Consider the following 110,771-nt stretch of genomic DNA (forward strand, 5'->3'; position numbering starts at 1 on the left):
CTTCCAGCCCAAGTACGTCTTCGCCGCGATCGACGCCGGCTGCGCCGCCGTGCGGGTGAACCCGGGCAACATCAAGAAGTTCGACGACCAGGTCAAGGAGATCGCGCGGGCCGCCGCGGACCGCGGCACCTCGATCCGGATCGGCGTCAACGCCGGCTCGCTGGACAAGCGGCTGATGGAGAAGTACGGCAAGGCCACCCCCGAGGCGCTCGTGGAGTCCGCGAAGTGGGAGGCGGGCCTCTTCGAGGAGCACGGCTTCCGCGACTTCAAGATCTCGGTCAAGCACAACGACCCGGTCGTCATGGTCCGCGCCTACGAGCTGCTCGCCGCCGAGGGCGACTGGCCGCTCCACCTCGGTGTCACCGAGGCCGGCCCGGCCTTCCAGGGCACCATCAAGTCGGCCACCGCCTTCGGTGCCCTGCTGTCGCAGGGCATCGGCGACACGATCCGCGTCTCCCTCTCCGCCCCGCCGGTGGAGGAGGTCAAGGTCGGCATCCAGATCCTGCAGTCGCTCAACCTGCGCCCGCGCAAGCTCGAGATCGTCTCCTGCCCGTCCTGCGGCCGCGCCCAGGTCGACGTCTACAAGCTCGCCGACGAGGTGACCGCCGGCCTCGAGGGCATGGAGGTCCCGCTGCGCGTCGCGGTCATGGGCTGCGTCGTCAACGGTCCCGGCGAGGCGCGCGAGGCCGATCTCGGCGTCGCCTCCGGCAACGGCAAGGGGCAGATCTTCGTCAAGGGCGAGGTCATCAAGACCGTGCCGGAGTCGCAGATCGTGGAGACCCTCATCGAGGAGGCCATGCGCATCGCGGAGGGCATGGAGAGCATCGACGGCGCCGCCGCCGAGGTCACCGTCGGCTGACGCGTCGGTCGCGTAGGCTGCCGACGTGCTGTCGACGCGTCACGGTGTGCGCCCCCTCGGGGCGGCCGACCTCGGCGCCTTCCTCGAGCTGACCGGCCGCGACCCGGTGGTCAACGTCTTCGCCGACTACCGCGCCCGCACCACCAACCTCGAGCCGCGCTGGCTCGGCGGTGAGATGTGGGGCCGGTACGCCGACGGCCAGCTCGTGGCCGCCTGCCACGTCGGCGCGAACCTGGTGCCGATCGGCGCCTCGCCCGACGACGCCCGGGCCTTCGCCGAGCGAGCGCTGGCCCGCGGCCGGACCGTCTCGACCATCGTCGGCCCCCACGAGCCGGTCCAGGAGTTCTGGAACGGCGTCGCGGACAGCTGGGGCCGCCCGCGCGAGCTGCGCTGGCAGCAGCCCCACCTGGAGATGACCGGTCCGCCGGAGATCGAGCCGGACCCGCGGGTGCGTCGTACGACGCGGCAGGACATGCCCGAGCTCTACCCCGCGTGCGTGGCGATGTACACCGAGGAGGTCGGCGTCTCGCCCGAGCAGGGCGGCGGCGCGGAGCTCTACCGGGCGCGGGTCACCCAGCTGATGAACCGCGGCTGGTCCTTCGCCGCCTTCGAGGGTGACCGGCTGGTCTTCAAGGCCGAGGTCGCCTGCGCCTCGCCGTACGCCGCCCAGATCCAGGGGGTGTGGGTGCCGCCGGACCACCGCGGCCAGGGGCTGGCCGAGAGCGGCATGGCCGCCGTGGTGGAGCTGGTCCGCACCGAGGTCGCCCCGGTGGTCTCGCTCTACGTCAACGAGTGGAACGAGCCGGCCCGCCGCGCCTACCACCGCGTGGGCTTCCGCGAGACGGCCCGCTTCTCCACCGTGATGTTCTGACCGCGGCGTCCTGAGCCGGTCCTGAGCCCGCGCCCCGCCGGGTCTGCCACGCTGGGCGCATGAGCCTGCCCCTGAGCGCCAAGGTCCTCGCCACCGGCTTCACCGTCAGCGGGGTCGTCCACCTGGTCCGCCCCCAGGTCTTCGAGCCGCTGATGCCGGCCTGGGTGCCCGCCCACCGCGAGCTGATCTACGCCAGCGGCGTCGCCGAGCTGGCCTGCGCCGCGGGCATGGCCCTGCCCGCCACGCGCAAGGTCGCGGCGTACGCCAGCGTGGCGGTGCTGCTCGGCGTCTTCCCGGGCAACGTGCAGATGGCGCAGGACGCCATGCGGACCCGCAACACCCGGTTCAAGGCGATCGCGCTGGGCCGGCTGCCGATGCAGCTGCCGATGATCCGCGCCGCGCTGAAGGCGGCCCGCGCCTGACCCGGCGGACGGCTCGGAACCGGTGCGCCGGCGGGGGACCGCCCGCCGTACCCTTGCGCCCATGACCGCCCGGATCCTGCGCATGTCGAGCCTCTTCGTCCGCACGCTGCGCGACGACCCGGCGGACGCGGAGGTCCCCAGCCACAAGCTGCTCGTGCGCGCCGGGTACATCCGCCGCGCCGCCCCCGGCATCTACACCTGGCTGCCGCTGGGCCTGCGGGTGCTGCGCCGGATCGAGGACATCGTCCGCGACGAGATGGACGGGATCGGTGCCCAGGAGGTCAGCTTCCCCGCGCTGCTGCCCCGGGAGCCCTACGAGGCCACCAACCGCTGGACCGAGTACGGCGACGGGCTGTTCCGCCTGCAGGACCGCAAGGGCGGCGACTACCTGCTCGGCCCGACCCACGAGGAGATGTTCACGCTCCTCGTCAAGGACCTGTACTCCTCCTACAAGGACCTCCCGCTCGCGCTGTACCAGATCCAGACGAAGTACCGCGACGAGGCGCGTCCCCGCGCCGGGTTGCTGCGCGGCCGCGAGTTCATCATGAAGGACTCCTACTCCTTCGACGTCGACGACGCCGGCCTGGAGGAGAGCTACCAGCGCCACCGCGACGCCTACATCCGGATCTTCGACCGGCTCGGGTTCGAGTACGCCATCGTCCGGGCCACCTCGGGGGCCATGGGCGGCTCGAGGTCCGAGGAGTTCCTCGCCAAGGCCGCGGTCGGCGAGGACACCTACGTCCGCTGCACCACCTGCGACTACGCCGCGAACGTCGAGGCCGTCCAGGTCCGCGCGCCGCAGCCGGTGCCGTACGACGACGCGCCGGCCGCCCACGCCGAGGCCACCCCCGGCACGCCCACGATCGAGACGCTCGTCGACCACCTCAACGCGGCGTACCCGCGCGCGGACCGGCCCTGGCACGCCGGCGACACGCTCAAGAACGTCCTGGTGACCCTCAAGCACCCCGACGGCACCCGCGAGCCGCTCGCGATCGGCCTGCCCGGCGACCGCGAGGTCGACCAGAAGCGGCTCGAGGGTCAGCTCGAGCCGATCGAGGTCGAGCCGATGGACGAGGCGGAGCTGCGCAAGCACCCCGCGCTGGTCAAGGGCTACATCGGCCCCGGCGTGCTGGGGGAGGACAACGCCTCGGGCATCCGCTACCTCGTCGACCCCCGCGTCGTCGAGGGCACCCGGTGGGTGACCGGCGCCGACGTCGACGGCAGCCACGTCCTCGACCTGGTCGCCGGACGCGACTTCACCCCCGACGGCACCATCGAGGCCGCCGAGGTCCGTGACGGCGACCCGTGCCCCGCCTGCGACGGCGGCGTCCTGGAGACCGCCCGCGGCATCGAGATGGGCCACATCTTCCAGCTCGGCCGCAAGTACGCCGACGCGCTGGGCCTGCAGGTGCTCGACGAGAACGGCAAGCTGGTCACCGTCACGATGGGCTCCTACGGCATCGGCCCCTCGCGCGCCGTCGCGGCCATCGCCGAGGGCACCGCCGACGAGCTGGGCCTGTGCTGGCCGCGCCACGTCGCGCCGGCCGACGTGCACCTGGTGGCCACCGGCAAGGACGAGGCCGTCTTCGCCGCCGCCGAGCGCGTCGCCCACGAGCTGTCCAACCAGGGCATCGACGTGCTCTTCGACGACCGCCCGGGCAAGGTCAGCCCCGGGGTGAAGTTCAAGGACGCCGAGCTGATCGGCGTCCCGACGATCGTCGTGGTCGGCAAGGGCCTCGCCGACGGCGTCATCGAGGTCAAGGACCGACGCACCGGCGAGCGCGAGCAGGTCCCCGCCGACCACGTGGTCGACCACGTGGTGCGCCTCGTCCGTGCCTGAGCCGCGCCGTCCCGGGACTCCGGGCCGAGCCGGCGGGCGCGGCGTCGAGGCGGTGATCTTCGACTGGGGCGGCACGCTGACCCGGTGGCACGACGTGGACTTCCACGCCGAGTCGCTGGCGCTGGCCGCGGCCGTGGTCGCGACCCCGTCGAAGGACGACGACCGCCACCTCCACGCCGAGCGCCTGCACGCCGCCGGCTCCGTCGTCTGGGGCCGCAGCCGCGACCACCAGGAAAGCGCCACGATCGGCGACCTCTTCACCGCGGCGGGCCTCGAGCACGACCCCGAGCTGCTGACGGCCTACTACGAGTTCTGGGAGCCGCACACCGGGACCGACCCCGAGGTGCGCCCGCTGCTCGAGGCCCTTCGCGCCGACGGCGTCAAGGTCGGCGTGCTCTCCAACACGATCTGGCCGCGCTCGTGGCACCGCGGGTTCTTCGAGCGCGACGGCGTGCTGGACCTGCTGGACGGCGACGTCTACACCAGCGAGATCCCGTGGACCAAGCCCTCGCCGCTGGCCTTCCGCGCTGCGATGGACGCCGTGGGCGCGAGCGACCCCGCCCGCTGCGTGTACGTCGGCGACCGGCTCTACGACGACGTCTGGGGAGCCCAGCAGGCCGGCCTCCGGGCGGTGCACGTCCCGCACAGCGTCATCCCGCCCGAGCAGGTCGGCCACGCCGAGGGCAGTCCGGACGCCGTGGTGCAGCGGATCGGCGAGGTCCACGAGGTCGTCAGCCGCTGGTACTGACCGCGCGGGGCGGTCGCTCTCGCCCGCCGGTCTGCAGGTTCGTGCAATGCGAGAACCTGAGGGGTCGCCGGCATCGCGCCCGGGACCTGCGGTGATGCAGAGTTCTGCACGAGGGAGTTCCCCGTCGGTCCCCACCTCGGACGGCTCCCTCAGGACCCACCGTGTCCGGGTCGCGTCAGCGGTCCGCGTGCTCGCGCACTCCGGGGAACATCTCGGGCGTTCCCCGGAAGGCGAGCTCGCGGACCGCTGTGCGCACGAGCACCTCCACCGCCCAGCGCCGCAGCGGTCCCGCGCTGTGCGCGACCAGTGCGGCGTACGTCGCGGCGCAGTCGGTCTCCAGCTGCAGGGCCCGGCGCTCGACCGCCGCGGTGGTGCCGAGGCGCTCGGGGAGCTCGTAGGCCGGCTCCGCCGCCACCGGGTCGGCGCCGCGGTCCAGCAGCTCGCGCTCGAGACGGTCGCGCTGCGCGCGGTGCTGGACGTAGGCGTCCTGCAGCGCGGCGTACAGGCCCGGGGCGCCGGACTGCGACGTCTGCGCGCCGAGCGCGCCCACGACGTAGAGCGCGGCGTGCTCGGCCGCGAGGGTGGTCCGCAGCGCCTCCAGGGTGGTCACGAGGACGCCCCCGGCGAGGAGGGCGAGGCCCCGGCGCCGGTCCGGGGGAGGACCGTGAGCTGCTGGGCGACCGCCGCGGCCATGGAGGCCAGCAGCTGGGCCAGGGGGCCGCTGTCGGCGCGCACCGCGGCGCCGGCCAGCCGCCGCTGGTGGGCGATCTCGCGGCGGCGGGCCAGCGCGAGCGCGGCGGCGGCGTCCGCGGTCGGCGGGGCGGACGGGCCTTCCTGCGTGCCCTCGAGCGCCTCGAGGTGGGCGACGTGCACCGCCTCCAAGCCGGCCAGCACCGGGCGGAGCCTGGGGTGGCGGACCCGCACGGCCGCGACCAGCGACAGCTGGGCCGCCACCTCGCCCACGACCTCCTCGACGAGCGCCTCGTCGGCGTCCGGGTCGGGCGCCGGCGACGCCGCGCCGGGCTGGTCGCCGCCGGGCAGCAGGCCGTCGAGGTCGGCGTCGCAGCCGGCCAGCGCGCCCCCCACGAGGGGCCCGAGGGTGACCGCAGCCACCCCGACGACGGTGCGTCGGGAGGCGGTCGGGAGGGAGGGCACGGCGTGACCCTAACGTCCGTCCTCCCGGGCGTTATGGTGTCCGGACACCGGCACGTGCAGGACAACAGAACAGGGAGGTCGCGCACCCGTGACCACAGGCAAGCAGGACGCCGTCCGGGGTCGGATCGAGGACGAGCTCCGCGACCCCCTGAAGAAGCTGGGGCTCGACGTCGAGGCGGTCGAGATCACCCCGGCCGGGAAGCGGCGCGTGCTCCGCGTCGCGGTCGACAAGGACGGCGGGGTCACCCTCGACGACGTCGCCGAGGCCACCCGCGAGGTGGACCGCGTGCTGGAGGCCTCCGACGTGATGGGCGAGCAGCCCTACACCCTCGAGGTCACCTCCCGGGGCGTCGACCGCCCGCTGACCCTCCCGCGCCACTGGCGCCGCAACGCCGACCGCCTGGTCAAGGTCACCACGACCGACGGCCAGACCCTCACCGGCCGGGTGACCGCGTCCGACGACGACGGCGTCACGCTCGACGTGACCGGCCGCGCGCGGCGGGTGGCGTACACCGAGGTCGCCAAGGCGCTCGTCCAGGTCGAGTTCAACCGCAAGGCCGACCCCGACGAGGGTCCGGACGAGGCCGAGGGCCTCGAGGAGGAGGAGTCCTGATGGACATCGACCTGAGCATCCTGCGGATGCTGGAGCGGGAGAAGGAGATCTCCTTCGACGTCCTCGTCGAGGCGATCGAGCAGGCCCTGCTCACGGCGTACCACAAGACCCCCGGCGCGCAGGAGCGTGCGCGCGTCGAGCTCGACCGCAAGTCCGGCCACGTGACCGTGATGGCGACCGAGGTCGACGACGAGGGCAACCCGGTGGGGGAGTACGACGACACCCCGCAGGGGTTCGGCCGGATCGCCGCCACGACCGCCAAGCAGATCATGCTGCAGCGGCTGCGCGACGCCGAGGACGAGATGCGGTTCGGTGAGTTCTCCGGCAAGGAGGGCGACATCATCTCCGGCGTCATCCAGCAGGGTCGCAACCCCGACGACGTCATGGTCGACCTGGGGAAGGTCGAGGCGCTCCTGCCCGTCAGCGAGCGCGTGCCGGGCGAGGACTACAGCCACGGCACCCGCATCAAGTGCCTGGTCGTCTCGGTCCGCAAGGGGATGCGCGGTCCCCAGATCACGCTGTCGCGCTCGCACCCGAGCCTGGTCAAGAAGCTCTTCGCGCTCGAGGTCCCGGAGATCGCCGACGGCACCGTCGAGATCGCCGCGATCGCCCGCGAGGCCGGCCACCGCAGCAAGATCGCCGTCCACAGCACCGCCTCGGGGGTCAACCCCAAGGGCGCGTGCATCGGCCCGATGGGCCAGCGCGTGCGCAACGTGATGGCCGAGCTCAACGGCGAGAAGATCGACATCGTCGACTGGTCCGACGACCCCGCCACCCTGGTCGCCAACGCGCTCTCCCCGGCCCGCGTCACCTCCGTGGAGGTCGTGGACGCCGCCGCCCGCTCGGCCCGCGTCGTCGTGCCGGACTTCCAGCTCTCCCTCGCCATCGGCAAGGAGGGCCAGAACGCGCGCCTCGCCGCCCGGCTGACCGGATGGCGCATCGACATCCGCTCCGACGAGCCCGACGACGACGCCTGAGAACGGCCCTCGACCCTCCCGGTTCGGTGAAGAGCCGTCGAACCGGTAGGGTTGAGGCCAGTGGCTCGCTCTCCTCAGTCCTCCGCACGCCCGGACGACATCGACCCCTCGGGGCCGGTCCGGACCTGCATCGGATGCCGGAGGCGGACCGCCAAGCGCGAGTTGTTGCGGGTGACCGCCGGCTCGGGCGACGACGGCCGTCCGGCCGTGGTCCCCGATCCGACTGCCACCGTTCCGGGGCGTGGTGCACACCTGCACCCCACCCAGGAGTGCTACGACCTCGCGGTGCGCCGGAAGGCGTTCGGCCGGGCCCTGAGGATCAGCGGCACGCCCGGGCTCCCCAGCACGCCGGTGGCCGAGCACATCGCTCGCACGCACGTCCGACCTGATGACACGACCAGGAACTGGAGCAGCAGCTCATGAGCACTCGATGAGTACTTCCCAATGAGTTTGCACAACCACCAACGGTCCTAGGACGCCGAGCGCGGGTCCGGGGCCAGAAGGAGAAACGTGGCCAAGACCCGAGTTCACGAGCTCGCCAAGCAGTACGGCGTCGAGAGCAAGTTCGTTCTCGAGAAGCTCAAGGAGATGGGGGAGTTCGTCAAGTCGGCGAGCTCCACGGTGGAGCCCCCCGTCGAGATGCGCTTCAAGAAGGAGTTCGGCGAGCAGCTGAAGGCTGCCGGCGGCTCCGCCCAGGCCGACGCGCCCGCCGAGAAGGCGGCCCCGCAGGCCTCCCCGGCCGCACCCGCGGCCCCCGCTCCGGCTGCCCCCGCGCAGTCGGCGCCCACCCCGTCCGCCCCGGCGCCCACGGCTCCGGCAGCGCCGGCTCCCGCGGTGTCGGCTCCGGCTGCCCCGTCGGCTCCGGCTGCCCCGGCTGCGCCGTCCGGCCCCCGGCCGGGTCCGCGACCCGGCCCGGCCGCCAAGCCGGCCCCGGAGCCGGAGAAGGCCCCCGAGCGTCCGCAGGCGCCTGCCAAGCAGGCACCGGCCGCTCCTGCCGCTCCCGCCACGCCGGCCGCACCCGCAGCGTCGGCCGGTGCTCCGGCCACGCCGAAGGCCCCGAGCCCGGCTCCGCGCCCGGTCGGTCGCCCCGGCGCGCCGCGTCCCGGCAACAACCCGTTCAGCTCCAACCAGGGCATGGGCCGGCGTCCGGCTCCGTCCGGTCCGGCTGCCGGCGGCGCTCCCGCCGGTGGCGGCGCCGGTGCGGGCACCGGCGCTGGTGACCAGCGTCCGCCGCGTCCGCCGGCCGGTCGCGACGGCGGTGCTCCGGGTCGTCCGGGCATGCCCCGTCCGAACCCGGCGATGATGCCCAAGTCCCCGGCCGCCTTCGGCGCCGGCCCCGGCGGTCGCGCCGGTGGTCCGGGTCGTCCCGGTGGCGGTCCCGGCCGTCCGGGCGCCCCCGGTCGTCCCGGTGCTCCGGGTCGCGGTGGCCCGGGTGGCGCCGGCGCCGGCGCCCCGGGTCGTCCCGGTGGCTTCGCCGGTCGTCCCGGCGGCGGCAACCGTCCCGGCCAGCGCGGTCAGACCCAGGGTGCGTTCGGTCGCCCCGGCGGTCCCTCGCGTCGCGGTCGCAAGTCCAAGCGGGCGCGTCGTCAGGAGTTCGAGGCCATGCAGGCCCCGACGATCGGCGGCGTGCGCGTCCGCAAGGGCGACGGCGAGACCGTCAAGCTGCCTCGCGGTGCGTCCCTGACCGACTTCGCCGAGCGGATCGGCGTCGACGCCGCCTCGCTGGTGCAGATGCTGTTCAGCCTCGGCGAGATGGTCACCGCGACCGAGTCGGTCAACGACGCCACGCTCGAGCTGCTCGGCGAGGAGCTCAACTACGTCGTGCAGGTCGTCTCGCCCGAGGACGAGGACCGCGAGCTGCTCGAGTCCTTCGACCTCGAGTTCGGTGAGGACGAGGGCGACGAGGCCGACCTGGTCGTGCGACCCCCGGTCGTCACGGTCATGGGTCACGTCGACCACGGAAAGACCAAGCTCCTCGACGCGCTGCGCAACGCCAACGTCGTCGACAAGGAGGCCGGTGGCATCACCCAGCACATCGGTGCCTACCAGGTCGCGGCCGAGGTCGACGGCGAGCAGCGCCGCATCACCCTCATCGACACCCCGGGTCACGAGGCGTTCACCGCCATGCGTGCCCGTGGTGCCCAGGCCACCGACATCGCGATCCTCGTGGTCGCGGCCGACGACGGCGTCATGCCCCAGACGGTCGAGGCGCTCAACCACGCCAAGGCCGCCGGGGTGCCGATCGTGGTGGCGGTCAACAAGATCGACAAGCCGGAGGCGGACCCGACCAAGGTCCGTGGCCAGCTGACCGAGTACGGCCTGGTCCCCGAGGAGTACGGCGGCGACGCGATGTTCGTCGACGTCTCGGCCAAGTCGGGGCTCAACCTCGACAGCCTCCTCGAGGCCGTCGTGCTGACCGCCGACGCGTCGCTGGACCTGCGGGCCAACCCGAAGCAGGACGCCCAGGGCCTCGTGGTCGAGGCGCACCTGGACCGCGGTCGCGGTCCGGTCGCCACGGTCCTGGTCCAGCGCGGAACGCTCCGCGTCGGCGACTCGATCGTCGCCGGTCCGGCCCACGGCCGGGTCCGGGCGATGCTCGACGAGCACGGCAACGAGCTGACCGAGGCCACGCCGGCGCGTCCGGCGATGGTTCTGGGTCTCTCCGCAGTGCCGGGTGCGGGCCAGAACTTCCTGGTCGTCGAGGACGACCGGATGGCCCGTCAGATCGCCGAGAAGCGCGAGGCCCGCGAGCGGGCGGCCATGCAGGCCAAGCGCCGCGTGCGTCGTACGCTCGAGGACTTCATGGCCTCCATGGAGAAGGGCCAGAGCCAGGAGCTCAACCTGATCCTCAAGGGCGACGTGTCCGGTTCGGTCGAGGCGCTCGAGGACTCGCTGTCGCAGATCGACGTCGGCGACGAGGTCACGCTGCGGGTCATCGACCGCGGTGTCGGTGCGATCACCGAGACCAACGTCGACCTGGCCGCAGCCTCCGACGCCATCATCATCGGCTTCAACGTCCGCCCCCAGGGCAAGGCGACCGAGATGGCGGACAAGGAGGGTGTCGAGATCCGCTACTACTCGGTCATCTACCAGGCGATCGAGGAGATCGAGGCGGCGCTCAAGGGCATGCTCAAGCCCGAGTACGAGGAGTCGACCCTGGGCCAGGCGGAGATCCGTGCGATCTTCCGCTCCTCCCGGATCGGCAACATCGCGGGCTGCATGGTCACCTCGGGCGTCATCCGACGCAACGCCAAGGTGCGCGTCATCCGTGACGGCGCCGTGGTGGCCGACAACCTCGACCTCGCGTCGCTCAAGCGGGAGAAGGACGACGCGTCCGAGGTCCGCGAGGGCTTCGAGTGCGGTCTGGTCCTGCGCAACTTCCAGGACATCAAGGAAGGCGACGTCGTCGAGGCGTTCGAGATGCGGGAGATCCCCCGCAGCTGATCACCACCCGGTCGGCGGGTCCCCCCTTCGTGGGTGGGGCCCGCCGACCGGTGCGTCTGGGGCGGGCCGGCACGGGCCGGCCCGCCCGACCCCGCCTGGCCGTCACGGCTCGGGCACGTTCTGAGAGAGTGAGAGACATGAGCAGTCCCCGGGTACGCAAGATCGCCGACCGGATCCAGGTCGTCGTGGCCGAGATGCTCGAGCGGCGGATCAAGGACCCGCGGCTCGGCTTCGTGACCCTCACCGACGTCCGTGTCTCGGGCGACTCCCAGCAGGCGACGATCTTCTACACCGTCCTCGCCGGCACCGGCGAGGGCGCCCAGGACGACGAGACCGCCATGGCCGGCACGGCCGCGGCGCTCGAGTCGGCCAAGGGCCTGATCCGCTCCGAGGTCGGCAAGCAGCTCGGCATGCGGCACGTGCCGAGCCTGACCTTCGTCGCCGACGCGCTGCCGGAGTCCGCCCGCCACCTCGACGAGGTGCTGGCCCGGGCGAAGGCGCTCGACGAGGAGGTCGCCGCCCGCCGCGTGGAGGCCTACGCCGGCGAGCCCGACCCCTACAAGAAGCCCCGCGCCGAGGGTGACGACGAGGACGCCGACGAGGACGCCGGCGAGGACGACGGGGCCGCGGGCGACCCCGCCCGCCCGGCCCAGCCGATCGACCCCGTCGACCCGGACGAGGTGTGACGGCTCCGGCCGCCCGCCCTGCCGTGCGCCCCGGGCTCGTCGTGGTCGACAAGCCCGGCGGGATGACCTCCCACGACGTCGTCTCGCGCGTCCGTCGGCTCGTCGGCACCCGCAAGGTGGGCCACGCCGGCACGCTCGACCCGATGGCCACCGGCGTGCTGGTGCTCGGCGTCGACCGGGCGACCCGCCTGCTGGGTCACCTGATGCTCACCGACAAGGGGTACGACGCCACGGTGCGGCTCGGCGTCGCCACGACGACCGACGACGCCGAGGGCGAGGTGCTCGCGGCGACGCCGGCCGGCCACCTGGACGAGGACGCCGTCCACGCGGTGCTCGCCGAGTTCGTCGGCGAGCTGCAGCAGGTCCCGACCGCCGTGTCGGCGATCAAGGTGGACGGCAAGCGCGCCTACCAGCGTGTCCGCGACGGCGAGCAGGTCGAGCTCCAGGCCCGCGCCGTGACCGTCCACGAGCTCGTCGTGCACGAGGTGCGTCGCGGTGCGCACGGGCCTGGGCATGAGGCTGGGCACGGCGACGCGGTCGAGGTGGTCGACGTCGACATCAGCCTGCGCTGCTCGAGCGGCACCTACGTCCGCGCGATCGCCCGCGACGCCGGCGCCCGGCTCGGCGTCGGCGGGCACCTGACGGCGCTGCGGCGCACCGCCGTCGGCCCCTACGGGCTCGACGTCGCCCGCACGCTGGAGGAGCTTGCCGACGAGGTCGCCGCCGGCCACGGGGGAGTGCTGCCGATCGCCGACGCGGCGCGGGCGGCGTTCCCGGCCCGCGACCTCGACGACAGCGCGGCCGCCGACGTGCGGGTCGGCCGCAGCCTCGACCTCGAGCTCGACGCCACGACCGCGGTCTTCGCCCCGTCGGGGGAGTTCCTCGCGCTCTACGAGCCGCGCGGCGGTCTCGCCCGCCCGGTTGCCGTCTTCGTCTGATCACCGTCTCGATAGGGTTCGCTCCGTGCAGATCTGGCGCTCGCTCGACGAGGTCCCGGGCGGCCTCGGCCGCACCGTGGTCGTGATCGGCAACTTCGACGGCGTCCACCTCGGCCACCGCCGGGTGCTGGCCCGGGCCCAGCAGATCGCCGCCGACCTCGGCGACCTGCCGGTCGTGGCCGTCACCTTCGACCCGCACCCGATGGCGGTCCTGCGGCCCGAGCACGCCCCGACGACGCTGACCACCATGGAGGTGCGCGCCGACCTGCTGGCCGGTGCCGGCGCCGACGGCGTGCTGGCGGTGCCCTTCTCCCGGGAGGTCGCGGGCTGGAGCCCCGAGGAGTTCGTCGAGCGCGTGCTGGTCGACGCCCTCCACGCCGCCGCCGTGGTCGTCGGTGCCAACTTCCGGTTCGGCAGCCGTGCCGCCGGTGACGTGGCCACTCTCGCCGAGCAGGGCCGCACCCACGACTTCACCGCCGAGGGCATCCCGCTCGACGGCGGGCCGATGGTGTGGTCCTCGACGTACGTCCGGACCTGCCTGGCGGCCGGCGACGTCGCCGGCGCCGCCGAGGCGCTGGGCCGCCCCTACGCCGTCCGCGGCGTCGTGGTCCGCGGCGACCAGCGTGGCCGCGAGCTCGGCTACCCGACCGCCAACGTCCCCACCGACGGCATGCAGGCCGCCCCCGCCGACGGCGTGTACGCCGGCTGGCTGCGGCGGCTCGACACCGGCGAGCGGTTCCCGGCCGCGATCTCGGTCGGCACCAACCCGACCTTCGACGGCGTGCGCGAGCGGCGGGTCGAGAGCTACGTGCTCGACCGCACCGACCTCGAGCTGTACGGCGTGGAGGTCGAGGTGTCCTTCGTCGACCGCCTCCGCGGGATGACCGCCTTCGACTCGGTGGAGTCCCTGGTCGCCCAGATGGACGACGACGTCCGCCGGGCCCGCGAGCTGCTCGTCCCGTGAGCACCGAGCACGGCGTCGCCGGCGGACCGCTCCCGGCGACGGAGGCCTGGTTCCTGCAGCACGGGCTGTCCTACTTCGTGCCGGAGGAGCGCCACCAGGCCCGCGAGGCGCTGCGGCCCCGGAGGTTCCTCCCGGCGGCGGTGCTGACGGTCCTGCTCGCCCTCGGCGGCGGGGTGGTGCTCGCGTGGCTCTCCGACGAGCTGACCGCGGCCCCGGCGTTCCTGCTGACGATCGGCGTGCTCGGCGCCGCGGCGTACTCCCTGACCGCGCTGCGCACGCGGCCGATCGTCGTCTGGGCGCTGCGCCGCGGGCTGGGCAGCCTGCGGACGCTGCTGCCGATGATGAGCCGGGCGCTCCCGCTGCTGCTGCTCTTCGTGACCTTCCTCTTCATCAACGCCGAGGCCTGGCAGCTCTCGGCGAGCCTCTCGACCGGCACGCTGTGGCTCGTCGTCCTGCTGTTCGGCCTGCTGGCCGTCGCGTTCCTGCTGGTGCGGCTGCCCGAGGAGGTCGACCGCACCGACGACGACGTCGACGACGACTTCCTGCTGCGCGCCTGCGCCGGGACGCCCCTGGAGGGGGAGTGCCGCGCACTGGTCGACGACCCGGGCGCCGACCCCGCGGCGTACGCGACGGTCGTGGGGTTCGAGCGCTGGAACCTCGTGCTCGTCCTCGTGGTGATCCAGGCCGTGCAGGTGCTCCTGCTCGCGGCGACCGTCCTGGTCTTCTTCCTGGTCTTCGGCGGCCTGGTCATGGACATCGGGGTCCAGGAGGCCTGGACCGGCGCCGCCGAGGGGTCGATCCGCAACCTGCCCTACCTCGACCAGGTCTCGGTCCCGCTGTTCCAGGTCTCGCTGTTCCTCGCGGCGTTCTCCAACCTCTACCTGACCGTCTCGACGGTGACCGACGAGACCTACCGCGAGCAGTTCTTCGGCAGCGTGCTGCGGGAGATGGAGCGCGCGGTCGGCGTCCGCGCGGTCTACCTGGCACTGCGCGACCGGGTCTCCGCCGGTCGGGTGGTCTGATCCGGCGCCGTTTCCCGTCCACCGGGGTGGGCACCGGGACCGGCGTCTGACGTCACCCCTGCGACGTCACCTGAGAAAGGACAGTCATGGGCTACGGACTCGGAGTCTTCCTCCTCGTCGTCGGTCTCATCCTCGCGCTCGCCGTGGAGGACGCGATCAGCGGTGTGGACCTCACGATGGTCGGCTGGATCATGGCGATCGGTGGCATCCTCGTGCTCGTGCTGACGGCGGTCACGCTGAACAGCCGGCGCGCCCGCGGCGGCGCGGTGTCGACCACCACGCACGCCGACGGCTCGCAGACCGTGCAGCGCCAGGAGCCGCCCGCCGTCTGACCACGGTGCGCTCCCACGGAGCGCCTGCAGGACCACGCACCACCCGGTCGGCCCCCGCCGACCGGGTGGTCGTCGTTTTGGGCGGCCCTCCGGCGCCGCGCTAGTCTTCTCCGGTTGCCCGAAGGAGGGCGACCGCCGTCTGACGGCCGCGGAACCAGAGTGCCCGGGTGAACAGGCCCCGGCGCGCCGCGCAACGACAAGGCCGCACAGGCCGGAAGGAGCCCGCATGTCGATCGGTACCGACGCGGAGACCAAGAAGCGCATCATCGCCGAGTACGCCACGACCGAGGGCGACACCGGCTCGCCCGAGGTGCAGATCGCGCTGCTCAGCCACCGCATCTCCCACCTGACCGAGCACCTCAAGCAGCACAAGCACGACCACCACAGCCGTCGTGGCCTGCTCCTGCTGGTCGGCCAGCGCCGTCGCCTGCTGAACTACCTGCAGAAGACCGAGATCGACCGCTACCGGTCGATCGTCGAGCGCCTCGGCCTGCGCCGCTGACACGACGTGGAGGGCCCACCCCGGTGGGCCCTTCACGCATTTCGGGGCCGCACGGCCCACGCAACCCCGGCCGATCGGCCGCGCTGCGCTAGATTCACCAACTGAACAACCACACCAGGAGCGACCCGCCGTTTCGGCCCGGTCCTCGGTAGTGGCCCTCAGGACGGACGCCCCTCGCGGGCGCGCCTGCGGGCCTCGATCGAAGACCGGCCTGCCACACCACGCGGGACGCCGCGGGATCGCTCCGCGACAGACAAGGGACACCCTTTGACCGACCCCGTCATCTCCGCCGTCGAGACCGTGCTGGACAACGGCAAGTTCGGCACCCGCACCGTCAAGTTCGAGACCGGCCTGCTGGCCCGTCAGGCCGCCGGCTCCGTCACGGCCTACCTCGACGACGACACGATGCTGCTCTCGGCGACCACCGCCGGCAAGCAGCCCAAGGACCACTTCGACTTCTTCCCCCTGACGATCGACGTCGAGGAGCGGATGTACGCCGCGGGCAAGATCCCCGGCTCGTTCTTCCGCTCCGAGGGGCGCCCGGGCGAGGACGCGATCCTCACCTGCCGCCTGATCGACCGCCCGCTGCGCCCGACCTTCAAGAAGGGCCTGCGCAACGAGGTCCAGGTCGTCATCACCGTCCTCGCGCTGAACCCCGACACGCCGTACGACGTGCTCGCGATCAACGCCGCCTCGATCTCCACCCAGCTCTCCGGCCTGCCGTTCTCCGGCCCGGTCGGCGGCGTCCGCGTCGCCCTCATCGAGGGCCAGTGGGTCGCGTTCCCGACCCACAGCCAGCTCGAGGACGCCGTCTTCGACATGGTGGTCGCGGGTCGTGTCACCGACACCGGTGACGTCGCGATCATGATGGTCGAGGCCGAGGCCACCGAGCAGACCTTCGCCAAGGTCCAGAGCGGCGTCCAGGCCCCGACCGAGGAGGTCGTCGCCGGCGGTCTCGACGCGGCCAAGCCGTTCATCAAGCAGCTGTGCGAGGCGCAGGCCGAGCTGGCCGCCGCCGCCGCGAAGCCGGTCCAGGACTTCCCGGTCTTCCTCGACTTCGAGGACGACGTCTTCGCCGCCGTCGAGTCCGCCGTCAAGGCCGACCTCGCCACCGCGATGAAGATCGCCGACAAGACCGAGCGCAACGACCGCACCGACGAGCTCAAGGACTCGGTGCTGGAGAAGCTCGGCGCCCAGTTCGAGGGTCGCGAGAAGGAGCTCGGCGCGGCGTTCCGCGCGCTGAACAAGCAGCTCGTCCGCGAGAGCATCCTGCGCGACAAGATCCGCATCGACGGTCGCGGCCTGGCCGACATCCGTCCGCTGCACGCCGAGGTCGGCGTGATCCCGCGCGTCCACGGCTCGGCGCTGTTCGAGCGCGGCGAGACCCAGATCCTGGGCGTCACCACCCTCGACATGCTCAAGATGGAGCAGCAGCTCGACACCCTCTCCCCGGAGAAGTCGCGCCGCTACATGCACAAGTACGTCTTCCCGCCGTTCTCCACCGGCGAGACCGGCCGCGTCGGCTCGCCGAAGCGCCGCGAGGTCGGCCACGGCGCGCTCGCGCGCCGCGCGCTGCTGCCGGTGCTGCCGGACCGCGAGGAGTTCCCCTACGCCATCCGCCAGCTCTCCGAGGCCATGGGCTCCAACGGCTCGACCTCGATGGGCTCGGTCTGCGCCTCGACGCTGTCGCTGCTGCAGGCCGGTGTGCCGCTGAAGGCCCCCGTCGCCGGCATCGCGATGGGCCTGGTCTCCGGTGAGATCGACGGCAAGACCGAGTACGTCGCGCTGACCGACATCCTCGGTGCCGAGGACGCCTTCGGCGACATGGACTTCAAGGTCGCCGGCACCCGGGACTTCGTGACCGCGCTCCAGCTCGACACCAAGCTCGACGGCATCCCCGCCGACGTGCTCGGCGCGGCCCTGAAGCAGGCCCGCGACGCCCGCCACACCATCCTCGACGTCATGGCCGAGGCCATCGACGCGCCCGAGGAGATGTCCTCCACCGCGCCGCGGATCATCACCATCAAGATCCCTGTCGACAAGATCGGCGAGGTCATCGGCCCGAAGGGCAAGGTGATCAACCAGATCCAGGACGACACCGGTGCGTCGATCTCGATCGAGGACGACGGCACGATCTACATCGGTGCCACCAACGGCGAGGCCGCCGACGCCGCCCGGTCCGCGGTCAACGCGATCGCGAACCCGACCATGCCCGAGGTCGGCGAGCGCTACCTCGGCACGGTCGTGAAGACGACGAACTTCGGTGCCTTCGTCTCGCTGCTCCCCGGCAAGGACGGCCTGCTGCACATCAGCAAGCTGCGCCCGCTCGCCGGCGGCAAGCGCGTCGAGGCCGTCGAGGACGTCCTCTCGGTCGGCCAGAAGATCCAGGTCGAGATCGGCGAGATCGACGACCGGGGCAAGCTCTCGCTGGTCCCCGTGGTCGAGGAGGCCGAGGGCACCGAGGGTGCCGACGCCGCCGCGGCCGAGGTCACCGAGGAGGCCTGAGCTCCATCGTGGCTCCACGGACCACGACGACCGGCCAGCAGCCCGCTGCTGGCCGGTCGTCCCGTTCTGACGACATGACCGCCCGGACCGAGACCCTGCAGACGGTGCGGGACTCCTCGGGCCAGGTCACCTCCACCATCCGCCGGACGGTCCTGCCCGGCGGCCTGCGGGTCATCTCCGAGGAGATGGCCGGGGTCCGCTCCGCCTCGATCGGCGTGTGGGTCGGCGTCGGCTCGCGCGACGAGTCGGCGACGCTGCACGGCTGCTCCCACTTCCTCGAGCACCTGCTGTTCAAGGGCACCGCGGAGCGCTCGGCGTTCGACATCTCGATCGCGCTGGACGCGGTGGGCGGGGAGGTCAACGCCTTCACCGCCAAGGAGTACACCTGCTTCCACGCCCGGGTCCTCGACGAGGACCTGCCGCTGGCCGTCGACGTGCTCGGCGACATGATGACCGCCTCCGTGCTGGCCGACGACGACGTCGAGGCCGAGCGGGACGTCATCCTCGACGAGATCGCCATGCACGACGACGACCCCGACGACGTGGTGCACAACCTCTTCGCCGAGCAGGCGTGGGGGAGCGACTCGCCCCTCGGCCGGGACATCGCCGGCACGGTCGACTCGATCACCGCGCTGGACGCCGACCAGGTGCGGGCCTTCTACGCCGAGCACTACCGGGCGCCGCGCATGGTGGTCTCGGTCGCCGGTGCGGTCGACCACGACGCGCTGGTCGGGCAGGTGGTCGAGGCCTTCGGGCGCAACGGCTTCCTCGACGGCACCGACGAGCCGGCTGCGCCCCGGGCGGGCGGACCCTGGCTGCCGGTCGCACCCGGCACGGTCGCGACGACCCGCCCCTTCGAGCAGGTCAACGTCGTGCTCGGCATGGAGGGCCTGGCCCGCAACGACGAGCGCCGCTTCGCCATGGGCGTCCTCAACACCGCCCTGGGCGGCGGCACGTCCAGCCGGCTGTTCCAGGAGGTCCGCGAGCGGCGGGGGCTGGCCTACTCGGTCTACTCCTTCGCCAGCACCCACGCCGACTCCGGCCTGGTCGGCGTGGCGGTCGGCTGCCTGCCCGCGAAGTACGACGAGGTGCTGGCCACCGTCCGCGCCGAGCTCGCCCGGGTCGCCGCCGAGGGCATCGACGCCGAGGAGCTCACCCGCGGCAAGGGCCAGCTCCGCGGCGGGCTGGTCCTGGGCCTGGAGGACTCCGCCTCGCGGATGTCGCGCCTGGGCAAGGCCGAGCTGGTCTACGACGAGCTGCTCTCGATCGACGAGGTCATCGCCCGGATCGACGCCGTGACCCTCGAGGAGGTCCGCGCGGTCGCCGCCGAGGTGTTCGCCCGGCCCGAGGTGCTGGCCGTGGTGGGTCCCGCCTAGCGCACCAGCACGACGACGGCGGCGCAGGCCGCCGCCCAGAGGACCGAGGCGAAGGTGCCGATGATGAACCGCTCAGCGGTGCCTTCGCCCTCGGCCTTGAGCTCGGGGTAGCGGCCCAGGCCCTTGAGGGCCAGGACGACCGCCAGGCCCTCCGGCCACGACGCGACGAGCGTGGCGTAGATCGCCGCCCGCTCCAGCACCCCGATCCAGGCGCCGCCCCGCAGGACCCTCCCGGCGCGGTCGAGCGAGGAGCCGGTGTCCTCGCGGTCGACGAGCGCGAAGACCCGGGCGGTCACCGGTCCGCCGCCGGCGACGGCCAGGACCCCGCCGAGAAGGACCAGCAGCGCGGTCAGCGACCGCCCCTCGACCGCCACGTGCGGCGGCACGGCGGCGACCAGCGCCGCGGCGCCGAGCAGGCCGGCCGTCGCCGGCACGAACACCCGTTCCCCGGCGCGGGTCCAGGCCGGGAGCGAGGCCAGCGCGCCGAAGGCGACCAGCACGACCACCAGCTGGCCGAGGTTCTCCTGGCTCACCGGTCGCCACCCCCGGACCGGGCGTCCAGCATCCCGGCGGCGAGGGTCGTGGCGAGCTCCTGTGCCCGGCGGGCCTCGACGATGCCGGCCGCCTGCGCCCGCTGGCTGACCGCGGACTGGCTGATGCCCAGCCGCCGGCCGACCTCCTCGTAGGTGAGCCCCTCGGCGACCAGGTCGGCCACCTCCCACCCCCGGGCGGTGCGGCGGGCCAGGACGGCCGCCCACAGCCACAGCGTGGTCTCCAGGGAGCGCGCGTCGGGGTGCTCGCCGACCACCCGGAGGTTCCAGGGGCTGTTCTTCGCCGCGGTGACGGCGTCCCGCGCGTGGAGGTACGCCGCGCCGCGGCCGGCGCGCGCGCTGGCCGGCAGGGGCTCCTCGACGGGACCGATCCCGATGCCGACGTACCACGCCTCCGCGCGCAGCAGGGCGCCGGCGACCGAGGCGAGCGTGGCGGCGTCGTCGACCACGCCCTGCAGTTCGTCCCCGGCGGTGCGCTCGAACGGGCGCAGCAGGCGGTGGCCGGCGAGAGTGTCCAGGAGGGCGGGGACCCGGTCGGGCCCGCTGCGGCTGCCGCGCTGGTCGACGGTGAGCACGGCGACGAAGGTCGTGCGCGACATCGCCTCGCCTCCTCCGGTCCCGGGTGCGACCTGGTGCCGACCTTACATTAGGGAATTGCCTAATGTCGACCGTTCATCAGGGTGCAGCCTTCACCGGGGGATCAGCGGCGGCCGATGATCCCGATGACGGCCGGCTGCTTCTGCTCGACGACCGAGACGCGGAAGCCGCCCTGCGCCAGCGACGCCGACGCCTTGGCGATCATCTCCTGGACCTGGTCGGGGAACCTCACCTCGAAGAACAGGAAGACCGCCCCGCCGGGCAGGAGCCGCTCGTGCAGCAGCGCGATCTCGTCGGCGCAGTCGCGCACCCAGAACAGGTTGACGTTGAACGCGAAGACCTTGTTCAGCCGCTTGACCGGCACCCGCAGCGTGGCCAGGTCGATCTGGCGCACGGTGAGCCGGCCGGCGTCGACGTGCTTCTGGTTGCGGCGCTTGGTGCGGTCGACACCGGACTCGGAGCGGTCGATGGCGAACATCTTGCCGCTGCCGGACTCCAGCTTGGCGCAGATCGCCTCGACCCCGGCGCCCGGTCCGCACCCGATCTCGAGCACGTGGTCGGAGGGCTGGACGTCCATGAAGTCCACCGCCCAGCGGATACGCGCGGGGATCGCCTGCACAGCCATGAGGCCAACTTTGCCAGAACCGACCGGGCGGTGGGTGCGGCGGTCGCTCCGACTAGCGTGGACGCGTGAGCAAGAACATCAAGGTGGGCGTGCTCGGCGCACGCGGCAAGGTCGGCGCCGAGGTGTGCTGGGCGGTCGAGGCGGCCGACGGGACCGAGCTGGTGGCGCAGGTCGATGCGGGCGACGACGTCGCCGTGCTCCTCGACGCCGGCGCGGAGGTCGTCGTCGACTTCACCCACCCCGACGTGGTGATGGACAACCTGCGCTTCTGCGTGCAGCACGGCATCCACGCCGTCGTGGGCACCACCGGCTTCGACGAGCAGCGCCTCGAGACGCTGCGCGGCTGGCTGGCGGGGTCCCCGGGCGTCGGTGTGCTCGTGGCCCCCAACTTCTCGATCGGCGCGATCCTGATGATGCGGTTCGCCGCCGCGGCCGCGCCGTTCTACGAGTCGGTCGAGATCGTCGAGCTGCACCACCCGGACAAGGCCGACGCGCCCTCCGGCACGGCGCGTCGTACGGCGCAGCTCGTGGCCGCCGCCCGCCGCGACGCCGGCCTCGGCCCGGTGCCCGACGCGACCAGCACCGCGCTCGAGGGCGCCCGCGGCGCCGACGTCGACGGCATCCGCGTGCACGGCCTGCGGATCCGCGGCCTGGTCGCCCACCAGGAGGTCGTCCTCGGCGGGGTGGGGGAGACCCTCACCATCCGGCACGACTCGCTCGACCGCTCCTCCTTCAGTCCCGGCGTGCTCGCCGGCGTCCGCGCCGTGGCCGACCACCCGGGCCTCACCGTCGGTCTCGAGCACTACCTCGACCTGGACTGAGGGACCCGCCTCAGAGCAGGCGGACGAGGGCGGCGACGAGGGCGGAGCCGAAGACGACGAGCAGGAACGGCGCGCGCAGGACCAGCAGCACGACGGCCGCGCCCAGGCCCGCCAGCCGGGCGTCGGCGACGAGCGACCGACCGTCCCCGACGACCTGCACCGCGACGAGTGCCGCGAGCAGCGCGACCGGGATCAGGTCGGCGACCCGCGAGACGGCCGGCCGCTCCAGGACGCGGGCGGGGATCGAGAGCCCGACCAGCTTGAGCAGGTAGCAGCCGACCCCGGCCACCAGCACGGCTCCCCACAGGCTCACCGCGCGCCTCCCGTCCGTGGGCCCAGGGCGCCGACCAGGAGGGCGACCCCGCCGGCGACGAGGACGGGGACGCCGGCCGCGGTCAGCGGGATCGCACCGACGGCCACGGCCGCCGCCGCGACGGCGACGACCCGGTTGCGGGTGGTGTCGAGCCGCGGCCACAGCAGGGCGAGGAACGCCGCTCCCACGGCGGCGTCGAGCCCGTAGTCGCGCGGGTCGCCGACCACGGTGCCGGCGAGCGCGCCGACCAGCGTGGCCAGGTTCCAGAGCACGAAGACCGACCCGCCCGTCACGAGGAAGCCGAGGCGCGCGGCCGGACGGGTCGCGCGGGTCACCGACATCGCGGTCGACTCGTCGATCACCAGGTGCGCCGCGGCCGCCCGGCGCCGGCCGGACCGCCCAGCTGCGGGGCCAGGCGCAGGCCGTAGAGGGTGTTGCGGGTCCCCAGGAGGAGCGCGGTGAGCGCGCCGGAGAGCGGGGCACCGCCGGAGGCCACGACGCCGACGAGCGCGAACTGCGAGGCGCCGGTGAACATCAGCAGCGACAGCACGCACGTCTGCCACACGTCGAGGCCCGCGGCCACCGACACGGCGCCGAACGACGTGCCGTACACGCCGGTCGCGATGCCCACGCCCAGGCCGTCACGGACGATGCGGCGGTGCTCGGAGGGGTCCAGCTGCTCGAGGGGCTCGGGCAGCCCGGGCGGCTCGGGTGGCTCGGGTGGCGGAGCCACGGTCAGGTGAGGCCCGTGTGGAGGCGGACCTGCTTGACCGTCGTGGTGCCCTCGCCGTCGAGGTCCAGCTCGCGGTGCGCGCCGTCGGCCGCCCACCCGGCGGAGGCGAGGAAGCCGCGCAGCGCGTCGTCGGAGGCGACCGCCCACAGCACGGCACGTCCGAACCGGTCGGCGCGCATGGTGTCGACCGCCGCCTGGAGCAGCCGCGACCCGTGGCCCCGGCTCCGCTCGGCGGGGGCGACGGTGAGCTCGGTGAGCTCGGCGTCGGCGACCGGGTCGCAGTCGGGGTCCCCGGCCGGTCCGGTCACCGCGAAGCCCACGACGCGGTTGTGCTCCAGCGCGACCAGCGCCCGGTGGCGGGCGTCCGGCGGGCGGGTCAACGAGGCGTGCCAGGCGGCCGCGGCGTGCTCGACCGCCTCCGGCCCGGTGGGGAACGACGCGGCCGGCAGGACGCCGGCGTACGTCTCGGGCCAGGTGCGCAGCTGCAGCTCGGCGATCGCGGGCGCGTCGTCGGCCCAGGCGATGCGCACGCTCACGTCGGCGGTGGTCATGCCGGGCATCCTCGCAGGCGCACATCTTGTGACACCGTTCGTGCACGCGTGCTGTGAACTGTCACACATCGGTGCTAGCGTGCCGGGATGGACCGCAGCGCGACGGTGGAGCCCCCGGACCCGATGCCGGAGGGGTACCGCCGCACGTTGGTGCGCCAGGTCGCCCAGCACGCGCACTCCGAGATCATCGGCATGCAGCCGGAGGGGGAGTGGATCGCCCGGGCGCCGAGCCTGCGGCGCAAGGCGATCCTGATGGCCAAGGTGCAGGACGAGGCCGGCCACGGGCTCTACCTGTACGCCGCGGCCGAGACGCTCGGCACCCCGCGCGCCGAGCTGCTGGACGCCCTGCACACCGGCCGGCAGAAGTACTCCTCGATCTTCAACTACCCGACGCTCACCTGGGCCGACGTCGGCGCCATCGGCTGGCTGGTCGACGGGGCCGCGATCGTGAACCAGGTGCCGCTGTGCCGGTGCTCCTACGGTCCCTACGCCCGCGCGATGGTCCGGATCTGCAAGGAGGAGTCCTTCCACCAGCGCCAGGGCTTCGAGATCCTCCACACCCTCAGCCACGGGACCGCCGAGCAGAAGGCGATGGCCCAGGACGCCGTCGACCGCTTCTGGTGGCCCTCGCTGATGATGTTCGGCCCGCCCGACGCCGACTCCCCGAACACCGCGCAGTCGATGGAGTGGGGCATCAAGCGGTTCACCAACGACGAGCTGCGCCAGCGCTTCGTCGACATCACGGTCCCCCAGGCCGAGGCGCTCGGGCTGACGCTGCCGGACCCGGAGCTGCGCTGGGACGCCGAGCGGGGCCACTGGGACTTCGGCACGCCGGACTTCTCCGAGCTCGCCGAGGTCGTCGCCGGCCGCGGCCCGTGCAACGCCCAGCGGCTCGCCCACCGCGTGCGCGCGCACGAGGACGGCGCCTGGGTGCGCGAGGCCGCGGCCGCCCACGCCGCGAAGCAGGCCGCCCGCACGGCGCGGACGGAGCCGGCGGCATGACGAGCGACGCGACCGGAGGTCCGGGGGAGTGGCCGCTGTGGGAGGTCTTCGTGCGGGCTCGCCGGGGCATGTCCCACGTCCACGTCGGGTCGCTGCACGCTCCTGACGCCGAGCTGGCCCTGCGCAACGCCCGCGACGTCTACACCCGCCGCCAGGAGGGGGTGTCGCTGTGGGTCGTCCCGTCGACGGCGGTGGTCGCGTCCACCCCGGACCTCCAGGGGGCGTTCTTCGAGCCGGCCGCCGACAAGGACTACCGCCACCCGACGCACTACTCCGTGCCGGACGGGGTGGAGCACCTGTGACCACGCTGCCGCGCCCGCGCGCGACGTCCTCCTTCCTGCTCGGCCTGGCCGACGACGCCCTGGTGACCGCCCAGCGACTCGGCTGGTGGGTCAGCCGCGCGCCGGAGCTCGAGGAGGACGTCGCCCTCGCCAACATCGGGCTCGACCAGCTCGGCCAGGCCCGTGGGCTGCTCACCGTCGTCGCGGACCTCGAGGGTGCCGGCCGCACCGAGGACGACCTGGCCTACCTCCGCGACCCCGAGGAGTTCCGCAACGTCGTGCTCGTCGAGCGGCCGCAGGCCGACTTCGCCGTCTGCGTGGTGCGGATGCTGCTGCTCGCCGCCTGGCAGCACGAGGTGTACGCCGCGCTGGCGGCGCGGGAGGGCCCGGCGCGGGGAGTCGCGGGCAAGGCGGTGAAGGAGGTGGCCTACCACCTCGACCACGGCCGACACTGGGTGCTCCGTCTCGGGGACGGCACCGACCTCTCCCACGACCGTGCCCAGTCCGCGCTCGACGCCGAGTGGCCGCACCTGCCCGAGCTGCTCGCCGCGGACCCGGCAGCCCCGGTCGACCCGGCCGGCCTCCACGAGGCGGTGCTCGGCCACGTGGTGCCCGTGCTGACCGCGGCGACCCTCGTCGTGCCCGAGCTCGGCGCTCCTCCCGCCGACGGCGGAGGCCGCGCCGGGCGGCACACCGCCCACCTGGCCGAGCTGCTCGCCGAGATGCAGCAGGTCGCCCGCGCCCACCCGGGAGCCTCCTGGTGAGCCACACGCTGCTGCCCGCCTGGGACATCGCCGCGGCGGTCCCCGACCCCGAGCTCCCGGTCGTCACCATCGGCGACCTCGGGATCCTGCGCGACGTCACCGAGAACGACACCGGCTGCGTGCACGTGCAGATCACCCCGACCTACTCCGGCTGCCCGGCGGTCGAGACCATCCGCGAGGACCTCGTCGAGCGGCTCAGCTGCGCCGGCTACCGCCGGGTCGACGTCGAGACGGTGCTGTGGCCCTCGTGGACGACCGACTGGATCACCCCACAGGGCCGCGCCCGCCTGGCGGCCTCGGGCATCGCCCCGCCGGCGCCGGTCGCCGCCGGGCCGGTCGACCTCGTGCTCGCCGTCCGCTGTCCCCGCTGCGGCAGCCACGAGACGCGCGAGCTCAGCCGCTTCGGCTCGACCGCGTGCAAGGCACTGCGCGTCTGCCGCACCTGCGCCGAGCCGTTCGACCACGTCAAGCCGATCTGAGGGGTCGCACGTGCCGTTCCACGCGCTCGAGGTCGCCGAGGTCGAGGAGCTGACCGACGAGGCCGTCGCGATCACCTTCCGCGTGCCGCCCGAGCTCGCCACGGCGTACGCCGCGAGACCGGGCCAGCACGTCTCGGTGCGGGCCGGCACCGACGAGACCCGGCGCTCCTACTCGCTGTGCTCGCCGGGCCCGGCCGGCTCCCTCCGGATCGGGGTCAAGCGGCTGCCGGGAGGGGCGTTCAGCGACGGGGTCGTCCCGCGGCTGCGGGCCGGCGACCGGCTGGAGGTGATGACGCCGTCGGGACGCTTCACCCCGACCATCGAGGCCACCGCGCACCGGCGCTACGGAGCGGTCGCCGCCGGATCGGGCATCACGCCGGTCCTGCCGATCGTCGAGGCGCTGCTGGAGGGCGAGCGGCACGCGCGGGTGACGCTGGTCCGCGCCGACCGGACCCTGCGGTCGGTCATGTTCCTCGACGAGGTGCACGACCTCAAGGACCGCTTCCCCGAGCGGCTGCAGCTCGTGCACGTGCTCTCGCGTGAGGAGCAGGACGTCGAGCTGCTGTCGGGCCGGCTGGACGCCGCGCGGATGACCCGGCTGGTCGAGGTGCTCGGACTGCAGGGGACCGACGAGTGGTTCGTCTGCGGGCCGCAGCCCCTGGTGGCCGAGCTGCAGCCGGTGCTGCCCGGCCGGGTGCACACCGAGCTCTTCCACGCCGAGCCCGCGCCGCGGTCCGCCGTGGTCGCGCCGGCCGTGCCCGGCGCCGCGCGGGTCGTCGTGCGCCGCGACGGGCGCAGCACGGCGATCGACCTGCGCCCGGACGGGCCGCCCGTCCTCGAGGCCGCGCTGGGGGCGCGGTCCGACCTGCCCTGGGCCTGTCGCGGCGGGGTGTGCGGCACCTGCCGCGCCCGCCTCGTCGAGGGGAGCGTCGCGATGGACACCGCCTGGGCGCTGGAGCCCGACGAGGTGGCCGCCGGGCACGTGCTGACCTGCCAGGCGCACCCGACCTCCGAGCGAGTGGTGCTCGACTTCGACGGGTGAATGGGGCTGGGTACCGTCGCGGCATGGAGATTCGCAACCTCGGAGCGAGCGGCCTGAAGATATCGGCCATCTCGTACGGAAACTGGCTCACCCACGGATCCCAGGTCGAGGAGGACGCCGCGCTGGCCTGCGTGCGTCAAGCCCTCGACGAGGGGATCACCACCTTCGACACCGCCGACGTGTACGCCAACACCGCGGCCGAGACCGTGCTCGGCAAGGCACTGGCCGGCGAGCGGCGCGAGGGCCTGGAGATCTTCACCAAGGTCTACTGGCCCACCGGCCCGGGCAAGCACAACGACCACGGCCTGTCGCGCAAGCACATCATGGAGTCGATCAACGGCTCACTGCAGCGGCTCGGCACCGACTACGTCGACCTCTACCAGGCGCACCGCTACGACTACGAGACCCCGCTCGAGGAGACGATGGAGGCCTTCGCCGACGTCGTCCACTCGGGCAAGGCGCTCTACATCGGCGTCTCGGAGTGGCGCGCGGAGGAGATCCGCGCCGCCCACGCGCTGGCCCGCGAGCTGCGGATCCCGCTGGTCTCCAGCCAGCCGCAGTACTCCATGCTCTGGCGCGTCATCGAGGCCGAGGTGGTCCCGACGTGCGAGGAGCTGGGGATCGGCCAGATCGTCTGGTCCCCGATCGCCCAGGGCGTGCTGACCGGCAAGTACCAGCCGGGCCAGGCCCCGCCGGAGGGGTCGCGCGCCACCGACAGCAAGGGCGGGGCCGACATGATCGGCCGCTGGATGCAGGACGACGTGCTCACCCGGGTCCAGCAGCTGCGCCCGATCGCCGAGGACGCCGGTCTGTCGATGTCGCAGCTGGCCGTGGCCTGGGTGCTGCAGAACGACAACGTCTCCTCGGCGATCATCGGGGCCAGCCGTCCCGAGCAGGTCACCGAGAACGTCAAGGCCGCCGGGGTCTCCCTCGACGACGCGGTGCTCAAGGCGATCGACGAGGTCCTCGACCCGGTCGTCGAGCGCGACCCCGCCAAGACGCAGTCGCCGGCCAGTCGACCCTCCTGAGGGTCGCTCGCCCGGACGCCCGTCGGGCCGGTCGCGAGACCGGCCCGACGGGCGAGGGTCAGCGGTACTGGTCGGGCAGCTGCTGCCCGATCTTGACCTGGGCCTTGGGCAGCCGCATGAACTTCATCTGCATCGCGCGAGTGACGGCGTAGTACGTCGTGCCCTTGGTGCTCTCCTCGGGGAACCGGCGGGCGAGCTCGCGGCGCAGGCGGAAGCGCAGGAAGACCATGTCGAGCACCACCAGCAGCACGGTGCCGAACAGGATGGTGTTGCCGATCCCGGCCAGCCGGGTGTTCCCGGAGTAGCCGAGCACCATGGTGAGGATCAGCAGCGGGATCATCAGCTCGATGATCGAGAACCGGGTGTCGACGAAGTCGCGCACGAAGCGGCGCACCGGCCCGCGGTCGCGCGGCAGGTAGTAGCGCTCGTCACCGGCCTTCATCGCGGCGCGCACCTTCTGGCTGGACTCCGCACGGGCGCTGCGCTGGGCGCGGGCCATCTCCTTGCGGGTGCGCGGGGTCTTGGCGCGAGCCCGCGCGGCGGCCTCGGCCTCCTTGCGCGAGGGCGTGGGACGGCCCTTGCCGCCGACCTTGGTCGGGACGGGCTCGGGGGAGACGACGGTCTCTGGCTTGCTGCGACGGAACACGGAGGCCTTCTGCGTATGACGGACGGTGCTGGCCAGCCTACCGGCGCCTCGCCGCCGGTTGCCGTCGAGCCGTAGGGTGAGGTCCACACCGCAGGTCGTCTTGGAAGGGCCGTACCCGATGAGCTTGATGAAGCGCCTCAGCATGATCTTCCGCTCGAAGGCCAACAAGGCCCTCGACCGCGCGGAGGACCCGCGCGAGACGCTGGACTACAGCTACCAGCGTCAGCTCGACCTGCTCTCCAAGGTGCGCCGCGGCGTGGCGGACGTGGCGACGAGCCGCAAGCGCGTCGAGCTGCAGGTCAACCAGCTCGAGGCGCAGGCCGCCAAGCTGCAGGCCCAGGCCCAGAAGGCGATCGACATGGGCCGCGAGGACCTCGCCCGCGAGGCGCTGACCCGCAAGTCGGCGCTCTCGGGCCAGATCAACGACCTGCGCACCCAGCAGGCGCAGCTCCAGGGCGAGGAGGAGAAGCTCACCCTCGCCCAGCAGCGGCTGCAGGCCAAGGTGGAGTCCTTCCGCACCCGCAAGGAGACGATCAAGGCGACGTACACCGCCGCCGAGGCCCAGACCCGCATCAACGAGGCGATGTCCGGCATCGGCGACGAGATGGGCGACGTGGGTGCGGCCATCGAGCGTGCCGAGGACAAGACCGCGCAGATGCAGGCCCGCGCCGGCGCCATCGACGAGCTGATCGCCTCCGGCGCGCTGGACGACGCAAGCTCGCTCAACCGCGGCGACGACATCGCCCGCGAGCTCGAGGCGATGAGCTCCCAGTCCGACGTCGAGGCCGAGCTGGCCCGGATGAAGGGCCTCGACGCCCCGGCCGCGCCGGACGCGATCGAGGCCGGCGGCTCTACCAGCGACGACATCCTCGTGGCGGAGCCGGAGAAGGTGGAGCGCCCCCGCGAGGAGGGCTGACCGCCGTCGCCGACCGCGGGTCCGGTCCGCCGGACCCGCTCAGGCTGCTCTTGGGGTGGCACGCGAGACTGGGGCCATGGCCAAGTCGCGGTTCGTGGGTGATCCCGGGCTGACCGCCCGGATGACCCTGGTGATGTTCCTGCTGGGCGGCCTTTTCGTCGCCCTCATCGTGGGGCTGATGTACGCCTTCAGCAGCTCCCCGGGCATCGCCCTGCTCATCGGCGTCGCCGGCCTCGGCATCGCCTGGTACCAGTGGTGGTCCTCCGACTCGGTGGCGATGCGCGCGATGCGTGCTCGCGAGGTGACCCCGGCCGAGGCCCCCGAGCTGCACGGCATGATCGACCGGCTCTGCGCGCTCGCCGACATGCCCAAGCCGCGGGTGGGCATCGCCGACATGGCCATCCCGAACGCCTTCGCCACCGGACGGTCGCCGAACCGCTCCGTCGTCTGCGTCACGACCGGGATCCTGGGCACGCTGACCGCCGAGGAGCTCGAGGGCGTCCTGGCCCACGAGCTGTCCCACGTGGCGCACCGCGACGTCCTCGTGATGACCGTGGCGTCCTCCGCCGGGATCGTCGCCGGCATGCTCACCCAGGGGGCGCAGTACGGCGCGATGTTCGGCGGCAACCGTCGCGACAACAACAACGGCCTGCCGGTCTGGCTGCTCGTGCTGGTGATCAGCATGGTCACCTACGCCATCAGCTTCCTGCTGCTCAAGGTGCTCTCCCGCTACCGCGAGCTGTCGGCCGACCGGGCCGGCGCCTACCTCACCATGAAGCCGCACGCCCTCGCCTCGGCGCTGCAGAAGATCACCGGCGAGATGAACACCATCCCGCAGCGCGACCTGCGCGCCTCCCAGTCGATGAACGCCTTCTTCATCGCCCCCGCGGTCAAGGGCATCTCCCTGCGCACGCTCACCTCGACCCACCCCTCGCTCGAGCAGCGGCTCGAGCAGCTGGCCGAGATCCAGTCCGAGCTCGGCCGGCCGGGCGCCTGATGGGCTTCCTCGACTCGATCCTCGGGCGGTCGAAGCCGAAGCAGGCGAACCTCGACGCCCTGTTCATGGTGCCCAGCGCCGCGATCACCCTGCAGACGACCCTCGGCCTGGTGCCGACCGGCGACGGCTCGGTCTGCTACCGAGCCGCGGCCGGTGCCGGCTTCAGCCAGACCCAGGGCGACGTGCTCGCGCTGCTGCGCGACGCCGCGGACGCGCCCGCGGTCGAGGTCACCAGCGACTCCTTCGGCTTCACCTGGCTGCAGGTCCACCGGGACGCGTCGGAGACGAGCGGGCTGTGCACCGACCTGCACGCGGTCAACACGGGCCTGGAGGCCGAGGGCTTCGGGCCCGCGCTGCTGTGCTCGCTGGTCCCCTTCGCCGACGCGAGCGGTCGCCGGGTGGGCCTGGTCTACCTCTACAAGCAGGGCACCTTCTACCCGTTCGCGCCCCAGCCGGGTCGCGCGCAGCAGCGCGACAACCTGCTGGAGATCCAGGTCCGTGACGTGCTGGCGGCCGAGCTGCCGGTGGAGCGGGACATGTCGCGGTGGCTGGCCATCTGGGGCGCGCCCGGCCTCTGACCGACGTGACGTCCACGACGTCGCGGGCGCGTCACCCGGGGGCGCCTCGGTCGTTCACCAGGGAGCGGCCGGGTCCGGGAGCAGCGCCGTACGATCTCACCCACCCCCCGAGCCTGTAGGAGCCGCGCGTGTCCGTCACGCACGAGACCGACGATGTCCGCGTCGCCCAGATCGGCGAGTACCAGATCATCACGCGGCCACCCCGCAAGGACCTGGTCGCACTCGTCGAGATCGCGGCGCAGGTCGCCCGCGTGCCGCTGGCGACCATCAACCTGATCACCGACACCCACCAGCACCAGATCGCCACGTCGGGCTTCGACGCCTCGGTCTGCGCCCGCGAGGACTCGATGTGCAACCTGGTGCTGCACGACCCCGAGCCGGTGGTGGTCGAGGACGCCAGCCTGGACCCGCGGTTCGCCGACAACCCCTTCGTCACCGGGCAGATCGGCGACGTCCGCTTCTACGCCACCCACCAGCTGCGCACGCCCAAGGGCGTCGTCATCGGCACGCTGTGCGTCTTCGACACCGAGCCCCGGACGATCACCGCCGAGCAGGAGCAGGCGCTGCGTGCCCTCGCCGACCGGGTCGTGGACCTGCTCGAGCTCGAGCTGCGCACCCGCGAGCTGAGTGCGTCGGTCGGCCGCCTCGAGGAGGTCCAGGCCGAGCTCAAGCGGTCCAACGAGCAGCTCGCGGCGTTCGCCGGCCAGGTCAGCCACGACCTGCGCAACCCGCTGACCGCGGTGTCGATGGCGCTGCGGATGCTCTCCGACGAGCTCGCGGAGCGCGACGTGCAGCGCGAGTCCGGCCTCCAGTACCTCCTGGCCCGGGCCATCAGCGGTTCGAGCCGGATGCAGTCGCTCATCGACGACCTCCTGGCCTTCGCGCGCCTCGGCGGTGAGCTGCAGCGCCGTCCGGTCGACCTCGCGGTCGTCATGCGCGAGGTGACCGAGGACCTGAGCGCCGCGCTCGAGGGCGCGACCCTCGAGGTCGAGGACCTGCCGGTCGTCACCGGCGACGCGGTGCAGCTGCGCGCGGTGCTGCAGAACCTGGTGGCCAACGCCGCGAAGTTCACGCGGCCGGGGGAGAAGGCCCACGTGTCGGTCTGCTCGCACCGCCGGGGGGACTCGTGGCGGATCGAGGTGGTCGACCGCGGCATCGGCGTGCCCGCCGGTCAGCGCCTGCGGGTCTTCCAGCCGCTGGCCCGGGTCGACGACTCCGTCGAGGGCTCCGGGATCGGGCTGACCACCTGCCGGCGCATCGTCGAGGCGCACGGCGGCCGGATCGGGCTCGAGGAGTCGCCGTACGGCGGCACCACGGCGTGGTTCGAGCTGCCCGCCTGATCAGTCCTTCTGGGTGCGTCCGGGGAGCGCGAGCATCCGCTCGAGGGCGACCAGCGCCCACTTCTCGGTCTCGGGGTCGACGGTGATCTGGTTGACGACGTTGCCGGCGACCAGGTTCTCCAGCGCCCACACGAAGTGCGGCAGGTCGATCCGGTTCATCGTCGAGCAGTAGCAGACCGTCTTGTCGAGGAAGACGATGTTCTTGTCCGGGTGGGCCTCGGCGAGCCGCTTGACCAGGTTCAGCTCCGTGCCGATGGCCCAGCTCGAGCCGGACGGAGCGGCCTCGATCGTCTTGATGATGAACTCCGTGGACCCGACGAGGTCGGCCTTGAGCACCACCTCGTGCTGGCACTCGGGGTGCACCAGGATGTTGACGTCCGGGATGGTCGCCCGCAGCTCGTCGACGACGGCGGGGGAGAAGCGGCCGTGCACCGAGCAGTGGCCCTTCCACAGGATCATCCGCGCGTCGCGCAGCTGCTCGGCGGTGAGGCCGCCGTTCGGGCGCAGCGGGTTCCACACCACGCAGTCCTCGAGGGTCAGGCCCATCTTCTGCACGGCGGTGTTGCGACCCAGGTGCTGGTCGGGCAGGAACAGGATCTTGGCGTCCGACTTCTGCTCGAAGGCCCACTCCAGCGCCACCTCGGCGTTGCTGGAGGTGCACACGACGCCGCCGTTGCGGCCGCAGAAGGCCTTGATGTCGGCACTGGAGTTCATGTACGTCACCGGGACGACCGAGTCGACGACGCCGGCGTCGGCGAGGGCGTCCCAGGCGTCCTCGACCTGGGCGAGCCGCGCCATGTCGGCCATCGAGCAGCCGGCCGCGAGGTCGGGCAGGACGACCTTCTGGTCGGGTCCGGTGAGGATGTCGGCCGACTCGGCCATGAAGTGCACGCCGCAGAAGACGATGTACTCCGCCTCCGGACGCGCCGCGGCGTCCCGGGCCAGCTTGAAGGAGTCGCCGGTGACGTCGGCGAAGGCGATGACCTCGTCACGCTGGTAGTGGTGGCCCAGCACGAACACCCTGTCGCCCAGGGCCTCCTTGGCCGCCCGGGCCCGCGCCACCAGGTCGGGGTCGGAGGGGGCGGGCAGGTCGCCCGGGCAGTCCACGCCGCGCTCCGAGACGCGGTCGGTGCCACGACCGAGCGGGAGCAGGGGGAGGTCGACGGTCGTCATGGTGGGGATCCTATTCGCGGGGCCTCCGCTGCGCTCACAGAAGCGCGCCCGAGTGGACGTACGGCGCCGGCGGCCGCATCCCGCGCAGCCCCAGGTAGCCGTCCTGGTGGAGCTCCAGGCCTGCGGCGAACCCGACATCGAGCGCCCACTGGTTGACGCCGGTGACGTGTGCGACGCCGACCGGGCCCGGTACCTCCGCGAGCGCGGCCCAGAGCAGGCGGCTCGCCGTGCGGCGGTCGGAGGCGGCGAGGAGGGCCGGGCCGCGCTCGTCGAGGTAGGCGTAGCCGCGCCCGGTCGAGGTGTCGGAGACCAGCAGCCTCCAGGTGCGCAGCATCAGCTCGTGGTCCGGTCCGTGGCCGGCCCCGCGGGCCAGCCGGTCGAGGGAGTCCATCAGGTCGACGTCGCCGGCGGAGCCGTCGCGCACCTTGTCCACGACGGGGACCGCACTGCGGTCGACGGTGCCGGAGAGCCGCATCTGCGGGTGCAGCTCGAAGCCGGCGCGGTGGTAGAGCCGCACCGCCCGGGCGTCCACCGAGGAGGACAGCATGCCGCGCAGGCAGGCCCGCCCGTGGTCGAGCGCCGCGGCGAGGAGCGGGCGGCCGATGCCCCGGCCCTGGTGGCCCGGCAGCACGGCGTACGTCGCCAGGCACCACAGCGTCTCGCGCCGCAACGACGTGGCGATGCCGACCACGCCGGAGGCGTCCTCGGCGACCCAGCACCCGCCGGGGTCGGTGCGCACCAGGTGGCGCGTGCGCTCGATCCAGGTCGCCCGGTGGGCGGCGGTGCGGCGCGCGGGCTCCGGACCGCTCACGCGACGCACGCGCGTGTCGAGCTCGAAGAAGCCCTCGTCGCTCACCCGCTCCGCGCCCTCGACGTCGTCCGCGGTCATCGGCCGGATGATCAGGTCGCCCACGCAGCGACCCTAGGCGCGGCCCGGGGGCGCGTCGGACAGGGTCGTGTCGGACAGGATGGCCGCATGCGCATCCTGGTGGCCCCGGACAAGTTCGCGGGCACGCTCACCGCCGTCGAGGCGGCCGACTCGATCGCGGCCGGTTGGCGGCGGCAGGCACCGCTCGACGAGCTCGACCTGTGCCCGATGGCCGACGGCGGACCCGGGTTCGTGGACGTGCTGCACGCCGCCCTCGGCGGCGACCTGCTCGCGGCCACGGTGCGCGGGCCGCTCGGCGAGCCCGTCCCCGCGACGCTGCTGATGGCCGGTGCCACGGCGTACGTCGAGAGCGCGCAGGCGTGCGGGCTGCACCTCACGGGCGGGGAGCGGGCCGAGGAGGCGTCGACGTACGGCGTGGGCGAGCTCGTCGCCGCGGCCGTGGCCGCCGGTGCGGAGGAGGTCGTCGTCGGCCTCGGCGGCAGCGGGACCAACGACGGGGGAGCCGGGCTGCTCGCCGCGCTCGGGGCGTCTGCGGACCGCCCCCTGGACGCCGGGGCGGCCGGTCTGGCCGGGATCACCGGCGTCGCGCTGCCCGACCTTCCGGTGCGGCTGGTGGCCGCCACGGACGTCGACAGCCCGCTGACCGGGCTGTTCGGCGCGACCAAGACCTTCGGACCCCAGAAGGGCATCCCCGAGGAGCGGCTGCCCGCCCTCGACGGGGTGCTCGAGGAGCTGGCCGTCGCCGTCGACCGACGCACGTCGCTGGAGAAGGGCGCGGGGGCCGCCGGCGGCCTCGGCTTCGCCCTCCTCGCCCTGGGAGCCCGGCGGGCTCCGGGCATCGAGCTGGTCGCGGACGCCGTCGGGCTGGCCCGGCGCGCGCGGGCGGCCGACCTCGTGGTGACCGGGGAGGGGGCGTTCGACTTCTCCAGCCGCTCGGGCAAGGTGCCGTACGGCGTCGCCGCGACCGCCGGCGAGGCGCTGCGCCCGTGCGTGGCCCTGGCCGGCCAGGTGCTCGTCGGGGCGCGCGAGATGCGCGCGCTCGGCGTGGAGTCGGCGTACTCGCTGGTGGACCTGGTGGGCGAGCAGCGGGCCTTCGCCGACCCCGCCGGCTCGCTCGCCGACCTCGCCGCCCGGGTCGCCCGGACGTGGTCCAGGGAATAACCGTCCGTGTGCGACGATTGATCCGTTCGACACGCAGCACCGTCCCCGCTATCCCTTGGGAGCAACGACATGACCGAGCAGGTGGACACCCCCACTGAGCGCCGCACCGACCAGATCAACCTGAGCGAGGTCGCGGCCACGAAGGTGAAGACCCTCCTCGAGCAGGAGGGCCGCGACGACCTCGCGCTGCGCATCTCCGTGCAGCCCGGTGGCTGCTCGGGCCTGCGCTACCAGCTCTTCTTCGACGAGCGCACCCTCGACGGTGACGTCACCACCGACTTCGACGGCGTGACCGTCGTGGTCGACCGGATGAGCGTCCCCTACCTCAACGGCGCGATGATCGACTTCGTCGACAGCATCGAGAAGCAGGGCTTCACGATCGACAACCCGAACGCGACCGGCTCCTGCGCCTGTGGAGACTCTTTCCACTGATCGAGGACGCGCCAGCGGACTCGATCGCTGGTGGTCGAGCGAGCCGCGCGGCTGAGGAACGAAGCCGCGACCGGCGTGTCGAGACCCGGTGAGGTGCCCGCCCAGGGTGCGACCGCAGCACGACGAGAGAAGGGCCCCCGCCAGCAGGCGGGGGCCCTTCTTCGTGTTCGCCGCGCAGAAGGCCTGCGCGGCCCCGCTCAGTCCAGGTGCAGGTGCAGCGCGTTCGCGAGCCGCTGGGCGGCCTCGTCGACGCGGATGTCGCGCTTGGCGACCTCGCGCGGGAACTCGTCGAAGTGGATGCTCGGCACGGGGCCGACCGCGGCGCGGGCGGCCCGGGCGAGCGGCAGGTGCGCGCCGGTCGCCAGGCAGTCGGCGTGCATCTCCTGGAGCGTGGCGGCGTCGTCGTACGCGCGGCGCGGGGAGGGGGCGGGAGTCGTCATGCTCGCGACGCTAGGGGCTACCGCGGGGTAGTCCTACGAGTACCGCTCGGTAGTGTTCCGTGTCATGCCTTCACCTCGGCCGCTGCTCATCGCCGGCTCGATCGCCACGGACCACCTGATGACCTTCCAGGGGAAGTTCGAGGACTCCCTCGTGGTCGAGCAGCTGCACAAGCTGTCGGTCTCGTTCCTGGTCGACGACCTGGAGATCCGGCGTGGCGGCGTGGCCCCGAACATGTGCTTCGGCCTGGGGCGGCTCGGCCTGCGCCCGGTGCTGGTCGGCGCGGCCGGCGAGGACTTCGGTGACTACCGCTCGTGGCTGGAGCGCCACGGGGTGGACTGCTCCCACGTGCGGATCTCCGACTCCAAGCACACCGCGCGGTTCGTGTGCACCACCGACACCACCATGGCTCAGTTTGCGTCGTTCTACCCCGGCGCGATGGCCGAGGCCCGGCTCATCGAGCTCGCCCCCATCGTGGCCGTGGTGGGAGAGCCCGAGTACGTCCTGATCGGTGCCGACGACCCCGACGGCATGCTGCGCCACACCGACGAGTGCCGCCAGCGGGGCTACCGGTTCATCGCCGACCCCAGCCAGCAGCTCGCCTTCGGCGAGGGCGACCTCATCCGCCGCCTCGTCGACGGGGCCGCCCTGCTCTTCTCCAACGAGTACGAGTCGCACCTGATCGAGCAGAAGACCGGCTGGTCGGCCGCGGAGGTCCTCGACCGCGTCGGCGTCCAGGTGACCACCCTGGGCGCGGACGGCGTGCGGGTGCACCGCAAGGGGGAGCCCGACATCGTGCTGCCCGCGGTGCAGGACGTGAAGGCGGTGGAGCCGACCGGTGTCGGCGACGCCTTCCGCGCGGGCTTCCTCGCCGCGCTGAGCTGGGAGGTCGGCCTCGAGCGGGCCGCGCAGGTCGGCTGCGTGCTCGCGGCGTACGTCGTGGAGACGGTCGGCACGCAGGAGTACTCCTTCACCGGCGAGCAGTTCCTCGCGCGGCTCGAGCAGGCGTACGGCGCCGACGCGGCCGCCGACGTCCGCCCGCACCTGTCCTGACCGCACCTGTCCTGACCGCACCTGTCCTGACCGCACCTGTCCTGACCGCACCGGCTCAGCCGGTGCGGCGGACCAGGTAGCGCGGGGCGCCGTCGTCGGCGGTGTCCTCGCCGACGTACTCCTGCCCGCGCATGCGGCACCACGCCGGGACGTCGGTCCGGGCGGCGACGTCGGTCGCGACGACCCCCAGGACCTCTCCCACGGCCACCTCGGCCACGCGGCGGCCGAGGTGGATGATCGGCAGCGGGCAGAGCAGGCCGCGGCAGTCCAGCTCCAGCGCGACCGCGGGGGAGCCCGGCGCCCCCGTCACAGCCCCACCTCGGACCGGATCCCCGCGACCACCTCGGGCAGTGCGGCGAGGAAGCCCTCGACCTCCGCCTCGGTGGTCCCGCGGGCCAGGGAGACCCGCACGTTGCCGTGGGTGAGCGCCCCCATCGCCGCGAGCACGTGGCTGGGCTCGAGGGTCGAGGCGGTGCACGCCGACCCGCTCGCGACGCCGTGACCGCGCCGGTCGAGGCCGTCGACCAGCGCCTCGCCGTCGACGTAGAGGCAGGAGAAGGTCACGAGGTGGGGGAGCCGGTCGCGGGGGTCGCCGACCACCTCGGTGTCGGGGACCGCCGCCACCGCGGCCCGGACCCGGTCGACCAGGGCGGCCTGGCGCCGGCCGACCTCCTCGCGCTCCGCCACGACGGCCTGCAGGGCCGCGGCGGCGGCCAGGGCCGCCGGGACGTTCTCGAAGCCCGTGCTCCGCTCGTCGACCCGGTCGTCGCCGGGGAACGGGTTGCGCCAGCGTGCCCCCTTGCGGACGAGGAGGAGCCCGACCCCGGCCGGGCCGCCCCACTTGTGCGCCGAGGCGGCCGCGGCGTCCCAGCCGGCCGCGAGGGGCAGGCGACCGGTGGAGGCGCAGGCGTCGACGAACAGCGGCACGCCGGTGCCGGCGAGCGCGGCCGCCACCTCGGCCACGGGCTGGACGGTCCCGACCTCGTGGTTGGCCGCCTGGACGGCCGCGACGGCCACGCCGTCCGCCGACGCGGCGCGCCGGACGTCGGCGGGGTCGACCCGTCCGAGCCGGTCGACGCCGACGGCCACGTGGTCCCCGGGGACCCACGCGGCCGCGTGCAGCACCGCGGAGTGCTCGACCGCGCTGTGCACCACCGCGTCGCCGTGCCGCGCCCGCCCGGCGCGCAGCCCGAGGAGCCCGCGGTGCACCGCGTCGGTGCCCGAGGAGGTGAACGTGACCTCGTCGGGGCGGACCTCCAGGCACTCGGCGACGACCTCGCGGGCGTTGTCCAGCAGCAGTCGCGAGGTGCGTGCGGCGCGGTGCCGCCGACGGGGGTCGGCGTACCCCTGGTCGAGCGCGGCGAGGAGCGTCTCCCGCGCCGCCGGGTGCAGGGGCTCGGCGGACGCCGCGTCGAGGTAGCCGCCCGCTCCGGTCCCCGAGGACGTCGCGGGTCGGGAGCCAGGGGTCACAGCCCGAACATAGACGACCCCCGGGGTCCTCCCAGCGACTGGTTGAAGTAGTCTTCGACCTACTCGTGACCACCCAAGAGGAAGGCTCGTTCGTGGGTCTGCAACTCCCCCCGCGAGGGGTCGGGAAGGCCGGGCGCGGGCGCCGGGCGCCCCTGCTCGCCGCCGTTCTCGGCGTCGCCGTCGTGCTGCTCGCCGGGTGCTCCTCGGAGAACCGTGACGACTGGAAGAACCTGGCCATGCCCTCGCCGGCCACGGAGCAGGGTGAGCACACCCTCGCGCTGTGGCAGGGCGCCTGGGTAGCCGCCCTCCTGACCGGTGTCGTCGTCTGGGCCCTGATCTTCTGGGTCGTGTGGCGCTACCGCCGCCGCAGCGACGACGAGATCCCGATCCAGACGCGCTACAACCTGCCGCTGGAGATCTTCTACACCGTCGCGCCGATCATCATGGTGATCGTGTTCTTCTCGCACACGGTGCGGGTGCAGAACGTCGTCCTCGACGACCCGACGCCGGACAACACCGTCGAGGTCGTCGGCCAGCAGTGGTCGTGGACGTTCAACTACGGCCTGGGCGAGCAGGACCCGGCCGCGAACGACGAGGTGACCGACGACGAGTACGCCTACGACGAGTACGCCTACACGGCCGGCACGGCCTCGGACATGCCGACGCTCGTGCTGCCCGTCGACCAGACCACGCGCTTCAACCTGTACTCGCCCGACGTCATCCACGACTTCGGTGTGCCCGCGTTCCTCATGAAGATGGACGTGATCCCCGGTCGGGTGAACCACTACCAGGTCACCCCCACCGAGATCGGCGAGTACTCCGGCAAGTGCTACGAGCTCTGCGGTGTCTACCACTCGCGGATGCTGTTCAACGTCCAGGTGGTGAGCCAGGAGGACTACGCCGCGTACCTCGAGGACCTCGAGGCGTCCGGCAACACCAGTGACGGCCCGCTGATCGGCGGCGAGAACGCCGACAGCCAGGTCGGCCTCACCACCGAGGGCGACGAGTACGGCGAGGGAGACGCAGAATGACCGCCACAGCAGCACGCACGGCCGACATGACGGTCGCGCGGAAGCCCCTGGGGCAGCAGCTGGTCCGGATCATGACCACGACGGACCACAAGCTGATCGGCAAGCTGTACCTCGGCACGTCGTTCTTCTGGTTCATCGTCGGCGGCCTGATGGCGCTGCTGATCCGTTCCGAGCTCGCCTTCCCGGGCCAGCAGGTCGTGAACGACGAGCTGTACAACCAGCTCTTCACCATGCACGGCACGATCATGCTGCTGCTCTTCGCGACGCCGCTGTTCTTCGGCTTCGCCAACGTGATCATGCCGATCCAGATCGGCTCGCCCGACGTGGCGTTCCCCCGCCTGAACATGTTCAGCTACTGGCTGTTCCTGTTCGGCGGACTGATCGCCGCCTCCGGCTTCCTCACCCCGCAGGGCGCGGCCGACTTCGGCTGGTACGCCTACACCCCGCTGAGCGACGCGGTCCGCTCGCCCAGCGTCGGCGGCGACCTGTGGATCATGGGCCTCTACCTGGCCGGTCTGGGCACGATCCTGGGTGCGGTCAACTTCATCACCACGATCATCTCGATGCGTGCGCCGGGCATGACCATGTTCCGGATGCCGCTGTTCACCTGGAACACGCTGATCACCAGCCTGCTGGTGCTCATCGCCTTCCCGATCCTGGCCGGCGCGCTGCTGATGCTGGAGGCCGACCGACAGCTCGGCGCCCACGTCTTCGACCCGTCACACGGCGGATCGATCCTGTGGCAGCACCTGTTCTGGTTCTTCGGCCACCCCGAGGTCTACATCATCGCGCTGCCGTTCTTCGGCATCGTGACCGAGATCCTGCCGGTCTTCAGCCGCAAGCCGATCTTCGGCTACGTCGGCCTGGTCGGCGCGACCCTGGCGATCGCGATCCTCTCGGTCGCGGTGTGGGCGCACCACATGTTCGTCACCGGGGCGATCGACCTGCCGTTCTTCTCCGGCATGACGTTCCTGATCGCGGTGCCGACCGGCGTGAAGTTCTTCAACTGGATCGGCACGATGTGGGGCGGGTCGGTGTCCCTGGACACCCCGATGCTGTGGAGCTTCGGCTTCCTCATCACCTTCCTCTTCGGTGGCCTCACCGGCATCATCCTGGCCAGCCCGCCGCTGGACTTCCACGTCACCGACTCCTACTTCGTGGTCGCGCACTTCCACTACGTCGTCTTCGGCACCGTGGTGTTCGCGATGTTCGCCGGCTTCTACTTCTGGTGGCCGAAGATGACCGGCCGGATGCTCGACGAGCGCCTGGGCAAGGTCCACTTCTGGCTGCTCTTCGTCGGCTTCCACACCACGTTCCTCGTCCAGCACTGGCTGGGTGTGGAGGGCATGCCGCGCCGGTACGCCGACTACCTGCCCGAGGACGGCTTCACCGCCCTCAACCAGGTCTCGACGATCGGTTCGTTCCTGCTCGCCGCCTCGACGCTGCCGTTCTTCTACAACGTCTACATCTCCGCCCGCGGGCCGAAGGTGCTCGTCGACGACCCGTGGGGCTGGGGCCGCTCGCTGGAGTGGGCCACCAGCTGCCCGCCGCCGCGCCACAACTTCGTCACCATCCCGCGGATCCGCTCGGAGTCGCCGGCGTTCGACCTGCACCACCCCGAGGTCGCGGCGCTGGAGATGGAGCAGAACAAGGCGGCCAGCGAGGGCGGCTTCGCCGACGCTCCTGACATGGAGGGCCGGGCCAGCCTGCTCGACGAGCGCACGCCGAACAACGAGGAGAACGACCGATGAAGTCCGAGGCCTGGATCTTCGCGATCTGCACCGTCTTCCTGGTGCTGGTCACCCCGGCGTACTGGTTCGTCACCTCGGCCAGCGACAACGGCGGCGACTGGACGGGCACCTCGGCGCTCGTCATGACCACCCTGCTGGTGGCGATGGTGACCCTCTACCTGGGCTTCCACGCCCGGAAGATGGACCCGCGTCCCGAGGACCTCAAGGACGCCGAGATCGCCGACGGCGCGGGGGAGCTCGGCTTCTTCCCGCCGTACTCCTGGTGGCCGCTGTGGTGCGCCTCGACCCTCGCGGTGTGCGTGTTCGGCATCGCGACCGGCGCCTGGTGGCTGTTCATCATCGGCGGCGTGCTCGGCGCGGTCGCGCTGAGCGGCTGGATCTTCGAGTACTACCGGGGCGAGCACGCCCACTGAGGCACCGCTGACGCAGCTCCCACGAGACCCCGCGACCCGGACGCAACCCGGGCGCGGGGTTTCGCGTCTCCTCTGTGTCAGCCGTTAACCTCGAGGAGCACGCCGGCCCCGCGCCGGAGCCTTCCCCCCGAACCGCCGTGGAGTCCTGCATGTCCGAGCGTCGTGTCCGACCCAGCCGAGCGCGCGCCCGTCGGGGCGCAGCGGTCGCTGCGACCCTGGCCCTCTCCGCCTCCCTCCTCGCGGCGTGCGACAGCAGCGGGGGAGCGACCGCCGAGGGGCCCGACGGCGCGCAGACCACCGCGGCCGCCGGCGAGAGCGCTCCCGCGGCACGGATCGAGGTCAACGTCCGCGGCGGCGCCCGCGCCGTCCCGGTCGACCGGGTCGTCGAGCTGGACGTCACCGACGGTGAGCTGCGGTCGGTCGCGCTCGCGCCCGCGGGCGGCCCGACCGAGGAGGCCGGACCCGTCGAGGGCGCCATCGCCGAGGACGGCACCACCTGGCGCGCGGACGACCGGCTGGAGCCGGGCACGGACTACCTCCTGCGCGCCCGGGTCGAGGACGCCGCGGGCGCGACCGCGCGGCGCACGGTCCGCTTCCGCACCGCGGACCTGACCCTGGACCAGCAGACCTACCCCTCGGTGGCCCCGCTCGACGGCGAGACCGTCGGCGTCGGCATGCCGGTCATCGTCACCTTCGACGTCCCGGTCACCGACCGCGCCTCCATCGAGAGGCACCTCTCGGTCGACACCAGCCCGGCGCAGCCGGGGACGTGGCACTGGATGAGCGACAACGAGGTGCACTACCGGCCGAAGAAGTACTGGAAGCCCGGCACCGAGGTGAGCGTCGACGTCGACGTCAACAGCGTGCCCGCCGGCGGCGGCATCTACGGCCAGATGAGCCGGACCGTCGACTTCACCGTGGGCGACGCGCACGTCTACCGGGTCGACGCCCAGGCCCACCACATGAAGGTCTTCTCCAACGGCAAGCTCCTGCGCACCATCCCGGTCACGACCGGCAAGCCCGGGTTCACCACCCGCTCGGGCACCAAGGTCATCATCGAGAAGTTCGACGTCAAGCGGATGAACTCCGAGACCGTCGGCATCGCCGCCGGCAGCGCCGAGGCCTACGACATCGACGACGTGCAGTGGGCGATGCGCCTGACGTACTCCGGGGAGTTCATCCACGCGGCGCCGTGGTCGGTCGGCTCGCAGGGCTACGCCAACGTCAGTCACGGCTGCACGGGCCTCAGCACCGCCGACGCCGGCTGGCTCTACGCCATGAGCCGCCGCGGCGATGTCGTCGAGTACGTCGGCACCGACCGGCAGATGACCCTCGACAACGGGTACGGCGACTGGAACGCCTCCTGGGGCGAGTACCGCGCGGGCTCGGCGCTCGGCTGACCCCGGCCCGCTCGCTCCTCAGCCGGTGGCGAGCAGCTCCCGGACCCGTGGCGCGACCTCGGTGCCGTACAGCCCGATGCACTCCATCAGGTGCTCGTGCGGGAGCGGGCCGTGGGAGTACTTGAGGTCGAAGCGGTCGATCCCGAGCGTCCGCACGGTGCCGGCGATCTTCTGCGCCACCGTCTCGGGGGAGCCGACGAAGAGCGCGCCGTGGTCGGCCTCGGCGTCCAGCTGGTCGCGGGTGGCGGGCGGCCAGCCGCGCTCGCGGCCGATCCGGTCCCGGTTGGCCTTGAAGTGCGGGAACAGGCGGTCGCGGGCTTCGGCGTCCGTGGGCGCCACGAAGCCGGGGGAGTGCACCCCGACCGGCAGCCCCGGCTGGCCGAGCTCGTCGAGGGCCCGCCGGTAGAGGTCGACGTACGGCGCGAAGCGGGCCGGCTCGCCGCCGATGATCGCCAGCATGAGCGGCAGGCCGTACCGGGCCGCCCGGACGACGGACTCCGGTGAGCCGCCGACGGCGACCCAGCTGCGCAGCGGCTCGGCGGGCCGCGGCCAGACCTGCGCGTCGACCAGGGGGCGGCGCGTGCTGCCCTCCCAGCTCAGCGGACGGTCCTCGGCGGTGGCCGCCCGGAGGCGTGCGAAGAGGTCCAGCTTCTCGCTGAAGAGCACCTCGTAGTCGGCGAGGTCGAAGCCGAAGAGCGGGAAGGACTCGGTGAAAGAGCCGCGCCCCAGCGTCACCTCCGCCCGGCCGCCGGAGAGCGCGTCGATGGTGGCGAAGCGCTCGAGCACCCGCACCGGGTCGTCCGAGCTGAGCACCGTCACGGCCGAGCCGAGCAGGATCCGCTCGGTGGTGGTGGCCAGGCCGGCCAGCACGATGTCGGGTGCCGAGACGGCGTAGTCGTCGCGGTGGTGCTCACCGACGCCGAACGCGTCGACCCCGACGGCGTCGGCGAGGCGGCCCTGCTCCAGCACGTCACGCACCACCTGCGCCTGGGGGAGGAGGGCACCGTCGGGACCGACGGTGACGTCGCCGAAGGTGTCGAGCCCGAGCTGGATGTCCATGGTGCTCCTGTCGTGCGTGGCGGCGTGGCCGGGAGGTCCCCGGGGAAAGGGCGAGGGCCCCGGCCGCTGGTGCGGTCCGGGGCCCTCGACCCGTGGTGCTGGTGCTCCTGGTGACGCCTCGGCGTCAGTGGTCCCCGCGCAGCGAGTCGCCCTCGACGGCGTGGTGGCCGTCGAACTGGTGACCGTCGGCGGAGACGCCCTCGAGCTCGCCGTGGGCGGAGTGCTCCTCGTCGGCGTGGTGGTGCGCCTCCTCGAGCTCGGCCGCGGTCGGCTTCTGCACGTTGTCGGCGTACCAGAGGGTCTGCAGCTTCGTGCGGAGCCCGCTCAGCCGGCCCTTGGGCGCCGGGACGCCGTTGGGGTCGAAGGAGCTGGTGGTGCCGCCGAGGAGCGCCGGGTCGCGGTCACGAGCCGTGATCGCGTACGCCTTCGCGGTGTCGACCGGCAGGTGCCGCTCGCTGTAGCCGCCCTCCGGCGAGCGCATGATGACGCCCGTCTCGTAGCCGTGCAGCAGCTTCTCGTTGTCCTGGCGCTGGAGCGAGATGCACCAGCGTCGGGTGATGATGAAGGCGATGACGGGTCCGATGAACACCGCAGCACGCATGAAGTACGTGATCTGGTTGATGCTCAGGTGCAGCTTGATCGCGATGATGTCGTTGCCGCCCGCGGCCCAGAAGAGGCCGTAGAGCGTCATCAGCGCGACCATCACCGCGGTGCGGGTCGGGGCGTTGCGCGGGCGCTGGAGCAGGTGGTGCTCCCGCTTGTCACCGGTGATCCACGCCTCCAGGAACGGCAGGAGGAGCAGCACGGTGAACAGCAGGCCCGGCAGCACGATGATCGGCAGGAAGACGTTCCAGGACCAGGTCGTGCCCCAGAAGTGCGACTCCCAGCCCGGCATGATCCGCAGCGCGCCGTCCGGCCAGCCCATGTACCAGTCGGGCTGCGAGCCCGCGGTGACCTTGGTCGGGTCGTAGGGGCCGAACTTCCACACCGGGTTGATCGTCAGCAGACCACCCATGAGGGCGGCGACGCCGAAGACGATGAAGAAGAAGCCGCCGGCCTTCGCGGCGTACACCGGCAGCATCGGGAAGCCCACGACGTTCTGCTCGGTGCGGCCGGGACCAGGCCACTGGGTGTGCTTGTGGTACACGAGCAGCAGCATGTGCGCCGCGATCAGCGCGAGCAGTAGGCCCGGGATCAGCAGGATGTGGATGGTGTAGAGCCGCGGGATGATCGCGTCGCCGGGGAACTCGCCGCCGAAGAGGAAGAACGACATGTAGGTGCCGACCACCGGGATCGACTTCATGAAGCCGTCCGCGGCGCGGACGCCGGTGCCCGAGAGCAGGTCGTCGGGGAGCGAGTAGCCGGTGAAGCCCTCGAGCGTGCCCAGGATCAGCAGCAGGCAGCCGATGACCCAGTTCATCTCGCGGGGCTTGCGGTGCGCGCCGGTGAAGAACACGCGCAGCAGGTGGATCATCATCGAGGCGATGAAGAGCATCGCCGCCCAGTGGTGCATCTGCCGCATGAGCAGACCGCCGCGGACGTCGAAGGACAGCTCGAGGCTGGAGGCGTACGCCTCGGACATCGCGATGCCGCGCAGCTGGTCGTAGGAGCCCTCGTAGTGGATCTCGCCCATGCTCGGGTTGAACCACAGCGTCAGGAAGACGCCCGAGAGCAGGAGGACCACGAAGCTCCACAGGGCGATCTCGCCCAGCATGAACGACCAGTGGTCGGGGAAGACCTTGCGCAGGTTCTTCTTCATGGCCGTCGCCAGGCCCAGACGCTCGTCGGCCCAGTTGGCGACGATGCCCGCGCGGCCCGGCTTCTTGGCGATCGCCGCCGAGCTGTTGCTCGTGGCGACCTTGCTCGTGTCGATGCTCATTGTCAGCCACGCTCCCAGTAGCTCGGGCCCACCGGCTCGGTGAAGTCGCTGAGTGCGACCAGGTAGCCCTCCTCGTCCACGCCCAAGGGTAGCTGGGGGAGTGCACGGGCGGCCGGGCCGAAGACGACCCGCGCGGAGTCCGCGAGGTCGAAGGTGGACTGGTGGCACGGGCACAGCACGTGGTGCGTGGTGCGCTCGTACAGGGAGATCGGGCACCCGACGTGGGTGCAGATCTTGGAGTAGCAGATGACGCCGTCGACGGACCAGTTCTCGCGGCCCTCGCCGGGGATGATCTCGTCGGGCTCCATGCGGACGACGATGGCCGCCGCCTTGGACTTCGCGACCTGGAGCTCGACGCCCTCGATCTCGGGCTCGCCCTCCTCGTCGACGGCGAACAGGGCCTCCGGCACCGCGTTGACCAGGTCGCCGATCTCGAGGTCGGCGGCGCGGATCGGGGTGCCCACGACGTCGCGGACGACGCGCATGCCCTTGGTCCACACGGTGTGCTCGAGGCCGGCACCCGGGTAGTTGCCCTCCCGCGTGACCTGCCCCGGGGTGGGGCCGAGGTCGCGCAGCAGCACGACGGCGGGCAGGCCCAGGAGGCCGACCGCACCGAGCAGCGAGTTGCGGACCAGGGGCCGGCGGGTGATGCCCGACTCCTCGGCGCCGGCGTTCAGCGCGGCCAGGGTGGCGGCGCGGTCCTCGTCGGAGGACTTCGCCGGGTGGCGCAGCTCGCTGATCTCGTGGTCGCCCATGAGCTTGCGGGCCCACTGGATGATCCCGACGCCGATGAGCAGCAGGGCCAGGCCCAGGGTCGTGCCGAGCGCGACCGTGGAGGCACCGTAGTTGCCCACGATGTCGTGGTCGTCCTTGATGTCCAGGGCGAAGTACGCGACCAGGAACAGGAGGACGCAGAGGGCCGAAAGGCCGAAGAGGCCGGCGACCTGGCGCTCGGCACGCTTCTCCTGGCGCGGGTCGACGTCCGTGGGACGCCACTCGTGGGGCGGCAGGCCCGGGTCCGGGATCGGCTCGGCCGACTCCGGCACCACGGGCGACGAGCCGCCCGGGGCGTCGGGGAGGTTCTGCGACGACTCGCCCTCGTGCGGGTCGTTCTCGTGCGACTCGTGGTCGCGGGCGTCGCTCACGCCGCCTGTCCCTTCTTCTTCGTGGAGCGCGTGGTGTGGGCAGCGATCCAGATCGCGAACCCGACGAGGCCGCCGATGCCGACGAGCCAGGCGAACAGGCCCTCGCTCACCGGACCGAGACCACCGAGACCGAAACCGCCGTACTCAGGGGTCTCGCGGATCGACTCGAGGTAGTTGATGACGTCGCGCTTCTCCTCGGGCGTGAGGTTGCCGTTGGAGAAGTTCGGCATCTGCTGGGGGCCGGTGAGCATGGCCTCGTAGATGTACTTGGGGTCGGTGCCGTGCAGCGAGGGGGCGTACCCGCCGCGCGGCATGGCGCCGCCGGCGCCGTTGAAGTTGTGGCAGGCCGTGCAGTTGGTGAGGAAGATCTGGCCACCGCGGACGATGGCCTCCTCGCGCTCCTCCTCGCTGAGGCCCTCGAGGCTGTAGTCCTCGGGGTCCGGGATGGCCGGGCCGGGGCCCAGCGAGGCGACGTACGCCGCGAGGGCGTCGATCTCGTCCTGGGAGTAGACGGGCTCCTTGTCGGGAGCCTGCTGGCCGGGCTGGGTCATCGGCATCCGGCCGGTGCCGACCTGGAAGTCGACGGCCGCGGCGCCGACGCCGACGAGCGGCGGGCCGAGCTGGGTGTCGCCGCGCTCGGTCAGGATGCCCTCGCCGTTCTGCCCGTGGCAGAAGGCGCAGCCGACGAGGAAGAGCTCGCGGCCCTTGGCGACCTGCTCGGCGTCGCTCTCGGCGGAGGTCGCCTGCGCCGGCGCGAACGCGGCGTACAGGCTCCCGGTGAGCACCAGGCCGAGCAGCAGCAGCACGACGCCCGCGAGGGGGCCCCGGCGGTGCCGGGAGAGTCGACCTGCGGAACGGTTCAGGAGACGCACGTTGTGATCCTCGGGGTCCTTGCGGGTGGGCGGGGCTGCTGCTGGTTGCGTGCTACGAGGTGTTCGTAGCTACTTGACGAGGTAGATGGTCGCGAAGAGACCGATCCACACGACGTCGACGAAGTGCCAGTAGTAGGAGACGACGATGGCGCTGACGGCCTGCTCGTGGGTGAACTTCCGAGCGATGTAGGTCCGCCCGAGGACGAACAGGAAGGCGATCAGGCCGCCGGCCACGTGGATCCCGTGGAAGCCGGTGGTCAGGTAGAACATCGTCCCGTAGGCCGAGGCCGGGATGGTGACGTCCTCCTGGATGAGGTTCGCGTACTCCACGGCCTGGCCGGCGATGAAGATGGCGCCCATGACGTAGGTCAGGAGGAACCACTCGCGCAGGCCCCAGCCGCGGACGTTCAGCACCGACCCGGTGCGGCCCACCTGGCCGCGCTCGGCGGCGAACACGCCGAGCTGGCAGGTCAGGGAGCTGAGCACCAGGATCGTGGTGTTGACGGCCGCGAACGGGACGTCGAGGAGAGCGGTGTTCTGGCTCCACAGCTCCGGGCTCACCGAGCGGATCGTGAAGTACGCCGCGAACAGGGCCGCGAAGAACATCAGCTCGCTCGAGAGCCAGATGATGGTCCCCACGCTGACCATGCTGGGACGGTCGTGATGCCCGTGGAGGCGGGAGGCCGGGATGGTTGCTGTGGTCGCCACGGCGCCATTATGTCCCGGGTGGTCGCCGAGGGCACCACGGGCCCCTCTCAGGTGGGGGTCATAAAGTTCACAGCGTGTCCGGCGCTGCATTCCTCGTCGCCCTGACCGCCGCACCGGAGCTTCCCGAGCCCACGCTCGGGGCGTTCTTCACGCAGTGGTCCTGGGCTCCCGTCTCGACCGTGCTCACCGTGTGGGTGGCCGGTCTCTACCTGCTCGCCGTCGCCAAGCTGCGCCGCCGAGGGGACCGCTGGCCGGTGGGCCGGACGATCGCGTTCGTCGGGGTCGGCATGGGTGCGTTCTACGTCGCGACCGCGTCCGGCCTGGCGGCGTACGACACCACCCTGCTGAGCGCGCACATGGTCCAGCACATGGTGCTGTCGATGGTCGTGCCGCTCGCGCTCGCGCTCGGCGCCCCGGTGACCCTCGCGCTGCGCACCCTCCCGGCCGCGCCCCGCCGGTGGCTCCTGGCGGTGCTGCACTCCAGGGTGGCCGCGGTGCTGTCCTTCGCGCCGCTGGCCTTCGCGCTCTACGTGATCTCGCCGTGGGCGCTCTACTTCACCGGCTGGTACGACGCGTCGCTGGCCTCGACGTACGTCCACGAGATGATGCACCTGCACCTGGTGCTGGTCGGCTCGCTCTTCTTCTGGCCGCTGATGGGGATCGACCCGGTGCCCGGACGCGTGGGCTACCCGTTCCGCGTGCTGCTCACGGTGCTGACGCTGCCGTTCCACGCCTTCCTCGGCGTCACGATCATGGGGCAGTCCGAGCTGATCGGCGGCGAGCACTACCGCGAGCTGCGCGAGGGGCCGATGGCCTCCTGGCTGCCCGACATGGCCGACGACCAGCACCTGGCCGGCGGCATCCTGTGGGGCTCGGGCGACCTGATCGGGCTGGCGTTCTTCGCGGTGCTCTTCGCCCAGTGGGTGCGGTCCTCGATGCAGGAGGCCAAGCGGGAGGACCGGCGCCTGGACCGCGAGGAGCGGGCGCGCGCCCGCGAGCTCAGCGGGCGTCCGTAGCAGCGCCCGCGGCCTGCTCGCGGTCCTCCTCGCGGAGCACGGCGATCCGGGTGACCCGGGCCGCGTCGGTCGCGGCCACGCGCAGGCAGGATTCCCCGACCTCCACGGTGTCGCCGGGCTCGGCGATCCGGCCGAGCCGCGCGACGACGTACCCGGCGACGGTCTCGTAGTCGCCGTCGGGGAGCTCGACGCCGGTGCGCTCGGCGAAGTCCTCGATGTTCAGCCCGCCCTCGAGCAGCAGCGAGCCGTCGGCGTCGCGGACCTCCGGCTCGGGGGCGTCGTGCTCGTCGCGGATCTCGCCGACGATCTCCTCGACGAGGTCCTCGAGCGTGACGATCCCGTCGGTGCCGCCGTACTCGTCGACGACCACGGCGAGGTGGACGCCCTCGCGGCGCATCTGGGTGACGGTGGGCAGCACGAGGTTCGTGCCCGGGAGGACCAGCACCTCGCGCTGGACGTCGCGGACCAGGCGCGGGTCGCCGTCGCGCAGGTCGAGCAGGTCACGGACGTGCAGGAAGCCGGTGATGTCGTCGAAGCCGCCCTCCCCGGTCACCGGGTAGCGCGACCACGACAGGTCGCGGACCCGCTCGACGGCGGCGGACAGGGGCAGGTCGCCGGCGAGGAACGCGACCTCGTGGCGGGGACGCATCACCTCCTTGACGCTGGTGCGGGAGGCCGCGAAGACGTCGCCGAGGATCCGTCGCTCCTGCTCGTCGAGGCCCTCGTGGGTCGAGACGATGTCGCGCAGCTCCTCCTCGGACAGCTCGTCGTTGGTCGCGTCCGGGTCGCCGCCGAGCAGCCGGACCACGGCGTCGGTCGAGCGCGAGAGCAGCCAGATGACCGGGCGCATCACGGTGGCGAAGCGGTCCAGCGGCGGGCCCACGACCTTGGACACCTGCGCGGAGCGCTGCAGCGCGATCCGCTTGGGGACCAGCTCCCCGAGGACGAGGGAGAAGTAGGCGATGAGCAGCGTCATCGCCACCAGCGCGACGGTGTCGGCGGCGCCGCTGCCCAGGCCGAGGTCGACGAGGTACGGCGCGACGTCCGGGGCGAGCGTCGACCCGCCGTACGCCGCGGAGAAGAAGCCGGCCACGGTGACGCCGATCTGGACGGCGGCCAGGAAGCGGTTGGGGTCCCGTGCGATCTGCGCCACCCGGGCGCCGCGGGCGCTCTCGCGCTCCATCCGCGAGACCTGGCTGTCCCGCAGCGAGACCAGGGCGATCTCGGTGCCGGAGAACACGCCGCCGACGAGCACGAACAGCAGCACCAGGCCGAGGTTGACGAAGGTCTCGGAGTCCACGCGGCGAACCTAGCGAGCCGGTCCTGACCGGCTCGCCCACGCGGCCAGGCGACGGTGCCGGTGGGCGAAGAACCGGTCCACGACGTGGCCGGTCCCGGGGACGCGCGGCTCCAGCACGAGCCGGTCGGTGACGGTGCAGGAGGCGTCGTCGACCGGGTCGACGGTGCGCTCGTGCTCCCAGCGCGGGAAGAGCAGCATCCGGGAGCTCTCGTGGAAACGGCGGCCGGGCTCCAGCGCCACCAGCGTCATGTCGTCGAAGTCGACCGGCACGACGCCGCCGGCCAGCAGCCATGCTTTCCCGAGCGGGCGCCCCAGCAGCAGGCGGGCGTCGTCGAGCGTGCCGCCCCGCAGCCGCGGCGGCATCGTCATCGACAGCAGCGGCCGCATCTCGTGCCGGATGCCGGCGGGCGTGGTCACCCGCGCCCAGACCTCGGCGGCCGGGCGGAGCAGGGTGGAGGTGCGGGTCAGGGTCGTGGTCGGCACGTCCGGACTCTAGGGAGGGTCATGGGCAGGGGACCGGCCCGCGTCGTACGATCCCCGACGTGACCGACTCCGCGACCGCCCCGCTCAAGGTGCTCGTCTACAGCGACGACGTGAACACGCGCCAGCAGGTGATCCTGGCGCTGGGCCGTCGCCCGCACCCGGACCTGCCCGAGGTGGAGTACGTCCAGGTCGCGACCGAGCCGGTCGTCATCCAGAACATGGACGCCGGCCACATCGACCTGGTCGTCCTCGACGGCGAGGCCGTCCCCGCGGGCGGGATGGGCATCGCCAAGCAGCTCAAGGACGAGATCTACCAGTGCCCGCCGGTCGTGGTGCTGACCGGGCGGCCGCAGGACGCCTGGCTGGCGACCTGGTCCCGGGCGGAGGCGGCGGTGCCGCACCCGCTCGACCCGATCCAGCTCGCCGAGACCGTCGTCGGTCTGCTGCGCGCGCGGGTCCCCGCTCCCACCACCTCCGCCTGAGGTGTCGACCTGGCCCGAGGTCCTCGGCGCGCTCGTCGCCGGACAGGACCTGAGCGCAGGGCAGACGGCCTGGGCGATGGACGAGGTGCTCAGCGGCGAGGCGACCTCCGCCCAGGTCGCGGGGTTCGCCGTCGCGCTGCGAGCCAAGGGCGAGACGACCGAGGAGGTCCGCGGCCTCGCCGACGCGATGCTCGCCAAGGCGAGGCGGATCTCGGTGCCCGGTCGGCTGCTCGACGTCGTCGGCACCGGCGGTGACCGGTCCTTCTCGGTCAACATCTCCACGATGTCGGCGATCGTGGCGGCCGGCGCCGGTGCGCCGGTCGTCAAGCACGGCAACCGGTCGGCGTCCTCGAAGTCCGGGTCCGCCGACGTGCTCGAGGCGCTCGGCATCCGGCTCGACCTGCCGGTCGAGCGGGTGGCGGAGGTGGCGGTCGAGGCCGGCATCACCTTCTGCTTCTCGGCCGCGTTCCACCCCGCGATGCGCCACGCGGCCGTCCCGCGCCGCGAGCTGGGCATCGGCACCACCTTCAACCTGCTCGGCCCGCTCACCAACCCGGCCCGTCCCGCCGCGCAGGCGATCGGGTGCGCCGACGCCCGGATGGCGCCGGTGATGGCGGGGGTGTACGCCGCGCGGGGCGTCGACGCGTGGGTGTTCCGCGGCGACGACGGGCTCGACGAGCTCACGACCACGACCACGTCGCGGCTGTGGCGCGTCCACGGCGGCGAGGTCAGCACCGAGACCGTCGACCCGGCGACCTACGGCCTGGCACCCGCGACGGCCGAGGACCTGCGCGGTGGCGACGCCGCGCACAACGCCGAGGTCGTGCGCCGGCTGCTGGCCGGCGACCGGGGCCCCGTGCGGGACGCGGTGGTGCTCAACGCCGGTGCCGCCCTGGCCGTGCACGCCTCGCCGTCGGCACCGGCCGCGGAGTCGCTCGCCGAGGGTGTCCGCCGGGCGGTCGACGCCATCGACACGGGTGCCGCCGCCGCGACCCTCGAGCGCTGGGTCGCCGCCACGTCGGCCTAGAGGTCCAGGACGTACTGCCCGCCGCCGTGCTCGCGGAACCCGAGGTGGGGGTAGTAGGCGCCGACCATCCCCGGCGGGGTGAGCACGTGGCGGAACCCGAGGTCGCGCAGCACGCCGCTGCGCCGCCAGAGGAACTCCCCGGGTGAGAAGTCGCGGTAGCGCGGCGTGACGTAGTCGAGCTGGACGTGCGCGACGTCGCCGTCCTCGCGGAGCACGACGACGCCGACGGTCTCGTCGCCCTTGAGCACGACGAACGCGTGCTGGGCGCCGGCGGGGGCCGGGTCGAAGTCCGGCTGGAACCGCGCGATGTCGGCGGCGTGGGTGCGCAGCACGTGCCGCAGGTAGGCGTCCTCGGGCCGGACCTCGACGACCTCGAAGGCCGCCTCGTCGTGGCGCTCGCGCACCAGGCGGAGGATCCACCACACGTTGATCGCGGCGAGGACGGCGTTCATGCCGACCATCGGCCACACGCTGACCAGGGCGTTGAAGACCAGCAGGACCAGGCAGCCCACCAGGTTCAGCGTGCGGAAGCGCAGCACCCGCGCCTGCAGCAGCGAGTACACCAGCAGCGCGCTGCCGCCCCAGCCGACCAGGTCGAGCCAGTGGTCACCGAGCCAGCCCACGGTGGTGGCCGGGCCCTAGTCGAGGCCGAGGGAGAACGCCGACTCCAGGTCGTGCTGGGAGTAGGCGCGGAAGGCGATGTGGGTCTCGGTGGCGGTCACGCCCGCGACCTTGTTGAGCCGGTCGGCCACGACGTTCGCGACGTCGTCGTGGTCGCGGACCCGCACGAGCGCGATGAGGTCGATCTGGCCGGTCACCGAGTACACCTCGCTCACCCCGTCGAGGGCCGCGATCGCCTCGGCCACCTCGGGGATGCGGGCGACGTCTGCCTTGACGAAGACGATGGCGGTGATCATGGGCAGACCCTAGCCGGGACCGGGCCCGGGGCTCAGCGCGCCGGCTGGTGCACCGGCGCGAGGTCGCGGCGGTCGTCGAAGGGCACCAGCTCGGCGCGGGAGCGGCTCACGGCGTCGTGGATCGCGAGGTGCCGGGTCGCGCCGCTCACCGGGCAGCTCCACTCGCCCTCGACGTCGACGAGGCGGATGCCCGGCGACTCGAGCCACCGCAGGATCTTCTCGGTCTCCTCGGCGGTCGCCACCGGGACCGGGCCGGGCCCCCCGGTGACGGTCTCGGCGGACGCCCGCAGCGACGCGACGTAGGCGTGGGCGTCGGCGCCCGCGGGGATCACCCCGGCCGCGGCGAGCCGGCCGTACCGCACGACGTGGACCGCCCAGCGGCCGTCGTCGCCGCGGCGGGAGGCGATGACCTCGGGGCAGCGGGTCAACGCGCTGAGCCGTTGGGTGCGGCTCGCGGCGCGGATGAAGGCGGCGAGGCGGTCGCGGTGCACCCCGGCCTCCTCGAAGCGCTCGTCGGCGGCGAGCGCCTCCATCCGGGCATTCACCTGCTCGACGACCCGGTCGGGGCGGCGCAGCAGCGAGTCGCGCAGCTGCCGGACCACGGCCGCGTAGGTGTCGTGGTCGACCGTCCCGTCGCAGGGGGAGAGGCAGCGGCCGAGCTCGGCCAGCACGCACGGCGTGCGCGAGGGGGTCCGGCCGAACCGGTCCGAGCACTGCCGCAGCGGGAAGGTGTCGTGCAGGGCGGCCAGGCACTTCTCGGCGACCTTGCGGGAGGAGAACGGGCCGAGGTAGTCCGCGTCGTCGTCCAGGACGCGCTTGACCAGGGACAGCCGGGGCCACGGCTCGCGGGTGAGCTTGAGGAAGGTGGTCTTCTCCGGGAAGCGGGAGCGGCGGTTGTAGCGCGGCTTGTGCTCGGCGATCAGCCGCAGCTCGCGGACCTCGGCCTCCAGCGACGTGGCGCACTCGATGCCGGTCACGCTGTCAGCGATCCCGACCATCTCGCCCATCCGCGAGCGGGTCTCGGAGGCGGTGAAGTAGGTGCGCACCCGGGTCCGCAGGTCCTTGGACGTGCCGACGTACAGCACCCGCTGCTCATGGTCGCGGAAGAGGTAGACCCCCGGGGCGTGCGGCAGGCCCTCGGCGAGGTGGCGCTTGCGCCGCTGGGCGGTGCTCACCCGCCCGGAGAAGGTCTGCAGCTCCTCCAGCGTGTGCACGCCGAGCCCACCGAGCCGCTCCATCAGCCCGTGCAGGACGTCGACGGTCGCCCGGGCGTCCGAGAGCGCCCGGTGGTTGGGCGTGGTGGTCGAGCCGAAGGCCCGGGCCAGGGAGGAGAGCTTGCAGTTGGGCGCGTCGTCCTTGGTGATGACCCGGCGCGCGAGCCGCGCCGTGTCGAGCACCTCGAAGCCCGGCCACGGCCGCCCCTGCTGCTCGCAGAAGTGGCGGAGGAAGCCGATGTCGAACGGCGCGTTGTGCGCGACCAGGACGGTGCCGGCGGCGAACTCCAGGAAGGCCGGCAGGGCCGACTCGATGGGCGGCGCGTCGGCGACCATGGCGTTGCTGATGCCGGTGAGGACCGCGATGAACGGCGGGATCGGCAGGCGCGGGTCGACCAGCGTCTGGAACTCGCCGAGCACCTCGCCGCCGCGCACCTTGACCGCACCGATCTCGGTGATCATCGAGCCGCCCTCGGCGGAGCCGCCCGTGGTCTCGAGGTCGACCACGGTGAAGGTGGTGCCCCGCAGCGGGCGACCCAGCTCGTCGAAGCTGCGTTGCGACTCCCACTGCGCAGGCGCGGTCCGGACGGCGCTGCTCATGGGGCCGAAGGTAGGTGCGGCCACCGACAATGCCGTGGCGGCACGCGGAATAGGCTCGTCGTGACCGCCGTCGCCCGTCTGGAGTCCCCTCGTGCCCACCTCGTCGTCGCCAGTGCCGCTGGCCCAGCTGCCCGAGCCCGTGCGCGCCCGGGTCGTGGCGTTGACGGCGGACGTGCTCCCGGCGCTCGGGCAGCTGCCGCCGTCGCTGCGCCGGGTGGCCTCCTTCGCGCCCGCGCGGCGGGCGAGGCTCGGGACGACGGCGATCACGACGGCCCTGCGGGACGAGGACCTGCGGGGCCGCGTGGCCTCGCACCTGGTGGTCCAGCCGCCGAGCGCCACCACGGCGGCCGACCGCGCCGCGGTGGCCTGGCTGCTGCGCGCGGGCGCCTGGGAGGAGGACCTGGCCAGCGCGCTGGCCGAGGTCGCACCCGCGGCCCCCAGCCGTGAGCAGACCGAGGTGGTGCGGCTGCGCGAGCGGCTCGACGCCGCCGACCGGGCCGCCCGGGAGCAGCGCGCGATGCACCGGGCCCAGCTCGACGAGGTCAAGGCGGAGAACACCACGCTCCGGCGTCGGCTGGGGGAGGCCCGCGCCGCCGAGAGGGCCGCCCGGGCCGCCGGTGAGCAGGCCGCCGCCGAGGTCGCCGCGCTGCGCCGCGACGCCGGCGACCTGACCGCCGCGCAGGAGAAGGAGGTGCGCCGGCTGCGCGCCCGCGTCGCCGAGCTCGAGGCGGGCACGTCGGCGGACCGGCGCGCCGTACGCGCGGAGCGGGACGAGGCGACCGTGCGGGCCCGTGTGCTGCTCGAGACCGTCATCGACGCGGCGGCGGGGCTGCGCCGCGAGCTGGCGCTGCCGACGGTGACCGGCGCGCCCGGCGACCGGGTCGAGGCCGGTCTCTCGCCCGGCGTGGCCGACGGTGCCCGCGTGCTCACGGGTGCGTCGGCCGGGCTGCTGGAGCAGTACCTCGCGATGCCGCGCGCCCGGCTGATCGTGGACGGCTACAACGTGAGCAAGTCGGTGTGGCCGACCTCGCCGCTGGAGGCGCAGCGGATCCGGCTGGTCAACGGGCTGGCGCCGCTGGTCGCGCGGACCGGCGTCGACACCACGGTGGTCTTCGACGCGGGGAACGCGAGCGGGGCCCGGCCGGTGGTCTCCACGCCGCGGGGCGTCCGGGTCTACTTCAGCCCCGAGGGCGTCATCGCCGACGACGTGATCCGCGACCTGGTCGGCGCCGAGCCTCCCGGCCGCGTGGTGGTGGTCGTCACCGGGGACCAGGCGGTCCTCGCCGACGTCACCCGCGCCGGCGCCCGGGGCGCCTCGGTCGACGCGCTCGCGGCGCTGATCAGCTGAGCGCGCCGGACCTGGACGACGTGCCCTGCGTGGTCCGCGGGGTCGGCGAGGTCGCGGCGGAGCGGAGGAGATCGAGGCCGCGCTCCTGCCAGACGCGCACCGCCAAGTGTCCGACGAGCGCCATGAGGGCGAGCCACAGCCACAGGGCGGGGAAGGTGCGCAGCGCGAGGGCGAGGGAGTTGTCGGTCCACGCGTCGGCCTCCTGGACGAGGAAGCCCTCCGACGTCGCGCCGACCGCCATCGCCGCGACGGAGACCCCGAGCAGGGGCCCCAGCAGGGGCCGGGCCACGCGGCCGGCCCGGTGGGCGGCGAGCGCGTACGCCGGGAACAGGCACACAAGCACCTCGAGGGTCAGCCGGTAGCCGTAGTAGCCGGACCCGCCGTCGAACTCGTTGAGCTGGCCCTGCACCGCGCCGTACGCGAGCCCCGCGACGGCGAGCACGCGCGTCCAGTCCGGCAGGTCCTGCCAGGACCGGACCACCGCGGGGAGCAGGAGCACCAGCACGGGGCTCCAGACGAGCAGGCCGCGGTCCGCCGAGACCCAGAGGCCGAGCTGGTTGGTCACCGCGTCCCACACGCCGGCGTCGGTGGCCTGCCCGGCGTACTGCGTCGGCGAGGGGTAGGGCCCCTGCGGGTCCCACCCGCCGTACATCCAGCGGCTCCACGCCGCGGCCAGGGCGAGGAAGCAGCCGCTGACCCCGCCGACGACGACCGCGATGCGCGGGTCGCGCCGCCACACCGCCACGCCGAGCCCGAGCAGGGCGACGACCAGGGCCACGTGCAGACGACCCCAGAGGCCGATCCCGCCGAAGAGCCCGACGAGCCACCACCGGCCGGTCGCGGCCCCCCACACCATCCCGGCGATGCCCAGGACGGTGAGGGTGTGGGTCCACAGCCCGTTCGCGGCGACCGTCCAGACCGGGGTGGCGAAGCCGAGCACGCCGACGGCGGCCGTCGCCCACGGGGGGGGCAGGTGACGGCGCAGGCCGCGCCAGAGGAGGACGAGCGCCAGCGTCGTGAGCAGCGCGGCCCACACAGCGCCCGGCCAGCGCACGAAGTCCTCGGGCTGGGTGCCGGTGCGTGCGAGCAGGTACGCCGGGACGCCCATGGCGACGGCGCCGGGGGAGCGGAGGACCGCGACGTGGCCGTTCTCTGCCTCGCCGACCCAGAGGTGCTCCTCGTTGAAGTCCAGTCCGGCCAGGTCCACCCCGTCGAGCCACGGCGTCCCCGCCGAGGCGAGCCGCCAGGCACCGACGGCCGCGGACGTCACGTCGTTCATGCCGATCGAGCGGTCGGCGGTGGCGGCGTACACGACGGCGGCGAGGCCGGCGAGGGCGGGCGGCACCAGTCGTGCGCGGGACGAGCGTGAGCGGGGGGAGGCGGCCACGCAGGCACGGTAGGCGGCGCGCGCCGGGTGTGCTGCCGGAACGGCGGTGGAGTGCCCGATCGGAGGAGGGGACCGGGCGTTGTCGGTGGTCGCTGCCACGGTGGCCCGCATGACGACACGGATCGACTGCGACACCTGCGTGGTGCGGGGTCTGGCCTGCCACGACTGCGTGGTGACGGTGCTGCTGGGCCCGCCGCCGGAGCTGACGTTCGACGACGACGAGCGCCAGGCGCTCGACGTCCTGGCCCAGGGTGGGCTGGTGCCCCCGCTGCGGCTGGTGCGACCGGTGGACGGGTACGACGTGGAGTCGGCCTGACCCGCCGCCGCACCGGGCAGTCGTCACAGGAGTGACTGGTGTGACCGGTGTGACGACGGAAGGTAAAGACTGGCCCGTCCTCCCCGGAAACCACGGCGACATACCCGGGAAGATTCGCGGGGCGCGCCCGCCACGACTAACCTGTCTGGCTCAGGTGCCCGTGGCAGTGGACCAACCGGTCCGCGCGGGCACCGCGTCGAGTTCCGGGCCGCTGCGGCGGACCGGGAGCCGGGGAACCACCGGCGCTGCGTGCAGCGCCTCTGGGGTGAATCGTCCGTGAGTCGCCGCACAGCGGCGGGGAGCGGTCGTAGGGCCTGTCGTGCCCGAACCCGTCAGCTCACCCGGTAGGCGTACGACACCCGAGGAGACCGCCCGCTCGTGCTCAACGGTCGGAAGCGACTTGTCCCAGCCCTCACCGGGCTCGCCATCGTCGGCGTCATCGGCATCGGTCCCTCGGGGCCGGCGCAGGCCGAGCCGGACGTCGGCGATGTCCAGGCCCGGGTCGACCGGCTCTTCCACGAGGCCGAGCAGGCCTCGGAGCGGTTCAACGACGCCCGCATCGAGCTGGAGGAGCTCAACCGCGACCTCCGCTCGCTGGAGGCCGACGAGGACCGCCAGGGCGAGCGCCTCGAGGGCGTCCGCGAGCAGGTCGAGCGCTCGGTGGTCCGCCAGTACCAGGGCCAGGGCCTCTCCGCCGTCGGCCAGGTCATCGTCTCCGACGACCCGCAGGGGTTCCTGTCCGAGCTGTCGACCATGTCGGCCTTCGACGACCTCCAGGACCAGATGTTCGGTGACTACACCACCGAGCTCAAGGCCCTCGACATCCGCCGCGACGCGACCGAGGAGCGGGCCGCCCAGGTCGCCGAGGTCAAGGACCAGCTGGCCGACGAGAAGGCCGAGATCGACGAGAAGCTCGCCGAGGCCGAGGGCCTCCTCGACCGGCTCGAGGCCGAGGAGCGCGAGGCCGTCGTCTCCCGTGACACGACCCGCCCGCCGGCGACCGTGCCCGCCTCCGGCCGGGCTGGTGCCGCCGTGGCCTACGCCATGTCCCAGGTCGGCGACGCCTACGTCTACGGCGCCGCCGGGCCGAGCGCGTTCGACTGCTCCGGCCTCACGATGATGGCCTGGAACGCGGCGGGCGTCTCGCTGCCGCACTCCTCGAGCGCGCAGTACTCCTCCGGCCCGCAGGTCGCCGAGAGCGACCTGCAGCCCGGCGACCTCGTCTTCTACTACAGCCCGATCAGCCACGTCGGCATGTACATCGGCGGCGGCATGATCGTGCACGCGGCCAACCCGGGCAGTGGCGTCACGACCGCGCCGCTCCACTCGATGCCGTACGTCGGGGCCGTCCGCCCTGGCTGAGCCCCGCACGGCCCCCGAGGCCGGTCGCCCACGTCGGTGGGCGGCCGGCCTCGTCGCGTTCCTCGCCCTCCTCCTCGTCGCGGGTGCCACGACGACCTGGCTGGTGCTGCGCGACGGGACCTACGTCGCCACCCCCGGCGCGCCGTCCGCCTCCGCGCTGGGGCCCGCCGACATCGACGACGCGCTCGACCGGCTGCGGGAGGCCGTGCTCTCCGGCGACGACGGCGCGCCGGCCGTCGCCGCGGTCGACCACCTCGTCGGCAACGCGGCCCGGCTGGAGGTCCGCGACCTCGACCTGCGCTACGTGGACCGGGTCGGCCGGTCCGAGGAGGGGGTCCGCGCCGCGGTCTCGGTCACCTGGCGGTTCGCCGGCTTCGACCGCGAGCCGGCCCGCACGGAGGTCGAGATGACCGTCTCCGCCGGCGACGGGTCCGCGGGGGAGGCCGTGGTCACCGACATCGGTGGCGGGGACGGGCGCACCCCCTTGTGGCTGACCGGCCCGGTCGAGGTGCGTCGTACCCCCGAGGTGCTGGTGGTGGCCGCACCCGGGGCAGACCTCGCCGGCGTCACCCGGCGTGCGGAGGCGGCGGTGCCCGTCGTCCGCCGCGTGCTCGACCGGTGGCGGCCGCGGCTGGTCGTCGAGGTGCCCTCCTCCGCCGACGGCCTGGGGGACCTGCTGGGCGCCGAGGACGGGACCTACGACGGGGTGGCCGCGGTGACGGCCTCGCCCGACGGCTCGCTCGCCCCCGAGGCCCCGCTGCACGTCTTCGTCAACCCCGAGGTGCTCGGCACCCTGCGTCCGCAGGGGGCGCAGGTCGTGCTGAGCCACGAGGCCGCCCACGTGGCGACCCGCGCGCCGCTGAGCGGCTCCCCGCTGTGGCTGCTCGAGGGCTTCGCCGACTACGTCGCCCTGCGTGACGTCGACCTTCCGCTCAGCACCACCGCCGCGCAGGTGATCGCCCAGGTCCGCGACGAGGGGCTGCCGGAGGCGCTCCCCGGCCCCGCGGAGTTCGACACCGGCACGACCCACCTCGGTGCGTCGTACGAGGCGGCCTGGCTGGCCTGCACCGTGCTGGCCGAGCGGGTGGGGGCGCCCGGCCTGGTCGACCTCTACCGCGCGGTCGAGCGCGACGGCCTCGACCGGGCGCTGCGCCGCGTCGCCGGCTGGAGCGAGGCCGACCTCACCCGGGCGTGGCAGCGCCGGCTGGCCGCCTTGGCCGCCTGAGAGACTGCTCGGGTGACGCCGACCGCCCGACGGACCGCCTGGGTGCTGCTGGCCGGAGGAGGTGTCGCGTTCGTCCTGCTGGCCTGGTGGCTCGTGCCGTGGAGCCCGGTGCCCGACGGGCCGGTGGAGCCGGTGCGCCCCGAGGACTGGTTCAGCGCCGAGCAGCTCGCGCGGGCCGAGGACTTCTCGCGCTGGGCGCGGGCCTGGAGCTGGTCGTCGCTGGCGGTGTCGATCGCGGTGGCGTGCTGGCTGGGTTTGAGCCGACGGGGCCGCGCGTGGGCCGACCGGGTGCCGGGGCCGTGGTGGGTCCAGGTCGTCGTGCTCGTCGCGGCCGTGGAGGTGCTGCGACGGCTCGTGACGCTGCCGTTCGGCGTCGCGCTCGAGCAGCTCCGCCGCGACCACGGGCTCTCGACCCGCTCCTGGGCGGGGTACGCCGCCGACCTGGTGCGCAACGAGGCGCTCGGCATCGTCGTCATCTCGCTCGCCCTCGTGCTGCTGGTCGGGCTGGCCCGCCGGCTGCCGCGCGCGTGGCCGGCGGTCGCCGGGCTGCTCGTCGCGGCGCTCGTGGTCCTCGGGTCCTTCGTCTACCCGGTGGTCGTCGAGCCGGCGTTCAACTCCTTCGAGCCGCTCCCGGACGGGCCGCTGCGCCAGGGGATCGTGGAGCTGGCCGACCAGGAGGGCGTCGAGATCGGCGACGTCCTGGTGGTGGACGCCTCACGTCGTACGTCGGCCCTGAACGCCTACGTCTCCGGCTTCGGCTCGACGCGTCGGGTCGTCGTCTACGACACCCTGGTCGACGACCTGCCGGTCGACCAGGCGCTGTCGGTGGTGGCGCACGAGCTGGCCCATGCCCAGCACGACGACGTGCTGGTGGGCACCGCGCTCGGGGCGGCCGGCGCGGTCGCCGGCGTGGGCCTGCTGGCGCTCTGCCTGGGGTTCCTCGCCCGGCGTGGGTGGCCCGGACCCGGCCGGGCCGCGGTCGTCCCGGTGGCGCTCGCGCTGGTCGCGGTCGGCGGCTTCCTGGCCAGCCCGGTCCAGAACGGGATCAGCCGGCAGATCGAGACCCGGGCCGACGTGGACGCGCTGCGCGTGAGCGACCCGGAGGCCTTCGCGGAGATGCAGGTGCGGCTGGCGGAGCGGTCGCTCGGCGACGTCACGCCGCCGGCGTGGAGCCAGTGGTGGTTCGGCAGCCACCCGACGACCCTGTTCCGCTTGGGGCTGACACAAGACAACCGCTGAAAATGGCAGGTGGGCCCGTGGCTGACCACGGGCCCACCTGGACGTGTCACTCGGCGCAGGTGCCAGACCCAGCGGTCCCTGCGTTGGTGATGCTCTCGCAGGTCTCGTTGAAAGCGCCCTGGACGACCGGGCCCAGCGCGAAGACGGCGACGACGATGAGCGCCGCGATGCCGGCGATGAGCAGGCCGTACTCGACGGCGGAGGCGCCGCGCTCCTCCATCTGGGCGAGGCGGGCGTTGATGAGCATGCGCAGGTAGTCGACCATGACCGAGGATCTCCTTGAGGGGGTGCTGTGCGGGGGGTGGTTCTCCGGCGTGAGGCCGAAGAACCTCACGAGGAAGATCCTGCCGGGATCGGCGCCCCGGCGAATCCCGTCACCGTCCGGACTCCGGTAGTCCGAACGGACTACCTCCCCGCCTCGGCCGTCGTGGCCCGTCCGCGCGGCGCGACCTCAGGAGTCGGCGGGCTTGACGCTGGAGAGCAGCCCGATCCGCATCGCGGTGACCAGGGCCTGGGCCCGGTTGGCCGCGCCGAGCTTCTGGTAGATCTTCGCGATGTGGGACTTGGCGGTCGACTCGCTGAGGTAGAGCTTCTCGCCGATCTGGGCGGCGCCGAGCCCGTCGGCGAGCAGCAGGAGCACCTCGTGCTCCCGGTCGGAGAGCTTGGTGGACTCGCCGGCCTGGCGGCGCATCATCGCCCCGACGAGCCCGGTGCAGATGAACGACCGCGGGGAGACCGCCGCGTGCCGGGCGGCCTTGACCACCTCGCCGGACGGCGCGTCCTTGCCGACGAACCCGGAGGCGCCGGCCTGCATCGCGGCGAAGATCTGCTCGTCGCCGGAGTGCATCGTCAGCACGATCAGACCGGTGTCGTTGCTCCGCTTGCGGACCGCGCGGACGATGTCGAGGCCCGTGCCGTCCTGCAGCTGCAGGTCGGTCACGATCACGTCGGGGGAGAGCCGCTCGTAGGAGGCCATCGCCTCGGCGACCGTCGCGGCGACCCCGACGATGGACATGTCGTGCTCGAGGTCGAGGACACCCGAGAGACCGTCGCGGATCAGCTGGTGGTCGTCGACGAGGAGCACGCTGATGTTCCGGTCGCTCATGCCTTCACCTTCTCTTCGCTGGGCTGCTCGGAGCTGATCGGGGGCTCGGGGTCGGTACCCACCGCCACGGTGACCATCAACCCGCCACCGTGAACGGGGTCGATGCTCAGCCTGCCGCCGATGAGCATCGCGCGCTCGCGCATGATCTCCAGGCCGTGGGAGTCCGACCGCGCCTGCTGCATGCCGCGGCCGTCGTCGGAGACCGTGATGATCGCGCGGGGCGCGTGCACCCGGCAGTGGACGTCGATGACCGACGCCTGCGCGTGCTTGATGGCGTTGTTCATCGCCTCCTGGGTGATCCGGAAGAGCTCCGCCTCCACCTCGGGCCGCAGGCGGGTGGTGTGCTCCTCGAGGGTCACCTGGATCGGCACGCCGGAGACCTCGCTGAGGTTGCGGGCGATCGCCCCGATCGCGGCGCCGAGGCTCTCGCTCTCCCCGATGCTCGTGCGCAGGGTCAGCACCGACTGGCGGACCTCGCCCACGACGTGGCTGACCCGGTCGCGCAGCAGCGCGATCCGCTCGGCCTGCTGCGCTGAGGACGGCTGCGCCGCCAGGGCGTCGACGAGGTAGCCGAGGGAGGCGATGTCCTGCGCGACACCGTCGTGCATCTCCCGCGCGAGGCGCCGGCGCTCCTCCGCGGTCGCCGCGTCGCGGAAGGAGGCGAAGAGCAGGGCGGTGTCGAGGTGCACGGCGCTCGGTGCCAGCCGGCGCTGCAGCTTGCGGATCCGGTCGCCGAGGTCGAGCCGGCCGGGGTCGAGCCGGTCCGACAGCACGCCGGCGACCACGGCCGCGTCGTCGAGCGGGATCGCGAACGAGCGGCCGTCGACGACGTTCTCCCCGCGCGCCCACGCCTCGGCCGCGACGTCCTCGCAGTCGGCCGTCTCGCCCTCGAGGTTCTTCTCCACCAGGGGCGTGAGCGAGTCGCCGCGGGGGACGTACAGGACGAGGGCGGCGATCGGCAGCTCGTCGCGGACGGTGCTGATGATCGCGCCGCCGAGCGCGTTGGGGTCCAGCCCGGAGCTGAGGCCGCCGGAGAGGTCGATGAGCTGGCGCAGCAGGGTTTGTGCGTAGTGGTACGGCGCCAGCGGGTCGGTCGAGCGCTCGATCGCGGCGTGCAGGAACGTCGCGATCAGGCCGAGGCCGAGTCCGGTGACGCTCCACGTGAAGACCCCGAGCCACTGCGGGTCGGACAGCCCGTCGCCGGAGACCACCGCGAAGCCGACCAGCGCCACGAGCTCGGCCGACATGGCCAGCGCGACGCCGACGGCCCCGCGGTGCAGGCCGGCGGTGAACGGCGGCACGGCGAGGGCGGCCAACACGGTCAGGCTCTCGGCCGAGGCGACTCCGCAGACCAGGCCCACCACCACGGCGTCGAAGGTCGTGGCGAAGACGATCGACGTGCGCGGGCGGAACTCGGCGAGCTGGACGACGACCCAGGCACAGCCGATGGCGATCAGCGCCAGCAGCATCTCCTCGTCCCGGTCGACCAGCGCGGTGACGAAGAGGAAGAGCAGCACGAACCCGCGTGCGGCGAGGGTGAGTCGCGCGAACGGCAGGTCCGGGAAGGTCATCCCATGTTCTCCATGATGCTGATCACCGCGGGCCCCATCACCGCGATGAAGAGGCAAGGGAGGATGCAGAAGATGAGGGGCACGGTGATCTTGACAGGTACCTGCTGCGCCTTGTGCTCGGCGCGCTGGCGGCGCTTGACCCGCATCTCGCCCGACTGCACGCGCAGCACCTGCGAGATCGGGATGCCGAAGGAGTCCGCCTGGACCATCGCCCCGACGAACGCCTTGAGGTCGGCCACGTTGGTCCGGTCCCCCAGGGCGCGCAGGGCATTCGCCCGGCCGGCGCCGATCTGCATCTCGCGGAGCACCCGCGAGAACTCCTCCGCGAGGGGACCGTCGGTGTTGCGCGCGACCTGCTGGACCGCGGCGTCGAACCCGAGCCCGGACTCCACGCTGATCGTCATCAGGTCGATCGCGTCGGCCAGCTCGCGCTGGATCCGCTCCGTGCGCTCGTAGGTCTTCTGGTACAGGTACAGGTCGGGCACGAAGAACCCGACGACCAGCCCGGCGAGCAGCAGGACCACGGCGACGGGGAGCGACACCCCGAGCACGAGCACCACTGCTCCGGCGACCAGGGTCAGGGCCACCGCGCCGATCACCTTGCCCGACACCACCCGGTCGACCGACCAGTCGCGCGGGTTGCCGGCCAGGTCCAGCTTGCGACGGATCCGTTCGGCCGAGTCGGCGCCGGAGAGCCGGCGACCGATCCGCAGCGCCCGGGCCTGCAGCGGCTCCAGCACCCGCTCGCCGAAGGGCCGGTCGAGCTCGTCGCGCAGCGCCTGCGGCGCCGAGCCGATCGCCTGGATGGCGGCGAGGGAGCGGGTCACGCCCGAGGTGCGGCCCTCGTCGGGGGCGAGCGCCGAGCCGACGAGCAGGATGGCGACGAGCACCAGGACGGCGCCCAGCACGAGGAGCAGCGTCATCTCACACCTCCACCTTGACCAGCTTGCTCATCCAGAAGACCCCCACGCCGAGGATCACCACCGCGCCGACGAGCATCAGGATGCCGAGCGGGTCGGTGAACATCACGCTCACGTAGTCCCGCTGGGTGAAGAAGAGGTACAGCATGAACAGCGGCGGCAGGCAGCCCAGGACCCACGCGGACAGCTTGCCCTCGGCGGCCAGCGCGGCCACCTGGCGCCGCAGGTACTCCCGCTCGCGCATCGTGGCGGCGACGGTGTCGAGCAGCTCGGCGAGGTTGCCGCCGACCTGGCGCTGGATCTTGATCGCCATGACCACCCACTCGAAGTCCTTGGACTCGAACCGCTCGGCGACCCCCTCGAGCGCGTCCTCCAGGGGTACGCCGAGGCGCGTCTCGACCAGGACCCGCTTGAACTCCGTGGAGACCGGGTCGGCGCCCTCCCGCACGATCGTGTCGACCGACTGCGCCAGCGAGAGACCCGCCGCCAGCGACCCGGACATCAGCTGCAGGGTGTCGGGCAGCAGGGCGTTGAACGCCTTGCGCCGGCGCGCCCGCCGGACGCCGAGGTAGAGCCATGGGCCGAGGCCGCCGAGGACCAGGAAGAGCAGGCCCAGGACGATGGTGCCGCGACCCAGCAGCAGGCCGACGAGGCCGGCGGCGAGGAACACGCCCACGTGGACCAGCAGCCACTCCGAGGCCTTCAGCTCGCTGCCGGCGCCCTCCAGCCGGTGGGTGATCCGCGCGTCGAGCGACTTGTTCCGGCTCAGCAGCGTGGCGGCGGCGTCCTTGGCCGACGAGAGCGCCTGCTCGGCGTCCACCCGCGACCCCGCGGGCGTCGCGCCGGCGCTCGTCACCTCGGTGTAGCGCGCCAGGCGGTCGGCCGCCGACAGCGGCGCCGGGCCGCGCGGGACCAGGAGCACGACGAGCGCGACCAGGCCGACGGCGAGCGTGCCGATGCCGGCGTGCATCAGCCAGGACGGCGGGACCCAGTCGGGCTGCTGCACCACCGGCGGGGGGACCACGGTCGTCGTCGCCGCGCGCTGGACGGTGCTGAAGGCGCTGGCCGTCACGGGGCCGGCGGCGCCGCCGAGCGTCACCTCGACGGTCGCCTCGGTCGCGTCGACGCCGTCGGGCACGGAGGTCGAGACGAGCACCTGCCGGGCGAGGACGGCAGCCTCCTCCGAGAACGTGTCGGCCAGCGCGGTCCGGCTCGCTTCGACCACCTGGCCGGAGCCGGCCTCGGCCACCTCGCGCAGCGAGGCCAGCGCTGCGTCGCCCTGCTCGAGCGCGATGACGTCGACGCCCACGCCGGACTCGTCCACGGCCGCGGTGACGTCCGCGAGGGGCGTGCCGGAGGTGTCCGCGCCGTCGGAGAGGACCAGCAGCGAGCGCTGGCCCTCCTCGCCGGCCAGCCGCAGGGCGGCGAGCACGCCGTCGTGCAGCCTGGTCTGCTGGCTGAGGGTGAGCGAGCGGACCACCTCGCGAGCCGCGTCGCGGTCGGTCGTCGGGGCGAGCGCCTCGTCGACGGTGCCGGCGAAGCTGACGATCCCGAGCTCGACGTCCGGGGGCACGCTGCGGATGAAGGTCAGCGCGGCCTGCTTGGCGGACCCGAAGCGGTCGCCGCGCATGGAGTTGCTGGTGTCGATCGCCAGCACCGCGGTGCGGCGTACCGCCGTCGAGGCCCCGGCGCGCTCGGCTGTCGCGGGCGCCGCGACCCCGTCGACGGTGACCGTGACGTCCGCCAGGTCGACGGCCGAGCCGGCCGGGACCGACACCAGGACGTCGAGCCCGCCGTCGGTCGGCTCCACGTGCGTGATCGACCCGTCCGCGGCGAGCGCCGCCGAGGGCAGCAGGCACAGCAGGACGCCGGCCGCCAGCGCGACCAGGGTGAGCAGCAGCCGACGCATCAGATCCGGTCCGTCGCGAAGAGCATCGGGTCGACCGTGACGTTGGCGTAGGCCATCTTGTCCAGGAACGTCGGCCGCAGCCCCGTCGGGCGGAGCCGGCCGAGCGTGCGGCCGTGGACGTCGAAGCCCGCGGAGGCGTCGAAGACGAAGATGTCCTGGAGGGTGATGACGTCGCCCTCCATCCGCTCCACCTCGGTGATGTGGGTGATCCGGCGGGTGCCGTCCTTGAAGCGCGTCTGGTGCACGATCAGGTCGACCGCGGAGGCGACCTGCTCGCGGATCGCGCGGACCGGCAGGTCCATGCCGGCCATCAGCACCATGGTCTCCATCCGCGAGAGCGTGTCGCGCGGACCGTTGGAGTGCAGGGTGCAGATGGAGCCGTCGTGGCCGGTGTTCATCGCCTGCAGCATGTCCAGGGCGGAGGCGTCGCGGACCTCGCCGACGATGATCCGGTCGGGCCGCATCCGCAGGCTGTTGCGCACCAGGTCGCGGATGTGGACCGCGCCCTTGCCCTCGATGTTGGCCGGGCGCGACTCCAGGCGGACCACGTGGTCCTGCTTGAGCTGCAGCTCCGCGGCGTCCTCGATGGTGACGATCCGCTCGTCGCTGGGGATGAACGAGGAGAGCACGTTGAGCGTCGTCGTCTTCCCGGCGCCGGTGCTGCCGGAGACGATCACGTTGAGCCGGCCGCGCACGCACGCCTCGAGGAAGTCGCACGTCTGCGGCGTCAGGGACCCGAAGGAGACCAGGTCGGTGGCGGTCAGCGGGTCGGTGGCGAACTTGCGGATGGTCAGCGCCGAGCCGTCCACGGCCAACGGCGGGACCACGGCGTTGACGCGGCTGCCGTCGGGCAGGCGGGCGTCGACCATCGGGCTGGACTCGTCGACGCGGCGGCCGATCCGGGAGACGATCTTGTCGATCGTGCGCCGCAGGTGCGCCTCGTCGAGGAAGTGCGCGTCCGCCGGCATCAGCCGGCCGCCCTTCTCCAACCAGATCGAGGCGTGCCCGTTGACCATGACCTCGGAGACGTCGGGGTCGCGCAGGAACGGCTGGATCGGCCCGTAGCCGAGGATGTCGTCGCTGATCTCCTGGGTCACCCGCGCGCGGTCCCCGCTGCTGAGCGGTCGGTCCTGGGAGGCGAGGACGTCGGCCAGCACCGAGCGGACCCGCTGGTCCAGCTCGTCCTGGTCCATGTCGGCGTCGTAGAGGTGCGGCCCGAGCTGCTGGAGCAGCTCGGTGTGCACGCTGCTCTTCAGCTCCTCGATCCGGTCGGGCTGCGCCGCGCCGAGGGTACGCCGCGGCGCGGCGTCGACCTTGCGCCTCGCGGACGCGGCGGCGGCAGCGGCGGCCCCGGCGGCCGCGGCCCCGGCGGGCTGCTCCTCGACCGGCCGAGCGGCGTCGAGGGCGGCGGTGGCCTCGGCCGGCGGCTCGGGGGAGGCGGCGGGGTCGGAGCGGCGGGCGGCGGCGAGCCGTTCGGACAGCGAGCTCATCGACGTCACCTCCGGAGGCGGAAGCGGCGGGCCGGCTTGTCGGCCCCCTCGGCGTCCGCGGGGTCGGGCGGGGTGGTGGCGGACCGCGGCGCGGCGACGGTCTCCCCGGAGAGCCGGGACGCGAGCCCACGGATCGCGCCGCTGGACTGGTGGTCGGGGCGCTCGAGCAGGATCGGGGTCCCCGCGTTGGTGGCGGCCGCGATGTCGATCGAGCTCTCGACGGAGGCGGCCACGCCCATGCCGAGGATGGCCTCCACCTTGTCCGGACCGATGCCGACGGCGTCGTCGGCGCGGTTGAGCAGCAGGTGGCGGTGGCCCCGGGCGATGTCGAGCATCTCCAGGGTCTCGAGGGCCACCTTGACGTTCTTCAGCGTGGGCACGTCGAGCGTCGCGACGATGACGCACTCGTCGGTCTCGTCGAGCGCCGTCAGGGTCTGCTCGTCGAAGGCGGGCGCGGTGTCGATGACGACGTAGTCGAAGGTCTCCCGCAGCGTCCGCAGGATGCGGGTCACCAGCGGGGCGGTGATCCGCTCCCGGACGTCGGGGTGGGCCGGCGCGGCCAGCACCATCAACGACTCCTGGTGCCGGGTCAGGAGCCCGTCGAGCATCGCGGTGTCCAGGCTGTCCTCGGCGCCGACGGCCTGCTCGATCGAGTGCGTCGGGAACAGCTGCATGGTGATGGCGACGTCGCCGAACCCGAGGTCCAGGTCGACCAGGCACACCTTGCGCGCGCCGTTCTCGGTGAGCGCCAGCGCGAGGTTGACCGCCATCGTGGTCTTGCCGACGCCGCCCTTGGGGGAGAAGACGGTCACCACGCGGCCGACGTGCGCGGCGCCGGACGGCCCGCGCAGCGCGACGTGGAGCTGGTAGGCGCGGTCCACCGCGGCCTCGAGGGCGACCAGGTCGCCGGTCGGCACGACGTCGCGCGCGCCGGCCTTCATGGCCGCGGCGAGGGTCTCGGCGTCGAGCTCGTCGCGCACGAGCACGACGCTGACGGTCGGCCGGCCGGTGCGGAGCCCCTCGCAGACGGCGACGGTCTCCTCGAGGGCGAGGTGGGGGCCGAGCACGACGACGTACTCGTCGGAGTGCTGGGTCAGCCAACCGTGCATCCGGTCGACCGACAGCACCCCCTGGGTGCCGGTCGGCAGCCCGGTCAGGAGCGCGGAGAGGGTGGCGTCCTGGGGATCGACGACGACGGGCATGCGCGTCAGCCGAACAGGTTGTCGGTCGTGACCCCGGGACCGGGGCGCACCTGGGTGTCGTCGCCGACCAGCGCGAAGGCCAGCTCGCCGTTGCCCTGCGCGAACATCACCCGCTCCGCCTCGGCCTGGCTGAGCGCGAGCGTGATGAGGGTGCGGGGCAGCTGCTCGACGGTCTGCTGACCGGTCTGGTCGGTGGTCGTCGTCGAGACCGGCGTGGTGGAGCCGACCGCGAGGACCGTCGCCTCGGGCAGGAGGAGCCGCGTGAACGGCTGGCCGCTGCGTGCGTCGGAGCCGTTGAAGAAGACCGCGACCTGCGAGCCGGGGTTGACGAAGCCGGCCACCCGGGCGGTGTCGGTGAGGTTGACCGTCACGGTGACCTGGCCCTTCTGCAGCTGCAGGCCGGTGTCGGCCGACACCTGCGCGGCGCCGCCGAACTTTGCGGGGATCAGCTGCTCGCCCGGGTAGATCGGCACCAGCGCGAGCTGGCCGCTGAAGACGCCCGCGTCGCCCTGGGCGCCGTCGAGGAGCTGGTCCTGCGCGACCGGCTGGAGCGCGACCTTGCCGGCGGCCAGCGCGTCCTCGATCTTCTCGCCCTTGGCGATCGGGGCGGTCGCCCGCAGCACCTCCACCGTGGCGAACCGGTCCTGCGCGCGTGCGTCGGCCCCTCGCACGTAGAGGAGGACCAGCACCACGCCCAGGGCCGCGACGACCGCCGCGGCGATGAGGAGGATCCTTCGTCGATCCATCAACAGAACCCTTTCGTCCTGTGAGGAACGTCGGTAGCCCCCTCCCGACGGTCCAGCGTTGTCCCGTGCGGCGACGGCCGGCTCCCTCCCCGAGTCGGCTGTGCCGGCTCTCGATGCTAGGGAACCCACCGGTGACGCACCGGCGATTGCCCAAACAAGCACCACCGGCCACCCCTTCGGGGGTGGCCGGTGGCCCGGTCGAGCCAGGTGGGGAGGGGCGTCAGGAGTAGAGCGCGTCCACCTCGGCGCGGAACTCGCGCATCACGACGTTCCGCTTGAGCTTGAGGCTGGGGGTGAGCTGCCCGCCCTCCTCGGTCCACTCGGCGTCGAGGACCGAGAACTTGCGGATGGACTCCGCCTTGGAGACGGCCTTGTTGGCGTCCTCCACCGCGGCCTCGATCTCGGCGCGCAGGTCGGGGTCGTCGAGCAGCTGCCCGACGTCGTCGGACTTGCCGCGGGCGGCGGCCCAGACCGGCAGCGACTCGCGGTCGATCGTGACGAGGGCGGCGATGAAGGGCTGGCCGTCGCCGACGACGATGCACTGGTCGACCAGCGCGTGCGCCCGCAGCCGGTCCTCGAGGACCGCGGGGGCGACGTTCTTGCCGCCGGCGGTCACGAGGATCTCCTTCTTGCGGCCGGTGATCTTCACGAAGCCCTCGTCGTCGACCTCGCCGACGTCGCCGGTGTGGAACCACGCGTCGGCCTCGAGCGCCTCCCGGGTGGCGTCCTCGTTCTCCCAGTAGCCGGCGAAGACCTGCCCGCCGCGGAACAGCAGCTCGCCGTCGTCGGCGACGCGCACGGCGGTGCCGGGCAGCGGGCGGCCCACGGTGCCGACCTTCTGGGCGTCCGGGAGGTTGACGGTGAGCGCCGCCGTGGTCTCGGTGAGCCCGTAGCCCTCCAGCACGGTCAGGCCGATGCCGCGGTAGAAGTGGCCGAGCCGGTCGCCCAGGGGCGCGCCGCCGGAGACCGCGAACTGGCAGCTCCCGCCGAGGGCGTCGAGCAGCTTGCCGTAGACCAGCTTGGCGAACAGCGCGTGCTGGGCCCGGACGGCCAGTGACGGACGACCCTTGTCGAGCCCGCGGGACCAGGCGATCGCCACGTCGGCGGCCCGGTCGAAGATCTTGCCGCGTCCCTCCGCGGTGGCCTTCTGCGAGGCGGTGTTGAAGACCTTCTCGAACACGCGCGGCACGGCCAGGATGAACGTCGGCCGGAACCCCTGCAGGTCGGGCAGCAGGTTCTTGATGTCGGGGGAGTGGCCCAGCCGGGTGCGGGACTTCACGCAGCCGATCTGGATGATCCGGGCGAAGACGTGGGCCAGCGGCAGGAACAGCAGCGTGGAGGCGCCCTCGGCGTCGAAGAGCCGCTCGAGCTCCTCGACGGCCACGCCGAGCTCGAACATGAAGTTGCCGTGAGTGAGCATGCAGCCCTTGGGCCGCCCGGTCGTGCCCGAGGTGTAGATGAGCGTCGCGAGGTCCAGCGGCGTGGCCGTCGTGCGCCGCTTCTCCAGGTCGTCGTCGCTGATGTCGGCGCCGAGGCGGCGCAGCACGTCGACGGCGTTGTCGGTCAGCGACCACACGTGGTTGAGCGCCTCGAGGCCGCCGCGGACCTCCGCGACGCGCGCGACGTGGTCGTCGGTCTCGGCGACGACCGCGCGGGCGGCGCTGTCGCGCAGGATCCACTCGATCTGCTCGGCCGAGGAGGTCTCGTAGATCGGCACCGTGACGGCGCCGGCGAACCAGATCGCGTAGTCGAGCAGGGTCCACTCGTAGCGCGTCTTCGAGATCAGGGCGACCCGGTCGCCGGTCTCGACACCGGCCGCGACCAGGCCCTTGGCCACCGCGGTGACCTCCGCCAGGAACTCGGCGGCGGTGACGTCGCTCCAGGCGCCGTCGCCCGCGGGGCGGCTGAAGACGACGGCGTCGGGCGCCTCCTCGGCGTTCCTCACCACGTCGTCGGTCAGGTTGCCGGTCCCCGGGACCTCGATCGTCAGGGGCGTGGAGAACTCCCGCACGCTTCCTCCTCCGAGCACGTCGATTCGGGCGCCCGGGCGGGCGCCTCGTCGCAGGCTACCGCCGCCGTCGGACGCCTCTCCCATCCGGTACGCTGCCGCATCGATCCACCCGCCGACCCCGCCCAGCAGCCGCGACCTCCAGGGGGCCCCGCATGGCCGAACAGACCACGTCGTCGATCACCGTCGACGCCGCCCCGGCCGAGGTGATGGCGGTGATCGCCGACTTCGCGGCGTACCCGCAGTGGGCCAAGGGCGTGCAGACCGCCGACGTCGTCGCGACGTACCCCGACGGCCGCGCCGAGCGGGTCTTCTTCGCCCTCGACGTCTCGCCGATCAAGGACGAGTACACCCTCGAGTACCAGTGGGACGGCGACCGCGAGGTCACCTGGACCCTCGTCGAGGGCAAGATGCTGCGGGCCCTCGACGGCGCCTACGTGCTCCGCGACCTCGGCGGGTCCACCGAGGTGACCTACCGGCTCGCCCTCGACGTCTCGATCCCGCTCATCGGCATGCTGAAGCGCAAGGGCGAGAAGATCCTCATCGACACGGCGCTGAAGGGTCTGAAGAAGCGCGTCGAGTCGCGCTGACGCGCCGCATGCGCATCCTCCTGCTCACCGGCAAGGGCGGTGTCGGCAAGTCCACGGTCGCGGCCGGTACGGCGGCGCTCGCGGCCGCGGCCGGGCACCGCACCCTCGTGCTGTCCACCGACGCGGCCCACTCGCTGGCCGACGCCTTCGGCGTCGAGGTCGGTCCCGAGCCCACCGAGGTCGGGGAGCGGCTCTTCGTCCAGCAGGTCGACGCCCAGCTGCGGTTCCAGCAGTCCTGGGGCGAGGTGCAGCGCTACCTCCTCTCGGTCCTCGACACCGTCGGCGTCGACCGGCTGGCCGCGGAGGAGCTGACCGTGCTGCCCGGCGCCGAGGAGGTGCTGGCCCTGCTCGAGCTGCGGCTGCAGGTCCTCTCCGGGGAGTGGGACGTCGTCGTCGTCGACTGCGCGCCGACCGCGGAGACGCTGCGGCTGCTCGCGCTGCCCGAGGCGCTGGGGTGGTACATGCAGCGGGTCCTCCCGACCCAGGCCCGTGTCGTCAAGGCGCTCAAGCCCGTCCTCACCCGCGCCGCGGGCGTGCCGATGCCCGGTGGGAGCGTCTTCGAGGCCGTGGAGCGGCTGCACGCCGAGCTCGACGAGGTGCGCTCGCTGCTGCAGGGCCCGGACGCCAGCGTGCGGCTGGTCCTCACCCCCGAGGCGGTCGTCGCCGCCGAGGCGCGACGGAGCTGGACCACGCTGTCGCTCTACGGCTACCGCGTCGACGGCGTGGTGGCCAACCGGGTCTTCCCGCCCGCCGACGGCGACGACTGGCGCGCCGGCTGGGTCGCGGCCCAGGCGCGCGTGCTCGCTGACGTCGAGGAGTCGTTCGTCGGGCTGCCGGTGTGGCGCTCGGAGTACCGCGCCGCCGAGCCGGTCGGGGTCGACGCCCTGCGCACCCTCGCCGCCGACGTGTACGGCGGCTCCGACCCGCTCGCGGCGCCCGTGGGCGAGGGGCCCTTCCTCGTCACCCGCACCGGCGGCGGGGCCGTGCTGCGCCTCCGGCTGCCGCTGGTCACCCGCGCGGAGGTCGACCTGGCCCGCCGGCACGACGAGCTGGTCGTGACCGTCGGCTCCTACCGCCGCCTGCTGACCCTGCCCGCCGGCCTGGCGCGGCTCGACGTCGCCGGTGCCCGGGTCGAGGAGGGCGAGCTGCAGGTCCGGTTCCACGAGGCCCGGCCCGCGCACGCCCGGGGGGAGAGCGCATGAGCGACGACGAGCACGACCGGCCGGAGGACGTCGGCAGCGTGGCCGAGGAGGCCGCCAAGCTGTTCGGCGCGCTGGGCGACTGGGCGCAGGACAACGGCTCCGGACTGGGTGCGGGACTGGGTGCCGGGCTGGGCGGCTTCGCCGCCCAGGCGGCGGCCGCGGCCCGGCAGGTCGACGAGCACGTCGCCACCGGGGCCCCCGAGTGCACCTGGTGCCCGGTGTGCCGAGCCGTCCACGCCGTGCGCAGCACGAGCCCGGAGGTGCGCAACCACCTGCTGGCGGCAGGATCCTCCCTGTTGCAGGCGGCCGCGGAGGCACTCGCCACCGCGGTGCCCGAGGACCGTCGCCGGCCCCCCGACGGCGGGCCGCCGGCAGGCGCAGGAGTGGAACGGATCGACCTGGACCCCGACGACGGGGCTGACGAGTGGCCGGAGGACGAGGGATGACGCTCACGTGTGGCGTGGACGTCGGCGGGACGAAGATCGCCGGCGGTGTGGTGGACGAGGAGGGCAAGGTCCTCGAGGAGCTGCGCGTGGAGTCGCCCGCGACCGACGCGGAGGCGATCGAGGACGCCATCGCGGGGCTCGTCGCGGAGCTGCGCACCCGGCACGAGATCACGGCGGTCGGCGTCGGTGCGGCCGGCTACGTCGACAAGGGCCGCGCGGTGGTGATGTTCGCGCCGAACATCGCCTGGCGCGACGTACCCCTCAAGGCGGAGCTGGAGCAGCGCGTCGAGCTGCCGGTCGTGGTGGAGAACGACGCGAACGCCGCGGCCTGGGGCGAGTTCGTCTTCGGCGCCGGTCACGACGTCGACGACCTGCTGCTGGTCACCGTCGGCACCGGCATCGGCGGCGGCATCGTGCTGGACGGGCTCCTGCACCGCGGCGCGTTCGGCGCCGGCGCGGAGATCGGCCACATGCGCGTCGTCCCCGACGGCATCCGGTGCGGGTGCGGGAACCGCGGCTGCTTCGAGCAGTACGCCAGCGGCTCGGCGCTCGTGCGCGACGCCCGCGCCGAGGCGGTCACCGGCAACCCGGCCGCCCGCAGCCTCCTGGCGCGCGCCGGCGGCGACACCGCGGCCATCACCGGACCGCTCATCACCGAGGCGGCGCGTGCGGGCGACCCGTTCGCCGTGGCCCAGCTCGCCGAGCTGGGTCGTTGGCTCGGCGAGGGCATCGCCTCGCTCACCGCCGTGCTCGACCCCGCGGTGGTGGTCATCGGTGGCGGCGTCAGCGAGGCCGGCGAGCTGCTGCTCGGCCCCATCCGCACGGCGTTCGTTGCTGAGCTGCCCGCTCGCGGGCACCGCCCGACGCTCGAGATCCGCCGCGCCACGCTCGGCAACCGCGCCGGGCTCATCGGCGCGGCCGACCTCGCCCGCCGCTGAGGCGGCTCCCGTGGCCCTCCACATCGGCGTCGACGTCGGCGGCACCAAGGTGCTCGCCGCCGAGGTCGACGCCGTGGGCGCGGTGCTGCGCACGGCCCGGCGCTCCACCCCGGGGCGCCGCGTGGACGCCGTGCTCGTCGAGCAGGCGCTGACCGAGGCGGTCGCCGAGGTCGCCGACGGGCGCCGCGTCGACGGGGTGGGCCTCGCCGCGGCGGGCTTCGTGGACGCCGCGGGGGAGCGGGTGATGTTCGCGCCGCACCTGCCCTGGCAGGGCGAGGACGTGCGCGCCCGCCTCGCCGCCCGGTGGGGGACGACCGTCGCCCTCGACAACGACGCCAACTGCGCCGCCCTCGCCGAGGGGACGCTCGGCGCGGCGCGGGGCGTCGCGGACTTCCTGCTGATCACGATGGGCACCGGCATCGGCGGCGGCCTCGTCCTCGGCGGGCGCGTCCACCGCGGCCGCAACGGCATGGCCGGGGAGTTCGGCCACGCGCAGGTCGTGCCGGACGGCCAGCCCTGCGAGTGCGGCGGTGCCGGGTGCTGGGAGCAGTACTCCAGCGGCAACGCGCTCGTCCGCTTCGCCCGGGCCAGGATCGGCCGGGAGCCCACGATGCTGGAGCAGCTGTGCGGCGGCGATCCCAGCACGCTGGTCGGCCCGATGGTGACCGAGGCCGCCGAGCAGGGCGACCTGGTCGCCCGGCAGGCCTTCGCGTCCGTCGGGGACTGGCTCGGCGTCGGCCTGGCGAACCTCGTCGCGGCCTTCGACCCCGAGCTCGTGGTCGTCGGCGGCGGGGTCTCGGCCGCCGGTGACCGGCTGCTCGAGCCGGCCCGGCACGCCCTCGTCCGCTCGCTCGTCGGTGCCGCGCACCGCGAGGTCCCGCCCGTCGTCCGCGCCCGGTTCGGCCCGGAGGCCGGCGTGGTGGGTGGCGCGATCCTCGCGCGCCAGCGCTCCTAGCCGTACCTGGCCGGGCGCGCGGTCGCACATTTCATCGGCCGGCCGATGAATCTCCCGGTTGGCCGGTGAAACTTCAGCGGCCCACCGACAGTTTCAGCGGTCAGCCGATGAAATCTCCAGCAAGCCGGCCGACCACCCCCGAGGTCAGAGCTGGGCGCCGTCGTCCCAGGGGTCCCGCGGGCCGCGGGGCATCTGCCAGACCAGGTAGAGGAAGCCGCCGACGAACCCGGCGACCAGCGCGTAGGAGACCACCTGCGGCAGGCCGATGCCCAGCACCAGGAACAGCAGCAGGACGGCAGGGGCGCCGAAGACGCCGGTCCACGCGGCGAGGCGGGCGCCGACGGGGCGCGGCAGCGGCGGTGGCTCGGGCGGGACGAACCGCTCCTCGTCGGCACGCGCGAGGTCGCTCTCCGGCTCCTCGGGCAGCGGGACGTCGTACGTCGGCGGCGTGGCCGGAGCGGTCGGCGCGGGTGCCGGCGCAGGCGGTTCGTCGTCGAGGGTCGGCCGGTCGCCGTAGTTCTCGACGATCGAGCGCCAGACGTCGTCCTCGTCGTCGCGCTGCACGAGGACGAGGTTACGCGGCGGTGACCCGCCGCACGAACGCCGCGGTCTCCTCGACGATGGTGGGGAGGTCGTGGTCCAGCGTGGCCACGTGGTAGCTCTCCGGCAGCGACACCTCGGTGACGTCGCGCGAGGAGACGCCGGAGACGACGAGCGGCTGGGTGAGCCCGTCGACCACGTGGTCGACCGTCGAGCGGAGGTAGAGCAGCGGGGCCGTGACGCGCGGCAGGTCGGACACCAGCCCCGGCCACGCGCGGAACATCGAGTGGGCCGCCTTCAGCGGCGTCCGGGTGTAGCCGTGCTCCTCGGCGCCGGGCTTCTTGATGTCGTTCGCGATCCCGGGGAAGGACCCGACCACGTGCTTGAGCACCGGCAGCAGCCTGACGTCCTTGCGGGCCGTGGCCAGGGCGGGGTTGACCACGACGACCCCGGCCACCGCGTCGCCGTGGTCGGCCGCGAGGCGCAGGGTCAGCGCACCGCCCATGGAGAGCCCGCCGACCACGACCGCGTCGTGGGAGGCGCGCAGGTCGGCGAAGACGCGCGACAGCTCGGCGTACCAGTCGTCCCACGTGGTCGTGTTGCAGTCCTGCCACGTCGTGCCGTGCCCCGGCAGCCGCGGCACCTCCACGCCGTACCCCTGCTCCGCGAGCGCCTCGCCCCACGGCTTGATCGACGCGGGCTGGCCCGTGAAGCCGTGGCTGAGCAGCACGCCGACGCGTCGACCGCCGGTCAGCTCGGGGCGTGCCGGGGCGGACAGGGGAACGGCCAGCGGGTGGAGCGTCGGCTCGATCGTCATGGCGGCACCTTAGGTCTAGGGTTGCCTCGTCCGGGCCGGGTCGTGGAAGGTGCGCCGCGTGTTCTATTGGTTCCTGAAGTGGGTGGCCCTCGGGCCGTTCCTGCGCGTGATCTTCCGGCCGCAGGTCGCCGGCGCCGAGCACGTCCCCACCGACGGCCCGGCGATCCTCGCCAGCAACCACCTGTCGTACGCCGACTGGCTGTTCATGCCGCTCACGCTGCCGCGCCGGGTGACGTTCGTGGCGAAGGCGGAGTACTTCACCAGCCCGGGCATCAAGGGCTGGTTCCAGAAGCAGTTCTTCTCCGGTGCCGGCCAGGTCCCGATCGACCGCGGCGGTGCCAGCGCGGCCGAGGGCGCGCTGACCGCGGCCAAGCGGATCCTGGGGGAGGGCGGCCTGTTCGGCATCTACCCCGAGGGCACCCGGAGCCACGACGGCCGGCTCTACCGCGGCAAGACCGGTGTCGCCCGGCTCGCGCTCGAGACGGGTGTCCCGGTCATCCCGGTCGCCGTCGTCGGCACCGACGTGGTCGCACCCCCGGGCAAGACGTTCGGCACGTTCACCCGCCCGGTCGTGCGCTTCGGCAAGCCGCTGGACTTCTCCCGCTACGAGGGGATGAGCAACGACCGCTACATCCTGCGCTCGGTGACCGACGAGATCATGTACGAGATCATGCGGCTCTCCGGCCAGGAGTACGTCGACACCTACGCCGCCCAGGCCAAGGCCGAGTCCCGCAAGGCCCAGCGCGCCGAGCAGTCGGGCGACGCCGCGGCGGACCGTCCGGGCGAAGAGAAGAAGGCGTCCTGAGCGCAGACCCGGCCCGGTCCAGTGCCGGGCTGGCGGTCGAGGACCGGCTCTTCCGGGCGCTGGCCGTCCTGCGTGGGGTCACCCTGGCCAACGCGGTGGTGCTCAACCTCTACCGCGCCGAGAACTTCCAGCGCCCCGCCGGCGGGGTCGCCTGCGTGCTGGTGATGGCGGCGTGGACCGCCTTCGCCGTCTGGGCGTACGCCGCGCCCCGGCGCCGCACGGTCGTCCTGCTCGCCGCGGACCTCGCCGTGGCGGTCGCGCTGCTGGCGGCCACCCCCCTGGTGAAGGGCGACGGCTTCAACGCGACCGTCCCGGGGTTCTGGGTCGCGGGGGCGCTGCTGGCCTGGGCGGTCCGGTACCGCTGGGTGGGCGGCCTGGTGGCGGCCGCGGTGCTGGTGGCGGCCGACGTGCTGGTCCGCGAGGAGCTGACCCAGTCCAACTACGGCAACGTCTTCCTGCTCCTCATCGGCGGTCCGATCGTCGGCTTCATGTGCGGGTCGCTGCAGGAGATGGCCGCCGAGCGCGACCGCGCCGAGCGGTCCGCCGCCGCGGCTGCGGAGCGCGCCCGGCTGGCACGCGCCGTGCACGACGGCGTGCTGCAGGTGCTCTCCCTGGTCCAGCGGCGCGGCGCCGAGCTCGGCGGCGAGGCGGCCGAGCTGGCGCGGCTCGCGGGCGAGCAGGAGTCCCGGCTGCGGACCCTGATCCGCACCCAGGAGCGCACGACCGACGAGGCCGCCGGCGGGAGCGGAGCCGGCGCGGTCCTCGACCTGGCCGCGGAGCTCGGCCGGCTGGAGTCCCGCGCCCAGGTGACCGTCGCCGCGCCGGCGACCCCGGTCGAGCTGCCGCGCGACGTCGTGCAGGAGCTGTGCGCCGTGGTCGGCGCCTGCCTGGACAACGTCGCGAACCACGTGGGGGCGCAGGCCCCGGCCTGGGTGCTGCTCGAGGCGTTCCCCGACCGGGTCGAGCTCTCCGTGCGCGACGAGGGGCCCGGCATCCCCGAGGGCCGGCTCGAGCGGGCCGCGGCCGAGGGCCGGCTGGGCGTCAGCGAGTCGATCCGTGGCCGCGTCGCCGACCTCGGCGGGACCGCGACGCTGAGCACCGGCTCGTTCGGCACCGAGTGGGAGCTCGTCGTCCCGGTCCCCGCCCCCGGCTCCGCGGGAGCGGCGGACCGGCGCCGCTAGTCTCCGACCGTGCCTGTCAGACCCCAGCCCGTCAGCGAGCGGGAGATCACCGCCCCGGTCCCGCTCACCTCTGCCGACGGCCGGCTCAACCCCGACGCGGTCGGCTGGACCCGCACCCCGCTGCTCACCACGGACGGAGTCGGTCGTGGCCGCCTCGGTCGGGGTCGCAACAAGCGCTGGGAGTACTGGGCGGTGACCACGCCGACCCACGTGGTGGCCCTGGTGACCTCCGACATCGACTACGCAGCCGTCCACGGCATCTGGCTGCTCGACCGCGCCACGGGTGAGTCGGTCGCCCACGACGCGATCGGCGTGACCGGCCGCAGCGCGACGCTGCCCGGCACGCTGGGCCACGGACCGGTCCGCTCGCGGACGCGCCGGCTGCGGATCGACGTCGAGGAGGTCGAGGGCGGGACCCGCCTGCGGGCGAGCGGGCCGCGGGTCGAGGTCGACGTGGTGGCGCACCGGCCGGAGGGGCACGAGTGCCTGGGCGTGGTGGTGCCGTGGAGCGACCGTCTCTTCCAGTACACCGTCAAGGACGTCGCCCGCCCCGCGACCGGCACGATCCGCCTCGACGGGCTCGCCGCCGACGTACCGGCGGGGGAGTCGTGGGCGACCCTCGACCACGGCCGCGGCCGGTGGCCCTACGACGTGCGCTGGAACTGGGGCGCCGGCGCCGGACGCACCGACGGCCACGTCGTCGGCATCCAGGTGGGCGGGCGCTGGACCGACGGCACCGGCTCGGTCGAGAACTCCCTCTACGTCGACGGGCACCTCTCCAAGATCAGCGAGGAGCTGGTCTGGGACTACGACCGTGACGACTGGATGGCGCCCTGGCGGGTCTCGGGCGCCTCGGTCGACCTCGCCTTCACACCGTTCCACCTGCGCCGCTCCGTCACCGACCTGCGGGTCTTCGCGTCCCGCACCCACCAGTGCTTCGGGCACTGGGCGGGCCGGGTCCGCGACGACTCGGGAACGTGGGTGCGGGTGGCGGACGTGGTCGGCTGGGCCGAGGACGTCCACAACCGCTGGTGACCCCGTCCGGCGGTGGTCGCTAGCCTCGGGCGCGATGACCATCCACGACACCCACCCGTTCGCCGGTGCGGACGACCCGGTACGTCGCTTCCGGGGCCGGCTCGGCGGCACGGTCACCCTGTGGACGGCCGGGGCGGGCGCCGGACGGGCCGGGCTCACGGTGACGTCGCTGATGGTGGCCAACGGCGAGACGCCGCGGGTGCTCGCGCTGCTCGACCCCGACTCCGACCTCCTCGACGCCGTGCGCGACACGGGCCGGGCCGTCGTCCAGCTGCTCTCGTGGGCCGACCGCGGGCTCGCCGAGATGTTCGCCGGCACCGCACCGGCGCCGGGCGGGCTGTTCCGCCAGGCCGAGTTCGTGGACACCGCGCACGGCCCGCGGCTCGCCTCGACCACCACCTGGGCCGGTGTCGAGCTCGAGGAGGAGCGCGAGGTCGGCTGGTCGTCCCTGGTCACCTGCCGCCTCGTCGCGGCGGAGGCCGGCGAGGACGGCGACCCGCTCGGCCACCGGCGGGGACGCTGGCTGCGCCTGTCCCAGGAGAAGGGGAACCCATGACCGACCCGACGACGCCGATCCGCGTGATGGTCGTCGACGACCACCCGATGTGGCGCGACGCGGTCGAGCGGGACCTGCAGCAGGCCGGCTTCGAGGTCGTCGCGGTGGCCGCCACCGGCACCGAGGCGCTCGCGCGGTTCAAGGCGGCCCGGCCCCAGGTGGTCGTGCTGGACCTGCAGATCCCCGAGCCCGACGGCGTCGGTGTCACCCGCGAGGCGCTGGCCCACGACCCGTCGGCGCGGGTGCTCGTGCTGAGCGCGAGCGGGGAGCAGGCCGACGTGCTGGAGGCGGTCAAGGCCGGCGCGACCGGCTACCTGGTCAAGTCCGCCTCGCGGCAGGAGCTCCTCGACGCCGTACGCCGCGTGGCGCGCGGCGACACCGTGTTCACCCCCGGCCTCGCCGGCCTGGTGCTCGGCGAGTTCCGGCGGCTCTCGGACCCCGCGGCGGCCACCGACCCGACGCAGCCGCAGCTGACCGAGCGCGAGACCGAGGTGCTCAAGATGGTCGCGAAGGGGATGTCGTACAAGCAGATCGCCGAGCGGCTCGTGCTCTCCCACCGCACCGTGCAGAACCACGTCCAGAACACCCTGCGCAAGCTCCAGATGCACAACCGGGTCGAGCTCACGCGCTGGGCGATCGAGCAGGGCCTGGACGAGGACTGATCTCGGGGCCCCTGCAGGGGTCCCCGGTGCACCGGGGACTCCCGCGCTTACCGGGGCAGATCTGCCCCGGTAAGCGAGGGACTGCCCCGGGAAGTGGGAGCAGTGGGGTTCGAGTGACGCCGACCGACGGCCAGCCCGGCCAGCCCGGCCAGCCCGGCCAGCTCGGTCAGCCGCGGGCGGGGTGCGGCCTCCCGCCGCCGGGGGAGGCGTCGACGAGGTCGTGCTGCACGCCGTACCGCGCGCGCAGCCGGGCGTCCTGGGCCTCGCGGTACCGCTCGCCCCGGCGGGTACGCGGCCCGAGGGTCGGCGGCAGCCGGTCGAGCGCGGCGTTCACCGCGCCGAGCACCGGCCCGGCGGCGCGGACCGCGTGCTTGAGCCGCGTGTCGGCGATGCCGAGCTCGTCGGCGATCGCGTCCCCGATGAAGACCCGCTCCAGCGCGGCGACGACGGTCGGTGCGACCGGGTGCAGCACGGGCGGGACGAGCTGCTCGATCTCCGGCACGAGGAAGTCCGAGCCGATCGCGCCCACCAGCTCGCGGCAGTACTCGTCCACCGGCGGCCGGGTGAGCAGGTAGATCCCCTCGAGCGCCTCCTGCTCCGCCTCGTCGGTGGGCAGCAGCGCGGGGTCGATGCCGAGCAGGTGGCCGAGGTAGCGCCAGCGGGCGTAGTACGCCGCCTGCTCCTCCGGACGGTACGGCGCACCGATGGCGCGCATGCCGCGCAGCGGGATCAGGCAGAACTCGACGAGGGTGTAGGCCAGGTAGGACTGGCAGATCGGGACGCCCCAGGCGGCGAGGTCCCAGGCATCGTCGTCGAGCAGCGAGCGTCGCACCAGCGCATGGATGACCCGCACCCGCACGGTGAGCTCGAAGCCGTCGGCGAAGCGGGACAGGCCGCCCTGCGCGTTCGCCGCGACCAGCCAGGAGGCGACCTCGATGGTGCGCATGCCGGCGTTCTCGATGTAGCGGCCGGTCATCTCCAGCGGCCGCGAGGCCGCCGAGTTGGCGTAGCCGCTCACCAGGGACGCCGCGCCGAGCACGATGCCGGCCTGCCGGGTGTAGCGGCCCAGGTGCGCACCGGCCCGGTCGATCCCCTCGAGGTCGACCCACTCCGGGGTGGCGTCCAGCTGGGCGAACAGCGCGCGCAGCGAGTCCGGCGCGTCCGGCACCGCCCCGATGCCCTCGCGGCAGGCGGTGCGCAGCATCCGCATCGCCCTGCCGTGCCCCAGGCGCGGGACGTCCGCGACGAAGGCGTCGGCCAGCGGGTCGCCGTCCCACATCGCGGCGAGGTACGTCGCCGCCAGCTGCGGGTAGCGCTGCCGCGCCAGCTCGACGTGGCGCAGGGTGGCGGGCAGGGGGCGCTCGGCGAGGAGTCGGCCGGTGGTCGCGGCTTGCATGCCACGACCCTAGAAGTGAGGATGTCTCACCTTCCATTCACTTCTCTCCGGTCTCCCGACAGGACGTAGACATGGCCCACAAGCAGCGGATCCTGCCCACGCAGCAACGTGCCGTGCAGATGCGCAGGGCCCTGCTCGACGCTGCCCTTCACCTTCTCGGCGAGCGCGGCGCCGCCGGGCTGACCACCACCGCGATCGTGGAGCGCGCCCACGTCAGCACCGGCACCTTCTACCGGTACTTCAACGACAAGGCGGAGATCGTCACGGCGCTGCGCGACGAGGCCGTCGCGGCGGTCGACCGGGACCTCCGCGAGGCGGTGGTCCGCGCGCTCGACCTCGACCTGCCCGACGCGGTACGCGAGATCGTCTCGACGCTGGTGTCCGGCTTCGAGGAGCACGGCCCGGTCGTGCTGGCCGTCGTCGACGCCCAACCGGGCGGCATCAACGCCAACGTGCTGCCGGAGATCGAGCGGGACCTCTTCCACCTCGCGGCCGTGATCCCGCGGCGGCACCTGCCCGGCGTGCCCCCCGAGCGGCTGGAGGCGCTGGTGTTCATGACCATGGGCGTGGTGGTCGCGACCTCGCTGCGGATCGCGCTGTTCCGCCCGCCGGGCTCGGACCGTGAGGCGCTGGTCGACGTGGCGACCTCGATGCTCGTCGCGGGGCTGCGGTCCTGACCGGCGGCGCGCTCGCGGGCGGGGCATGGGTAGGTTCCCGGCATGGCCGACGCGACGAGCGAGCTGCTGGCGATCGCCGACGAGCTCTACGCGCTCGACCTCGCGGAGTTCACCCCGGCACGCGACGCCCGGGCCAAGGAGCTCAAGGGCACCGACCTGGCCAAGCCCGTCAAGGCGCTGCGGAAGCCCGCGACGGCCGCGTGGGTGGTCAACCTGCTCGTGCGGCACGAGACCGAGCAGGTCGGGCAGGTGCTGGCCGTCGGTGCGGCCCTGCGCGAGGCGCAGGCGTCGATGTCGGGGGAGGAGCTGCGCGCGCTGACCCGCCAGCGCCGCCAGCTCACGGCCGCGGTCACCAGCCAGGCCCGCGCCGTGGCCAAGGAGCACGGCCTCCGCGTCACCGATGCGGTGGCCGACCAGGTCGAGGCCACGCTCACCGCCGCGATGGTGGACGAGGGCTGCGCGAAGGCGGTCCGCAGCGGCCTGCTCGTGGCGTCCATCGAGGCGACCGGCGTCGAGGAGGCGGACGCGGGTGCGGCCGTGGCGCTGCCCGAGGCGCTCGGGTTCGCCGCCGTCCCACGGGAGTCCGCACCGCCGCCCTCGCGGCCGAGGCTGGAGGTCGTCCCCGACCCGGAGGCGGACGCCAAGGTCCGCCGCGCCGCCGAGGAGAAGCTGGCGCAGGCCGAGTCCGAGCTCGCCGAGGCACAGTCGGACCTCGACGAGGCGGGCGAGGAGGTCTCCCGCCTGGAGGCCCGCGGCCTCCAGCTCCAGGCCGAGATCGACGAGCTCAAGGCCAGGATCGCGGCGCTCGAGGAGGACCACGACGCCCTCGACGAGGAGCTGGCCGACGCCGAGGACACCCGCGACGAGGCCAGCGCCGCGGTCGACGACCTCACCCGCGCGCGCGACGCGGCCAGGGCGGCGCTGGAGGGGCTCGGCGGGTGAGGCGGCGGCTGAGGCCGGGCCTCAGACCTGCGCCCACCCCTTCGAGCGCTCCACGGCCTCGCGCCACCGCACGTGGGAGGCGTCGTACGCCGTGCGGTCGCGGCCGGGGGTGAAGGAGCGGTCGAGCGCCCAGGTCTCCCGCAGCTCGTCGGTCGACGACCAGACGCCGGTGCCGAGGCCGGCGAGGAACGCCGCACCGAGGGCCGTCGTCTCGACCAGCTCGGGCCGCTCGACGGGCACGCCGATCTGGTCGGCCTGGACCTGGCAGAGCAGGTCGTTGGCCGAGGCGCCGCCGTCGACCCGCAGCGACGACAGCGCGGCGGGCATGGTCTCGAGCACGTCGCGGACCTCGAAGGCGATCGCCTCGAGGGTCGCGCGGACCAGGTGCGCCCGCGTGGTGCCGCGGGTGACGCCGATGATCAGCCCGCGGGCGTGCGGGTCCCAGTGCGGGGCGCCGAGCCCGGTGAGCGCGGGGACGAAGACGACGCCCTCGCTGGAGGGCACCGTCGCGGCGATGGCCGCGGTCTCCGCGGCCGAGCCGACGACCTGGAGACCGTCGCGCAGCCACTGCACCGCCGCGCCGGTCACGAAGATGGCGCCCTCGAGCGCGTAGGTCAGCTCGCCGTCGGGGGAGCGCCAGGCGGCGGTCGACAGCAGCCCGGCGTCGGACCGGGGCAGCTCGGTGCCGCAGTTGGTGAGGATGAACGAGCCGGTGCCGTAGGTGCACTTGGAGTCGCCCACGTCGAAGCAGGTCTGGCCGAAGAGCGCGGACTGCTGGTCCCCGGCGATGCCCGCGATCGGCAGGGACAGGTCGAGGAAGGACCGGGGGTCCGTGACGGCCAGCTCGCCCCAGTTGGGCACCAGCTCTGGCAGCGCGTCGCGCGGCACGCCGAAGAGCCCGCACAGCTCGTCGCTCCAGTCGCCGGTGCCGAGGTCCATGAGCAGCGTGCGGCAGGCGTTGGAGACGTCGGTGACGTGGTGCAGGCCGCGGGTCATCCGGGCGACCAGGTAGGAGTCGACCGTGCCGACGGCGTACCGGCCCTCCTCGACCAGCGCCCACGTGTGCGGCTCGTGCTCGGCGATCCACGCCAGCTTGGTGCCGGAGAAGTACGGGTCCAGCCGCAGCCCGGTCAGCTCGGCGACCCGGTCCTCGTGCCCAGCGTCGCGCAGGCGCGTGCAGATGTCGGCGGTGCGCCGGTCCTGCCACACGATCGCCCGGCGCGGCGACCCCAGGGTCTCCCGGTCCCACAGCAGGACCGTCTCGCGCTGGTTGGTGATCCCGACGCCTCGCAGCTCGGAGCGGTCGACCCGGCCCAGCACCTCGCGGCACGCCTCGAGCGTGGCCTGCCAGATCTCCTCCGGGGAGTGCTCGACCCAGCCGGGCTGCGGGAAGTGCTGGGCGAACTCCTGGTAGCCCTTGGCGGCGATCCGGCCGTCCGGGGTGACGACGACGGCGGTGACGCCGGTGGTGCCGGCGTCGATCGCCAGCACGCTCACGCGGTGCCCCGCACGACCTCGAGCACCCGCTGGTCGATCCAGGTCAGCTCCGGGTCGACCCGCATCTCGTAGTTCTCGGTGCCGACCCAGGCGGCGAAGTCGCGGTGCCCGCGGTCGGTCGCGAACGCCTCGAGCTCGCGCCGCAGCTCGTCGTCGACCGGCACCTTCTCCTCCTCGGTCGAGGCGGTGAGGTAGAGGTCGTTGAGGTCCAGCAGCCGCCCGAGCTCGGCGACCGGTGCGGCGTGGTCGTCGACGCGCAGGTCCACCGCGATGTCGTCGCCGCCGGCGTACCCGGCACCCTCGCTGACCACGAGCAGGGCGGCCGACTGGCGCCCACGCCTGTCGCCGCCGGCCTCGTCACCGGCGGCGAGCGCGGCGAGCAGGCGGTGCGCCAGGGGCGCGGCGGGGTCGGAGCCCTCGAACGCGCGCTGCATCGCCTCGACGACCTCCGGGCCGGTGAGCACGTTGCCCTGGACGGCGTACCCCTCGCCGGTGGCGCCGCCGGCCCAGTCCAGGCAGTCGGTCCCGGTGTGCGTGGCGGCGTTGCCGTCGACGTCGACGATGCCGACCTGGCGGTCCGCGCGCCCCTCGTCCTCCTCCAGCAGCCGGTCGAGCGCGACCTGCGCGGTGGCGCCCTCGTCGAGGTGGGCGAGCGCGATGCCCTTGTAGGCCACGTTGGCGTCTGCCTGGGTGGCGATCGCGCCGACCTCGGCGACTGCGGCGGGCACGACGGCCCCGACGGCGAGGAACTTCGAGGCGACGGCGACGCCCCAGGACTCGCCGTCGGCGGCGCGGGCCACGATCGAGAAGGTCATGGCGGGAGGGTAGCGAGCGGCACCGCCGGCTCGGCCCGCCCCGGGACGCACCGGGCGGAGGAACCGCTACCCGCGTGACCTCGGGCGCACTAGGGTCGGCGACGACTTGAACGATCCAAGGCCACCGGGCCCGCGGCCACCACGCGGTCGCGGCCACGGCCACGACCCTCAGGAGGTCCGATGCGCGTCGGAGTGCTCACCGGCGGGGGCGACTGCCCCGGTCTGAACGCGGTCATCCGGGCGGTCGTCCGCAAGGGCGTCCGCGAGCACGGCTTCGAGCTGGTCGGCTTCCGCGACGGCTGGAAGGGGCCGCTCGAGGGGCTGACCATGGAGCTGGGCATCGAGCAGTGCCGCGGCATCCTCCCGCGCGGCGGCACGATCCTCGGCTCCTCGCGCACCAACCCCTTCGCGATCGAGGGCGGCGTCGAGCGGATCAAGGACAACCTCGCCGCGCACGGCGTCGACGCGCTCGTGGCGATCGGCGGCGAGGACACCCTCGGCGTCGCCACGAAGCTGGCCGAGCTCGACGTCCAGGTGGTCGGGGTGCCGAAGACGATCGACAACGACCTCTCGGGCACCGACTTCACCTTCGGCTTCGACACGGCCGTCAACATCGCGACCGAGGCGATCGACCGGCTGCACACCACCGCCGAGTCCCACCACCGCGTGCTCGTCGTGGAGGTCATGGGCCGACACGCCGGGTGGATCGCCCTGCACGCCGGCATCGCGGGCGGCGCCAGCGCCGTGCTGATCCCCGAGCAGCCCTTCGACATCGACAAGGTCTGCGCCCACGTCGAGACGCGGTTCCAGAGCGAGTACGCCCCGGTCATCGTGGTCTCCGAGGGCGCCGTCCCGGTCGAGGGCGGCGACATGACGCTGGTGTCGGGGGAGAAGGACGCCTTCGGCCACGTGCGGCTCGGCGGCATCGGCGACCGGCTCGCGGCGGAGATCGAGGCCCGCACGGGCAAGGAGGCCCGGGCGGTCGTCCTGGGCCACGTCCAGCGCGGCGGCACGCCCACGGCGTTCGACCGCTGGCTGGCCACGCGGTTCGGCCTGCAGGCGATCGACGCGGTCGCCGACGGCGACTTCGGGACGATGATGGCGCTGCGCGGCACGAAGATCGTCCGCGTCCCGCTCTCCGAGGGCACCGCCGAGCTCAAGGTGGTCAGCCCCGAGGAGTACGCCGAGGCGCAGGTCTTCTTCGGGTAGCCGCGAGGGGTCCGCGGGCCTGTCGGGCGGACGGCGTCAGAGCACCAGGTCGACGACCAGCGCCCGGTGGTCCGAGAGCGGCATCTCGCGGGCCTCGGTCACCCGGACCGAGACGTCGCCGTCGGCGAGCACGTGGTCCAGCTGCTCGCCGGGCGCGTGCGAGGGGAACGTCGGGTGCGCGGCCAGGGCACGCATCCGCGTCGTGCGGACCGCGCGCTCGCCGTCCATGTTGAGGTCCCCGACGACCACCAGCGGCCGCTGGGAGGTGTCGAGGGAGGAGACCAGCGAGCGCAGCTGGCGACCGTTCCACCACGGCACGAACGACAGGTGGGTGTTGGCGACGGTGATGACGCCGCTGCCCGTCGCCCCACCGGTCTCGACGTCGGCGGCCACGGCGACCCGCGGCTCGTCCTGGACCAGGGTCGGCAGCAGGCTGTCGCGGAACTTCATCGGCACGCGGGTGCGCAGCACCGGGAGCCGGATGATCTGCCAGGCCCGCACCGGGCGTCGGCTGAGCAGCGCGATGCCGTACGCCGCAGCGTCGGGCTGCTCCTCGCCGGTCGCCGCGACCCAGGTCGCACCCGGGCTGCCGCTGAGCGCCGCCACGAACCGGCTGTCGGTCGCGCCCATCGCCTCGGCCGCGACGGCCGTCAGGTCGGCGTGCCCCGACCGGGGCTGGTTGCGGTCGACCTCCTGCAGCGCGAGCACGTCGGCGTCCAGGGAGCGCACGGCCGCGGCGAACGCGTCCACGTCGACGTGGTCGTCGGCCGGGTGGCGTCCGTTGAGGATGTTGAAGGTGACCAGGCGCATCGGACGGCCGTGTACCCGTGCCGCCCGACGGGTACACCGCTCGGCGTGAGCCACGGCATCCCGGACCTCCACCCCCTGCGGGAGGCGCTCAAGCGGGTCGCGGTGACCCTCAAGCAGGGCGACGTGCCCTTCGCGCTGGCCGGTGGGTACGCCCTGTGGGCGCGCGGCGGGCCGGAGCCCGAGCACGACGTCGACTTCGTCGTCGCCGAGGACGACGCCCCGCAGGCGGCCGAGCTGCTCGCCGCGGAGGGGCTCGACGTCGTCCAGCCGCCGGAGGACTGGCTGTTCAAGGTCTTCGTCGACGGCGCGATGGTCGACCTGCTGTTCCGGACCAACGGGGTCCCGGTCCAGCGCGAGGTGCTGACCCACGTCGACCAGATCGAGGTGGAGTCGGTGCAGATGCCGGTGCTCTCGGCGACCGAGCTGATGGGGCAGCGGCTCAACGCGATGGAGGAGCACGCCTGCGACTTCGGCAGGACGCTCCCTGTCGCGCGGGCGGTGCGCGAGCAGGTCGACTGGGAGCAGGTGCGCGCCGACACCGCCGCGAACGACTTCGCCGTGGCCTTCCTGGTGCTGCTCGAGCGGCTCGGGGTCATCGACGCCGTCGACGCGGCCGCCTGACCCCGCCGCCCGACCGGGGGCCGCGTGACCCGGCGCCCGACCCGGCCGCGGCGGATCCGGCGCGGACCCTGGCGGTCTGGTCCCCGGCATGGCACGGTGTTTTCCCAGGTGATCGCCGGGGCAAGGGAGCCGCATGAGCACGGGAGCCACCACCACCGAGTCCACCACCGCATCGGGTGAGCCCGAGCTGAAGCGGGTGATGGGGCCTCGGCTCCTGCTCCTCTTCATCGTCGGCGACATCCTCGGCGCGGGCGTGTACGCCGTCACCGGGCAGATGGCGGGGGTCGTCGGCGGCATCGTGTGGCTGCCGTTCCTCGTGGCCTTCGCGGTCGCGACGCTGACCGCGCTGTCCTACCTCGAGCTGGTCACCAAGTACCCGCAGGCCGCGGGTGCCGCGCTCTACTCCCACAAGGCATTCGGCATCCACTTCGTGACGTTCCTGGTCGCGTTCGCCGTCATCTGCTCGGGCATCACCAGCGCCTCGACCTCGGCGAACGTGCTGGCGCAGAACCTCACCGGCGGCCTGGTCGCCAACGAGTGGCTGGACTCCGAGCCGAGCACCGGCGTCATCACCGCGATCGCGCTCGGCTTCATGCTGCTGCTCGCGCTGATCAACCTGCGTGGCGTCGGGGAGTCGGTGAAGTTCAACGTCGTGCTCACCCTGATCGAGATCACCGCGCTCGCCATCGTGATCGGCGTCGGCGTCTACGCGATGACCCAGGGCAAGGCCGACTACGACCGGATCGTCACCTTCGAGGACTCCGGCGACAAGGGGCTGTTCCTCGCCGTCACCGCCGCCACGTCGATCGCGTTCTTCGCCATGGTCGGCTTCGAGGACTCGGTCAACATGGTCGAGGAGACCAAGGACCCCGAGCGGATCTTCCCGCGCACGATGATCACCGGCCTCGGCATCGCGGTGATCATCTACATGCTCGTCGCCGTCTCGACCGTGGCGGTGCTGACCTCCGACCAGATCGCCAACGCTCCCGACGGCCGGGCCCTGCTCGAGGTGGTCCGGGTCGGCGCCCCAGACTTCCCGATCGACCGGATCTTCCCGTTCCTCGCGGTCTTCGCCGTCGCCAACACCTCGCTGATCAACATGCTGATGGCCAGCCGCCTGCTCTACGGCCTGGCCCGCCAGGACGTCCTCCCGCGGACGCTGGGCAAGGTCTCGCACAAGCGCCGCTCGCCGTACGTCGGCATCGCCTTCTCCACGGTCCTGGCCCTCGCCCTCATCGTGTACGTCGCCAACCGCGCCGAGGACGAGGTGGTCGTCAACCTCGCCAGCGTCACCTCGCTGCTGCTCCTCGGCGTCTTCACGATCGTCAACGTCGCCTGCCTGGTGCTGCGCCGCGACGGCCAGCGCGGCGGCTTCCGGTCCCCGGGGATCACCCCGGCGATCGCCGCCCTGGCCACTGCGTTCCTCCTCGGTCCCTGGGTGGACCGGGAGCCGATCGTCTACGAGATCGCCCTCGGGCTGCTGGTCATCGGCATCGTGCTGTGGGCGCTGACGTGGCTGACCAACCGCGGCGTGCGCGCGAAGAAGACCGGCTTCCGCGACATCGAGCACATGGAGGACTGAGCCGGGGGCCCGGGGCCTCGTCTCGGGCCGGTCCGCTGATGCGGGGGGCGCCCCGGCCCGGACGTACCCTGGACCGGTGAGCATCCCCGACCTCGCGACCCTGCACGCGCTGGGCCCCGCCCAGCAGCCGACGTACCCCGACTCGGGCGCCGTCGACGCCGCGGTCGCCACGCTGCGCACCGCCCCGCCCCTCGTCTTCGCCGGCGAGTGCGACGACCTCAAGGAGAAGATCGCCGCCGTCACGCGCGGCGAGGCGTTCCTCCTCCAGGGCGGCGACTGCGCCGAGACCTTCGCCGGCGTCACCGCCGACAACGTGCGCAACAAGCTGCGCGTGCTGCTGCAGATGGCCGTCGTGCTGACGTACGCCGCGTCGGTGCCGGTGGTCAAGGTCGGCCGGATCGCGGGGCAGTACGCCAAGCCGCGCTCCTCGGACTTCGAGACCCGCGACGGCGTGACGCTCCCCGCCTACCGAGGGGACGCGGTCAACGGCTTCGACTTCACCCCCGAGTCGCGCGTGCCGGACCCGCAGCGCCTCGTCGACGTCTACAACAGCTCCGCGGCCACCCTGAACCTGGTGCGCGCGTTCACCACCGGCGGCTACGCCGACCTGCGCCAGGTCCACACCTGGAACACCGACTTCGTCAAGGAGTCGCCGGTCGGCCAGCGCTACGAGGCGGTCGCCAACGAGATCGAGCGCGCCCTGACGTTCATGTCCGCGATCGGCGCCGACCCCGACGAGTTCCACCGGGTCGACTTCCACTCCAGCCACGAGGCGCTGGTGCTGGAGTACGAGCACGCCCTGACCCGCATCGACTCGCGCACCCAGATGCCCTACGACGTCTCCGGCCACATGGTCTGGATCGGCGAGCGCACCCGGCAGCTCGACAACGCCCACGTCGAGCTGCTCAGCCACATCCGCAACCCGATCGGCGTCAAGCTCGGCCCGTCCACCACCCCGGACGACGCGCTCGCGCTGGCCGCGCGGCTCAACCCGCTCAACGAGCCGGGCCGGCTGACGTTCATCACCCGCTTCGGAGCCGGTCGGATCCGCGACGGCCTGCCGCACCTGGTGGAGAAGGTCGCCGCCGAGGGCGTCGAGGTCGCGTGGGTGTGCGACCCGATGCACGGCAACACCTTCGAGGCCAGCTCGGGCTACAAGACCCGCCGCTTCGACGACGTGATCGACGAGGTCCAGGGCTTCTTCGACGTCCACCGCTCGCTGGGCACCTGGCCCGGCGGCCTCCACGTCGAGCTCACCGGTGACGACGTCACCGAGTGCGTCGGCGGTGGCGAGGAGCTGCTCGAGGACGGCCTCGGCGTGCGCTACGAGTCGGTGTGCGACCCGCGCCTCAACCGCGTGCAGTCCCTCGAGCTCGCCTTCCTCGTCGCAGAGATGCTCCGCAAGGCATGATCGACCTCCGCTCGGACACCCTGACCCGCCCGACCGACGCGATGCGCCAGGCGATGGCGCGCGCCGAGGTGGGCGACGACGTGTACGGCGAGGACCCGACCGTCCTGGCGCTCGAGGAGCGGGTGGCCGAGATGTTCGGCCACGAGGCCGCGCTGTTCATGCCGACCGGCTCGATGGCCAACGTGCTGGCCGTCCGGGCGCTCGTGCAGCCGGGGCAGGAGGTGCTCTGCGAGGCCTCCGCGCACATCGCGCGCGCCGAGCTCGGCGCCCACGCGGCGTACAGCGGGATCACGATGCGCACCTGGTTCCACCCGCGCGGCCAGGTGGACCTGGCGATGGTGCGGCAGATGCACGCGCCGGACCTCGGCCCGTTCTTCGTGCGGACCGCGGCGATCTCGGTGGAGTGCACGCACAACTTCGCCGGCGGCGCGGTGCTGCCGATCGAGGACCTGCAGGACCTTCGCGAGCTCGCCACCGCGGCCGGGTCGACCGTCCACGTCGACGGCGCGCGGATCTGGAACGCCCACGTCGCGACCGGCACGCCGTTCGCGGAGTACGGCGCCGTCGCCGACGTCATGGCCGTCTGCCTGTCCAAGGGGCTCGGCGCCCCGGTCGGCTCGCTGACGATCGGGTCGGCCGACGTGATCGCCGAGACCCGCGTGTGGCGCAAGCGGATGGGTGGCGGGATGCGCCAGGTCGGGGTCGTCGCGGCCGCCGGGCTGCACGCCCTGGACCACCACGTCGAGCGGCTGGCCGACGACCACGCGCACGCGCGGCTGCTGGCGGAGGCCTGCGGCGTCGACCCCGCGACCGTGGACACCAACATCGTGGTCGTGCCGCGCCCCGACGCGCCCGAGTTCGTCGCCCGCGCCGCCGAGGCGGGCGTCCGTGTCTCCATGGTCGGCCCGACCACGGTCCGGCTGGTCACGCACCTCGACGTCACGCGTGCGGACGCCGAGAAGGCCGCCGTCACCCTCGGGGCCCTCTGACCCTGCGCCTCCGCGGCCGCGGGCCGGTCGCCGGCCTGTCAGCCGGGCAGGCCGACGACCGACAGCTCGCTGATCGCGGTGTAGTCGCGCCCGGCCCGGCCGGAGCCGGGGGAGCTGACCTCGACCAGGCGCAGCCGCAGCCGCTCGGTCGTGATGGCGCCGACCTCGGTGGTCTGCACCGAGCGTGACTCGGTGAGGCGCTGGGGGACGACGGTCCCGTCGTCGAGCACCCACTCGACGGCGAGGACCCGCCGGTTGCCGGTGTACCAGTCGAGCACGCCGCCGCGGCCGCCGCGGGCGCGCTTGGCGTAGCCGTTGACGAGCCCCACCCGGGTCACGGTCGTGGGCCGGTCCAGGCGGATGACCAGCTCGGAGCCGGTGCCGTCGCCGCGCATCCGCCACGCGGTGGTGCGGTCGCCGTCGAGCAGGTTCCCGGCGTCGTACGCCGTGCGGGTGCCGTCGAGCCCCTGGCTGACCGGCGCGGTGGCCGGGACCGCCACCCGGGCCTCGGCCGTGACGTCCTCGGGGTCGCGGGGCTCGGGCTTCCGGCTCAGCTCGCCCGCCGGGCGCCGGGGCTGGGGGTCGGGTGCCGTCGGCGAGGACGAGGTGCTCGGGACGGCCGGGGCGGAGGAGGCCGCGTCGTCCGCCGTGGGCGAGGTGGCCTCGTCCGCCGGGTCGTCGCCACCGAGGACGAGCGCGGTCCCGATGCCGCCGAGGAGCGCGAGCGTCGCGACCCCGGCCGCCCACGGCAGCCACGTGCCCCGGGCGCCCCGCGTGCCGCGCGGACCGCCGGCGGCTCCGGCCGCACGAGCGCCGCGCCGCTCACCGGGGTCGGTGACCGGCGCGGCCTCGTCGGCGTACAGGGGATAGCGCGGCGCGGACGGGACGTCCTTGACCGCCGGTCGCTCCGCGGTGTCGGTGCGCCAGTCGGACATGTCCGGGCCCTCGACTGGCCGGCCGCAGCCGGGACAGGCGCGACCCGGTCCGAGCCGCGTGCCGCAGGCCGTGCAGTACTCCACGGGGGTCGAGCGTAGCGAGCGGCCCCCGCGGACCGGTCAGGCCGTCCGGCTCAGCTCGGCGGAGTCGACCCGGCCGACCATCGGCGGGAGCCGGCGCACGGCCTGGGCCAGCTCGCGCAGCTCGTTGCCGAGCAGCGCCTGCGGGCCGTCGCACAGCGCGGTCTCCGGCTCGGGGTGCACGTCGACGATGATGCCGTCGGCGCCCACGGCCACCGCTGCCCGCGACAGCGGCACGACCAGGTCCTTGCGGCCCGCCGCGTGACTGGGGTCCACGATGACGGGCAGGTGGCTGGTGGCCTGCACGACCGGCACCGCGGAGATGTCGAGGGTGTTGCGGGTGGCCGGCTCGAAGGTGCGGATGCCGCGCTCGCAGAGGACGACGTCGAGGTTGCCGCGCTGGGCGATGTACTCCGCCGCCATCAGCCACTCCTCGATGGTCGCGGTCATGCCGCGCTTGAGCAGCACCGGCTTGCCGGCCCGGCCCACGGCCTGGAGCAGCCCGAAGTTGGCCATGTTCCGGGTGCCGATCTGCAGCATGTCGGCGTGCTCGGCCACGACGGCGACGTCGCGGGCGTCGACCACCTCGGTCACCACGGGGAGGCCGGTCGCCTGCCCGACCTCGGCGAGGATCTCCAGGCCCCGGACCCCCAGGCCCTGGAAGGCGTACGGCGAGGTGCGCGGCTTGTAGGCCCCGCCCCGCAGGATCGTGGCGCCGGCGCCCTTGGCCATCTGCGCCGCGGCGAGCGTCTGCTCCGCGGTCTCCACCGCGCACGGACCGGCCATGAAGGTGAAGGTGTCCGGGCCGATCGGCACCTGGCGGCCGGCCGGGCCCACCCAGACGGTGCTGCGCTCGGGGTGGTGCTGGCGGCTGACCAGCTTGTAGGGGTCGGAGATGCGGTGGACGTCGGCGACCCCGGGGAGGGTGCGCAGGTTGAGGTGGTGGAAGGACTCGATGTCGCCGACCAGACCGATGATGGTCCGGACGACGCCCTTGCTGACGAAGGCCTCACCGCCGACGCCCTCGACGCGGGCGACGACGTTCGCGACGTCGGAGTCGGTGGCGTCCGGGGACATGACGACGACCATGGTGTTCCTCTTTCTCGAGCGGCCCGGACGGCTCCGGCCCCGAGACGCGCAACGCCCCGCTGGCCGGAGCCGGGGGCGTTGGATGGAGTGCGGCGTACCTAGGACAGGACGGCCGGCACGGGTGCTCCCGGCTGGCGTCCAAAGAAATAGGTGCGCGTCACGAGCAGGAACCTAGCCGCCCGGCCCGGCGCGGCCCGCGGGCTTTTCCACCACGTGGGACCGGGGGCTGCGAACCGGGGCTCAGACGACCAGGTGCTGGACCTCGCCCTCGACCTTGCGCCGGGGAAGCGTCTCGACCAACAGCATGGCGGCGAGCACCATCAGGCCGCCGGCGACCATCCGGCCGGTGACCGACTCACCGCCGAGGACGACGGCGAAGAAGGCCGCGAAGACCGGCTCCATGCTCATGATGATCGCGGTGCGGGTCGGTGCGAGGTGGGCCTGCGCCCAGGTCTGGCCGATGAGGGCGAGCGCGCCGGCGAAGAGCGCCATGTAGACGACCGAGAGCCAGTCGGCCGGCGTCGGCGGCAGCACGATCCCGTCCGGTGCGGTGGCCACGACGCAGACGACGGCGATCACCAGCAGCTGCACGATCGACATGCCGAGCGCCTCCCGGGCGTTCGACCAGGCGCCCAGCCCCACGATGTGCAGGGCGTAGAGCACGGCGCTGACCAGCGTGATCGCCTCGCCGTACCCCAGCGAGAGGCCGTCGAGGGTCAGCACGCCGAGCCCGGCGGTGGCCAGCGCGACGGCGGCCCAGGTGGCCCCCGAGATCCGCGAGCGGAGCAGCAGCGCCGCCAGGAGCGGGGTGAGCACGACGTACATGCCGGTGATGAAGCCCGAGACCGACGCCGCGGTGTGCGCGAGGCCGGCGGTCTGCAGGATCTGCGCGACGCCGTACACGCCGCCGAGCACGAGCGCGTTGCGCCGGGAGGCGGGGGAGAGCCGCAGCACGGCGCGGGGCGCGACGAGCACCATCACGACGCCGGCGATCGCGAACCGGACCGCCAGGAAGTCCAGCGTCGGCACCCGGTCGAGGAGGTCCTTGATCAGGAAGAACGTCGACCCCCAGCAGGCGGTCATCGCCAGGAGCGCGACCGTCGCGAGCAGGGTGGTGCGCCGCTCGGTCACCCCAGCGCCTTGGCGCGCAGCTCCTGCAGCACCTGCACGTCGCCGCCGACCTCCCGCGACCCGGGTGTCTCGGCCACGAACGGCACGCCCTCGGTCGCGGGGTGGGCGAAGAGCTCGAGGAACGGCTCGACGCCGATGTGGCCGGCGCCGATGCTCTGGTGCCGGTCCTTGAACGCCCCGCGGACGTCCATCGAGTCGTTGGCGTGGACCAGCCGCAGGCGGCCGGGCCCGGCGACCTCGACGAGCCGGTCGAGGGTGGCCGCGGCGCCGCCCGGCTCGTCCAGCGGCGCGCCCGCGGCGAAGACGTGGCAGGTGTCGAGGCAGATGCCGACCTTCGGGTGGTGCTCGAGCGCCGCGAGGTACGGCGCGAGGTCGTCCACCCCTGCGCAGAGCGAGCGCCCCTGCCCGGCCGTGGGCTCGAGCAGCAGCCAGGGCGCGTCGCCGGCGGGGTCGTCCTCCAGGGTGTCCAGGAGCGGCAGCAGGCCCTCGCGGACCTGGCGCAGGGCGGCGTCGTACCGCTCGCTGGTGTCGTCGGGCGCGACGTAGGACCCGGTGTGCACGACCACGCCCTCGGCTCCGATCTCGGCCGCGCGCCGCAGGTTGTGCGCGACGCTCGCGACCGAGCGCTCGTAGGTGAGCGCGGTGGGGGAGCCGAGGTTGACGAGGTACGGCGCGTGCACGAACACCCGCGTGCCGCGCCGCTCGACCTCCGCCCGGAACGCCGCGTCCTCCGTGGGCCGGCCGGCGCTCAGCGCCCAACCGCGGGGGTTGCCGCAGAAGACCTGGAAGGTCTCGCACCCGAGCTCGTCGGCCGAGGCCAGGGCGCCGGCGACCAGGCCCTTGCCGACGACGACGTGGGTGCCGACGGGGTTCCTCGAGACGAGCTGGTCCGGGTCGAGCACCCGCGGAGATTACCCGCTCAGATGAGCGTCAGCGTGATCGTCGACCCCTTCGGCACCTCGGCACCGGCGCCGGGGTCGGTGGAGAAGACGTAGCCCAGGCCGAGGTAGCCGAAGGCCTTGCGGGTCTCGACCTCGAAGCCGAGGGCCTCGAGCTCCGTGGTGGCCGCGTCGACGCCGGACGCCTTGACGTTTGGCACGGTGACGAGCTCCGGGCCGAGGGAGACCACCAGGGCCACCGTGTCGCCGCGGTAGAGGGTCGTCCCGACCGGGTCCTGGCTGATGACGTCGCCCGCGGCGACGGTGTCGGAGTGCTCCTCCTCGACGACCTCGACGACCAGCCCCTGCTTCTCCATCCGCTCGCGCGCGGTGCCGGCGTCCTTGCCGGTCCAGTCCTTGACGGTGATCGGCTTGCGGCCCTTGGAGACCACCAGATCCACGACGGACCCCGGACGCAGCGTCGTCCCGGGCTCGGGGTCGCTCGCCATCACGACGCCCTCGTCGACGTCCTCGGACCACTTCAGCCGCGACCCGCCGAACTCCAGCTTGAGCTCGGCGAGCACGTCCTGCGCCTCGTCCTCGGTCAGGCCTCGCAGCTTCGGGACGTCGTAGAGCTCCTCGCCCTTGCTGATCGTCACGGTCACCGTGCCGCCGTCGAGCACCCGGTCGCCGGCCGCGGGGTCGGTGGACACGACCTCGCCGGCGGGCACCGTGCGCGAGAACGCCCGCGGGCCGACCTCGGCCTCCAGGCCGGCGGCCTCGAGGCGCTCGACCGCGGCGGTCCGGTCCAGCCCGATCACGCCCGGCGTGGTCGTCCAGCGCGCGAACCCGAACCACCATGCACCCGTGCCCACCCCGGCCGCGAGGAGCACGGCGAGGACGAGCGCGAGCAGGCCCCTCCGGGACCGGCGGGTACGCCGCGGGGCGGGCTCGACGGGCACCCGGACGGTCGTGGTCCGCTCGGTCGGCGGCGGCGCGGTCGGCGAGGTGACCGGGCCGGGCGCGAGCAGCGCCGCCATCTCCTCGTCGTCCCAGGTGCCGTCGGGACGGGCGCCCTCGAGCGGGTCGGCCGCCGTGTCGGCGGTGCGCGAGACCGCGCCGACGCCGCCGGTCCCGGCCGCCTCGGCCCGCTCGACGGCGGGCGGCACCTCGGTCGGGCGCATCAGCAGCTGGGTGTGCTCGGCGGTGTCGCCGGCCACCGGGGGCCGCGGCATCAGGTCGGCCACCAGGTCGGGGTCGTCGTCGACCCCGGTCGCCACGGCGGTGGCCACCCGGCGCAGCTGGTGCAGCAGCACGCCGGCGTCGGCGGGCCGCTGCCCGCGGTCGCGGGCGGTCGCGCGGGCCACCAGCGCGTCGACGTACGCCGGCAGGCCGCGGACCAGGGTCGAGGGGAGCGGGACGTCCTCGTGGACGTGCTTGTAGGCGACCTGGATGGGCGACTCGCCCTCGTGCGGCTTGCGGCCGGTGAGGAGCTCGAAGAGCAGGACGCCGGCGGCGTACACGTCCGCGCGGGCGTCCGCACGGCCGTCGACGACCAGCTCGGGGGCCAGGTAGGAGACGGTGCCGATGAGCACGCCACCGGTCGCGGTGTGCTGGGTGTCGGCGCTGACGGCCTTGGCCAGCCCGAAGTCGGCGACCTTCACGACGGTCGCGCCGGTGTCGGCGTCGGTGGCGATGAGGACGTTCTCGGGCTTCACGTCGCGGTGGACCAGGCCGGCCCGGTGCGCGGCGGCCAGCGCGGAGAGCACCGGCTCGAGCAGCGCCAGCGCCCGCGCCGGGGGCATCGGGCTCTCCTTGGCGATGACGTCGCGCAGGGTGTGCCCGGCCACGAGCTCCATGACGAGGAACACCACGCCGTCGTCGTCGCCCTGGTCGTGGACGCCCACGACGTTCGGGTGCGAGAGCCGCGCGGCGGCGCGGGCCTCCCGCACGAAGCGGGCGGCGAACTCCTCGTCGTCGCCGAGGCCCGGGTGCATCACCTTGACCGCCACGGTGCGGTCCAGGCGGAGGTCGGTGGCCTCGTGGACGCTGGCCATGCCGCCGCGGGCGATGCGCGGGCCGATCCGGTAGCGCCCGTCGAGCAGGCGGCCGTCCAGCCGCTGCCCCGCCGGCGGGCGTCCCGTGGGGTCGGCCGAAGGCGCGTCCGAGCCCGACCGGGCATGACGGTGTGGCGTCACGGCGACCCTCCTGCGTGCCGAGGGGGGAAGTCCTCGACGGGGACATCGTACGGAGGGCGGCGCCTCCGGCGGGTTGAGCCGGGCCCCCGGCGTGGCGCGGAGCACGGCGCCCGGATGGGAGGATGTGCCCCATGACCGAGGACATCCCGCTCGCCGACCACGACCTCGCCGCCCTCGTGCCCGAGTGGATCGACTGGGCCGAGGCCGCCCGCCGGCTCGGCGTCACCGTCGGCAAGGTCCGCACGATGATCCGCGACCACGAGCTCGCCGCCGCCGTGCCCGCTCCGGGCGCCGGCCAGCAGGTCCCGGCCGACTTCATCCAGGACGGCTTCCCGGTCAAGGGGCTGCCCGGGCTGCTGACCGTGCTGCACGACGGCGGGTACGACGATCGCGAGTGCATCGCCTGGCTCTTCCTCGACCAGGCGCTGCCGGGCCGGCCCATCGACGCGCTGCGCGAGAACCGCGGCTCGGAGGTCAAGCGCCGCGCCCAGGCGATGGCCTTCTGAGCCTGCGCGTGCCCCGCACCAGCGCCCGCACGCGAGCCGTCGCGTCACTGGTCGTCGTCGTCCTGCTCGTCGTCCTCGGCGCACTCGTCACCGGCGGCGACCCGGCCGCGCCGGACCGCGCCACCGACGCGGGCACGGGGACGACCCGCACCGGGTCCTCGGGGCTGCCCACGGTCGGGCTCGCCGACCTCCCCGTCGAGGCGCAGGAGACCGTCGAGCTGATCGAGGACGGCGGTCCGTTCCCCGAGCCCGCGCACGACGGCACGGTCTTCCACAACTACGAGGGGCTGCTCCCAGAGCGCCGGGACGGCTACTACCGGGAGTACACCGTCCCCACCCCCGGCCTCGGGCACCGCGGGCCGCGGCGGATCGTGGCGGGGGAGCCGCGGGAGTACTACTGGACCGAGGACCACTACGCGACCTTCGCCGAGGTCCTGCCGTGAGCGACGGCACGTGAGCGGCCTCGCGGCGCTGCTGGCCGGGCGGGTCCGGCCGGGCGTGCACCGGTGGGAGGCGGCCTCCGACGTGCCCGACGTGCGGCACACGGTCGAGCACGCCGGTTGGCGGTTCGCCCACCTCGACGGCTGGGTCCACCCGACCCGCGCAGAGACGCTCGAGGCGCTCGGCGAGGCACTGGCGCTGCCGGACTGGTGGGGCCGCAACCTCGACGCACTCGCCGACTGCCTGCGTGACCTCGACACCGACCGGACCGTGCTGCTCTGGGACGGCTGGGGCCCGCTGGCCCGCGAGGACCCGCGGAGCTTCGCGGTCGTGCGCCGGCTGCTCGGCGGCTCCGGCCTCGCGGTCCTGCTGCGCGGCGAGGGTCCCGACGTCGACGTGCCGCTGCTCGACTGAGCGCCGAGCGGCGACGGCACCCCGGAGGAGTCAGACGGTGCGCTGGGTCGCGGCGGCGGCCAGGGCCCGGAGGGCCTCGCGGGCCGCGGGGTCGGCCGTGGCCCGGTCCAGGGCGGCGACCGCGAGGTCGGAGAGCTGCTCGATGACCGCCTCGACCTGGGCGCGGGCGCCCGAGGCGTCGATGATCCCCCGCAGGCGGTCCACGTCGGCCTCGGCCAGCGCCGTGCCGAGCGAGCGGTCGAGCAGCGCTGCGTCCGCGGGCGGCGCGGCGTCCAGGGCGAGCGCGACCAGCACCGTCCGCTTGCCCTCGACGAGGTCGTCGCCGGCCGGCTTGCCGGTGGTCGCCGGGTCGCCGAAGACGCCGAGCAGGTCGTCGCGCAGCTGGAAGGCCTCGCCGAGGGGCAGGCCGAACGCCGAGAGCGCGTCCAGCGCGGCCGCGTCGGCGCCGGCGAGCGCGGCGCCGATGTGGAGCGGGCGCTCGATGGAGTACTTCGCGGACTTGTAGCGCAGCACGGTCATCGCGGTGCCGACGTCCGCGCGGCCGCGCGCCTGGACGGAGACGTCGAGGAACTGGCCGGCCACCACCTCCGAGCGGCACAGGTCGAAGACCTCCAGCGCCGGGGCGACCTGCGCGAGCGGCAGCCCGCAGCGGCGCAGCAGCTCGTCGGCCCAGCTCAGCAGCATGTCGCCGAGCAGGATCGCGGCGGCCGCGCCGTACTGCTCGGGGTCGCCGGTCCAGCCGGCCGCCCGGTGCTCGGCCTCCAGCTGCCGGTGGGTCGCGGGCCGGCCGCGGCGGGTGTCGGAGGCGTCCATCAGGTCGTCGTGGACCAGCGCGCTGGCGTGCAGCAGCTCCAGGGCGGCGCAGGCGCGGACCAGGGCGTCCTCGTCGGCCGCGGGGGCGATCGCGAGGTGGCCCCACCAGCAGAACGACGCGCGGAACCGCTTGCCGCCGCGGACCGTGGTGCGCGCCTCGGTGATCAGCCGCTCGGCGTCGGGACCCAGCGGCGCCAGCCGGGCCGCCTGCTGGTCCAGGAAGGAGTCGAGCGCCTGCTGCACCCGGTCGCCGAAGGTGCTGGGGTCCCCACCGGTGGCCGTCACGCCGATGAGACTAGAGGGTGGACGGATGCTGACCGGGGGCGGCGCCGACCGTACGCTTCGGGCCATGGTGACCGGACCTGGGCGTTCCCTCGCGGAGATGATCCGCGAGGGCGGCAAGTCGTTCTCGTTCGAGTTCTTCCCGCCCAAGGACGAGGCCGGCGAGCAGCAGCTCTGGGACGCGATCCGCGCCCTCGAGCCCTACCGGCCGACCTTCGTGTCGGTGACGTACGGCGCGGGCGGCTCGACGCGGGACTCCACCGTGCGGGTGACCGGACGGATCGCCCGGGAGACCTCGATGATCCCGATGGCGCACCTGACCTGCGTCGGCCACACGCGCGGTGAGCTCGAGGCGATCCTCGACGCCTACCACGAGGCGGGCGTGCAGCACGTCATGGCACTGCGCGGCGACCCCTCGGACGGGCCGCGATCGCCCTGGACCCCCACCGACGGCGGTCTGACCTACGCCACTGAGCTCGTCGAGCTCGCCCGGTCCCGGGGCGACTTCCGGGTGGGCGTGGCGGCGTTCCCGGAGGGCCACCCCACCGCCGAGTCGCTGGACCACGACGCCGATGTGCTGGTCGCGAAGGCGCGGGCGGGCGCGGAGTTCGCGGTCACGCAGATGTTCTTCCGGGCCCGCGACTACTTCGGCCTCGTCGAGCGCGTCCGCGACCGGGGCGTCGACATGCCGATCCTCCCGGGCATCATGCCGATCCTGAACCTCGCCGCGATCCGCCGGCAGGGCGAGCTGATCGGCGCCGACGTGCCGGCGGAGGTCGTCGCGCGGATCTCGGCCCACGACGGAGACGCCGCCGCGGTGCGCGCCGAGGGCATCACCGTGGCCGCCGAGCTCTGCGAGGAGCTGCTCGCCGGCGGCGCGCCGGGGCTGCACTTCTACACGCTCAACCGCTCCCGGGCGACGCTGGAGATCTTCGACCGGCTCAACGTCTCGGCCTGACCCGGGTCAGGCCGGCCCGACCGCCTGCGCGACCAGGGCGGCCGAGAGGCCGACGTACGGCAGCCCGGCGCCCGGCGTCGCGTGCGCACCGGCGGCGAAGACCCCCGCGACGGGCGTCGTGGGACCGAGCCGCTGCCGCACCGTCGCTCGCCCCTGCCACAGCACGCCCAGGGGCGAGCCGTTCCAGGCGTCGACCAGGTCCCGCGGGCTGCGGTCGACCCGGGTGACCACCCCGGCGCGGACGTCGAGGCCCTGCCGGGCGAGCGCGCGCAGCATGTCCTCGGCGAGCCGGCCGCGCCCGTGCACCGTCCAGGCCGAGGCGCCGTCCGGGGCCCGGCCGCCGGTGCGCACGACCAGCAGCGGGTCGCCGTGGAGCACGACCTCGTGCGGCAGGTGGGGCGCCTCGCCCTCCAGCCCGAGGTGGGCGACCACCGGGGGGATGGCCGGCATGGTGCGCTCGACGTGCCGGGCGAGGGTCGGCAGCAGGCGGGGGTCGACCGCCACCACCACGACGTCGGCGTCGACCTGGTCGCCGCCCAGGTCGACGGCCACGACCCGGCCCTCGCGCACGACGAGGTCACGGGCGGTGGTCCCGGTCCGCACGGTGACGCCGCGGGTGCCGAGGCGGTCCGCGAGCGCGTCGGCCAGCCGGGCCATGCCGCCCTCGACCGTCCACGCGCCGAAGCGCTGCTCGACGTACGCCGTCACGCCGGCCCAGGCCGGGACGTTGCGCAGGTCGTGGCCCTCGGCGACGGCCGGGTGCCCGGCGACCAGGGCGAGCCGCTCGTCGCGGAAGACCTTGCGGAGCCGGCGGTGCAGGGTCTCCCGGCTGCCCAGCAGGGCGGCGAGCGGGCGGGAGGGGGCGGCCGCCTCCCACGGGACCTCGAGGTACTCGCGGCGGAGCGTCTCCCACGTGTCGGTGTACGACGCGACGTGGTCCACCCAGCGCCGGCCCAGCCCGGGGCCGAGCTCGTCGAAGGCGGCGACCTGCGCCGCACGGGTGGCCGGGACCGTCACGCGGGTGCCGTCGGCGAACCGGTGCTCACGGACCACGTCGAGCGGCACCAGGTCCAGCTCCCGCTCGACCGGCCGCCCGCTCTTGCGGAACAGGTCCCGCACCACCGCGGGCAGCGTGGTCCAGGTCGGCCCGGCGTCCCACGCGAACCCGTCGGCCTCCACCCGGCCGAGCGCGCCGCCCAGCGTGGGGGAGCGCTCGAGCAGCGTCACGTCGTGACCGAGCTTGGCGAGACGCACGGAGGACGCCAGACCGGCGTACCCGCCTCCCACGACCACCACGCGTGCCACGGGTCGACCCTAGGGCGCTACGCCGACACCCCGGCGGGCCGGCCCCGCCAGCGGCGCCAGCCGCGCCGGACCAGCCGCGCCAACAGGTAGAGCGCGACCAGGCCGCCGGCCAGGAGCACCGCGGCGACACCGGCGGCCGCGCGCGGGTGCTCGATCGCGAACCAGACCACCCCCAGCACGGCGACGTCCTCGGTGATGCTCGCGAGGACGTTGCTGACCGGCTCGGGCGAGGTGTTGATCGCCAGCCGGCCACCGGCCTTGGCCAGGTGGGAGAGCAGGGCCGTGCCGCCGCCGACGGTGCCCAGCACCGCTTGGTCCAGCGTGCGCGCGTCGCCCGCGAGGAGCACGCCGACGACGGCGCCGACCGTCGGGCGGATCGCCGTCGAGACCGCGTCCCAGGTGGAGTCGACGTAGGGGATCTTGTCGGCGACGAACTCCATCGCGTAGAGGAACGCCGCGACCACCAGCACGTCCCAGCGGCCGAGCGCGTCGGGGACCTGCTCCAGCCCGCCGACGCGGTCCGCGACGCCGAGGACCAGGACGACGAGGTAGGCGTTGACGCCGCTCGCCCACCCGCTGGAGAACGCGAGCGCCAGCGACTCCACCTCAGCCCCGCTCGATCACACGACCCAGCGACCCGGGGTCGCGGCCCACGACGGTGGTGCCGTCCGAGGCGGTGAGGATCGGCCGCTGGATCGCGCGCGGGTGGGCGGCGAGCGCCCGGAGCCAGGCGTCACGGCTCGCGGGCTCGCGCGGCAGGTCGATCCCGGCCTCCCGGGTCTCCTTCGGCCGGGCGACGTCCCACGGCTCCAGCCCCAGCCGGTCCACCACCGCACGCAGCTCCTCGGGCGTCGGCGGGTCGTCGAGGTAGCGGCGCACGGTGTAGTCGGCGCCGGCCGCGTCCAGCTCGGCGACGGCGGTGCGGCACTTCGTGCACGCGGGGTTCAGCCAGATCTCGATGCCCATCGCGCTCCTCACTCCACGTCGATCTCGGTCGCGCCGGTCAGCGCCTGCAGCTCGTCGTACGTCGTCGAGAACACCGCGGCGGGGTGGCCCGCCGCCGCCCAGACCACGGGGTGCCGGCGCAGCCAGCGGTCCTGGTAGGTCGGCACCGGCGCGGGGTGGCCGATGGGGGAGACACCACCGATCACCTGGCCCGTGGCGGCGCGGACCAGCTCCGCGCTCGCGCGCCGCAGCCGCGGCACGCCGACGGTCGCGGCCACCTTGGCGGTGTCGACCCGGTGCGCCCCCGAGGTCAGCACGAGCACGGGCTCGCCCTCGGCCTCGAACACCAGGCTGTTGGCGATGGCACCGACCTCGCAGCCGAGCGCCTCGGCGGCCAGTGCCGCGGTGTGGACGGAGTCGGGCAGAATGACGACGTCGCCCGTGCCCCCGCGGCGTGCGTGCTCCTCGCGGAAGCGTGTGATCGAGGGGTGCTCGGTCGTCATGGCGCGACCCTAGGGCACCAGCACCGGTCCGCGCCCGGCCCGCACGGCCAGCCCGTCCGCACGCGCCCGTCCCGCCCGAGGAGCCCGCATGACAGCCCAGCCCACGTCGGTCCGTCGCGCGGTGCAGCTGCTCCTCGTGCTGCTCGGCCTGGCCGTCCTGGTGGCGGTGCTCACCGTCGTGCTGCGCGACGACCTCCTCGACTCCTGGTCCGCGGGCCACCCGGTCGACGCCGACATCGAGCAGCCCGCCTTCGTCCCGGTCGCGGTGGTGCTCCTCATCGTGTTCGTGGGTCTGGTCGCCACCCTGGTGCCGTTCCTGCGTGGCGGCGCCAACTGGGCCCGCCACTCCCTCGCGCTGGTCGTGCTGATGGCCGCGATCGCGACCCTGGCCGGGCTGCGCACCGAGCCGCCGCTGCCCTTCGTGCTCGCCGCGGTGGTCTCCATCGTGGTCGACGCGGCACTGCTGTACCTCCTCTGGAGCCCCGAGACCTCGCGCTTCGTGCGCGGGAGCCGCGCGCCCGCCGACACGCACGTCTGACCCGCCGCGCGGGAGCCCTCCCGGCAGCTCGCTCGAGCCCGGCCGCAGTCCGACCGGAGCCCGGCCGGAAGCCGGCGCGGTCCACGCCCCACCGGCGGGTCTTGACGACCTGTCGGTGCCGCGGTGTACCTTCGTCGTGTTCGAACATCTGTTCGAACGACCGGCGGGGGCGACCTCGACCCCCGTCCCCGCCGGGTCGCGACGTCCGGGGTCGTGGGGTCGACGGAGCCGGGCGCGAGCCCGAGGAGCGAGGCGAGAGTGGTGCGGTACGACGACCCCGTCGAGGTGCGGACCGGGGAGGGCGGGCTCGACGGCCCGCCGGGTGAGGCGCAGGCGGCGCGGGGTGGTCCCGCGCAGTTCCTGTGGCGCGGCCGGCTGTGGAAGGTGCGCGAGGTGCTGGAGCGGCGGAGCCAGGAGCTCCCGCGCCGCGAGCTGTGGCGGGTCGCCGCCGGCCGCGGACGGCTCGACCAGGCGGCCGGGGCGGACGACCTCGCCGGCGGCGGCGTCTTCGAGCTGGCCCACGACCTGCGAGCGGGCCGGTGGCAGCTCGTCGCCGCCGGCGCCCGTGCGGGGGAGTGAGGCTGTCGTGCCGTCCCCCCTGGAGCAGCCCAACCCCTACGCCCTGCCGGCGACCACCCACGCCTACCTGGCCCGGTCCGCGGAGTCGCTGAGCGAGGCGATCGCCGCGACCGAGGTCACCGAGCGCTACGCCCACGCCCACGTCGCCGCGCTCCGCGCAGCCGCCGCCCTGCTGGCGGCCCGCGCCCGGCCGGCGCCGGCCCGGCGGCGCCCCCAGAAGAACGCCTGGGTGCTGCTGACCGAGGTCGCTCCCGAGCTGGAGGAGTGGGCGCGGTTCTTCGCGGCCGGTGCCGCGAAGCGGGCGGCGGCCGAGGCCGGCTCGCGCCGCGCCGTGACCGAGCGGGAGGCCGACGACCTCGTGCGCGACTCCGACCGGTTCCTCGCCGTGGTCGAGCAGGCGCTCGGGCTGGTGCCGCACGCGCCGGTCCAGGTGCACGTCGTGCGCCGGGTGGGGTGAGCACCCGGTGGCCCTAGGCTGGGCGCCATGCCCGTCACCGAGCGTCCCGGCGACCGACCCAGCGAGCGGGACCGCCCCAGCGAGAGGCGCGGAGCCGCGCGCACGGCGGTCGTCTGGTCGGCGTTGCGCCCGGTGCTCGGCGGCGGCCCGCTCGACGTGCTGGACATCGGCGGCGGCACCGGCGGCTTCGCCGTCCGCGTCGCCGAGCAGGGCCACCGGGTCACGGTGGTCGACCCCAGTCCCGACGCCCTGGCCTCGCTCGGCCGACGTGCCCGCGAGCTCGGGGTGGAGGTGGCGGCCCAGCAGGGCGACCTCTCGACCCTGGTCGACGTCACCGGCGCCGACGCCGCCGACGTCGTGCTCTGCCACGGTGTCCTCGAGGTCGTCGAGGACCCCGCGGCCGCGCTGCGGAGCCTGCGTGCCGTGCTGCGGCCCGGGGGCACGCTCAGCCTGCTCGTCGCCCAGCGGCACGCCGCGGTCGTGGCGCGGGCGATGGCCGGCCACTTCCAGCAGGCCCTGGCCATGCTCGACGAGGGCGCGACGACCGGCGCCCCGGCCGGCCGGTCCGGGAGCCGGTTCACCCGCGACGAGGTCGGTGCCCTGCTCGAGGACGCCGGCTTCGAGGTGGCCTCGGTCCACGGCGTCCGCGTCTTCGCCGACCTCGTCCCCGGCTCGTTGCTGGACCTCGAGCCCGGCGCCGCCGGTGCGCTCGTCGACCTCGAGCAGGCCGTCGCGGCCCGCCCGGAGTACCTCCCGCTCGCCACGCAGCTGCACCTGCTCGCT

119 protein-coding genes and 1 riboswitch (2 of these 120 cut by a window edge) are annotated in these 110,771 nt (G+C 73.6%); of the genes, 68 read left to right on the forward strand and 51 right to left on the reverse strand.

The features are described 5' to 3' along the window. The 5 genes from ispG to AB0N29_RS03730 all read left to right on the forward strand — a co-directional run. Positions 1–859 carry the 3' portion of a flavodoxin-dependent (E)-4-hydroxy-3-methylbut-2-enyl-diphosphate synthase gene (ispG, locus tag AB0N29_RS03710; protein ID WP_302270621.1) on the forward strand. 293 nt of this gene lie to the left of the window's left edge, so 859 of the gene's 1,152 nt are visible here — the last part of the coding sequence; the start codon falls outside the window, past its left edge; the stop codon is at positions 857–859. Positions 860–884: 25 nt separating this feature from the next. Next, the gene (locus AB0N29_RS03715; RefSeq protein WP_364864197.1) at positions 885–1,730 is read left to right on the forward strand and encodes a GNAT family N-acetyltransferase; all 846 of its coding nucleotides are present in this window, start codon (positions 885–887) and stop codon (positions 1,728–1,730) included. A gap of 59 nt (positions 1,731–1,789) precedes the next feature. After that, complete coding sequence (locus AB0N29_RS03720) at positions 1,790–2,152, forward strand: DoxX family protein (protein ID WP_302270623.1); 363 nt, start codon at positions 1,790–1,792, stop codon at positions 2,150–2,152. A 61-nt stretch (positions 2,153–2,213) separates the two neighbouring features. After that, positions 2,214–3,992 carry a proline--tRNA ligase gene (locus AB0N29_RS03725; RefSeq protein WP_364864200.1) on the forward strand — a complete coding sequence of 593 codons (1,779 nt, stop codon included), beginning with the start codon at positions 2,214–2,216 and terminating at the stop codon, positions 3,990–3,992. Beyond that, positions 3,985–4,740: an HAD family hydrolase gene (locus AB0N29_RS03730; protein WP_302270625.1), complete on the forward strand. Its 756-nt coding sequence runs from the start codon at positions 3,985–3,987 to the stop codon at positions 4,738–4,740. Before AB0N29_RS03725 ends, AB0N29_RS03730 begins: the two co-directional genes overlap by 8 nt. 175 nt (positions 4,741–4,915) lie before the next feature. Here the strand turns inward: AB0N29_RS03730 and AB0N29_RS03735 are convergent, their stop codons facing one another. Beyond that, the gene (locus AB0N29_RS03735) at positions 4,916–5,350 is read right to left on the reverse strand and encodes a ferritin-like domain-containing protein (RefSeq protein WP_302270626.1); all 435 of its coding nucleotides are present in this window, start codon (positions 5,348–5,350) and stop codon (positions 4,916–4,918) included. Next, positions 5,347–5,895 carry a hypothetical protein gene (locus tag AB0N29_RS03740; RefSeq protein ID WP_364864203.1) on the reverse strand — a complete coding sequence of 183 codons (549 nt, stop codon included), beginning with the start codon at positions 5,893–5,895 and terminating at the stop codon, positions 5,347–5,349. The genes AB0N29_RS03735 and AB0N29_RS03740 overlap by 4 nt, the downstream gene beginning before the upstream one ends. Positions 5,896–5,983: 88 nt before the next feature. Here AB0N29_RS03740 and rimP point away from each other — a divergent pair, with 88 nt between their 5' ends. From rimP to AB0N29_RS03800, 12 genes are all read left to right on the forward strand, one after another. Next, positions 5,984–6,508, forward strand: a complete 525-nt coding sequence (gene rimP / locus AB0N29_RS03745) for a ribosome maturation factor RimP (protein WP_364864205.1) — start codon at positions 5,984–5,986, stop codon at positions 6,506–6,508. Beyond that, positions 6,508–7,485 carry a transcription termination factor NusA gene (gene nusA / locus AB0N29_RS03750; protein WP_302270629.1) on the forward strand — a complete coding sequence of 326 codons (978 nt, stop codon included), beginning with the start codon at positions 6,508–6,510 and terminating at the stop codon, positions 7,483–7,485. Before rimP ends, nusA begins: the two co-directional genes overlap by 1 nt. 60 nt (positions 7,486–7,545) lie before the next feature. Next, positions 7,546–7,908: a YlxR family protein gene (locus AB0N29_RS03755; RefSeq protein WP_364864208.1), complete on the forward strand. Its 363-nt coding sequence runs from the start codon at positions 7,546–7,548 to the stop codon at positions 7,906–7,908. A gap of 87 nt (positions 7,909–7,995) precedes the next feature. Next, on the forward strand, positions 7,996–10,929 hold the full coding sequence (gene infB / locus AB0N29_RS03760; RefSeq protein ID WP_364864210.1) for a translation initiation factor IF-2: 2,934 nt from the start codon (positions 7,996–7,998) through the stop codon (positions 10,927–10,929). Between the two features lie 137 nt (positions 10,930–11,066). Next, positions 11,067–11,615: a 30S ribosome-binding factor RbfA gene (gene rbfA, locus AB0N29_RS03765; protein ID WP_364864212.1), complete on the forward strand. Its 549-nt coding sequence runs from the start codon at positions 11,067–11,069 to the stop codon at positions 11,613–11,615. After that, the gene (truB, locus tag AB0N29_RS03770; RefSeq protein WP_364864214.1) at positions 11,612–12,553 is read left to right on the forward strand and encodes a tRNA pseudouridine(55) synthase TruB; all 942 of its coding nucleotides are present in this window, start codon (positions 11,612–11,614) and stop codon (positions 12,551–12,553) included. Before rbfA ends, truB begins: the two co-directional genes overlap by 4 nt. A 25-nt stretch (positions 12,554–12,578) precedes the next feature. After that, positions 12,579–13,517, forward strand: coding sequence for a bifunctional riboflavin kinase/FAD synthetase (locus AB0N29_RS03775; protein ID WP_302270634.1), 939 nt, complete (start codon positions 12,579–12,581; stop codon positions 13,515–13,517). Beyond that, positions 13,514–14,539: a hypothetical protein gene (locus AB0N29_RS03780; protein ID WP_364864217.1), complete on the forward strand. Its 1,026-nt coding sequence runs from the start codon at positions 13,514–13,516 to the stop codon at positions 14,537–14,539. The genes AB0N29_RS03775 and AB0N29_RS03780 overlap by 4 nt, the downstream gene beginning before the upstream one ends. 86 nt (positions 14,540–14,625) lie before the next feature. Then, positions 14,626–14,871 carry a DUF6458 family protein gene (locus tag AB0N29_RS03785; protein WP_302270636.1) on the forward strand — a complete coding sequence of 82 codons (246 nt, stop codon included), beginning with the start codon at positions 14,626–14,628 and terminating at the stop codon, positions 14,869–14,871. Positions 14,872–15,097: 226 nt separating this feature from the next. After that, positions 15,098–15,373: a 30S ribosomal protein S15 gene (gene rpsO / locus AB0N29_RS03790; protein ID WP_166189906.1), complete on the forward strand. Its 276-nt coding sequence runs from the start codon at positions 15,098–15,100 to the stop codon at positions 15,371–15,373. Positions 15,374–15,640: 267 nt separating this feature from the next. Beyond that, entirely contained in the window at positions 15,641–17,878 is a 2,238-nt protein-coding gene (locus AB0N29_RS03795; protein ID WP_364864220.1) for a polyribonucleotide nucleotidyltransferase, read from the forward strand. A 74-nt stretch (positions 17,879–17,952) separates the two neighbouring features. Further along, a complete protein-coding gene (locus tag AB0N29_RS03800) occupies positions 17,953–19,254 on the forward strand; it encodes a pitrilysin family protein (RefSeq protein ID WP_364864223.1) in 1,302 nt (433 codons plus the stop codon). Here AB0N29_RS03800 and AB0N29_RS03805 read toward each other — a convergent pair. From AB0N29_RS03805 to AB0N29_RS03815, 3 genes are all read right to left on the reverse strand, one after another. Then, the gene (locus AB0N29_RS03805; RefSeq protein ID WP_364864225.1) at positions 19,251–19,787 is read right to left on the reverse strand and encodes a hypothetical protein; all 537 of its coding nucleotides are present in this window, start codon (positions 19,785–19,787) and stop codon (positions 19,251–19,253) included. The two genes, AB0N29_RS03800 and AB0N29_RS03805, sit on opposite strands and share 4 nt — an antisense overlap. Beyond that, positions 19,784–20,404: a sigma factor-like helix-turn-helix DNA-binding protein gene (locus tag AB0N29_RS03810; protein ID WP_364864227.1), complete on the reverse strand. Its 621-nt coding sequence runs from the start codon at positions 20,402–20,404 to the stop codon at positions 19,784–19,786. Before AB0N29_RS03810 ends, AB0N29_RS03805 begins: the two co-directional genes overlap by 4 nt. Positions 20,405–20,505: 101 nt before the next feature. Further along, positions 20,506–21,027, reverse strand: a complete 522-nt coding sequence (locus tag AB0N29_RS03815; RefSeq protein WP_364864229.1) for a class I SAM-dependent methyltransferase — start codon at positions 21,025–21,027, stop codon at positions 20,506–20,508. Between the two features lie 65 nt (positions 21,028–21,092). On the opposite strand from AB0N29_RS03815, the gene dapB reads away from it, so the two are divergent. Continuing rightward, the gene (gene dapB / locus AB0N29_RS03820; protein WP_364864231.1) at positions 21,093–21,848 is read left to right on the forward strand and encodes a 4-hydroxy-tetrahydrodipicolinate reductase; all 756 of its coding nucleotides are present in this window, start codon (positions 21,093–21,095) and stop codon (positions 21,846–21,848) included. A gap of 10 nt (positions 21,849–21,858) precedes the next feature. Here dapB and AB0N29_RS03825 read toward each other — a convergent pair whose 3' ends face one another. From AB0N29_RS03825 to AB0N29_RS03840, 4 genes are read right to left on the reverse strand one after another with little or no spacing between them, the layout of a single operon-like run. Further along, positions 21,859–22,161, reverse strand: coding sequence for an AzlD domain-containing protein (locus tag AB0N29_RS03825; protein ID WP_364864233.1), 303 nt, complete (start codon positions 22,159–22,161; stop codon positions 21,859–21,861). Further along, positions 22,158–22,523, reverse strand: a complete 366-nt coding sequence (locus AB0N29_RS03830; RefSeq protein WP_364864235.1) for a hypothetical protein — start codon at positions 22,521–22,523, stop codon at positions 22,158–22,160. Before AB0N29_RS03830 ends, AB0N29_RS03825 begins: the two co-directional genes overlap by 4 nt. Further along, positions 22,520–22,894, reverse strand: a complete 375-nt coding sequence (locus AB0N29_RS03835) for an AzlC family ABC transporter permease (RefSeq protein WP_364864237.1) — start codon at positions 22,892–22,894, stop codon at positions 22,520–22,522. The genes AB0N29_RS03830 and AB0N29_RS03835 overlap by 4 nt, the downstream gene beginning before the upstream one ends. Positions 22,895–22,896: 2 nt before the next feature. Then, positions 22,897–23,445 (reverse strand): GNAT family N-acetyltransferase, encoded by a 549-nt coding sequence (locus AB0N29_RS03840; RefSeq protein ID WP_364864239.1) that lies wholly within the window; start codon positions 23,443–23,445, stop codon positions 22,897–22,899. Positions 23,446–23,532: 87 nt separating this feature from the next. On the opposite strand from AB0N29_RS03840, the gene paaA reads away from it, so the two are divergent. The 6 genes from paaA to AB0N29_RS03870 are packed head-to-tail and all read left to right on the forward strand — an operon-like array spanning position 23,533 to position 28,041. After that, positions 23,533–24,447, forward strand: coding sequence for a 1,2-phenylacetyl-CoA epoxidase subunit PaaA (gene paaA / locus AB0N29_RS03845; RefSeq protein ID WP_364864242.1), 915 nt, complete (start codon positions 23,533–23,535; stop codon positions 24,445–24,447). After that, positions 24,444–24,749, forward strand: a complete 306-nt coding sequence (gene paaB / locus AB0N29_RS03850; RefSeq protein ID WP_302270650.1) for a 1,2-phenylacetyl-CoA epoxidase subunit PaaB — start codon at positions 24,444–24,446, stop codon at positions 24,747–24,749. Before paaA ends, paaB begins: the two co-directional genes overlap by 4 nt. Further along, complete coding sequence (paaC, locus tag AB0N29_RS03855) at positions 24,746–25,492, forward strand: 1,2-phenylacetyl-CoA epoxidase subunit PaaC (protein WP_364864246.1); 747 nt, start codon at positions 24,746–24,748, stop codon at positions 25,490–25,492. Before paaB ends, paaC begins: the two co-directional genes overlap by 4 nt. Then, positions 25,489–25,971 (forward strand): 1,2-phenylacetyl-CoA epoxidase subunit PaaD, encoded by a 483-nt coding sequence (paaD, locus tag AB0N29_RS03860; protein WP_302270652.1) that lies wholly within the window; start codon positions 25,489–25,491, stop codon positions 25,969–25,971. The genes paaC and paaD overlap by 4 nt, the downstream gene beginning before the upstream one ends. Before the next feature lie 10 nt (positions 25,972–25,981). After that, positions 25,982–27,013 (forward strand): 2Fe-2S iron-sulfur cluster-binding protein, encoded by a 1,032-nt coding sequence (locus AB0N29_RS03865; RefSeq protein ID WP_364864249.1) that lies wholly within the window; start codon positions 25,982–25,984, stop codon positions 27,011–27,013. Between the two features lie 23 nt (positions 27,014–27,036). Next, positions 27,037–28,041, forward strand: coding sequence for an aldo/keto reductase family protein (locus AB0N29_RS03870; protein WP_302270654.1), 1,005 nt, complete (start codon positions 27,037–27,039; stop codon positions 28,039–28,041). Between the two features lie 58 nt (positions 28,042–28,099). Here the strand turns inward: AB0N29_RS03870 and AB0N29_RS03875 are convergent, their stop codons facing one another. Next, a complete protein-coding gene (locus AB0N29_RS03875; RefSeq protein ID WP_302270655.1) occupies positions 28,100–28,687 on the reverse strand; it encodes a DUF3043 domain-containing protein in 588 nt (195 codons plus the stop codon). A 118-nt stretch (positions 28,688–28,805) separates the two neighbouring features. Here AB0N29_RS03875 and AB0N29_RS03880 point away from each other — a divergent pair, with 118 nt between their 5' ends. From AB0N29_RS03880 to AB0N29_RS03895, 4 genes are all read left to right on the forward strand, one after another. Beyond that, positions 28,806–29,603 carry a PspA/IM30 family protein gene (locus AB0N29_RS03880; protein ID WP_302270656.1) on the forward strand — a complete coding sequence of 266 codons (798 nt, stop codon included), beginning with the start codon at positions 28,806–28,808 and terminating at the stop codon, positions 29,601–29,603. A 76-nt stretch (positions 29,604–29,679) separates the two neighbouring features. Next, positions 29,680–30,600: a zinc metalloprotease HtpX gene (gene htpX, locus AB0N29_RS03885; RefSeq protein ID WP_302270658.1), complete on the forward strand. Its 921-nt coding sequence runs from the start codon at positions 29,680–29,682 to the stop codon at positions 30,598–30,600. After that, entirely contained in the window at positions 30,600–31,178 is a 579-nt protein-coding gene (locus tag AB0N29_RS03890) for a hypothetical protein (protein WP_302270659.1), read from the forward strand. The genes htpX and AB0N29_RS03890 overlap by 1 nt, the downstream gene beginning before the upstream one ends. Before the next feature lie 128 nt (positions 31,179–31,306). Then, positions 31,307–32,518, forward strand: coding sequence for a GAF domain-containing sensor histidine kinase (locus tag AB0N29_RS03895; RefSeq protein WP_364864255.1), 1,212 nt, complete (start codon positions 31,307–31,309; stop codon positions 32,516–32,518). On the opposite strand, the gene nadA is transcribed toward AB0N29_RS03895, so the two are convergent. Both nadA and AB0N29_RS03905 read right to left on the reverse strand, forming a co-directional pair. Continuing rightward, complete coding sequence (gene nadA / locus AB0N29_RS03900; RefSeq protein ID WP_364864257.1) at positions 32,519–33,691, reverse strand: quinolinate synthase NadA; 1,173 nt, start codon at positions 33,689–33,691, stop codon at positions 32,519–32,521. It abuts the gene before it with no gap. Between the two features lie 34 nt (positions 33,692–33,725). Further along, on the reverse strand, positions 33,726–34,604 hold the full coding sequence (locus tag AB0N29_RS03905) for a GNAT family N-acetyltransferase (protein WP_364864260.1): 879 nt from the start codon (positions 34,602–34,604) through the stop codon (positions 33,726–33,728). A 63-nt stretch (positions 34,605–34,667) separates the two neighbouring features. Between AB0N29_RS03905 and AB0N29_RS03910 the strand changes: the two genes are divergently transcribed. Next, positions 34,668–35,741 carry a glycerate kinase gene (locus AB0N29_RS03910; RefSeq protein ID WP_302270663.1) on the forward strand — a complete coding sequence of 358 codons (1,074 nt, stop codon included), beginning with the start codon at positions 34,668–34,670 and terminating at the stop codon, positions 35,739–35,741. A gap of 69 nt (positions 35,742–35,810) precedes the next feature. Beyond that, entirely contained in the window at positions 35,811–36,173 is a 363-nt protein-coding gene (gene erpA / locus AB0N29_RS03915; RefSeq protein ID WP_302270664.1) for an iron-sulfur cluster insertion protein ErpA, read from the forward strand. Positions 36,174–36,370: 197 nt separating this feature from the next. On the opposite strand, the gene AB0N29_RS03920 is transcribed toward erpA, so the two are convergent. Beyond that, a complete protein-coding gene (locus AB0N29_RS03920; RefSeq protein ID WP_302270665.1) occupies positions 36,371–36,613 on the reverse strand; it encodes a hypothetical protein in 243 nt (80 codons plus the stop codon). Positions 36,614–36,677: 64 nt separating this feature from the next. Between AB0N29_RS03920 and AB0N29_RS03925 the strand changes: the two genes are divergently transcribed. Further along, the gene (locus AB0N29_RS03925) at positions 36,678–37,664 is read left to right on the forward strand and encodes a carbohydrate kinase family protein (protein WP_302270666.1); all 987 of its coding nucleotides are present in this window, start codon (positions 36,678–36,680) and stop codon (positions 37,662–37,664) included. A gap of 55 nt (positions 37,665–37,719) precedes the next feature. Here AB0N29_RS03925 and AB0N29_RS03930 read toward each other — a convergent pair whose 3' ends face one another. Then, positions 37,720–37,974: a sulfurtransferase TusA family protein gene (locus AB0N29_RS03930; protein WP_364864263.1), complete on the reverse strand. Its 255-nt coding sequence runs from the start codon at positions 37,972–37,974 to the stop codon at positions 37,720–37,722. Then, complete coding sequence (locus AB0N29_RS03935; protein WP_364864265.1) at positions 37,971–39,134, reverse strand: aminotransferase class V-fold PLP-dependent enzyme; 1,164 nt, start codon at positions 39,132–39,134, stop codon at positions 37,971–37,973. The genes AB0N29_RS03930 and AB0N29_RS03935 overlap by 4 nt, the downstream gene beginning before the upstream one ends. A gap of 92 nt (positions 39,135–39,226) precedes the next feature. Between AB0N29_RS03935 and coxB the strand changes: the two genes are divergently transcribed. The 4 genes from coxB to AB0N29_RS03955 all read left to right on the forward strand — a co-directional run bounded on the left by coxB (position 39,227) and on the right by AB0N29_RS03955 (position 43,729). Further along, complete coding sequence (coxB, locus tag AB0N29_RS03940; RefSeq protein WP_302270669.1) at positions 39,227–40,165, forward strand: cytochrome c oxidase subunit II; 939 nt, start codon at positions 39,227–39,229, stop codon at positions 40,163–40,165. After that, positions 40,162–41,916, forward strand: coding sequence for a cytochrome c oxidase subunit I (gene ctaD / locus AB0N29_RS03945; RefSeq protein ID WP_302270670.1), 1,755 nt, complete (start codon positions 40,162–40,164; stop codon positions 41,914–41,916). Before coxB ends, ctaD begins: the two co-directional genes overlap by 4 nt. Continuing rightward, complete coding sequence (locus AB0N29_RS03950) at positions 41,913–42,329, forward strand: cytochrome c oxidase subunit 4 (RefSeq protein WP_302270671.1); 417 nt, start codon at positions 41,913–41,915, stop codon at positions 42,327–42,329. The genes ctaD and AB0N29_RS03950 overlap by 4 nt, the downstream gene beginning before the upstream one ends. Before the next feature lie 149 nt (positions 42,330–42,478). Continuing rightward, positions 42,479–43,729: an Ig-like domain-containing protein gene (locus AB0N29_RS03955; RefSeq protein ID WP_364864269.1), complete on the forward strand. Its 1,251-nt coding sequence runs from the start codon at positions 42,479–42,481 to the stop codon at positions 43,727–43,729. A gap of 18 nt (positions 43,730–43,747) precedes the next feature. Here AB0N29_RS03955 and AB0N29_RS03960 read toward each other — a convergent pair whose 3' ends face one another. The 5 genes from AB0N29_RS03960 to AB0N29_RS03980 form a co-directional block, all read right to left on the reverse strand. Continuing rightward, positions 43,748–44,788 (reverse strand): LLM class flavin-dependent oxidoreductase, encoded by a 1,041-nt coding sequence (locus tag AB0N29_RS03960; RefSeq protein WP_364864271.1) that lies wholly within the window; start codon positions 44,786–44,788, stop codon positions 43,748–43,750. 124 nt (positions 44,789–44,912) lie between these two features. Then, positions 44,913–46,667 carry a ubiquinol-cytochrome c reductase cytochrome b subunit gene (locus tag AB0N29_RS03965; protein ID WP_364864273.1) on the reverse strand — a complete coding sequence of 585 codons (1,755 nt, stop codon included), beginning with the start codon at positions 46,665–46,667 and terminating at the stop codon, positions 44,913–44,915. Between the two features lie 2 nt (positions 46,668–46,669). Further along, complete coding sequence (locus tag AB0N29_RS03970) at positions 46,670–47,812, reverse strand: Rieske 2Fe-2S domain-containing protein (RefSeq protein WP_364864275.1); 1,143 nt, start codon at positions 47,810–47,812, stop codon at positions 46,670–46,672. Then, on the reverse strand, positions 47,809–48,684 hold the full coding sequence (locus tag AB0N29_RS03975; RefSeq protein ID WP_302270676.1) for a c-type cytochrome: 876 nt from the start codon (positions 48,682–48,684) through the stop codon (positions 47,809–47,811). The genes AB0N29_RS03970 and AB0N29_RS03975 overlap by 4 nt, the downstream gene beginning before the upstream one ends. A gap of 69 nt (positions 48,685–48,753) precedes the next feature. Continuing rightward, positions 48,754–49,374, reverse strand: a complete 621-nt coding sequence (locus AB0N29_RS03980; RefSeq protein ID WP_302271631.1) for a heme-copper oxidase subunit III — start codon at positions 49,372–49,374, stop codon at positions 48,754–48,756. 92 nt (positions 49,375–49,466) lie between these two features. Between AB0N29_RS03980 and AB0N29_RS03985 the strand changes: the two genes are divergently transcribed. Further along, positions 49,467–50,408: a cytochrome c oxidase assembly protein gene (locus AB0N29_RS03985; protein ID WP_364864278.1), complete on the forward strand. Its 942-nt coding sequence runs from the start codon at positions 49,467–49,469 to the stop codon at positions 50,406–50,408. On the opposite strand, the gene AB0N29_RS03990 is transcribed toward AB0N29_RS03985, so the two are convergent. Further along, entirely contained in the window at positions 50,392–51,708 is a 1,317-nt protein-coding gene (locus AB0N29_RS03990; RefSeq protein ID WP_364864280.1) for a hemolysin family protein, read from the reverse strand. The genes AB0N29_RS03985 and AB0N29_RS03990 overlap by 17 nt on opposite strands. 9 nt (positions 51,709–51,717) lie before the next feature. Further along, complete coding sequence (locus AB0N29_RS03995; RefSeq protein ID WP_364864283.1) at positions 51,718–52,191, reverse strand: hypothetical protein; 474 nt, start codon at positions 52,189–52,191, stop codon at positions 51,718–51,720. 59 nt (positions 52,192–52,250) lie between these two features. On the opposite strand from AB0N29_RS03995, the gene AB0N29_RS04000 reads away from it, so the two are divergent. Both AB0N29_RS04000 and trpD read left to right on the forward strand, forming a co-directional pair. Then, complete coding sequence (locus tag AB0N29_RS04000; RefSeq protein WP_364864285.1) at positions 52,251–52,673, forward strand: hypothetical protein; 423 nt, start codon at positions 52,251–52,253, stop codon at positions 52,671–52,673. A gap of 1 nt (position 52,674) precedes the next feature. Then, on the forward strand, positions 52,675–53,700 hold the full coding sequence (trpD, locus tag AB0N29_RS04005) for an anthranilate phosphoribosyltransferase (RefSeq protein WP_364864287.1): 1,026 nt from the start codon (positions 52,675–52,677) through the stop codon (positions 53,698–53,700). Here trpD and AB0N29_RS04010 read toward each other — a convergent pair. Genes AB0N29_RS04010 through AB0N29_RS04020 form a run of 3 tightly spaced genes read right to left on the reverse strand, consistent with a single transcriptional unit; the run spans position 53,697 to position 56,431 of the window. Next, positions 53,697–54,323 (reverse strand): GNAT family N-acetyltransferase, encoded by a 627-nt coding sequence (locus AB0N29_RS04010; RefSeq protein ID WP_364864289.1) that lies wholly within the window; start codon positions 54,321–54,323, stop codon positions 53,697–53,699. The genes trpD and AB0N29_RS04010 overlap by 4 nt on opposite strands. Before the next feature lie 15 nt (positions 54,324–54,338). Then, a complete protein-coding gene (locus AB0N29_RS04015) occupies positions 54,339–54,617 on the reverse strand; it encodes an Lrp/AsnC ligand binding domain-containing protein (protein WP_302270685.1) in 279 nt (92 codons plus the stop codon). Positions 54,618–54,649: 32 nt separating this feature from the next. Next, positions 54,650–56,431 (reverse strand): DEDD exonuclease domain-containing protein, encoded by a 1,782-nt coding sequence (locus tag AB0N29_RS04020; protein WP_364864291.1) that lies wholly within the window; start codon positions 56,429–56,431, stop codon positions 54,650–54,652. A 91-nt stretch (positions 56,432–56,522) separates the two neighbouring features. Between AB0N29_RS04020 and AB0N29_RS04025 the strand changes: the two genes are divergently transcribed. After that, positions 56,523–57,779, forward strand: a complete 1,257-nt coding sequence (locus tag AB0N29_RS04025) for an NYN domain-containing protein (protein ID WP_364864293.1) — start codon at positions 56,523–56,525, stop codon at positions 57,777–57,779. Here AB0N29_RS04025 and AB0N29_RS04030 read toward each other — a convergent pair. Next, complete coding sequence (locus tag AB0N29_RS04030; RefSeq protein ID WP_364864295.1) at positions 57,772–59,166, reverse strand: hypothetical protein; 1,395 nt, start codon at positions 59,164–59,166, stop codon at positions 57,772–57,774. The two genes, AB0N29_RS04025 and AB0N29_RS04030, sit on opposite strands and share 8 nt — an antisense overlap. Before the next feature lie 109 nt (positions 59,167–59,275). Here AB0N29_RS04030 and AB0N29_RS04035 point away from each other — a divergent pair, with 109 nt between their 5' ends. The 4 genes from AB0N29_RS04035 (at position 59,276) to AB0N29_RS04050 (ending at position 63,308) form a co-directional block, all read left to right on the forward strand. Further along, positions 59,276–59,482 carry a hypothetical protein gene (locus AB0N29_RS04035; protein ID WP_302270693.1) on the forward strand — a complete coding sequence of 69 codons (207 nt, stop codon included), beginning with the start codon at positions 59,276–59,278 and terminating at the stop codon, positions 59,480–59,482. 199 nt (positions 59,483–59,681) lie between these two features. Further along, positions 59,682–59,848, forward strand: a riboswitch (cyclic di-AMP (ydaO/yuaA leader). Between the two features lie 12 nt (positions 59,849–59,860). Then, the gene (locus AB0N29_RS04040) at positions 59,861–60,844 is read left to right on the forward strand and encodes an NlpC/P60 family protein (RefSeq protein ID WP_302270694.1); all 984 of its coding nucleotides are present in this window, start codon (positions 59,861–59,863) and stop codon (positions 60,842–60,844) included. A 103-nt stretch (positions 60,845–60,947) separates the two neighbouring features. Next, positions 60,948–62,069, forward strand: a complete 1,122-nt coding sequence (locus tag AB0N29_RS04045) for a hypothetical protein (protein WP_364864298.1) — start codon at positions 60,948–60,950, stop codon at positions 62,067–62,069. 12 nt (positions 62,070–62,081) lie between these two features. Beyond that, a complete protein-coding gene (locus tag AB0N29_RS04050; RefSeq protein WP_364864299.1) occupies positions 62,082–63,308 on the forward strand; it encodes a M48 family metallopeptidase in 1,227 nt (408 codons plus the stop codon). 46 nt (positions 63,309–63,354) lie between these two features. Here AB0N29_RS04050 and AB0N29_RS04055 read toward each other — a convergent pair whose 3' ends face one another. From AB0N29_RS04055 to AB0N29_RS04095, 9 genes are all read right to left on the reverse strand, one after another. Continuing rightward, positions 63,355–63,573 (reverse strand): Flp family type IVb pilin, encoded by a 219-nt coding sequence (locus AB0N29_RS04055; protein ID WP_364864300.1) that lies wholly within the window; start codon positions 63,571–63,573, stop codon positions 63,355–63,357. A gap of 186 nt (positions 63,574–63,759) precedes the next feature. After that, complete coding sequence (locus AB0N29_RS04060; RefSeq protein ID WP_302270700.1) at positions 63,760–64,413, reverse strand: response regulator transcription factor; 654 nt, start codon at positions 64,411–64,413, stop codon at positions 63,760–63,762. After that, positions 64,410–65,984, reverse strand: a complete 1,575-nt coding sequence (locus AB0N29_RS04065; protein WP_364864302.1) for a sensor histidine kinase — start codon at positions 65,982–65,984, stop codon at positions 64,410–64,412. The genes AB0N29_RS04060 and AB0N29_RS04065 overlap by 4 nt, the downstream gene beginning before the upstream one ends. After that, positions 65,981–66,907: a type II secretion system F family protein gene (locus tag AB0N29_RS04070; RefSeq protein ID WP_364864304.1), complete on the reverse strand. Its 927-nt coding sequence runs from the start codon at positions 66,905–66,907 to the stop codon at positions 65,981–65,983. The genes AB0N29_RS04065 and AB0N29_RS04070 overlap by 4 nt, the downstream gene beginning before the upstream one ends. Position 66,908: 1 nt before the next feature. Further along, positions 66,909–68,813 carry a type II secretion system F family protein gene (locus tag AB0N29_RS04075; protein WP_364864306.1) on the reverse strand — a complete coding sequence of 635 codons (1,905 nt, stop codon included), beginning with the start codon at positions 68,811–68,813 and terminating at the stop codon, positions 66,909–66,911. Beyond that, the gene (locus AB0N29_RS04080) at positions 68,813–70,303 is read right to left on the reverse strand and encodes a CpaF family protein (RefSeq protein ID WP_302270705.1); all 1,491 of its coding nucleotides are present in this window, start codon (positions 70,301–70,303) and stop codon (positions 68,813–68,815) included. The genes AB0N29_RS04075 and AB0N29_RS04080 overlap by 1 nt, the downstream gene beginning before the upstream one ends. Positions 70,304–70,308: 5 nt before the next feature. Beyond that, complete coding sequence (locus AB0N29_RS04085; RefSeq protein WP_302270706.1) at positions 70,309–71,505, reverse strand: AAA family ATPase; 1,197 nt, start codon at positions 71,503–71,505, stop codon at positions 70,309–70,311. Positions 71,506–71,510: 5 nt separating this feature from the next. Next, positions 71,511–72,251: a Flp pilus assembly protein CpaB gene (cpaB, locus tag AB0N29_RS04090; protein ID WP_364864310.1), complete on the reverse strand. Its 741-nt coding sequence runs from the start codon at positions 72,249–72,251 to the stop codon at positions 71,511–71,513. Positions 72,252–72,471: 220 nt separating this feature from the next. Then, positions 72,472–74,262, reverse strand: a complete 1,791-nt coding sequence (locus tag AB0N29_RS04095; protein ID WP_364864312.1) for an AMP-dependent synthetase/ligase — start codon at positions 74,260–74,262, stop codon at positions 72,472–72,474. 152 nt (positions 74,263–74,414) lie between these two features. Here AB0N29_RS04095 and AB0N29_RS04100 point away from each other — a divergent pair, with 152 nt between their 5' ends. The 5 genes from AB0N29_RS04100 to AB0N29_RS04120 are packed head-to-tail and all read left to right on the forward strand — an operon-like array spanning position 74,415 to position 78,390. Beyond that, positions 74,415–74,849: an SRPBCC family protein gene (locus tag AB0N29_RS04100; RefSeq protein ID WP_302270709.1), complete on the forward strand. Its 435-nt coding sequence runs from the start codon at positions 74,415–74,417 to the stop codon at positions 74,847–74,849. Between the two features lie 8 nt (positions 74,850–74,857). Continuing rightward, the gene (locus AB0N29_RS04105; protein ID WP_364864315.1) at positions 74,858–76,051 is read left to right on the forward strand and encodes an ArsA family ATPase; all 1,194 of its coding nucleotides are present in this window, start codon (positions 74,858–74,860) and stop codon (positions 76,049–76,051) included. Beyond that, positions 76,048–76,497 (forward strand): hypothetical protein, encoded by a 450-nt coding sequence (locus tag AB0N29_RS04110; protein ID WP_364864317.1) that lies wholly within the window; start codon positions 76,048–76,050, stop codon positions 76,495–76,497. The genes AB0N29_RS04105 and AB0N29_RS04110 overlap by 4 nt, the downstream gene beginning before the upstream one ends. Beyond that, a complete protein-coding gene (locus AB0N29_RS04115) occupies positions 76,494–77,435 on the forward strand; it encodes an ROK family glucokinase (RefSeq protein ID WP_302270715.1) in 942 nt (313 codons plus the stop codon). Before AB0N29_RS04110 ends, AB0N29_RS04115 begins: the two co-directional genes overlap by 4 nt. A 10-nt stretch (positions 77,436–77,445) precedes the next feature. Next, positions 77,446–78,390 (forward strand): ROK family protein, encoded by a 945-nt coding sequence (locus tag AB0N29_RS04120; protein ID WP_364864320.1) that lies wholly within the window; start codon positions 77,446–77,448, stop codon positions 78,388–78,390. A 144-nt stretch (positions 78,391–78,534) separates the two neighbouring features. Here the strand turns inward: AB0N29_RS04120 and AB0N29_RS04125 are convergent, their stop codons facing one another. Both AB0N29_RS04125 and AB0N29_RS04130 read right to left on the reverse strand, forming a co-directional pair. Next, positions 78,535–78,954: a hypothetical protein gene (locus AB0N29_RS04125; protein ID WP_302270718.1), complete on the reverse strand. Its 420-nt coding sequence runs from the start codon at positions 78,952–78,954 to the stop codon at positions 78,535–78,537. 10 nt (positions 78,955–78,964) lie between these two features. After that, complete coding sequence (locus tag AB0N29_RS04130) at positions 78,965–79,747, reverse strand: alpha/beta fold hydrolase (RefSeq protein ID WP_364864323.1); 783 nt, start codon at positions 79,745–79,747, stop codon at positions 78,965–78,967. 58 nt (positions 79,748–79,805) lie between these two features. Here AB0N29_RS04130 and AB0N29_RS04135 point away from each other — a divergent pair, with 58 nt between their 5' ends. Genes AB0N29_RS04135 through AB0N29_RS04155 form a run of 5 tightly spaced genes read left to right on the forward strand, consistent with a single transcriptional unit; the run spans position 79,806 to position 83,986 of the window. Further along, positions 79,806–80,552 carry a lysophospholipid acyltransferase family protein gene (locus tag AB0N29_RS04135; protein ID WP_364864325.1) on the forward strand — a complete coding sequence of 249 codons (747 nt, stop codon included), beginning with the start codon at positions 79,806–79,808 and terminating at the stop codon, positions 80,550–80,552. A gap of 29 nt (positions 80,553–80,581) precedes the next feature. Continuing rightward, positions 80,582–81,733: a DUF5931 domain-containing protein gene (locus tag AB0N29_RS04140; RefSeq protein ID WP_364865442.1), complete on the forward strand. Its 1,152-nt coding sequence runs from the start codon at positions 80,582–80,584 to the stop codon at positions 81,731–81,733. A 9-nt stretch (positions 81,734–81,742) separates the two neighbouring features. Beyond that, a complete protein-coding gene (locus AB0N29_RS04145; RefSeq protein ID WP_364864327.1) occupies positions 81,743–82,768 on the forward strand; it encodes a DUF2804 domain-containing protein in 1,026 nt (341 codons plus the stop codon). Between the two features lie 34 nt (positions 82,769–82,802). Further along, positions 82,803–83,324 carry a flavin reductase gene (locus AB0N29_RS04150; protein WP_364864329.1) on the forward strand — a complete coding sequence of 174 codons (522 nt, stop codon included), beginning with the start codon at positions 82,803–82,805 and terminating at the stop codon, positions 83,322–83,324. After that, a complete protein-coding gene (locus AB0N29_RS04155) occupies positions 83,321–83,986 on the forward strand; it encodes a response regulator transcription factor (protein ID WP_364864331.1) in 666 nt (221 codons plus the stop codon). The genes AB0N29_RS04150 and AB0N29_RS04155 overlap by 4 nt, the downstream gene beginning before the upstream one ends. A gap of 166 nt (positions 83,987–84,152) precedes the next feature. On the opposite strand, the gene AB0N29_RS04160 is transcribed toward AB0N29_RS04155, so the two are convergent. Continuing rightward, positions 84,153–85,382 carry an oxygenase MpaB family protein gene (locus tag AB0N29_RS04160; protein ID WP_364864333.1) on the reverse strand — a complete coding sequence of 410 codons (1,230 nt, stop codon included), beginning with the start codon at positions 85,380–85,382 and terminating at the stop codon, positions 84,153–84,155. Positions 85,383–85,453: 71 nt separating this feature from the next. Here AB0N29_RS04160 and AB0N29_RS04165 point away from each other — a divergent pair, with 71 nt between their 5' ends. After that, positions 85,454–86,059: a TetR/AcrR family transcriptional regulator gene (locus AB0N29_RS04165; protein ID WP_302270724.1), complete on the forward strand. Its 606-nt coding sequence runs from the start codon at positions 85,454–85,456 to the stop codon at positions 86,057–86,059. A gap of 42 nt (positions 86,060–86,101) precedes the next feature. Beyond that, positions 86,102–87,001 (forward strand): hypothetical protein, encoded by a 900-nt coding sequence (locus AB0N29_RS04170; protein ID WP_364864336.1) that lies wholly within the window; start codon positions 86,102–86,104, stop codon positions 86,999–87,001. A gap of 21 nt (positions 87,002–87,022) precedes the next feature. On the opposite strand, the gene AB0N29_RS04175 is transcribed toward AB0N29_RS04170, so the two are convergent. Both AB0N29_RS04175 and AB0N29_RS04180 read right to left on the reverse strand, forming a co-directional pair. Beyond that, the gene (locus tag AB0N29_RS04175; protein ID WP_364864338.1) at positions 87,023–88,498 is read right to left on the reverse strand and encodes a glycerol kinase; all 1,476 of its coding nucleotides are present in this window, start codon (positions 88,496–88,498) and stop codon (positions 87,023–87,025) included. Beyond that, entirely contained in the window at positions 88,495–89,313 is an 819-nt protein-coding gene (locus tag AB0N29_RS04180) for a DUF1028 domain-containing protein (protein ID WP_364864340.1), read from the reverse strand. Before AB0N29_RS04180 ends, AB0N29_RS04175 begins: the two co-directional genes overlap by 4 nt. A 180-nt stretch (positions 89,314–89,493) precedes the next feature. On the opposite strand from AB0N29_RS04180, the gene AB0N29_RS04185 reads away from it, so the two are divergent. Then, positions 89,494–90,522, forward strand: a complete 1,029-nt coding sequence (locus tag AB0N29_RS04185; protein WP_364864343.1) for a 6-phosphofructokinase — start codon at positions 89,494–89,496, stop codon at positions 90,520–90,522. A 36-nt stretch (positions 90,523–90,558) separates the two neighbouring features. Here AB0N29_RS04185 and AB0N29_RS04190 read toward each other — a convergent pair whose 3' ends face one another. Further along, on the reverse strand, positions 90,559–91,332 hold the full coding sequence (locus AB0N29_RS04190) for an endonuclease/exonuclease/phosphatase family protein (RefSeq protein WP_364864346.1): 774 nt from the start codon (positions 91,330–91,332) through the stop codon (positions 90,559–90,561). A 45-nt stretch (positions 91,333–91,377) separates the two neighbouring features. Between AB0N29_RS04190 and AB0N29_RS04195 the strand changes: the two genes are divergently transcribed. The 4 genes from AB0N29_RS04195 to AB0N29_RS04210 all read left to right on the forward strand — a co-directional run bounded on the left by AB0N29_RS04195 (position 91,378) and on the right by AB0N29_RS04210 (position 95,935). Beyond that, positions 91,378–91,953 (forward strand): hypothetical protein, encoded by a 576-nt coding sequence (locus AB0N29_RS04195; RefSeq protein WP_302270731.1) that lies wholly within the window; start codon positions 91,378–91,380, stop codon positions 91,951–91,953. A gap of 133 nt (positions 91,954–92,086) precedes the next feature. After that, positions 92,087–93,535: an APC family permease gene (locus AB0N29_RS04200; RefSeq protein ID WP_302270733.1), complete on the forward strand. Its 1,449-nt coding sequence runs from the start codon at positions 92,087–92,089 to the stop codon at positions 93,533–93,535. A gap of 76 nt (positions 93,536–93,611) precedes the next feature. Continuing rightward, positions 93,612–94,946, forward strand: a complete 1,335-nt coding sequence (locus AB0N29_RS04205; protein WP_302270734.1) for a class II 3-deoxy-7-phosphoheptulonate synthase — start codon at positions 93,612–93,614, stop codon at positions 94,944–94,946. Then, positions 94,943–95,935 (forward strand): GntG family PLP-dependent aldolase, encoded by a 993-nt coding sequence (locus AB0N29_RS04210; protein WP_364864350.1) that lies wholly within the window; start codon positions 94,943–94,945, stop codon positions 95,933–95,935. The genes AB0N29_RS04205 and AB0N29_RS04210 overlap by 4 nt, the downstream gene beginning before the upstream one ends. Before the next feature lie 38 nt (positions 95,936–95,973). Here the strand turns inward: AB0N29_RS04210 and AB0N29_RS04215 are convergent, their stop codons facing one another. The 5 genes from AB0N29_RS04215 to pknB all read right to left on the reverse strand — a co-directional run bounded on the left by AB0N29_RS04215 (position 95,974) and on the right by pknB (position 102,247). Beyond that, positions 95,974–96,870 carry a hypothetical protein gene (locus AB0N29_RS04215; RefSeq protein WP_364864352.1) on the reverse strand — a complete coding sequence of 299 codons (897 nt, stop codon included), beginning with the start codon at positions 96,868–96,870 and terminating at the stop codon, positions 95,974–95,976. Between the two features lie 120 nt (positions 96,871–96,990). Beyond that, positions 96,991–98,028, reverse strand: a complete 1,038-nt coding sequence (gene aroF, locus AB0N29_RS04220) for a 3-deoxy-7-phosphoheptulonate synthase (protein ID WP_364864354.1) — start codon at positions 98,026–98,028, stop codon at positions 96,991–96,993. Positions 98,029–98,280: 252 nt separating this feature from the next. Continuing rightward, positions 98,281–99,171 (reverse strand): DMT family transporter, encoded by an 891-nt coding sequence (locus AB0N29_RS04225; RefSeq protein ID WP_364864356.1) that lies wholly within the window; start codon positions 99,169–99,171, stop codon positions 98,281–98,283. Next, a complete protein-coding gene (locus AB0N29_RS04230; RefSeq protein WP_364864358.1) occupies positions 99,168–100,073 on the reverse strand; it encodes a deoxyribonuclease IV in 906 nt (301 codons plus the stop codon). The genes AB0N29_RS04225 and AB0N29_RS04230 overlap by 4 nt, the downstream gene beginning before the upstream one ends. Positions 100,074–100,090: 17 nt before the next feature. Continuing rightward, positions 100,091–102,247, reverse strand: a complete 2,157-nt coding sequence (gene pknB / locus AB0N29_RS04235) for a Stk1 family PASTA domain-containing Ser/Thr kinase (RefSeq protein ID WP_364864360.1) — start codon at positions 102,245–102,247, stop codon at positions 100,091–100,093. 131 nt (positions 102,248–102,378) lie between these two features. On the opposite strand from pknB, the gene AB0N29_RS04240 reads away from it, so the two are divergent. The 3 genes from AB0N29_RS04240 to AB0N29_RS04250 are packed head-to-tail and all read left to right on the forward strand — an operon-like array spanning position 102,379 to position 103,608. Then, entirely contained in the window at positions 102,379–102,753 is a 375-nt protein-coding gene (locus AB0N29_RS04240) for an Rv2175c family DNA-binding protein (protein WP_302270743.1), read from the forward strand. An 8-nt stretch (positions 102,754–102,761) separates the two neighbouring features. Further along, positions 102,762–103,196, forward strand: coding sequence for a ribonuclease domain-containing protein (locus tag AB0N29_RS04245; RefSeq protein WP_302270744.1), 435 nt, complete (start codon positions 102,762–102,764; stop codon positions 103,194–103,196). A gap of 10 nt (positions 103,197–103,206) precedes the next feature. Then, entirely contained in the window at positions 103,207–103,608 is a 402-nt protein-coding gene (locus AB0N29_RS04250) for a barstar family protein (protein ID WP_302270745.1), read from the forward strand. A 30-nt stretch (positions 103,609–103,638) separates the two neighbouring features. Here the strand turns inward: AB0N29_RS04250 and AB0N29_RS04255 are convergent, their stop codons facing one another. Next, positions 103,639–104,706, reverse strand: a complete 1,068-nt coding sequence (locus AB0N29_RS04255) for a polyprenyl synthetase family protein (protein ID WP_364864364.1) — start codon at positions 104,704–104,706, stop codon at positions 103,639–103,641. A gap of 64 nt (positions 104,707–104,770) precedes the next feature. On the opposite strand from AB0N29_RS04255, the gene metF reads away from it, so the two are divergent. Beyond that, positions 104,771–105,661: a methylenetetrahydrofolate reductase [NAD(P)H] gene (gene metF / locus AB0N29_RS04260; RefSeq protein WP_302270749.1), complete on the forward strand. Its 891-nt coding sequence runs from the start codon at positions 104,771–104,773 to the stop codon at positions 105,659–105,661. Positions 105,662–105,667: 6 nt separating this feature from the next. On the opposite strand, the gene AB0N29_RS04265 is transcribed toward metF, so the two are convergent. The 4 genes from AB0N29_RS04265 to AB0N29_RS04280 are packed head-to-tail and all read right to left on the reverse strand — an operon-like array spanning position 105,668 to position 108,414. Further along, positions 105,668–106,966: an FAD-dependent oxidoreductase gene (locus tag AB0N29_RS04265; RefSeq protein WP_364864367.1), complete on the reverse strand. Its 1,299-nt coding sequence runs from the start codon at positions 106,964–106,966 to the stop codon at positions 105,668–105,670. A 17-nt stretch (positions 106,967–106,983) separates the two neighbouring features. Then, a complete protein-coding gene (locus AB0N29_RS04270; RefSeq protein ID WP_302270751.1) occupies positions 106,984–107,571 on the reverse strand; it encodes a DUF4126 domain-containing protein in 588 nt (195 codons plus the stop codon). Between the two features lies 1 nt (position 107,572). Further along, the gene (locus tag AB0N29_RS04275; RefSeq protein ID WP_364864370.1) at positions 107,573–107,932 is read right to left on the reverse strand and encodes an ArsC/Spx/MgsR family protein; all 360 of its coding nucleotides are present in this window, start codon (positions 107,930–107,932) and stop codon (positions 107,573–107,575) included. 8 nt (positions 107,933–107,940) lie between these two features. After that, a complete protein-coding gene (locus AB0N29_RS04280) occupies positions 107,941–108,414 on the reverse strand; it encodes a YbaK/EbsC family protein (RefSeq protein WP_302270753.1) in 474 nt (157 codons plus the stop codon). 88 nt (positions 108,415–108,502) lie between these two features. Here AB0N29_RS04280 and AB0N29_RS04285 point away from each other — a divergent pair, with 88 nt between their 5' ends. The 4 genes from AB0N29_RS04285 to AB0N29_RS04300 all read left to right on the forward strand — a co-directional run. After that, positions 108,503–108,952, forward strand: a complete 450-nt coding sequence (locus AB0N29_RS04285; RefSeq protein ID WP_364864372.1) for a hypothetical protein — start codon at positions 108,503–108,505, stop codon at positions 108,950–108,952. Between the two features lie 261 nt (positions 108,953–109,213). Further along, positions 109,214–109,531, forward strand: coding sequence for a DUF6504 family protein (locus AB0N29_RS04290; protein ID WP_302270756.1), 318 nt, complete (start codon positions 109,214–109,216; stop codon positions 109,529–109,531). Between the two features lie 7 nt (positions 109,532–109,538). Next, complete coding sequence (locus AB0N29_RS04295) at positions 109,539–109,988, forward strand: SAV_6107 family HEPN domain-containing protein (protein ID WP_302270758.1); 450 nt, start codon at positions 109,539–109,541, stop codon at positions 109,986–109,988. A 27-nt stretch (positions 109,989–110,015) separates the two neighbouring features. After that, positions 110,016–110,771, forward strand: partial view of a methyltransferase domain-containing protein gene (locus AB0N29_RS04300; RefSeq protein WP_364864375.1) — the 5' portion only. It continues 6 nt past the right edge of the window; 756 of the gene's 762 nt are visible here — the first part of the coding sequence; its start codon is at positions 110,016–110,018; the stop codon falls past the right edge of the window.

Source organism: Nocardioides sp. NPDC092400 (assembly GCF_040684155.1).
In the GTDB taxonomy this organism is placed as follows: domain Bacteria; phylum Actinomycetota; class Actinomycetes; order Propionibacteriales; family Nocardioidaceae; genus Nocardioides.

Bases quoted from the DNA above. Each gene is read 5' to 3' on its own strand.
- AB0N29_RS03955 (WP_364864269.1), top strand. From the start codon at position 42,479: ATGTCCGAGCGTCGTGTCCGACCCAGCCGAGCGCGCGCCCGTCGGGGC.
- AB0N29_RS04060 (WP_302270700.1), bottom strand. From the start codon at position 64,413: ATGAGCGACCGGAACATCAGCGTGCTCCTCGTCGACGACCACCAGCTG.
- AB0N29_RS04110 (WP_364864317.1), top strand. From the start codon at position 76,048: ATGAGCGACGACGAGCACGACCGGCCGGAGGACGTCGGCAGCGTGGCC.
- paaB (WP_302270650.1), top strand. From the start codon at position 24,444: ATGACGAGCGACGCGACCGGAGGTCCGGGGGAGTGGCCGCTGTGGGAG.
- AB0N29_RS04155 (WP_364864331.1), top strand. From the start codon at position 83,321: ATGACCGACCCGACGACGCCGATCCGCGTGATGGTCGTCGACGACCAC.
- AB0N29_RS04275 (WP_364864370.1), bottom strand. From the start codon at position 107,932: ATGGGCATCGAGATCTGGCTGAACCCCGCGTGCACGAAGTGCCGCACC.
- AB0N29_RS03960 (WP_364864271.1), bottom strand. From the start codon at position 44,788: ATGGACATCCAGCTCGGGCTCGACACCTTCGGCGACGTCACCGTCGGT.
- AB0N29_RS04200 (WP_302270733.1), top strand. From the start codon at position 92,087: ATGAGCACGGGAGCCACCACCACCGAGTCCACCACCGCATCGGGTGAG.
- AB0N29_RS04215 (WP_364864352.1), bottom strand. From the start codon at position 96,870: ATGTCCGACTGGCGCACCGACACCGCGGAGCGACCGGCGGTCAAGGAC.
- AB0N29_RS03880 (WP_302270656.1), top strand. From the start codon at position 28,806: ATGAGCTTGATGAAGCGCCTCAGCATGATCTTCCGCTCGAAGGCCAAC.
- AB0N29_RS04065 (WP_364864302.1), bottom strand. From the start codon at position 65,984: ATGACCTTCCCGGACCTGCCGTTCGCGCGACTCACCCTCGCCGCACGC.
- AB0N29_RS04130 (WP_364864323.1), bottom strand. From the start codon at position 79,747: ATGACGATCGAGCCGACGCTCCACCCGCTGGCCGTTCCCCTGTCCGCC.
- AB0N29_RS04160 (WP_364864333.1), bottom strand. From the start codon at position 85,382: ATGCAAGCCGCGACCACCGGCCGACTCCTCGCCGAGCGCCCCCTGCCC.
- AB0N29_RS04015 (WP_302270685.1), bottom strand. From the start codon at position 54,617: ATGATCACCGCCATCGTCTTCGTCAAGGCAGACGTCGCCCGCATCCCC.
- AB0N29_RS03785 (WP_302270636.1), top strand. From the start codon at position 14,626: ATGGGCTACGGACTCGGAGTCTTCCTCCTCGTCGTCGGTCTCATCCTC.
- AB0N29_RS03720 (WP_302270623.1), top strand. From the start codon at position 1,790: ATGAGCCTGCCCCTGAGCGCCAAGGTCCTCGCCACCGGCTTCACCGTC.
- nusA (WP_302270629.1), top strand. From the start codon at position 6,508: ATGGACATCGACCTGAGCATCCTGCGGATGCTGGAGCGGGAGAAGGAG.
- ctaD (WP_302270670.1), top strand. From the start codon at position 40,162: ATGACCGCCACAGCAGCACGCACGGCCGACATGACGGTCGCGCGGAAG.
- nadA (WP_364864257.1), bottom strand. From the start codon at position 33,691: ATGACGACCGTCGACCTCCCCCTGCTCCCGCTCGGTCGTGGCACCGAC.
- AB0N29_RS04150 (WP_364864329.1), top strand. From the start codon at position 82,803: ATGACCATCCACGACACCCACCCGTTCGCCGGTGCGGACGACCCGGTA.
- AB0N29_RS04115 (WP_302270715.1), top strand. From the start codon at position 76,494: ATGACGCTCACGTGTGGCGTGGACGTCGGCGGGACGAAGATCGCCGGC.
- AB0N29_RS04170 (WP_364864336.1), top strand. From the start codon at position 86,102: ATGGCCGACGCGACGAGCGAGCTGCTGGCGATCGCCGACGAGCTCTAC.
- AB0N29_RS03950 (WP_302270671.1), top strand. From the start codon at position 41,913: ATGAAGTCCGAGGCCTGGATCTTCGCGATCTGCACCGTCTTCCTGGTG.
- aroF (WP_364864354.1), bottom strand. From the start codon at position 98,028: ATGTCCCCGGACGCCACCGACTCCGACGTCGCGAACGTCGTCGCCCGC.
- AB0N29_RS03925 (WP_302270666.1), top strand. From the start codon at position 36,678: ATGCCTTCACCTCGGCCGCTGCTCATCGCCGGCTCGATCGCCACGGAC.
- AB0N29_RS04105 (WP_364864315.1), top strand. From the start codon at position 74,858: ATGCGCATCCTCCTGCTCACCGGCAAGGGCGGTGTCGGCAAGTCCACG.
- cpaB (WP_364864310.1), bottom strand. From the start codon at position 72,251: ATGGATCGACGAAGGATCCTCCTCATCGCCGCGGCGGTCGTCGCGGCC.
- AB0N29_RS03920 (WP_302270665.1), bottom strand. From the start codon at position 36,613: ATGACGACTCCCGCCCCCTCCCCGCGCCGCGCGTACGACGACGCCGCC.
- AB0N29_RS04070 (WP_364864304.1), bottom strand. From the start codon at position 66,907: ATGACGCTGCTCCTCGTGCTGGGCGCCGTCCTGGTGCTCGTCGCCATC.
- AB0N29_RS03815 (WP_364864229.1), bottom strand. From the start codon at position 21,027: ATGGCTGTGCAGGCGATCCCCGCGCGTATCCGCTGGGCGGTGGACTTC.
- AB0N29_RS04100 (WP_302270709.1), top strand. From the start codon at position 74,415: ATGGCCGAACAGACCACGTCGTCGATCACCGTCGACGCCGCCCCGGCC.
- paaA (WP_364864242.1), top strand. From the start codon at position 23,533: ATGGACCGCAGCGCGACGGTGGAGCCCCCGGACCCGATGCCGGAGGGG.
- AB0N29_RS03870 (WP_302270654.1), top strand. From the start codon at position 27,037: ATGGAGATTCGCAACCTCGGAGCGAGCGGCCTGAAGATATCGGCCATC.
- AB0N29_RS04055 (WP_364864300.1), bottom strand. From the start codon at position 63,573: ATGGTCGACTACCTGCGCATGCTCATCAACGCCCGCCTCGCCCAGATG.
- AB0N29_RS04165 (WP_302270724.1), top strand. From the start codon at position 85,454: ATGGCCCACAAGCAGCGGATCCTGCCCACGCAGCAACGTGCCGTGCAG.
- AB0N29_RS04085 (WP_302270706.1), bottom strand. From the start codon at position 71,505: ATGCCCGTCGTCGTCGATCCCCAGGACGCCACCCTCTCCGCGCTCCTG.
- AB0N29_RS03725 (WP_364864200.1), top strand. From the start codon at position 2,214: ATGACCGCCCGGATCCTGCGCATGTCGAGCCTCTTCGTCCGCACGCTG.
- AB0N29_RS04080 (WP_302270705.1), bottom strand. From the start codon at position 70,303: ATGAGCTCGCTGTCCGAACGGCTCGCCGCCGCCCGCCGCTCCGACCCC.
- AB0N29_RS03965 (WP_364864273.1), bottom strand. From the start codon at position 46,667: ATGAGCATCGACACGAGCAAGGTCGCCACGAGCAACAGCTCGGCGGCG.
- AB0N29_RS03840 (WP_364864239.1), bottom strand. From the start codon at position 23,445: ATGACCACCGCCGACGTGAGCGTGCGCATCGCCTGGGCCGACGACGCG.
- AB0N29_RS04280 (WP_302270753.1), bottom strand. From the start codon at position 108,414: ATGACGACCGAGCACCCCTCGATCACACGCTTCCGCGAGGAGCACGCA.
- htpX (WP_302270658.1), top strand. From the start codon at position 29,680: ATGGCCAAGTCGCGGTTCGTGGGTGATCCCGGGCTGACCGCCCGGATG.
- AB0N29_RS04285 (WP_364864372.1), top strand. From the start codon at position 108,503: ATGACAGCCCAGCCCACGTCGGTCCGTCGCGCGGTGCAGCTGCTCCTC.
- AB0N29_RS04210 (WP_364864350.1), top strand. From the start codon at position 94,943: ATGATCGACCTCCGCTCGGACACCCTGACCCGCCCGACCGACGCGATG.
- rpsO (WP_166189906.1), top strand. From the start codon at position 15,098: ATGTCGATCGGTACCGACGCGGAGACCAAGAAGCGCATCATCGCCGAG.
- AB0N29_RS03810 (WP_364864227.1), bottom strand. From the start codon at position 20,404: ATGTCGCGCACGACCTTCGTCGCCGTGCTCACCGTCGACCAGCGCGGC.
- AB0N29_RS04240 (WP_302270743.1), top strand. From the start codon at position 102,379: ATGACCGAGGACATCCCGCTCGCCGACCACGACCTCGCCGCCCTCGTG.
- AB0N29_RS04075 (WP_364864306.1), bottom strand. From the start codon at position 68,813: ATGCGTCGGCTGCTGCTCACCCTGGTCGCGCTGGCGGCCGGCGTCCTG.
- AB0N29_RS04185 (WP_364864343.1), top strand. From the start codon at position 89,494: ATGCGCGTCGGAGTGCTCACCGGCGGGGGCGACTGCCCCGGTCTGAAC.
- AB0N29_RS04180 (WP_364864340.1), bottom strand. From the start codon at position 89,313: ATGACCTTCTCGATCGTGGCCCGCGCCGCCGACGGCGAGTCCTGGGGC.
- AB0N29_RS03910 (WP_302270663.1), top strand. From the start codon at position 34,668: ATGCGCATCCTGGTGGCCCCGGACAAGTTCGCGGGCACGCTCACCGCC.
- AB0N29_RS04190 (WP_364864346.1), bottom strand. From the start codon at position 91,332: ATGCGCCTGGTCACCTTCAACATCCTCAACGGACGCCACCCGGCCGAC.
- metF (WP_302270749.1), top strand. From the start codon at position 104,771: ATGGTGACCGGACCTGGGCGTTCCCTCGCGGAGATGATCCGCGAGGGC.
- rbfA (WP_364864212.1), top strand. From the start codon at position 11,067: ATGAGCAGTCCCCGGGTACGCAAGATCGCCGACCGGATCCAGGTCGTC.
- AB0N29_RS03800 (WP_364864223.1), top strand. From the start codon at position 17,953: ATGACCGCCCGGACCGAGACCCTGCAGACGGTGCGGGACTCCTCGGGC.
- AB0N29_RS04020 (WP_364864291.1), bottom strand. From the start codon at position 56,431: ATGAGCAGCGCCGTCCGGACCGCGCCTGCGCAGTGGGAGTCGCAACGC.
- erpA (WP_302270664.1), top strand. From the start codon at position 35,811: ATGACCGAGCAGGTGGACACCCCCACTGAGCGCCGCACCGACCAGATC.
- AB0N29_RS04035 (WP_302270693.1), top strand. From the start codon at position 59,276: ATGACGACACGGATCGACTGCGACACCTGCGTGGTGCGGGGTCTGGCC.
- AB0N29_RS03890 (WP_302270659.1), top strand. From the start codon at position 30,600: ATGGGCTTCCTCGACTCGATCCTCGGGCGGTCGAAGCCGAAGCAGGCG.